Source organism: Rheinheimera texasensis DSM 17496 (genome assembly GCF_000711985.1).
GTDB lineage: Bacteria > Pseudomonadota > Gammaproteobacteria > Enterobacterales > Alteromonadaceae > Pararheinheimera > Pararheinheimera texasensis.
The window spans coordinates 545,999-661,341 of record NZ_KL544005.1 but is presented as its reverse complement, the minus strand read 5'-3'; the positions used below and the strand labels follow the sequence as shown (position 1 = coordinate 661,341).

Here is a 115,343-nt window from a genome sequence, read left to right as displayed (position 1 = left end):
ACTGACTGCGGGCTGCGAAAGCGCGAGCCGTTCCGCAGCCCGGGATACATTGCGCTCATCCATCAACACATCGAATACTTTCAGTAAGTTCAAATCCAGTTTTTGTAGATTCATAGCTTGTCTCTGCTCTCTCTCTCGGTGCTGATGTTGTCAGATTTTAACTAGGTTTACTCAGCTCTGGTGAGTGCTGCAGGGCGTCGATACCTGGCTAACCAATGAGCGTACTGCGTCGGCAAAACGCTACTGGCGTTAATCACACCCAATTGGCAAGCAAGTTCATACGAATAACAAGGATTGGCCAAGTGTGCGCGGCCTATCGTGACTAAGTCCATTTGCTCTTTAGCAACAACTTCATCTGCGGTGATTGCATCATCAAGCGACCAGCTGCTGGCGACTGGTAACTGGCATTCTTGACGCACTCTTGCTGCTATGGGGGCCATAAAACCTGGTTTATTCCAAGGGATATTTGTTTCAGGGATCACAAAGTTCATGCTGACGCTTACCAGATCAACGCCTTTTGACTTCATGATATCGACTACTTTGATTGCTTCGCTTAATGTCTGCTCATCATTATCGTCGAACTCAATCACTCCGAGTCGTACGGTCAACGGTAGTTTTGTCGGCCAAACAGCTTTGACTGCATCAATGGTATCTAGCATAAACCGAGCCCGGTTTTCCAAACTACCACCATAATGATCGGTTCGTTTGTTGCTGTGCAAAGATAAAAAACTTTGTGCCAGATAACCGTGGGCAAAATGTAATTCCAGCCATTGAAACCCGGCTTCTGCAGCCCGGATAGCCGCATCAACAAAGTTTTGTTGAACGCGTTCAATATCCTGCAGTGTCATTTCAGCAGGTATTTTAGGGAGATGAGCTCCATATGGCAGGGCGGAGGGACCAATCGTTTGCCATCCGCGAGAGTCTGTTTGGTCAATATGGTCATCGCCATTCCAGGGTTCATTAGCACTCGCTTTACGGCCAGCATGCGCGAGCTGGATACCTGCCACAGCGCCTGTAGCCTTTATTGCTGATGCAATTACACGAAGGCCCTCAGTGTGTGCATCTTGCCACAGCCCTAGACATCCCGGAGTAATTCGGCCTTCCGGAGCCACCGCTGTCGCTTCAACAATCACCAGTCCAGCCCCACCTTTTGCCAGAGATGTGTAGTGTGGCAGATGCCACTCAGTAGCGAATCCCTCCAGAGCGCTGTATTGGCACATCGGCGGGACGGCAATGCGGTTACGTAATGTGACGCTTTTTAATACAAATGGTGTAAATAATGCTGTCATTTTGCGTCCTTTGCGGTGGTTTGATAGGCCCCGGCTGCGTAAGTCAATTCATAGCTGTGGCTGTAAATTTCGAGAATATTGCTAAATGGGTCTTCCATGTACACCATGCGGTAGGGTTTCTCACCTGGAAAGTAAAACCGAACAGGCATTCTCTGTTTGCCACCGGCAGCAACAATTTTTGCAGCTAATCCTTCAACATCAGGATCTTGGACACAGAAGTGGAAGACTCCTGACTTTTTGTAATCGAAATTGTTTACAGGCCTCTCAGCTCCGACAAATTGAAAAATCTCCACGCCTACCCGGTCCGCAGTTGAAAGGTGTGCAATTCGAAAAGATTGCCATCCCTTACCGAACACATCAGTACACATGATGCCGATTGCCGAGTCGTCTTCAACAATTGTGGTTGGTGGCATAATCAGATACCACCCCATAATTTCTGTATAAAACTTCACTGCAGCGTCTAAATCGGTGACTGACAAGCCTATATGTGAAAAAGCTCTTGGATAGGTGGACATGAGCATTCCTTAACTAGTGGCTGAATAAGCTTTGCGGGGAAAGCTTTCGCTGGTTTGGTATAATTTCGCGACTGCAGTCATGTTCTCTTCAGCGTAGCCGCGTTGAGCTGCCCTTTGAAAGATGCCGAGTACCGTGTTAACAACTGGCATATGGTGTTTGGATAACGCTGTCGTATACCCCAAGTCTTTGTTAAGTAACTCGACTGGAAATTGAGGGCTGTATTCTTCGGCTAACATTGACATGGAAAGGTAGTTCGCAACGGGCGCCCAAACGGACGTTGTTGAAATTGCTTTCAAAATACTGGTGGCGGATAGACTATGTTCACGGCAAGCACCCAGTAGTTCAGCAAAGAGCGCAACCTGAGTTCCGAGCAAAGCGTTAGTGAAGAGTTTAGTCACAGCGCCACAGCCAATATCGCCGACTAGGTTGATTTGGTTGCCAAGCAGAAGCAAGGTTGGCTTCACTCGCTCAATGAGTGTCTTATCACCGGCCGCAAAAAATACTAACTGACCATTTTCAGCTGCAGGTCGGGAACCTGATACTGGCGCTTCGATAAATGAAATATTTTTTTTGTGCATGAGAATGGACAATTGCTTAACCCATTCAAATGACAACGTAGAACAATCAATAGCAATGGCACCTTCCCTGATTGTTTTCAAAGCACCAGTACCAGAATCGCTCCAGACATATTTTGAGGCGATATCATCGCGCACCATAGAAAACACCAAATCGGCTTCGCAAACAGCGGCAGCAGGTGTAACGGCTATTCGTGCGCCTTTTTGCATCAGTGGATACGCTGCCGATTCTGTCCGGTTCCAAACAGTGAGGTCGTGCCCTGCGTCCAGCATGCGATTTGCCATTCTGCTGCCCATTGCACCTAACCCAAGAAAAGCAATTTTCATTGTGTTTCCCCTAAAATAGGCAGTCATAGAGACTGCCTCTGACTGGAATTATTGAGTTATTGATTGGCTGCAAGAGCGGCCGACACCATGCCGTCTAACCATTGTTGGTGACCATTGATCATCGGATTCGGAACTGTTCGCGCTAATTCTTTTGCCGGAGCGCCATTCTGCGTCTCTTGGGTCAGGATCCGTACACGGCCTTCAGGTAAGTCTTCTAATAACCAGGCATGGTGCACATCAAGACGGCTTTCGCTTTCTCCAGCCCAACCATGCCACGCGATGCGTGCTGGTTGTCCAGGTACAGGTGCAATCAATTCGACGACTTCAGCTTCAACCGGAAAGCCGAAAGTCTCGAAATAAAAGCGGTCATGTAATGCCAATTCTTTACTTTGGCTGTCATAAATGCGTGGGTTCGCAGAATTGCTGTAATACGTTGGCCATAACGCCGGGCTTACCAGCAAAGGCCAAATCTGTGCGACTGAGAGGCCACTCACGATCACTTCATTTGAACAAAAATTGTCGGTAAAACCGGGAACGTAGCCTGCTGGCCATTGAATACTTTGCATGATTTCTCTCCAGTGGTTGGTAAACGCCGACAGATTAATCATCGGGATAACACCTGACCAATCGGGCTTACTGATATCAGTTATCAGAAATGCAAATAAGTCCCGAATCAGTTCTTGTCTAAACTGATAACTAAGCCGGTTTAGCAGAATTCGATACAGGTAAAGAAGAGGTAAAGCATCAGCGACACTGGTTTATAACTGATAGATTGAGAATGATTCTTAATAACATGTTTTGGAGATTTGTGATGATTTACCAAATCGCTATCACGATAGCAGGTTTAACTATGGCGACCGCCGCGACTGCCGCGGATTCGTCTGCTGCCTCTGTACTCTCTTTTGATATGACTGCAGGTGTTGAGCGGACATTAACGGTCAGTGGTGTCGAGGTGAAATACCTAGCATTTGAGGGGCTAACCTACGTGAAAAACCCACTCGAGCCAAAATACCAGCAACTAAACGTCTATATCCCTAAGGCTTATGCCGAGAACAAAACTCAGGGACGATATAAAGCCGATACGGCACCGATTTTTTTGCCGAATCATGTCGGGGGCTATATGCCTGCTTTGCCAAAAGCTCCCGGACTTGGGCGCGATCAGCAACCTGATGCGATGTCAGTCGCTTTGTCCGAGGGGCTAGTTGTCATTTCGCCCGGCACCCGTGGCAGAACCCTACAAGATCAAAGTGGAAAATTCACCGGCAAAGCGCCAGCTGCTATTGTGGATTTAAAAGCCGTGGTGCGTTATCTGAAGTTCAACGACCAACGCATGCCTGGAACTGCGGAGCGAATTATTTCAAACGGGACCAGTGCCGGTGGTGCTTTGTCTGCTTTACTCGGTGCCAGTGGTGATGCGCCTGAATATCTGCCTTATCTAGAGAAACTTGGCGCAGCGCCCGGCAGTGATGCCATTTATGCGGTCTCCAGCTATTGCCCTATTACAAACCTGGAACACGCCGATCTGGCTTATGAATGGATGTTTCATAGTATTCATGAAGCGACACGGCCTAAACGTTCCGGTGGTCCAGCCTTTGGACCTGCGCCAGCGAATGGACCAATGGGTGCTAAGTCCGAACAAGACCGGCCTCGCCGGCCTGCCGGGGCACCGATGTTCAATACCGGCCCGATGTCGCCAGAACAAATAAAAGTCTCTGCACTTTTAGCCGCGGGATTTCCAGCTTATCTGAACTCACTGCAACTGACCTGGCAGGGACAGCCGCTGCAGCTGGATGCCAAAGGTTCCGGAACATTCAGAAACTATCTGCAGCAACAGTTGGAAAAATCGGCTGAGCGAGCCAAGCAGGACGGTCAGAATGTCAGCAGCGTCAGTTGGCTCAGTGTTGGCAGTCAAGGTTTTAAAGCTGATTGGGATCGCTACATTGCAGCGACCGGACGCCTGAAAAAAGCACCAGCCTTCGACTCACTCGATTTAAGCAGTGGTGAAAACAGCCTGTTTGGGGATAACAGTACCGACACCAGACATTTTACTGAGTGGGGTCATGCGCATCACACTGGTCCGGCGGAAAAGCCTGAAAAGCTTGCACCGGCAAATGTTGTGAGCATGATGAATCCAATGAATTTTATCGGCAATCCAAAAGCGAATAGCGCAGTGCATTGGCGAATCCGACACGGTACTGCAGATAACGATACGGCCTTGGCGGTTCCTGCAATCTTGGCATTGAAACTGGAGAACAGTGGGAAACAAGTCGATTTTGCGTTGCCATTTGGCCAAGCACATGGTGGCGATTATGACCTGCCTGAATTGTTCGATTGGATCGCTAAATTACCGTGAAACAGAAAGGGAACAGCAGGTCTTAGACCTGTTGTTCCGCTTCCCGGATGTTCTCACTCAACGCATCACAGCTGTCAGACCATTGTGAGATCCAGCTCGGTAGTGTTGGTGACTCACTGGGTAAACCCATGCCTTCAACAAAAGCGCCAGGTTTGAGAATATTCCGGCCAGCACGGAAGACTCCGCGCATAATGACGCTGCCAAGGACGCGGTTGTGGCGCTTGAAGTCATGTTGAACAAAAATCCATTTCTCATCCCAGCCTAACATGCGGGTATGGATTTCGAATTTTTGGAACAATTTGAGTTCTTTACGAAATTTCCCCCAGTTGTCTCCCACTATAGGTAATGCTTTGTGCTCCAAAGCAACTTTATAGGCGCCGCTACGAAACAGATAATCCATCCGTGCGATATCCGCCATTGAAAAGTAGCGGCCATTGGTCACGTGACGATTGATATCTAGATCAAAGGGCCACACCCGCATCGTTGTGATGATGGTACTGTCTGGTGACACCTGACGACGCCAGGGTCGGCTTAAGAGTAACTTGCTGAGTCTGAACCATAAATTCATCGGGATCTCCAATTCACAGCAGGGCGCTAATTGGCGGTGCCATAGCCCCAAAGAGTTATATCGACTGATATAATACCAATACTGGATATTTTATAACAGTCGATATAATTCGCCATGAGCAAACAACAGAGTAAGCAAAAGCTGGTCGCTGCTGCCGCCGATTTACTGCGTCGGCGTGGCTTGCAAGCTACGAGCGTTCGTGAATTAGCCAAGCACGCCGGTGCACCGTTAGGTTCTGTTTATCATTACTTTCCGGGCGGCAAAGCGGAGTTTGTGGCTGATGCTGTGACCTTCACCGGCGGTCAAGTGGAAAAACAATTGGCGGATTGTCTCGCATTGGGACCGCTGGACGGATTCAAACGATATTTTGCGCAATGGCGCACTGTATTATTGAGCTCCGGTTATGCCGCTGGCTGCCCTCTGGCGGCTATTTCGATGGATGCACAGGCAAAGCAGGATGCTCCTGAAGCGCTCATCCGGGTTTCTAAAGTTTTTCATGATTTACGCACACAAATTGCGGTTTGTTTACAGGCTGAAGGGCTTGCACAGCCTCAAGCTGAACAGTTAGCCACAACCATCATTGCTATCACAGAAGGGGCGATCCTGATTTGTCGGGCAAATCAGGATCTGGATGCGCTCGAAGTTGCCGAAAGCTCTGTACTGAGTTTACTGTCGGGATCCTTGATAAGCTCAGCCAGTGAAGCCTGAGAGGAAAACTCACAAATCTTGAGGTGGCTTTATTTACGATTCTTTACAAAACGCTTTGGTCTTTACACAAAACTTACGTTCACTGACATTGAATTGATCTAATGATAATCATTATTATTCGCGTGCTTTTTTCAGGCACGCTATTTGAGGTTCTCCAGTCATGTCAGTATCCCGTCGTACCTATACCTGCTGTGCAGTCGCAGCTGTTTTGCATGCAGCTCCCATTTTCGCTGAAGAAGCAGCCGATAAAGTTGAAGTGATTGTTGTCACCGCTTCCGGTTATGAACAGAATCTTCTGGAAGCGCCAGCCACCATGTCAGTGATCAGTGGCGATGAGTTACGAAAAAAGGCATACACCGATATCACTGATGCATTAAAACATGTCGCCGGTATCCAAATCATGGGCGGTGGTGTAGAGCAATCAATCCTGATCCGGGGGATGGCTGCTGACTACACGCAGTTTTTAATAGATGGCAAGCCGATGCAAGGGAACGATAGTTTTGGGCTTAATGGCGCTCAGGCCGGTACACCAATTAACTTCCTGCCACCGATCGAGGCCATTGAACGTATTGAAGTGATCCGCGGGCCTGCTTCATCGCTGTATGGCTCTGATGCCATGGGCGGTGTGATTAATATTATCACCCGTAAAGTTCACAACGAGTGGAATGGCGGTATCACCACAGAGTACAGCAAAGCAGACTCTGATAACAAAGTGAACGAAGATGGTTTTCAGACCAGCGTTTATTTAAATGCCCCATTAATCAAAGATACTTTGTCGCTGCAATTGAATGGCGCATTGCAAAATCAGGAAGAAAGCTTATTTGTTGGCGGTTCTGACAGCGCAGCTTCTGATCCTGAATACAAGAAAAAGAATATTGGCAGCAAGCTAGGCTGGCAGGTCGACAAGGATAATATTGTAACCTTAGGGCACACTTATGCATGGCAAGAGCGGCTGCACAGGCCTGGCCGCAGTCTCGCAGCTCGTGCAACCGAAAGTTACAGCCAATCAATCAAAAACAATTATTTTCTGACACACGAAGGGAATTACGAAGGCTGGACTTGGAAAAGTTATGCCAATTATGACACCAGCGAAAACCCGAGTCGTATCAATGCCAATACCGGAAACGGTATTAGCTTTGATGTGTTGACGGTGAATTCTCAGGCTACGTTGATCCTTGACCAGCATACGCTGTCAGGTGGATTCACTTTTGAAAATGAAAGTTTAAAGGATGGTGCAACGAATGGCCTCCGCCCCCCCGTCATCCCGGTTGCTGACGCTATTGTGACGATGGAACGAGACCAATATTCGGTCTATCTGGAAGATCACTGGCGTTTAATTGATGATCTGACACTGACTCTCAGTGGGCGATTTGATGATAACGAGCGGTTTGGCAGTCACTTCAGTCCAAAAGCTTATGCTGTTTACAGCTTGAGTGATAATTTTGTACTCAAAGGTGGTGTGACATCTGGCTTTAAGGCGCCGAGTCTGCGTCAAAGTGCCACGGATTTTGGCGCAACCTCAATGGGTGGAGTGGTCATTGGTAACCCTGAACTCAAACCGGAAACAACGCTGAACTATGAGGCAGGCATTGGCTACACCAGTTCAGATAACGAAATTGATACCTCATTGGTCGTTTATAAAACCGACTATGAAGACAAAATCAATCGTACCGGTCGGATTTGTCTGCAGAATCAACCATGTACTTACAAAGGTACCGAGTATCCGGCCCATCAGTTTGGCTACACCGCTTATGAAAACATTGATGAAGCTGAGTTAAAAGGTGTCGAAATGACTTTCGACTACCGGATCACCGATGCGCTGAAATACCGCCACAGCTATACCTATACCTCCTCAGTGGCAAAAACAGGCACTTACGCAGGTCAACCGCTCACTGACTTGGCCAAACATATGTTCAATGCTTCGATCGACTGGGAAGCGACGGACCAACTGACCTTGTGGGCACAAACCAACTTCCGCAGTAAGACAACGGGGCGTTGGCAAACCGGTACCAGTGGCGCGTCCAGCAACGGTATTCAATATCCGGCATATGGTTTCACAGATCTGGGCTTTGCTTACAAACCTAAAGATGACTTGATGCTGAAAGCAGGTGTTTACAACGTCGGCAATAAAGAAGTCACCTCAGCAGAAAACTATGCCTACATTCTCGATGGCCGTAAGTTTGTATTCTCTGTGAGTCACACATTCTGAGTCTGGTTGATTCAGCCAGCTTACCTGTTCATGGTGAGCTGGCATCTGGAGCACTTTAAATGAAGCAGACTCAGAGTGACTATCTGACAGATGTCCCCTACAGCTATTCATTTTACAAAGAAATGACGCCGGGGTGGCTTAGTACTGCCGCGATGTTTCAGGGCGTTGCTGCACCTGATCCGACACTGTCGTTTCGGTATTGCGATCTTGGTTGTGGCTTTGGCATTAATCTGCTGGTCGCAGCGCTTGCATATCCACAAAGTGAATTTATTGGGGTCGATTTAAATCCCGAACATACTGCAGCAGCTCAGGCCATGGCTGATGCTGCTGACTTGTCAAATGTGCGTTTTATAACCGGTCGTTTTGCCGATGTACCTTTATTGTCGCTTGGTACTTTTGATTATGTAGTTTGCCACGGGGTCTGGTCATGGGTCAGCCAACAGGTACGGCTCGAGCTGCAAACTGCGTTTGATCATTTATTGTCAGAGCGCGGGCTAGGATATTTACACTACATGTGTCATCCGGGTTCGACCCGGATGCAGCCGATCCAAAAACTGATCCATGAGATAGCTAAAAACGGAATAGGTGGCCGCTATCCGCTCAATAATGTGCAACTGGCGATAAAATTGTTGGCAGCAACCGCACAAGCCGGGGCTTTCCACGATTCACCTGATTTCGAACTGCACATCAAAGCGATGACGAAACACCCGGAGAATTATCTGGCGCACGAATTCCTTACTGAATATTGGCTTCCCGAGCATTCAGTCGATGTGCATGAACGGCTTGCAACAGAGAATATCAGGTACCTCGGTAGTGGAGTGCTAACAGATAATATCGATAGCATCTCAATTCCTGCAAATTTGCAGCCTGTTTTGCAGCAAATTGGGCAACATACGGTGCGGGAATTGTTCCGTGATTTGGTGAGAAACCAACGCCAACGCGTCGATATTTTTCAGCGAAGTGCCGCCCAGTTAAACAAAGCGCAACAGCTGCGACAATTGAATACATTGACCTTTGCAAAAGTCCCGGGTGCAGTGATGCCACAGCGCCTCGCAACGTCCATCGGCATGATTGACTGCCCGGCACCATTGGTTGAGCCGCTCTGGACAAAACTTCAGCTGCAACCGCTCTCTTACGCAGAATGCTGCGCAATACCGGTTTACCGCCAAAATGTAGCAACGTTACAGCAGTTGCTTCAACTGATGATGTGTAACGGCATCATTCATCCGATTAATCAAGTATGTCAGGCGGACCACATCACAAGGCTGAATAAACTTAGTCAGCAATTCACTCAATGGCGGATTGCGCTGATGGTACTTCCTGAATTGGGTACTGCAATTATCAGCGGTCAAAACTTATCACTGTAAAGAGTGTGTAAAAACTCTGGATAACCAGATTTTAAAGCGAATAATTCGCGATCGTAATAATGTTCCTGGTCCAGTACGAGGCGGGCTAAACATGGGGTGTATGAGATCCAAATGAAAAATGATGATTTAACCCGCTCCCGCTGGATGGTATTCATACGATGCGTGCTGGCAGCTGCGGGCGGCTTTTTGGTCGCGAACTTGAGTGTCGCGATGGTCGGACTGCTGTTTACCGACACGCAGGCTTTAGCAACTTACAGTGCGATGCTGTTTAGCTTCACCGTTTGGTTATTAGTGGTGTTGTTGGTTTTTCACCTGCGCAGTGTGCGTGTGGCGGCGTTGTCAGTGTGCTCTGCATCAACTGCCATGCTTTTAATCGTGCAAGGCTTGCAGATCTGGAGAGGCGTATGAAAGGAAGCTTCAGGCAATCCATGAGTTGGTTGCATACCTGGGTTGGGCTTATTGCCGGATGGGTGTTGTTTTTTGTGTTTGTAACAGGAACGGCAAGTTATGCGACCCAGGAAATAACCCGATGGATGCAGCCAGAGCGGCCTATGCAGGGTCCAACCAACTTGGATATCAAAGCGCAGTTTGATGCAGCCTATCAACAATTACTGCATGACCCGCGTGCACAAGATGCCCAGAGTTGGACTATCAACTTTGTCAGTGATGCCCGAAACAGTCAGCAGCTATCTGCCAGCTGGTCGATGCCTGCAGCAGAGGGCGAGCGTCGAGGCAGAACTGAGACTATTTACCTGAATCATCAGACGGGTGCCGCTGAGCCTCTGACGGAACAGCCACGTGAAACTGCCGGTGGTCGCGCGCTATTGCGGATGCATTATGCATTACATTACATCCCTTCAGATACGGCGATTCTGATCGTCGGTGTGTGTACAATGTTGATGCTGATCGCTTTGGTTACCGGAGTCATCGCACACAAAAAAATCCTGCAGGATTTTTTTACCTATCGTCCGGCGAAAAATTTACGCTCCTGGTTAGACGCACATAATGTGGTCAGTATCGCCGCGTTGCCTTTTTTCCTGATGATTACCTACAGTGGATTGATCTTTTTCCTCTACACCTATATGCCGCTTGGTGTGCCATTTACCTATGGTTTTTCTGAGCAAGACAAGCAAACTTATTATCAGGAGTTAATGCAACAAACGGGCAGCCAACGCATTTTGGGCTTAGGTGGTGGCGGTGGTCCGCCAAGACAAGCACAGGGAGCAGGTGAAAGACCACGGATGGATGGGACTACGCCAACAGAACAGCAGTCTCAGCGCAGTAGCAGGCCTGATCAATCTGCGCAAGTCGCTGGTTCAGAGCGGAATAGCGAGCGAGCAAACCGAAGTGGTCAGGGGCGTCAACGTTCAGGCGAACATCGTGGTGATGGAACAGCAACCATGCGGGGTGCTGATGGTCTCGGCATACAGGCCAAACGGTTTGTGAATTTGGTCCCATTATTGTTACAAGTTGAACAGCAATGGGGTACCGGTCAGGTCCGCTCATTGACTATAACACCTGCTGTGCGTGGTGAGCCTGCCAAAATTCAGTTTAGCCCGGCTTTTTCCGAGACTATTCGGCGAAGCAGAGGGGCTGGAAATATCGAATTTAATGCATTTACCGGTGCAGAAATCAAAACGTTACCCAATGAGTTAGCTGCGCCTGAGGTTTTTGGTAGCAGTATGCTTGGTTTGCACGAGGGCCTCTTTGCAGGCACCGCAGTACGTTGGATGTATCTTATTTCAGGTTTTTTGGGTTGCGCGATGATTGCAACCGGTCTGGTGGTCTGGACTGTAAAGCGACGCCCCAAGTTGGAAAAGACTGGTGAGTATCGTGTGTGGCATCAATCGGTTGAACGCCTGAATGTCGCTACTATCGCTGGCTTGAGTTTCGGCCTCGCTTGTTATTTCTGGGCTAACCGGCTTATCCCTGCCGACCTGGCAGGACGCCAGCAATGGGAGATCCACGTGATGTTTATTAGCTGGGCTTTGTTGGCAGCTTTCAGTCTGTTTCGCCCGGTGATGTTGGCATGGCGAGACAGTCTCACCATCACATGCATAGCATTTTTGTTATTGCCGGTTTTAAACGCCCTGACGACAGAACGTTATCTGCTCAAAACGATACCACAGGGTGACTGGGTACTTGCGTCGATAGATTTGGTTTTTATCGCTTTGGGTTTGATGTTTGGCTGGGCTGCATTGAAAGTGCGCAGCAAGGGCGCTAGCAATCAGCGAAGAGCGCAATCTACTCAAGCAATGCAATCTACAGCTGGAGGCATTTGATGGGGGCATCGTTGTTGCTGATATTCAGTCTTATTGCCGCACTGGCGGCTATGGTGTGTCTTTCGCTGGCGATGGAAAAACACTATCAGAGCATGTTTGAGTCACAGTTGTCTGTTGCCAAAATCAGGATGCTTAAATTAACCGGCTGGCTGTTGCTGGTCGCGTCACTTGGTCTCTGCGTGGAGCTATGGGGCGGTGTTATTGGTTCTGTAGCATGGGTTGGTGAGTTGACGGTTGGCTATGTCGCAGTTGTCTTGTTGTTGGCGTGGCCTGTCGGCTTTAGCCGGAAGTCTTGATAGTCACAGGAGGAGCAGAATTGTCGCTGCTCCTCCCAAAAGGAGTGACAGGGCAGACAGTGATTTTTCCGGTTATTTACTCAGGGTTTTTAGCGGTGATGCCATTCGCATCCTTGAGTTTGGCAACTTCTTTCTCAATAGCTTGAGTGGCAAAAATTTTATCAACAGTGCCATCAGTGATTGCCTGCTCTAACGCCAGTTTCACTCTGTCAGCGAGTTCCGGCGTAACAGAATTTTTTGATAACCCCAGATACACCAAGCTTTGAGTCGGCAGAACCCATGGTGATTTAATCCGGGTGAATGTGTTAGGTGGAAAATTCTCTATCGCGACTGTTAGTGCAGGCATCGATGGAGCAACCAACACGTCCGCTCTGCCTCTGCTGATGATATTCAGACCGGACTGAATATCAGCAACTTCGGTCAGCTGCTCTTTTGGAAAGTTTTTTAGAAAGTCGACGAAGTTTTGCTCGTAATGATAGCCATGCACTGTAATAACAGAAGCGTGGCGCAAACGCGAAGCATCTGAGAGGTCACGTTTTTCGTCTTGTCTGACAATAAAAGAGTCACGCCTTTTTGCTCCCATGGGGATTAAAGTCATGATCTCCTCACGTTCAGGTTTGTGCAGCAGATTTGTCATCACATCAGCTTCACCTGCTGCAATCAGCTGAAAGCAACGTTTCGGTGGTGTTTTCGGCATGATCACCAATTTGAAATCTGCTACTTTCGCTAAATGCTGCATTAACTGCACACTTGGCCCTTCAGGTTGGCGATTACTGGTATTAAATTCGTGGTAGCGAGGAAAGTGGTCCAAGCACCATCTTAACTCTGCAGCATTGGCAGAACATGCAAGAAATAGCGTGATCGCGAGAAATCTCATAGCTTTTTTCTGCTCCGCACACCGAAAACTCAACACAGAGCATAACATGTTAATCGGTTGAGATAATTGTCAGATGTGGTGATCTGATGAGTTAGATTATCTCATTGGCCGCTTGGGTTTGACAACCTGCATCATGGCGCGAAAATGTGGTGCCAATTCCCGCATCGTCGGATGTGAACGCTCGGTCATGATCACTTCACCGAGTAGTTTTAAGCCCAATAAAAAGGCTTGAGATTTTTCTGCAGAAAGCCCCAATCCTGCACTTACTTTGGGTAGTAGTTCCGTCAGGCTGTCGTGCAGCGTGGTATCAAACAGCATCACTTCTTGTGTGTGCTCGTTTTGCTGTGGATGGGTTTCAACCACTGATATGCGGTAAGAGTTGTTCATCGTGTGTACTCCAATTGAATGTAAGCATTGCCAAAACAGACTTGTTAGTTGACAATATCAACTATGCTTTATTGGTTGATATTGTCAACTAAATTTGGAGCTATGATGCAAGCGAATTCATTTAAGCCTGAGTTGCTGTTTCAGGTTTTGCAAAATTATAAAACTGCGCTGCAGCGTGGTTTTAAAAGCCATCAATTAGCGTTGTCAGCACTTGATGCCAAAATCCTGAAATTGATTGCCCATCAGGGCATCAATACGCCCCAGATGTTGGCGCAATACAGCGGCAGAGATAAAGCACAAGTCACCCGGCTATTAAGCGATATGGAGCAGCGGGGCCTGATTGAAAAAGTCCCGCACCCAACTGATAAGCGGAGTGTTTGCCTGGTGCTATCAGCAGATGCGTTAGAGCTTATCGCGCACATCCGTCAAATCGACGCTGCAATTAGCAGTCAGATGTTGGCAGGGCTGGACCAGGCACAGCAGCAAACGCTCAGTCTGCTGTTACAAAAAATTGCTGATAATCTGCAGTGAACCTTTAGTGCCTTCTGAGTCGGGCAGGTATCAACCAATACTCAGCTATAAGTGGCTGAGTATGTTGTCGCGCGACGTTCCGAACCTGCCGGGTGCGACAATTTGTCACGCTGTTCGGTCCAAACCCTTCCTTTATAATCTGCCGCCCGATTAAAACTGTAAGGATTTCATTGTGTTTGCCGCCCAGTCTCGTCGCCGTTTTCAGAAAAATACTGTCGCTTTGATGGTTTCTTTTATTCTTCTCCAGCCTGCTGTTGCGGCAGAATCCAGCAAGGATACTGCGAAAAAGACTACACCTTCCAAAGGTGATACCAGTTTTGTTATTGGTGAGCATATTGAAGTGACCGGAAAGCGACTGACGGATGCCAGCCGGGTCCTGACTTCGGTCGACCGGTTGGGCGCGGATGTTGCGCAAAATTCAAATGCGGATTTTGCCTGGCGGTTGATTGGCCAGTTACCTGGGGTCATGACGACAGAATTTAATCAGGGTTCTTCCAGTGGCAAATTGTCATTCCGCGGTTTTAATGGCGAAGGTGAAGTCAACGCCGTCAAATTGCTGATTGATGGGATTCCATCCAATTCTAATGATGGCAATATGCCTTATCTGGATATGATTTTTCCGCTCGAAATTGAAGCGGCCGAAGTCGTACGCGGCACCACGGACCCGCGTTTTGGTCTGTACAACATTGCCGGTCACGTTAATTTTATTACCCGCAGTGGTGGGACTTATCTCGACAGCAGGTTGTCCGTTGGCAGCTTTGGCAAAGCGCAGGCGCAGTTCGCCGCCGGTCTGGAGCAAGATGGTTTTCGGCAGAACTATGCACTGAATTACCGCAAAGCTGATGGTTATCGTGATCATTCCGAAGCCACCAGGCTGGGTTTCTCCGGCAAATGGGGCTGGGACATGACAGAGCAACTGACGTTGCATGCCAGCGCCAGAACCTATAGCGCGGAGCAGCAGGAACCGGGGTATCTGACTGCTGATGTTGCTGCAGCGACACCAAGAGCGACTAATGCCTATAACGCGTCTGATTTGGATGAGCGCGACATGGACCAGTTCAGCCTTGGGCTGGATGCACATTTATCAGAGCTGGCATCGGTTAAAACACTGGTCTGGCTGAATACACTGGATGACGACCGGTTTGTGAAATTTTCTGCCGGGACTTCACAACAAAACCGTGTCACTCAAGAGCAGCATTATGGTGCCAGCAGCACACTCGGTGTGGCGCCGGAAGTCGACGGATTTGAACATGTGCAGCTGGAATTGGGTGCCAGCATTGAAAAACAGGACAACGAATCCAGACGCTATTTGACTAAAGAGCGGGTGATCACCAGCCAAACGCGGGATCAGCAATATGATTTATCCGTTGCCGGTGTCTATGCCCAGCTATCAATGGAGCCTGTGTCCTGGTTGCGGATCACGCCGTCATGGCGACTCGACAAGGTCGATGGCGATTTCCAGGATTTTCGCGCCAAAACCAGCGCGGATATCAATGACTACGGCACTATATCTCAGCCGAAACTGGCGCTGGCGATCCTGGCCTCTGAAGATGTTACCTTATTTAGCAACTGGGGCCGCAGCTTTCAGATAGGCGCAGGCTCTGGCGCGTATTTGATCCCGCCGCGCCAGGTTGATCTGGCGCCGTCGGTTAATGATGGCTGGGAACTCGGTGTGAAATACCAGACCTCCGCGCGCACCCAATTACGCACGACGCTGTGGCAGCAGACTGCAACCGGTGAATTTAAGCGTAAGCTGAATGACCCGCTTGGCGATTTTGATAACTTGGGTGCCACCCGGCGTAAAGGCGTCGATGTGCAATTTTCAATAGCACCGACGCAGGCGCTGAATCTGTGGGCCGCTATCGCCTGGCAGCAAGCACAGATTGAGACGCCGGACCCTGCTACGCCCGCGCTCGCTGGAAATGATATCGACCATATCCCGCAGTGGATCCACAGTGCCGGTGTTGACTACAGCCTGTCCGATCAATGGCTGCTGTCCGCCTCGTTGCGTGCCCAGTCATCGTATGAACTGACCACCAGCAATGATCGCGGCCGGTATGGCAAGTATCTGTTGCTGGATGCGCAGGCACGCTACATCATCAATACGCAGCTGGAAGTGAGCCTGCAACTGCAAAATCTGACAGACGACGCTTACGAGTATGTCTGGTGGGATGGCAGCCAAACGTTGCACAGCCCGGGCGAAGGGCGGGCGGTGACCGCGGCTGTGCATTTGCGTTATTAACCCTGAGATTGGCAATTAGGTAGTTTGATGAAGGGATCCTGGCGTTTATTGAGCCGTCGGCTGCATTTATGGCTGGGATTATCGGTGGGCATGATTTTGGTGTTAATCAGCCTGTCCGGTGCTGCCATTGTGTTTTATGTCGAGCTGGACCAATGGTTGCACCCGGAACTTCAAGTACCAATGCCACAGAGTGGCGAGCCGGATTGGGATCAGGCAGTCAGGACACTTCGTGCCAGTTATCCGGATAAAACCGGGCCATGGCGGTTGGAAGTTACGCCGGAGCTGCAGCTGATCCCGGCCCGTTATAACCAGCCACAGGAAACAAAGGGCCAGCATTTTGCACCGCTGTTGGTCTGGTTATCAGCCGATGGTCGTCAGGTGTTACGTCAGGACTATTGGGGTCAGTCTTTACTGACCTGGTTGTATAACCTGCATTATAAGCTGCTATTGGGCGCGACTGGAACTTTGTTGCTAGGTTACCTCGGCATTGCCACGCTGGTGCTGCTGATCTCAGGCCTATTGGCCTGGTGGCCGCGTCGCGGGCAGTGGCGAAAAAGCCTGGTATTTAAAGCCCGAAGTAATAAAGTCGGGCTACTCTACGATTGGCATAAAACGATTGGATTATGCTGTTTACTGCCTTTGATGCTGTTGACCGCGACGGGCGTGATGCTGGCATTGCCGGGACCGACCCAGACTTTACTGCAGGTATTGCCGGGCCAAAAGCCAAACCCAGGCTTGTTATCCTGGCAGACTGCAGCAACAGATGCAGTAATCACCCCTGTGATCCCGCTCAGCGAAGCTATCAAAAAGATCAGGCACGAAGTGCCGCAAGCCATTCTGGCCTGGATTGAAGTGCCGGCGCAGTCTGGAGGTTACTATCAATTCCGTGTGCAGCTGCCAGGCGATCCGTCACGGCGCTTCCCACACAGCTATATACAAGTTGACCGGCACAGTGGCGCTCTTGTACGGATCCAGGATATCCGTGAGCGAGGTAGCAGCGAAACAGTGAAAAACTGGTTGCATCCTTTGCATGACGGCTCTGTGGGGGGGATTTGGTTGCGTGTGGTATGGATTTTCATTGGAGTTAGTCCTTTCCTGCTTATGTTCTTAGGGCTCTGGCGATATTACGAGCGCATCCAACGAGTATGAGTTAATTAGCAACACAGTATACTTTCTGGGCTGGATTTCGCGTCCTTGGGTCGCTATTGGCAGTGGCAATATCCATATCACGCAATTTCTTCCAAACTCCATCAATTGTCTTTGGTTTTTCTGCTCCGCCTTTTCGGTTTTTTGTCACTATAGTCTGACCACATGTCATTTAGATCTGACTTCTGATTGTCCTGAGAACTCATCATACTATCCAGGTCAGACGGTTGATGTTGCTTTTTTTCATCGATGCCATCAATCTCTTTAGATTTTAAGAAGCCAAAAAACGTTTCGTCTGACATACCACTAACCTGAGCAACTGCGGGGTCAAAGAGAGGTGGATTGATTCGTTGATATTCAGCCGCTTTTGCCTCTTCGGCTTTCCGTTGTTGTCTGGCAACGTATTCCTTGTGCATCGCCTTTGTGATGGGAATTGGGGCAATCTGTTGTTGTAGACGTGCTCCGTCATAGAAATACAGCATGGTCATCCCAAGGGTTAAACCTATGTCTGCAAATGGCTTGCTGACCTCGCGTGTTGGTGTGTGCCGCAAAGTGATGTCAGCAAATGGAACATTGCTGATATCATTGACGGCGACCAGCTGTGTATTCACAACAAAACCCGCAAATTCAGGCGTTTGCCAATCCACGAGTATTTTTTCCTTCTCATTTATGGCGATGTTGTGATGGCAATGAATACTCACGTTCAAATAATAGGTATTGGGCAAAGTGCGCAGAATTGGTTTGAGCCATTGTACGAACAACCAGAGTTGAGCTGGCTCGCGGAATTGACAATTCAGTGCGCTGATAGGGCGGGTGACTACGACGTAATGACATGCTTTGAGCACATCTAATTGTTCATCGTCATTGAGCTCTTGATACGAGTTCACAATAGCCATCGCTTTGCTGGTAGCAATATGCCAGGTAGACCATTTGGGTAGCTGATAACCGGCAATATTGCTCGGAGGGCTATTTTCGGACGACTGACGCGTTGCACGATTTCTTTTTTGTTGCCGGTACTCTAGGAGCTCAACAGCAAACACAAATCTGTCTGGTTCTAGCTTTTTGTCTGAAGCCCAGACGCGGGGGGCATTTGGATCGGGGTCAATATCCGTATCGCGATAGCGAGTATCTTCATAGAGTAGGTTTTCTTTCCACTCTCCCATGGCCTTGCTGGTGTATAGCAGAAATGCCTGATAAAACTCCCAAATTTCGTGAAACCCGGATGGTTTTTTGGGTTGGTCCGTGGGGTTACTTTCCTTGGCTTGCTGCTCACTATTGGATAATTCAGGAGCTTTACACCATGGCGTTAATTCAGCGGCGAGTAGCGCCGTAAAACCGATTTGATTTAGCCGGTAAAAGTAATTACGCCGGGACATACTCAGTAACTTAGCCGTAGCATCTTGGTGTAAGGCGTAAAGACGCCAGTTTTCAGCGGTGTAACACCACTGCATCGAGTGCAGATAATGAAACAGCGTAATGGACGGGCTCGAGTGCCCAGCTAGGCTACTGACGGCATGTAATTCCCCCCGAATCGCTGAACTGTGAGTCTGTAAGAAATACTGCTGTCGGGCCTCAGCTAAATGCGACATCACTGCGTGGGATAAAAACGGCGTCAACGGATGTGTGGTTGGATATTTGTGTTGCTGCCAATACCAGAAGGTCCATGTCACAAAACTATGGCGCAACCTGTGATACCGAAAATCAGGATCGCCAGTGATCTCTTGCAGCACGGCCACCAAAGGCTTGAATGCAAGATCAGTATCGAGTGGTTTGTCGGCATGTGCGCCGACAAAGAGATACTTCGATGGGTCTTTAGGTTGTCGCAGTTTGAGGAAATTACTGAAGCAATCACGCTCTTCCTTCGATAATAATAGGCCCAGTGGCAAGCGGCGAGTGGCCGATTTACTTTTTAGCTGGCGCTCCGAATGCGGCCGTACTAAAAGCTCGGAGAGCGATGATACCTCGTCAAGGGAAGTGCCCGGGGTCTGAATATCTTCAAAGCGCAGATAAAGCGCTTCGCTGCGACGGAGCCCACAACGAAATCCTAAAATCAGTAGTATAAGCCTGATGTGGTCTGCATCCGGCGCTTTAGATAACACGACACGTCGTAGTAAGGTTTGGTAGGCGCTGCTGTATTCCGCAGGGAGCAAGATGTTCGCATCAACCATCAATGCTTTGTATTTGCTACCTCGCATGACAAAACCTGAACACACGTAGCTCGGCTCTAACTGGTATTCCTTTTCTAAAAACAGATGAAAGTCACGCAGGATAGCCGCGCGTCTCATTTGCCCTTGTTGTTTCGGCGCATCATCGATGACTTCATGGTAATACTCGTCAAGGTCTGCAATATTCATTTTTAATGGGGAGTGAGCCGCAAACAGCCGCGTTAATGGCCTTAATATCACCCCCAGGTGAGAAATCAGGGTACTTGGTTTGAGTTTGCCAGACCATTTACTTTGCGAAGTGAGTCGAAATGCAGCCCATTCAATCAGTAACCGTGTAACAGGTAGCAGCACGAACTCCGTCGATTGCGCCATCGCTTTTAATGTTGCGGACAAGTTGCGGAGGGAATGTTGTTGTGGGCTGTTTGACTGGTCACTATCCGCTGCTGATGCGCCGGAGGCCAATTTTTTCTTCACAATGGTTATTACGGCCACGCAGTCTGTTATCGATTGGCTGATAGGTTTTGATAGCAGAGCCAGTTCTTTGTCTGACTTACGCTGTTTGCTTTTATGTATCGAAGGTACACCAGGCGCAGATGAGAGAAATGAATAAGCATGTGATGGCCCGGTTCTGGTTGTTATTGTTAATAGGCGTCTAAATGCTTCTGGGGCAAGTGACAGGTTGGCTTCTTCCCCGGCTAACACAGGCAGATGACAGGCTGTATGCGTCAGCGACAACCTGGCTTCAATGATTTTGAGCAGTTTCTTTATGCGCTCTTTACGCTGCCTGAGCAGCTCGTCAAAATGCGGCAGTCCAAAGGATTTCAAAAAGTAACTGAGACAACTCTGAATATTCAGTTGCTGAACTGCCGGGTGCTCTGCCCAATTTGAAGTATGTCGCATATTCAACAAGCGAGGTAACAGCGTGCTACTGACAGGGTCTGGGATCCAAATCATGTGGGACTGGTCGGCAGCTTCTAGCTCATACCAAACGACGTTATTGTGCTGATAGGGCGCGGCGTAGATGGTCTGATGCAACAGGCTCTTCAGTAAATCGACGCGTAACAGCCCGCCAAAACGACTAGCGGCGTACAGCAGCTGTCCGACATAGAACTTTGCCTGTGTGTGTATTGACTGGTGAAGAGGTGAGCCGTTTAAGGTAACGTCGGGATTACGCAAAAACTGCTGGTCAATGTAGTCAATTTCCGGCAGGTAAGAGGCGTATTGTTCCCGTAATGGTGGCTTGGGGCGTTTGATCAGAATGGGGTTTCTGATTTTAAGGCCATAGAGTGCACTTCTGTTAGCCAGAATAAATTGATTGAGCAGATGGATGAGTTCGGTCGCTGTCTTTGCCGTGTCATCTTGGCCCATGTCATTACGCGAACGCTTGCCGTACAGTTCCCAAAAAATCTGCGAGTAGTGCGATTGACTCAGTTTTGCAGGGACCTCGTCCACATTGCTTCTATGCAACTTTGTGGTCTTTAGTAGCAAACTTTGTAATTCCGCTGGTAGTTCTGAGAACGTCATGAAGTCAGCCCCGATATTGCTCTAAGCTCAAGCACCTGAACTAGAGCATCAAGATATGGGACGAGAGTCTGTCGGACATCCTCAAGGGACATCGTGTTGTGTGGATGCCAAACCGTCTCACCCAAATTGCCATGCCCGAGCAGCGCGTCAATGCAGTAGCTTGGTACTGACTGGCTTTCGAACCAGGATCGTAAAAACTTGCGATTGCCGTTCGGAGGCCCGGAGAAAAACTCTTGCAGAGTTTCTTGCAACAGGCTGGGTTTAAAGGGCATCAGCGAGACCTTGTAACTACTATCAACATTCGCTGTGTTGGTGAAAAAGAACGGTTCAGGACTACCGATGCCTTGCCATTTCCTGAGGGCTCCAATCCGATGTAATCGTCCAAGCATTGCCTGCATATGCGCTTGATAAGCCTCTGCAATCTCTATCGCAACCGGATGCAGCGGAATGGTTCTGGTGTGATACTCGTCGGCGCTGTCTTTGTCCCGAACTACCGCAACTTTGCTGCTATACAAAATCTGCCGGGCAGTGATAAAGCCCTGATGTGTAGGTCTTAATCCAGTAAGCAGACCTTGCGCAACGATACAGTAAGCTGTGAAGTAATTATGAAAGTGTACCCAATCCTGGTTTAGCAGGTTTTTACGTAGCTCTTGTAATTTGGTGGATAACTTTGCCAGCAGGCTTTGGTAGTCCTGCAACTTTGGCGCCTGACGACAACCAATGTTGTCGGTTTGTATCGGTGAGTCATAGGCAAATGCGGGCTGGTCGAGCAAGTTCGCATCCTGCAGTACCTGGGTAACCAGCTGCTTATATCGCTCCTGGAGTAACTTTGCATTGAGTGACGTGTAATACAGTCTTGCCTGGCTGCCAGGAGCAGGCCTATTGAACATCAACGTTGCACACGCAGTGCCGAACATGGCACAGGCGCGCAAAAACAGAAAGCTTGAAAGCTGATGCGCACTGACATTAAGTCCGGTTGCAAGCTCAAGCCTGTCTTGTAGAGCAGTGCCACCAGCAGAGTACTTAGATTCACTTAACGGATAATTTGGATCTTTGAACTCGTCAATTAGTCTAGTAATGTAATTCTCTGAAGCTTGCAATAAAATGGTTGGTACCGGCAACAGCAGGGCTTTTGCACGTGAATCATTCTTTAAGTTAAAAGCGTATTGAACCGAAAATACTTTTAACGCCAAGCGTTTATTTTCGCCAAAATCCAGCTTGGGATATTTACTATTGTCCCAGTTTAGGCTGGTCGATATTAATTGGTGCGGTAGCATTGCACAGAAAAAGACCATTGCGGTAATGCAGGCAACTTCATGCTCATCCCCATATTTCTCTGGTTGGCGACACCAGTTCAGTAGGCGATACACGTCACTGTTGGATAAAGTCTGCTGATTGGTGAGATATTGATGCTGCCGTTCAACTCGCCGCATGATTGACTTAGACAATCGGCGGCCATGAAAAGCCGCGATATAGGCTTCCATCGGCTCCGCGTCAGCAAACAAATAAACCTCATCTTGTTGCTGCTCGAATAAGTCTTCACCGGCATCAACCAGTTCATCATCAAGTTCCGGCTGCATTACCGAATAAAGCAATTCCTCTGCTTCATCGGGCAACGTTTCAATTTGGATGAGAAGGTCACTTTCCAGCGCAGTGACACCGTATCTTGGGATGTCTCCATCCACTCGTGAATGTCCAGACGGACGCCTATCCCGGTTGCCGCTGCCACGACGCTTTTTCTGATAACCGATAAGGATTTCGAGAGTTTTAATGACGCGAGTTATTTCATGGTAGAGGGCAATCACTCTTTCCCTTGACTCTGTGTTGGATTTTTCTCCTGCTCTTTGAAGCTCGGCGTAGGTAAGCGTGTGGTTATTGCGAAAATAAGCGCGATATTCGTAGAGCCAGCCAATAAAACAACGAATGTTCTTACATGCTGAGCAGTCTTTTTGTCTTAACCACTGCAAAGCCTGTTCATTGATTGTCATTTCCCGAAAAAAAAGGCCCACAAATTTATATTCGTAGGCCATAAATCGTTGGGTATCCCGGATGCGACCCTGCATCAGAAACGGCAGCACAAACAAGACTTGCCGCAGCCATTTAAAAAAATCCGCATTATCAATACTTAAAATGTAATGGACTGAATAAAACGGATAGTGGGTAAAGCTGCCACGGAATAGAGTCTGCAAACCTCGTTTACCGGGATGACGGTGATACTTGCGAGCTGACGGTAATTTTTCTTCCAGAGTTTCGGCCAATTCCAGCCATTGATGGGTATGCTGGACAATATTTGCATTGAGGCTGATGTCTTCGAACCAGGCATCGCTGTAGGTGGTAATAAAGTTTTTCAGTACGCCAGCCAATCTTCTCATGTCAGGTGGCGTATTCAGGTGCCGCAAAAATTCGGCGTATTGGATCCTCTCACTATCCGAGATGTCCATCAATGCAAAAACTTCATCAAACTCGGTTCGGTACAACGGCGTTTAATCCTTGCGGCTCTTGCGGTCTGACAAACGTCGGTCAGAGCTGAACTTGGGAAACTGCTGCACAATCTCCTCCGGCAAGTTTTCTCTGATTAAGTCCAGTTGTGCGGCTACTTTGGTGCCCAGTGAAAACAGAATCGCACTGCCGGCAACATCAGTTGCGGCAAGCTGTTGGATGTACTTGGTTGTCGTTTTATCGTGCACGAGAACAGGAATATTGGTTAGCGGATTGGTTTTTGCCACAGCTTCGGAAGCTGCATTTTTTGCATGAAACACAGACAGCAACTCGAATTGCCGCAGGCCAGCGATAACCCAATAGTTCGCCTCGTCTTTTTGTTGAACCACGTGGATTGGGTAAAGCCCAAGAAGCGCCGCCAGGCTATCGACTGAAAAGTCAGCGATAGTCGACGAATACATCAACTGACTGGTCTTTTTGGTTTGTTCGCTGAGTTTAGGGTGTAACCCTGCCAACAGCTCAAATGGCACGGTGAGTAAACGCATATGCCCCGTCGTAAAGAAACATCCTGTCGTGTCTCGAATTTAGCAAAGCGAACGGGGGAGAGCTAGTGCTGTGAGGTACAAGGACTGTTGTTAACGTACTTAAGTCACAGAGATTAACTGTCTGACTATGCGACAACATTAGAAAAGAGGGATTGTTAGTTCAGATGACGTTTGACCTTTCCGCCAAATTTAAGACCATGACATTGATGATATTTCCAATAAACTGAATCGCCACTAATAAATTAGTGGCGATTCACACAATGCTGACGGGGGAAGTCCTTTGTGAGATTACTTTTATGGATATGCTTTTATTGGTATTCATAAAAAGTTCATAAATCCCCATGGTCAATTCAGCACGATTTTTCAGCGATTTTTGTAACACTTGCTATGTTTGAGGAGAGACATTCCTCTCAAGCGGAGCACGACGTGATGCGAAAACTACTATGTATGACCATGTACCTAGGGGGAGTTATTATTGCTCCCGCATATGCAGAAGTTGCCGTGATTGTTCATCCATCCAACCAGCAAAACCTGTCTGATACCGATATAAAAAACCTGTTCAGTGGGAAGCAGAAGAGCTTTCCAGATGGCAATGCAGCGATAGTGCTGAGTTTGCCGGAAGGTGACAGCAATCTTACCGTCTTCAATAGTAAGGCCTTAGGTAAATCTGACTCTCAGATGAAAGCCTATTGGTCGAAAGTGATGTTTACCGGGAAAGGCACGCCGCCAAAAGAAGTCAGCCAAGACGAAATGCTCAAATTAGTCGCTGAAAATCCAAGCACAATTGGGATTGTTGATGCTGGCAAGGTCAGCGGTGTACGCGTTGTAGGTAAATATTGAGGAGTGGCTCATGTTTCGATACTTATGGTTAATCGCGTTAGTATTTTGTACCGAACTGCTGGCTGAAGATCGTTTTCATTTCAGTGGCTATGGATCCCTGGTAGGCGGAAAGGTTATTGGCGGTGAAGTCGATCCTTCCGGCGAAAAAGAATTCCAGGTCGATTTTTACGATTACGCTTTTTACACCGAGGAGCTGGATTTTGAACAGGAGTCGATGGTTGCACTGCAAATGCGTGCAGATGTCATGGATCGCTTAACCGCGACGATTCAACTGGTGGCAAAAGGTGCGGACGGCTGGAGTCCTGATATTGACTGGGCCTATCTGAGTTATCAGGTTGGGCAGGATGGTACGCTGATGGCGGGGCGGCGCATGTTGCCGATGTACTATTTCTCAGAATATATGGAAGTTGGTTATGCGTATCCCTGGTTACGCCCGCCTGCCAATTTGTATTGGTGGGAAATTACCCAGTTTAACGGCCTCACTTATGCGCATTCTTTTTATCTCGGTGACTGGACGCTGACTCCCAGTGTATTTGGCGGTCGGGAAACGCAGCGGGATATCAAATCACATGATTTTTGGCGTAATCGGGGTGGCTACTATTTTCCGGAAGCGGGCACCTACATTGCAGGTACCGCTGATGTGACCTGGAGTAAAATTCTCGGCGCCAATCTGGCGATGAGTAATGACTGGATCGATTTACGAGCGTCGTATTTCCGGACCCATTACAATACCACTGCGGATGTGTTTTTTACTGACGAACTGGATATCAATAATGACGGTGTTGTCGACCAACGCATCGAACGCCGGTTCAAGCCAGACGGCACGCCTTTTGTTTCCGGCGACTGGCCTCTGACTGATTTTGATTTGGATTTTTATGGGCTTGGAGGCAGCTTTACTTTTGAACATGTCATCGTGCTGTTCGACTATAACTACGTTGTCTATGATGACGGGTATGGTTCAGAGTTTCCGACCTTTTACGTCAGCATGGTTTATAACCACGAGACCTGGCAGCCCTATATCGGGCTGTCGACCGCGAAACTGGAGCTGACGAAAGACTGGCAGGGGTTCGGTGTCGGAGATGCTGAAGAGCACCAAATCATGACGTTGGGCCTGCGCTATAACCTTGGCAGTAGCGCGGCTATCAAATTGGAATATAACGATTTCCAGGACAAAGGCGACCGCTCTCCTTGGTTTGATTTTAGCTATCACAATGATGCAAAGCTGCTAAGCCTCGGCATCGACTTCGTGTTTTAACTAATAACTGGAGAGACTCTTGCTGTCTCTCCAGGTTTATTGAAAAGCTATACCATTGATAGAGCATTGTTTTTATCAGTGGTTTTTTTGTCACGAAGAACTGATGATTGCAATCAATCTGTCACCAGTTTTAAGCAAAAGGTTAATTATTTATCTCTAAAGTTCCTCGATCTTTTATAAGGAACTTTGCTATGAAATCAAAAACTTACCTCCCTTTTCGTAAAAAATTACTCAGCACTTGTATCATGGGCGCTTTTTTTATTCAGGCATTGCCATCGGTGGTAGCTGAAGAGGCTGCGGCAATTGCCGAAATCGAGCGGATCACGGTAACGACGCAAAAGCGAGCGCAACCTTTGCAGGATGTGCCAGTAACGGTCAGTGCCTTTAATGGCGAAACATTGGAACAGCTAGGGATCCAAGATCTGGATGTGTTATCCGATATTACGCCGGGTCTGGTGATTCAGGAGCAAAGCCCGAATAATCCGGGTTTTGTGATCCGCGGGATCACTTCAGATAGTGGCTCGGCGCAAGCCGCCCCGAAAGTCTCGGTTTATTACAACGGTACAGATATTTCCCGCTCTCGCGGTTCTTATTTCGAGCTCTTTGATATTGAGCGGGTTGAAGTTGTGAAAGGCCCTCAGGCAACGTTATTTGGCACCGCGGCCTCTGTTGGTGCGCTGAGTGTTACCACCCGCAAACCGCAGGAATAGTTTGAAGCCTCAACCAGTGCTGGATTTGGTAATTTTGCGGCCCGACAGATGCAAGGATTTATTACCGGTGGACAGCAATCGATGCAAGGTCGATTTGCATTTACCTACAGGGAGCGTGATGGCTATGTCAAAAATATTGCAGCAACACAACCCGATCTGCATGGCATTGACCGTTTAGGTGCTCGCGCCTCACTGCGCTTTACACCCAGCGATACGGTGCTCATCGATTTGATATACAACCACGAAGAAAACAACGATACGGGGACTGCATTTAAGAGTCGCCGGTTTGCGCCAACTGGTGGGGATACCAGCCCCTATAGTTTTGTCGAAGCAAGTGGTAGTCCAGTATCCGCTGCAGTCTTCGGGAAATCTGAGTTAGGGGTAGACCGCACCGTCGACGACCTGAATTTAACCATAAACTGGGATCTCAACCCACAATGGAAATTTACCAGCATCAGCGCGCAAAGACGCTTTGATTCGCTTGAAGTTTTTGACGCGGACGGCACACAAGCCTGGTTTTTGGAGTTCGCCGAAGATGCACGCGGTGAGCAATTCAGTCAGGAGTTCCGCTTTAACTATGCTGCAGAGCAACTTAACAGCTTTGTTGGCATCAGCTATTTCGACGAAGAAGGCTCGCAACGGGTGCCATTTAGCACCGAAGAATCGGTGTTTCTGAATTGTATCGGTCGTCTGCCTGGCGGCAAGCCTTGTATTAATCCGGACGGTACAGTGAATGTGTTGACACCAATACTGACACAAGGCCGCTTTCAGCAACTGCCTTATCAGGGGGTCTATCAGAACTTTGGCGATAATCAGTCCATTTCAATTTTTGCTGATATGAGTTACCAGCTGACTGAGCAATGGGAACTGACCGCAGGTTTACGTTATGTCGACGAAGATAAAACCAGTCGATATTCCTCTGATTTTGCCCGGTCAGTATTAGCTGGCGCGCCTTTACTGCCAATTGCATCAACAGGTGGCAAGCAATTTAGCGCTGATGGTAATTACGATGCCTGGTTACCTCGATTCAACGCGCTGTACCGGTTGAACGAGTCGATGAATCTATATGCCACAGTCTCCAAAGGCCGTCGCTCAGAAGTGGTTGATGTAGGTTCAATGAATAGTCCTGCAGGCGTGGTACCACGCGTCAATGAAGTACCGGCAGAGACATTATGGAACTATGAAGCGGGTATCAAAGGCAATACTGCTGATAATGGACTGCGTTATGCCTTGTCCGCGTTTTCACAGGACTACCGTGATTTCCAGGTTTCACTGCGTGATAGCGCCGGTAATACCTATATTGCCAATGCGGGTCAGGCCAAAAACGTGGGGATCGAGGCTGAGATATCGTTGGGACTGACTGATTCGGTCGAGTGGTTCACAAATCTGGCATGGCTTGACGCCAAGATTGATGACGATAGCAGTAACGGTAACCTGGCCGGGAAACGTTTCCGTTTGCAACCAGAGTACACCGCAGGGACAGGATTGCTGCTTGCAAAAGACTTGTCTGCAAACTATCGCCTGAATGGTTCAATGTTGTACAGCTTCCGCAGTGACATCTTCTTTGAAGAAGCGAATGCGCCTGTGGCAGGTTTTGATATCAGCCAGGGTGCAGTACAACAAACCAGTGTGCGTTTAGGCCTTGAACAAACCTCTGCCAATTGGTCTGTGACTTTGTATGCCACAAACCTGTTTGACAAAGAGTATCTGGTTGATGCCGGAAATACTGGCGGTGCCTTTGGTTACCCAAGTTTTATTGCCGGTGCTCCTCGTCAGGTTGGGATTGAATTCCGTCAAAACTTTATGTAATTCAGCCATATAAAAGGCAGTGCCAGTTCTGGTTGCTGCCTTTTTCATAGATTTAGAGGCGCTTATGTTTGTTCCATCTCGTCAAACTGTTCGGAAAATTTTTACGCTTATGTTGGTCGCTTCGACTGCAACGCTAGAATGTCAGGCTGAAACTGCGCCAGAGCAGCTGTATCTGGCAAAACCAGCAGAAATGCGTCCAGCCTTATCGCAACCCGGCTCATTCCCTGTTGGTGTGCGCACAGTAGAACTGATGCACGAAAACCAACTTGATTTAACTAGCCAACAAAGTGGCCCCAGAAAACTGACTGTTGAACTTTGGTATCCGGCAAAACTTCTTAGCGGTCACCGAATGGCCAATTACACCAGTATGACCAAAAGCCAGCAGGCTTTTATTATTCAAGGTAATGCTTACCGGAATGCTGAACCTGACACCGCACAGCCGCTGCCAGTCGTTGTGATCTCGCATGGTTATCCTGGCAATAGAGCGCTCATGTTTTATCTGGGGGAGCATCTTGCTTCGCACGGGTATCTTGTCGCTGCAATTGACCATATGCATTCAACCTATGCCGAAATTGATCAGAAAAAAGCGCCTTATGCGGGGTTTCTGAACACTTTGTATCATCGGTCTCGTGATCAGCAATTTGTGTTGGACGCATTGCGCCAGTCCGGTAACCCAGACCTGCAATTTATCGAAGGCAAAGTCGATAAGAATGCTGCTGCGGTCATTGGCTACTCAATGGGGGGCTATGGTGCCATCAATACGGTTGGGGGTTGTTTTGCCTTCACTGAGCAGAGTATTGCTGCATTTACTGGCGTCAAAGATAGTGGTGCCAATCAGGCGTTACAGCAGAAACTGAACAGCTGTGCCGGTGGTCAGCTGCCATCAGAGGTTAAAGTTGCGCCAGCTTGGAAAGCGGCGATCGCCATAGCCCCTTGGGGTGGTCAGCATCAGCTGTTTTCAGCATCGGCATTGAAAAACATCAAGGTACCTGTGATGTATCTGGCTGGTGATAAAGATGATGTGTCCGGCTATGACGGCATGCGTCACTTGTATGAGCAGACGGGCAGTAAGCACAAGTATTTCCTGACCTATCATCATGCGGGTCATAATATTGCGCCGCACCCAGCACCAGTGGTGAGCAGAAAGTTGGCAGGGGACTTTGCACATTACCAAGAAGCGAATTGGGCAACGGATACCCTCAATGATATCAACCGTCATTTCGCGCTGGCGATGCTGGATTGCCATGTGAAATCTATTAAAGCGCGGTGTGATCTTTTGCAGCAAAAGGAACTGACTTCACTCTGGCCTGGTTATGTTAAAGGCATGCCGACTGCATTGAGTTGGGAATCCTCCTCGGGAAAACAGTAAATTGTGTAGCAACTTACCGGTACACCCCGACAGTTTTATTTTGTGAATTATTTCATGTGTTGCTGATATTCACGGAATTTTCTTATTTTCTTCAGAATAATGTAGGGAAATTCCGCGAAAGTGTGTCTGGGACTCCCGTTCCTGTTTTTGTACGTCTATTCCTTGTCTTTGAGCCTCAATTGAGGCTCTTTTTTTGTTGTCTGAAAAGTGGGGTCGATAAACGACTGCCATATTTTTGTAATGGGACAGCCATAAAGTGAGAAGTCATCAGGTTACGATCTACAAGTTATTCCCCATGCAGTTCTGTCGGTTTTCTCTATTTGTTTTGTTGTTCGCCGTGGCCTCAGCCCGGGCGGGGGATTTACAGGTTTCTGGCTTTGGTTCCATTGTCGGCGGCACAGTCTTGTCTGGGGATGGCTATTGGGCTCGTTTACCCGAAGGTGCAGGTCAATATCAGCAAGGTTTAGAGTTGATGAGCGAAAGCCGTCTGGCACTACAGGCGAACTATGCGCTCGCAGAGCAGTGGGATTTTGTCGGGCAGTTTGTCGCGCGTGGGCACGATCAGTTTGAACCTAAAGTTGCATGGTTGTATGGCGCGCTGACACTTTCGTCCGACCGGCAATTAAAAGTGGGGCGTTTGCGCTTACCTGTCTATCAATACTCTGATGTGATGGATGTTGGTGTGACCTATCCATGGTTACGGGTGCCATCAGATGCGTATTCACTTGCAGTCACTGAATTTGATGGTGTGATGCTGAGTCAGCGCTGGAATTGGCAGGCAGGAAGTACAAAGTTCACAATTTACAGCGGACAACGCGATACTGATCCAAACCGACTTATCACGGCGATTGAACAGTATAAAAATGAGCAGAAGTTCAATATCGTTGGGGATTTTGTCGGACTTGGTGATATCCATACAACCAAATTTTACCGTGATATGCGGGGATTGGTGCTGGAAAACAGTATTGACTGGTTGACCTTGCGCTTTAGTTACCTCAAAGGTCGGGAAAACTTCTCCTACTATGACATCTCCCCCAATGGATATCGGTTACGGTTTGGCGATGAATGGCTACCGACGCGATTTCTCGATGGCTCGGTACAACTGGATTTGAAAAACTTCTTCGTGGTAGCCGAGTGGAACTATTACCAGAAAATCTACAAATCCTGGTTTACATCGGTAGCTTACAAGGCTGAACTTTGGACACCTTATGTGTACTTATCTGGATTTAAAGGGACACAGCGCTGGGCAGTGGATCCGCTTCGTCTTGATGATCATTACCAGTCAACTGGTCTGGGCTTGCGTTACGATTTGGCGCCTCGTGTTGCATTAAAAACCGAATTGACGTTGTTTTCGGATAAAGGTGATGCGCCTGTATTTATTGACCGCAATCGCGATGGTGATACCGATGCAACGGCGCTTGCAGTCTCGCTAGACTTTTCGTTTTAAGGGCCGCAATGAAAACAACCATTATGTGCCTGGTGCTGTTATTGCTGCCAATGCTTAGCCGGGCAGACCTCGTCGTTGTAGTTAGTCGTGATAATCCGCAGCAGCTGACTCTTGCAGATATCCGCAAAATATATCTGGGTCAAAGCAGTACTTTTTCTGATGGTGCAAAAGCCCTTCCTGTCATGTATGCGGAGGGCACAGCAGAGCGTGCAGCCTTTGTAAAACATGTATTAAAAGTTTCTGAGAGCCAATACATTGGGATTTGGGCAAAATTGTTGTTCACCGGCAACGGTACTCCCCCGGTTGAGCTGCAGGATAGCGTGGGGGTAGAGGCGTATATTCTGCAACATCCCCAAACCATAGGTTATTTACCCCGCGAACTTGCTGATCAGCGTTTTCGCATTATTGCTGAACTTCCTCCAGCTGTAGAAAATTAACTCAATTCGCCGATTTTAATCAATTTTTTACGGTATTTAGCGACAAATGAAAGCAATTTATCATCAAAGAGCCATAAAATCGGGCATTTTCTGTCTTTAAGGTGTAGGCAAAGTGAATACTTCAACATCGACAAAAAAGGTGTCGATCCGGGCCAGAATTCTGTCTGGATTAATAGCGACGCTGGTGATTGTGACCGCAGGGCTGACTCTGACCAACTGGTTCCTAAGCAGCCAATACATAGAGCAACGAGTCGCCAAAGATCTGCCGATCGAACTTGCGCAGATTAAAGATAATATCGAACAGCGGATCAATGGCTTACAGAATATAGCCAAGCAACTGGCGTCCTCTGCGATGGCCCAGCAAATGCTTGTCGATGGCAAAACGCCAGAGACTGAGCAGCGGCTGGTACAGGAACTCGCATCAATAAGACAGGCGCATCAGTTACAAGCGGCCTCATTTTGTGATCGGGATACCGGTGACTACTGGAATGAACGTGGCTTTTTGCGTCGCTTAACACCGGATCAGGATGGCTGGTTCTTTGCCTTTAAAGAGTCTCGTCAGCAGACACAAGTCAGCGTTTACAACAGTGCAGAGGTCGGTTACCAGATTTTCGTCAACTACCAGCAGCCAGATGGCAGGGGTTTATCAGGCGTTGCCAGGTCGCTCGATGATATGGTCGAAATGATCAAAGGTTTTCGTATTCAGGAAACCGGCTTTGTATTTTTGCTCGGGCCAGATGGCAAAGTTGTCATTCACCCGGAAGAAAAAATCGGTACGGCACTGGTAGATTTTTTACCGACAGAGGTAGCACAGAACTTAAACAAGCTGCAAAACGGCGAAGTCTATCGCCAGTCGATGCAGGATAAAGATTACCTGTGGGTGTCAGTGCAAATGCCTTCAACCGGCTGGCAGTTAATAGGTCAGGTGCCGGCTGACGAATTCTACTCCAGTCTGTATCACGTACAATCCAGAATGCTGATGATGGCTTTGGTGATTGGGATCCTTGGCTTCCTGTTTGCTTTTTGGCTCAGTAAGTCGATTACCCGGCCTATCGACCACATTGCGAATGTATTTTCACAGCTGTCTGGCAAAGAAGCAGATCTCACCACCCGGATTGATTTGCAATATGGCAAAGAGCTCGATCAACTGGCTGGCGGGTTTAATCAATTTGTTGTTCAGCTTGCGTCACTGGTTACCCGCATCCGTGCCAACGCTTCGCATCTATCTGAGTATGCTCAAGGTTTGAATCAGCAGGCTGACCAATCTGTGCAGTCAAATTCCTATCAATACGGTGTAGGTGAACAGGTGCAAAGTTCAATGGAACAAATGCACCTGACTGTACAAGAGATCGCAAGAAATGCGGCTCGTACGGCGTCGACCACCCAGCAAACAAACCACAGCACACAAAATGCTTTGACGAAGATGCAGACGTCACAACAAGCTCTCAATCAACTGGCGGATGATATGGATCTGGTCGGTGGGACCGTGAGTGACTTGTCCGCTAAGACACAAGACATCACACAAATTCTGGACGTGATTTACAACGTTTCTGAACAAACCAACTTGTTGGCACTGAACGCAGCTATCGAAGCTGCGAGGGCAGGGGAGCAGGGGCGCGGTTTTGTCGTGGTGGCGGATGAAGTCAGAAGTTTAGCGAGTAGGACCCAACATTCTGCTAATGAAATTCAGAAATTGATTAAAAGTTTAGTTGAACAAACCGAGGTCGCAGTAAGCACCGTCAAGCAGGCCGTCAGTAAAGCCGATATGTCGGTGCAGGGCACTGAAGATGCATTTACTGATTTGGCGGCGATAGGTAGCCAGGTCAACAGCCTTCAACAGATGAATGAGCAAGTTGCAGCGGCCACCGAAGAGCAATCTTTGGTGAGTCAGGATATATCCAAACAAGTCCAGCAAATGTCTGAAGGCTTCCGGGATAGTGTGGACGATGCCAATCAAGTTAAACGCAGTGCAGACGAACTATTACGCCTGGCCTCCGAGTTAACTGCTTTAACGACACAGTTTAAACTTTAGAAGATCTGCAAAAACCTCTGTCATCCGATGATGTCGTCACTATTCTGTCATGGATTGTTAAGAAGATAGGGAGGTATTGACCTCCCTGGCTTCTGCCAGTTTATCTGACGCTCGAATCAGGTCGTTTGATTTGACGGAAATGGACTTCCGTATTCTCTTATGCAGGTACATATGACCCAACTGACGAGCAAAACGATTTTTCTTCTGTCATTTCTAATTCTGTTTTCTTGCTCGGCCTTATGGTCGTTACATACCCGCTCCACTGAAATTGAAACTAACAGACTCAGAGCTGCTACCTTGGCCGAACAGCTATCGACAGCTTTGACCATAGTTGCAGCTGACAGAACCAGAGCTTTAGACGCTTTGGCGGGTAACTGGCCTTTGTCGAATGCAAATCAAGTTGATTGGTTTAATGTTCAGGGCCGTAGCCTGATGAAAATGTTGCCCGGTATCTATGATCTTTGGTTGTATGATCAACAACAACAGTTGGTTTGGACCATTCAGCAGACCTCGCGAATGGCCGGGTCAGATGTCCGATTTAGCATTACAGCTCGAACCGCCAATGGATATTTGACCAAAAGTGGCAACAGAACGCTGGTCATTTACCAACAGCAGATATTACAGGGCACAAAACAACAATGGCGTGCCGTTATGTTAATGGATCCGAGAGCCATTATTGCGGCGTTGACCGCAGATTGGCAGGAAAGAGCTGTCGCGTTTAACGTTCAGGCAGAAAACACCATACTTTTTACCAGCGGTGAGTTTGATAGTGAGTACCCACAGGTTGAGCTTGCACTGAGTTTTGCTGGTGGAAGCTGGACTTTAGCCGCGCAGAGTAAAGAACAAAAAATTAGTTCACTCGAGTTATTACTGCTTTATGGCTTTATCGGATCACTGCTGGTTAGCGCAGGTTTAGCCCGTTGGATGCAGCAAAGAAATGAAATTTCAGCACTCAATTTAGTCTATCGTTCCGCAGCAGACGTTTCTCCGGATGCTATGTTCATCTTCAAAAAGTCCAGATCTAAGAATGCTCACGAATTTGAGTTGTTTAGTTGCAATAGTGTTGCTATACGAATGTCGGGACAAATTACAAAAGCGGCAACCCCTGCGGTCCTAGTTGGTCGTTTGCTTGGGTTGGATGCGTTTGAGACTTTAATGACTCAGGTACTTGAGTCTCATACTCCGTACTTTCAATTGCTGAAAATTAAAAGAAATGAGCAGCAGGTGTGGCTGAAATTGCAGATTGTTCCAATGCCGGAAGGGGTGGCGGTAACCTTGCAGGACGTCTCGAAGGAGCAGCAGCTGCAGCAGAAAATAATGTACCAGGCTAATCATGACCAACTTACCGGTTTACTTAACCGGTATGCTTTTAGTCAGCAACTTGAAAGCACACTGCAGCAGTCAGAGCCATGTCATCTCTGCTACATCGATATGGACCATTTCAAGGTAGTCAATGATACCTGTGGCCATCTTGCCGGCGATGAATTGTTAAAGCGAACTGCGGGTATTTTAAAATCTGTACTACTTGAAAAGGATGTATTGGCCAGGGTTGGTGGTGATGAGTTTTGTATGCTGTTGAAAGATACAGATCTGGATGCAGTTAAATTGAGACTTAAAACTTTGTTCGAGCGTATTGCCCAGTTCAGGTTTATGTGGGACGAGCAGGCATTCTCTATTGGCGCCAGCATCGGTGTTGTCTCGTTGGACGGATCTTTTCCTGATGTACCATCGGCGCTAAAAGCCGCTGATGCGGGTTGTTATCTGGCAAAAGCCAGTGGAAGGAACCGATATTTTATTGTCGGAGAGCAACAATCGGCACTAGACCATCTTGAAGAAGAGCGCAATTGTCTCCAGTTAGTCAGAGCAGCTTTACTCAATGATGGCTTTGAACTGTATGCGCAACCGATTGTACCCCTGCGCTCAATTGAGCTGGTGCAATTGGAAGTATTGCTGCGACTTTTCCGGCCTGATGGCACGCCGGTGAGTCCCGGAGTGTTTATTCCGTTGGCTGAACGTCAGGGCATGATGAAAGAAATTGATTTATGGGTCATTGAGCGAGTGTTGCATAAACTGGAACAGTTTGGGCAGAGACTGGATAAAATAGGTAAGGTTGCCATTAATATCTCTGGAACCTCTTTAGGCGATCAATTGTTTCTGCAACAAGTAAAGCAACTGCTTCAAGGTTTCTCTGTCTCAAAATCAATCATTTGTTTTGAAATTACCGAAACTGCTGCAGTGAGTAATCTTGCTCAGGCACAAGCCTTTATTGCTGAGCTCAGACAGCTTGGTTGCACCTTCTCGTTAGACGACTTTGGGGTCGGTATGAGTTCGTTTGGATATTTAAGGGATATGCAGGTGGACTACGTTAAGATAGATGGCTCTTTTGTCCGGAATATGCAGCATAACCACACCGATGCCGTCATGGTTAAAGCAATTTCTGATATTGCGCATAGTCTTGGCAAAAAGACTATTGCTGAGTTTGTCAGTGATGATGCAACCGGCATGATGCTTCGGGACATGGGAGTTGAATACGGACAAGGCTTTGGCCTTGGGAAGCCCATCCCGATCCTTGATGCATTGATGAACAATGTTTAACTAATTCAATTCATTCAATAATTTCAATTGGCGGGTGGTTTTTGAAATTTTTCATTTTTGAGTTTAGATTGTGCTTCGTTGATTAATTGCTCAATTTCGTTTTCTTCGCACCAAACCGCTTTCAGGTGGGAGACTATCGATTCAGGTTTCTTACCGCGTTTAAGCATGTTCTCAATGCTATTTAAATGGACCTGCTTTACGAATGAGCTCTGTGTAGGCATGTTAACCTCCGCTATCAGGATTGTTCACCGGCCCTAATAGTACTATCTCTTCCGGTGAAGCGCAGCGATCTTCGAAGAAAATGACGCCTTGATTTGATATCGAATAAATCTTTGTCCAATAGCCAGACTCAGATGGTCCCACAGACTTAAAACAAACCTGACGTGCTTTTGCGTAGTAAATTTTATGAATCATGGCTAAACGCCAGTAGGTCATTGAGTCACTTCCATTTCGGGAAGGATGATCCCCGGAATTCATTTGCTTATGCTCCCAGTGGTTTCCCAAATTGGTTCTGACGAACGCTATTGATCAGCTCATATTTTGCGCCCAGTGCACTTTTCAGTAACTGCTCTTGCCTATCCAGGATTCTGTGCACAATTTCTAAACGCTCATTTTGGGAGAGATTTTGCAGAATGGCGTTGCGTAGGACTCTGATGTCCAACGTTATTTGTGGGTCCTCGCTATGCCAGCTGCTGAGTACTTTGAGCTGTAGCTGGATAAATGAATCATCAACGTGGGAATATCTGGCCATGTAATCGTCCTTGAATCAGATCATTGTTCATATATCTGAAACAAATTCTAGTACAGCCCAAGCGAATTTCAATGTGCAATACTTTGTACTTTTTTTGCACTATCAAACGACGTGGCTGATGGAGCCTTAAGGAAAACATCACCTGGCCGGCGCATTACCTTGTCGCCCAGTTGCTGCGAAAATCTGAGTTTCTCATTGACCTTAGCAATAAGCTCTCTATCGAGCGTACGCTGGAGAAAAGCAATGTGTAGCGTTTTGATTTCCGTGTATGGCGCTATAAATGAAAACGCGGATGTACTTGGTCTTTGTGTTTGTATCAGATATTTCAGCACTTTTTTGTCGATGACAATAGCGTCGACCTTGCCGTTAGCAGCAAGCTGAATGTTCGCTATGTCCGAGTCCACATAGACAGGATTAAGTTGTTTTTGCGCAATGGCCTGATCAATGAACTGAGTATTGATGTAACCCTTAACCACGCCAATTCTCTTCTGAGTCAGTTGTTCAATAGACAGGTTATGTAGTGTCGGATCCAACACTGCCAGCCCAACTTCGCTCTGTTCCAATGGTGCAGACAATACAACCCGATCATCAGCAAGTTGGTATTCAGGAAAGTAACCAATATAAGGACTGTCAACTTTGCGGATTTCTCTGAGTAGCTCCTGCCAGCTGAAAAAATCGACTGAAGCGTTTAACCCGATCGAACATAGGACTTCAAATACTTTTTGTACAGTATCGCCATGACCCGGTAAATTTTTCCCGGTGAACGGTGGCCATTCCGAACTGGCGAATTTGACGGTTGGCCAGGTAGGAGAGGGAGTACAAGCAAATACCGAGTACTGCCAGAAGCAGAGTAAAAAGACCAACACAATATGCGTCATAAAATTGTTTCGTAGCCACTTTCGGCGATAGTTTAAGTAGGTTATGTGACGATTTCGTGCCGTATTTGATAACATCTGTTGTAGATGTATACGCGCTTGAATAGCCCATATCATCCAAACTATGCGGGTGTTAGTGCTCTCTTTATTTTGTCCGCTTGCGCACTCAACCCAGCGAAAATCGTCTGACTGATCGCTTCCGGAAAATCTGCCGGCAGCTTTGCGGACACCTCTGCGATCACTTGGTCTGTTTGGTCTGCCATGTGCAGCATCAGCGCTACTGCTCGTTGACCGGAGAAGCCGACTTGTTCAGCAGTGCTGATAAAATGACGTGGCTGGATCATCGAGAAATGATACTGACGATTTTTTCCCTCTAATGCCATTGCCATCTTTGCTTTCTTGTCCTGAATCCCTCCCGAAGCGAATAGCGGGAAAGCCGAAATGATGTCATAAAGCGGAGTCATCCGATAAGAAGAACCGGCTTCGATAAACAGGCTGAAGTTTTTGCCGTGACCGTCGATAGCGGCTAACAACCAGAACAAAATTTGGACTCGGAAAAAGGTCTCCCGATCCGTCGTGGCAAGGCGTGAACCTAACAGTAGGGTCATTGACGCTTCTATACCGGGGCCTCCATCAGCCTGATACTTTAGCGCGGGGGCAATGCCCATTGCCTGGCAAAAGTCTTCTTGTGGTAGACGCATCAGCCACTGGCCTGATTGTGACCAGCGTCGGTCAAAGCGCTCCACAACCAATACTTTTTTCTCACCAAAAGTAGCAAGTTCCGCATGAGCAGTTTCAATACCAAATGCGGTGGCGATTTGCAGGCACAACCATTCATTTTCGCAGCTGTCTCTCAGGTCGATATTATGATGTTCCAGCCGCCCTATAGGCAGTTTTAGAATATGGCTGGTCGCGGTGCTACCTGATGGCTGTTGCCATTGCCCGTTTACCCATAGCAGTGCCGTTTTCTCCTGTGCTCCCGCCAATGAAATACGAAAATCACTGTGGTTGGTCATGCCTAGTGGAGCGGTTTGATAACCAGCCAGTAGTGCTTCAATTTGAGTTTCTGTTAATGGGGTTGAGGTCATTGTTGTAACAGGCGGAATTTGGCTGTTAGCCGGATACAGCTGAATGGCGCCGATGCAATCGCGCCCAATGGCTGCGAGCAAATCAAATGGATGCGTTGTGGCAACCTGAAACCTGGCCTGCATTCTTGTCAGAATTGCATCTGAATCGGGCAGCAGGTTTTGAAAGAAGTTAAAGACTACAGGGCCACGATGACGCTGTGCCCGAAGTGGCAGCGACAATGAAATAGGGCGGGCGTCATGATCCTGCAGCCAGGCAGCGGCATATTGGAATGACATGGCGCCGTCTCCCTCCCGATAGAGTGTTCCTACCTCTTCACCGTTCATCGCAACCAAGAGTGTTTGGGTGCGCATTGTTTACCACTCCCTCTTTTTGTCGCTATTGTCCGTCAGTTCTGCGCCTCTCTTGCTGATATGCAGCTCGAGGTCCAGCGCTGCCAAAATTTTGAACAAAGTTTCGAGTTTGGTGGATTCAGGCTTGAGCTCAAAGTCAGAAACTGTGGTTTGTTTGATACCGACCAGATCCGCCGTTTCCCGTTGCGTTTTCTGTCCCAATTTTCGTTGATTGCGTATGGCGTTGGCCAATGCCGCCGGAGTTGTCACCCTCATCATTCACCTCATCAGTTTTATGCCTTGCAGGGGTTAAATTCACTATAACCTCTAGAGAGGTTATTTTCAATTTATCCTTTTTGAGGGTTAAATTGTGTCGCAGGTGGATGCGTTTCCTACTCAGGGTGTGCCGAGCGAACAATTTCATGTCGCTTCGCAGCGAAGTGACCAACAAACATGAATGGTTCACCGGCTTTCGCTTCTCAATCCTTGCGCACAAATGAGCCATTTGGATGACCGCTAGTCTTTCCGAGCGAGAGTTAGGCAAATGAATGGCTCCCTTTTGAAAATGAGCCATTCATCCAAATGGCTCATTTGCACGCATGAATTAACAAGTTCAAGCCTGGTGAACCTGAAAAGTCAGTAAAGAGCATGTGTCAAAAATTACAAAAATCAAAGTGCAAAACTGAATTGGGGTTGAGACCGAAATCATCGGTAGCCGACGTTCTCCGTTGGTGTAAAGTGTAAATTGACAGAGAGGCTGAATAGCAGTAAAGTTCTTGTATAAGCCTTTAAATATATGGGGTGTTGTATGGTTCAGTTCCGGGTTTTATTCGAACCTGAGCCCCATATTAGAGTGCTCTCCGGAGGCAGAGGTCTCAGGTTCGAATCCTGACGGGTGCGCCATATAAATCAACCACTTAGAGGCAACTCAAGTGGTTTTTTTATTTTCTGTGACCACATCGTGACCATTCCGTGACCACGCTTCTTTTTACTGCTTGTTTGTTTGCCGATATTTGACCGCTGCTCAGTTAGCGTCATTCCGCCTCATTTTCCTGGCTTTTTACATACTCTGCGACCGCATCCACCTGAACGTCGAAATAAGCGCAGAGCTTATCTAACACTTCAGTTGTGGTGTTGTAGCCTTTTTGGTTTGCGATCTTGGACAAGGTTGTTCGATGCACCCCAGTGGCCTTGGCGATTTCGTCAAAGGTGATCCTTCTGTTTTCCTTGAATTCTTTATCCGCAATTAACTCTTTTAATCGAAATCTGATCATTCGTTCTCTCCGGCTGAGCGCACATTCTAGCGCGGCTACAGAAAAAACTCATCATTTGATGCGTAAAAGCTACAAAAGATGGTTGACAACAACTTTCAATTGCGCATAATGAAGCGTATACGCTACAAATGTTCTTCATGGGAGTTAAATGATGTACAAAACATACGTAACAACTGAAGAGTTATCGGCGCTGATCAAGTACGACTGCCGGACCATCAGGAACAAATTGAAAGACACAGTATTGATTGAGGGCATCCACTACATCCGCCCGTTTGGAGGCCGGAAGATCCTCTACATCTGGGAAACCATTCAACGTGACATGTGCAAGCAAGTCACAAAAACCAACGTAATACCAATGGCCAATGGAGGCATAGCTTATGGGAACAATTAGACCCAGAGAGGGCTCAGGAAATCTGCAAATTGATTTCCGCTATATGGGCCAACGCTGTCGTGAACAAACGGCGTTACCGGATACACCGGCTAACCGGAAGATGCTGGAGAAGTTATTAAAGGCAATCGAAGCCGAAATTGTGCTGGGTACTTTTGTCTATGAGAAATATTTCCCGAATAGCGCTTTGGCAGCCAAATTTGCCAACAAACAAACCACTCTGTTAGCAGTTAATCGCGCTGGAAAAATGCCGACTTTTGCAGAGTTCGCTGCGATTTGGCTCGATGAGATGAGCGTGAGCTGGCGGGATTCGTACCGTCAGACAGTTGGCATTATCGTGAACAAACGGCTGGTGCCATTTTTTGGCGAACAGGAAGTCGACCGCATCACTAAAGCAGATTTGCTCCAATTTCGCGCCCAACTCGGCAAAGTGCAACGCGAAAATGGTACGCAGTTATCTTCAGGTCACATCAACCGGCATCTGAAAATTGTTCAGATGATCCTCAGTGAAGCAGCCGACCGATATCAGTTTACTGCACCTGTCCGCCTGAAACCACTGAAAATCCAGAAGACAGATGTCGACCCGTTCACGCTTGATGAAGTGAACCAGCTGTTACAGACCGTGGATGAAACGCATCGTGATTACTACATCATTCGGTTTTTTACCGGCTTACGTACCGGCGAAATCGATGGCTTGCAGTGGCGCTATGTCGATTTTGCCAAGGCGCAAATCCTGGTCCGCGAAACGGTCGTGGCTTTTAAGATGACAGAAACCAAAACCAGCGGCAGTGCGCGTGAAGTCGATATCTCCAGCATGGTGATGGCAGCACTGAAACGTCAGTACGCCAAGACCGGCGACAAACGCTTTGTGTTTGCCACTCGCAACGACACTGCGCCCAATCACGGCAACATCACCAAGCGGGTTTGGTACCCGCTGCTTAAAGCCTGCAAGCTCCGCCGCCGCACGCCTTATCAGACCCGCCATACCGCGGCCACCTTATGGCTGGCGGCAGGGGAGAACCCTGAATGGATAGCCCGGCAGCTCGGACACACCACCACCGAAATGTTGTTCCGGGTCTATAGCCGGTTTGTACCAAACCTGACCCGCCGTGACGGCAGCGCCTTTGAATCCCTGTTAATGCAACACAAGTTTCTGGAGCAGTAAATATGAAACACATCGACATCGACCGCGCATTCAAAACCAGACTGATTGAGCAAATCCGTCAACGTAAACTGAAAAACCTGACATCCAGCCTGATGGCCATGCTGCATATCAACCCTCATGGCAAAGAGCTGGTTTGCGTTTGTGGCGAAGGCACTGAGCGCGACAACACCGAAGCCATCTATCACTGGGTTGAGCTGGAAACCTGCTGTGCCAGTTGCACCAAGGCGCTGAGCTTCAAACAGCTACAACGCAGTTTTGTCAGATTCCTGATTGATACCACCGGCCAATATCCGGAGGGCATATGACAGAGCCTGCTTCACATATCGAAACACTGCAGTGGTGGTTTGTTTATACCGATATCTATACGAACAACCGTTTCGTGATTGGTTGGCTGGCGATACCTGGTGAGCCCTATGGCTATCTCATCCGAACCGCCCAAGTCACTTACATCAATCGCGGCGCGAAAATGCTTCGTACCTTGTTTGTCGACTACCGGTTGAAGCAGGAAATGCCGAAACCCGAGGACTGGATGTTCTACAGCAGTGTCTTTGGCGATGCGCTGACGCAGCACACAAAAGATGTGTTGGTCAGCGTGCCAATCAGCGATGCCATCAATTAAACCGCGCTCAATCGGGTTGCCTCAACGGCAACCCAGCTTTCACAGATTCAGGAGTACTGTATGCAAGAAGTTTTAAACTTAAATGGCAACACCGAACCCAAAAAGCTGTTCGGCGGCATTCTGGAGAATTGGTTCGTTCACATCGACCAAAACAATCGCTTTCGTGTAATTGGCTCCAATGTGTTGACCGATAACCTGCAAACCGAGTTAACAGTGCCGGTGCTGTTCATCGATACCCAATACTGGCTGGCCGAAACTTCAGAGTCATTTTATCTGCTGCACCGCAAAGACACCTCAGCGGAAAACCGGTTGAAGCAGTATGAAGCGCTCAAAGCGGTGGGTATCAATTTGCAGCCGAGAATGGGAGGCGTCTGATTCGATAGAGAGCCCCGGCATACGATGTGTCGGGGCTTTTTGCAGATAGATGTACAGGCTTTTGTATCACTCCAGTTGTATTTTTTGCCTCAATATCCTTTTTTTTGCTAGAGCTGCTGCGGGGCTATCGACGTAGATGTGTTGAATCCGCATACATATCAGCCGCAATGCAGTTTTTGATTGCGCTTAATTTGTCGCCCGTTTTTACTGGTCGATTCTGCTGAGTATGTGGATAAATTAAGTCACGACAAATTCAGGTACAAGTATGCAGGGCAATTCGCGACACAGCGAATCAGAGTCCAATAAGAAAAACAAAGGTCCTTACAGAGACATACATGTTAATTTTGCACGTGATGTGAGTGATACATATTTACTTAAACTTTTCAGCAAAGAGCGTTTATTAATATTTAAATTATTGTTAATTTCATCTGTTTTTGTTAGGTATTTGGTGATTTGTATTGATCTTTGGCCATCATTGCTTGAAAACCAACAGGCAACAGTTAAATTAAATACTAATGATAACTAATTGTTTTTGTGGGATCAGAGAATTCTTTTTGAGAGGGTTAGCGTAAACTCAGCGAGTGCAAGTCAGATAACTCCAAATAGAGGCGTGAGTAGAGAACCAACCTGCTTTCAGATTAGAGTTGAAATATGGTTTCGAATTTGCAACATTAAATGCCTAAATTTGAGAATGCTGCCGCGTCAACGCTTGCTCGGTTGCTTGGATTTTTACAATCAAAAAAAGGAAATGTTAATGGGGTGTATGGTTTGTTGTCGCGGCTTGTCTGTAATAGCCTTAAGTGTTTGCTTGGTGGGCTGTTTGGAAGTTAAAAAAATTCCAGATTTTGATAGCGTTGAATATAAACAATTTGACAAGAAGGTCGACAATATAGCAAGTGAGGGATTCACAGATAGAAACATAAAAGATTACTATGTAAGTTCAGTAAGAGAAATTCCAAGAAGTGAGCTAAATTATAATGTAAGTGCTAGTTTTAATGGTTATAGTCTTTATAATATTAAGTGGACTCCAGAGGTTACATATCTTGATATTGATTTTGGTAGCAGCAAGGTTGCTGTAATAAATAACGGGTCTACATGTGCGAATGGTGTTGGTGCTCAATTGCTTTTAGGAATTTTAACCAATGGTCAGGGCACGTGTACAGATTATAACTATACCTATGATTATATGTATATTTCTACTGGTAACGAATCATTCCCTATAAAGTATCATGATAAAAAAGATGCACAGTATACTGCGAGTGGTAATACGTCAGTTCCATTCCCAAATGTTCCACTATATGCCTTAAGGAATTTTTACATAGATGGACTAGGGTGGGATTCGAGTTACATAAATGTCGGTGATCCTGTAGAAGTAGAATTAGTTAAAAGCGACTTTGTAAAAATCCTTGGCGGAGAAGATGTCTCTTTAGGGTTGTATAAATATCTCTATGATAAGTCTGGTGGGTATCGATCTTTAAATAATATTGTAACTAACAGTCTTAGTCAGCATCTAAGAAAACTAGAATCTGTTGAAAGCTATGTTCATGCGATTGATTTCTTTCAGAGTTCAGAGGATGTCATTGAGTCAATAAAAACTAATTACTTAATTCATCAGTATGAGTCCTATATAAAGCCGATGAATAACCCCATTGCTATAGAGTATTACATGGAAGAGTATGGTGCTGCAGTGCCAAAGGAAGTTTATGAATCATGGCATGATGACTCTGTGACCCTGGAAATGGGTAAAATTGAAAAATATATATCTAATATAAAGAATTTAAGTTTTTTTGATAGAATGTATTACAGAATCATTGAAGATACAAATGAAAAAGACGCAGTAGAAGATTTCGTTAGAAGTTATTATTCTGAGATGATAAATAATAAAAATAATGGTCATGCAGCTAGAGCCAGAGTAATGTTTGATGCTATCGTCAAATCAGAATCAGCGAATTCTTCTGCTAAGTTTGATATTCAAAAAGACTCAGAAATGAAAGAGTTTCTTCAAGGTAATTTCGATCGGTTAATTAAAAGCAATAATGATAATGCTGATAAAATTAATGAGTCTATTGTCAGTTCAAGTAACGAAATTTTAAAGGCTCTTGCTGAAATTTCTGCGAATACCACTACCACGCCGGAAACTAGAGAAGAAGAACGTCAAAGAAATATAAATGCAGCTGCCGATTCTTATTGGTTTCATAAAACTGTGTTAGGGAGTAATTAATGATGAAATGTATTTTCGTATTTGCACTAATTTTCTGCTGTTTTTCTGTAAATGCATTTCAAGAGAGTATGAATCGTCTTTCAGATTCTCCTCGAGAGGTAATAAACCCAAATCCTGGTTCCTCAAGTAGTGGCTCTAGTGGGAAATCTGGCAATGACAAGATTCAAAAAGAGCGAGAGAGGGTACAAAAAGAAGTTCAGCGAGTTCTAACTTTGACTGGTCATGATGGCAAATTGAAGAACGTGATAAATAAGACTCAAACAAATGTAAACGCCGTGTTAAAAGATGCGGGTAGAGCGAAAGCAGTTCAAAGTACTCAAGTAAAACTGGATGATTTGAAAAAACAAGTAAATTCCAGGAAAAATACAAAAAGCACTATTCGGAATCAGGCTCGACCAAAACCAAGGCCTAGACCGCTATAGTTACTCTGCTATTTAAGTATTTTTATAGCGAGAATTTTTGGTAAAATAACTGCAAAATATATATAGCCAATTAATAATAAATTTTGCAGTAGCCATTCTCGCTAACTTTTTATTAAATCGCAATGTTGAGCGCACTTTAAAATTGCATTAATGACTATACCATTTACATCTATCCCAGTTACTTATTTACCAATAATCGCATCAAAAGCATTGCTCAATGCAATTTGATAATCCAAAAATTTTCCCCATTGATTGAACGCTCTTAATTAGTTGTATCTGATATTCGCATGCTCTGAATTCCACTTTTAAGCAAACAAATTGTTTGATTTTGCTAAGACCATAAAGATCGCACTACCAGGAGATTACCTGTGCTGCGGCAACCCTTTAATTTAACAAAGCATTATGTCCGATCTTCACGCTTAGTTCGCTTTGGGGATTTCCACCCACTTCGTGGTATACGCCGGTGATAACAGCTGGCGTTTCATCGCCCAGTCTTGTTGCAGGCCTTTTGCGGCAAAAAACACTTTGGCTTTGCCGCTGTGGTTGATTTCATCCAGCACAGTCATCAGCGCTGGATTGGCCCGATATACGGGCGCTGCCTCATTAACGCTGCCGCCAGATGCGTCGGTAAACAGTTGCAGCTGTTCAATCCCTTCATCGTAAAAATCGGCCAGCATCACGCCAGCTTTTGCGTAGCGGTAACCGTCTTTCCAGATTTTCTTCAAAAGCTCCCCGGCTAGGTGCAGAAAATCCCGGGTGTCATCTGTTGGAGTCACTAGAACACCGGTTGCTGAATTGCTGTAAAACGGGTCTTGGCCGTGATTGCTAAACGGGCTAGTGCGGATAAATACGGTCAGCTGTTTGGCTTTGCTGCTTTGACTGCGTAGTTTCTCTGATGCGCGATGTACATATTCAGACACTGCCTGCTGCATATGAGAAAAGTCAGTGATGCGCTCGCTAAAAGCGCGGGAGCTGACGATTTCTTTTTTGTTAGCTACCACATCTTCCAGTGCCAGGCAGGACTCACCATTTAGCTCAGCCACGGTGCGTTCAATCGCCACAGAAAATTGCCGTCGCAGCATTTTCGGTGACGCATCCGCAAGCTGTAGTGCCGTATGAATACCTAACTCGTTTAGGCGTTTTGTCAGCTTACCACCAATGCCCCAGACTTCACTGACCGGCAACAATGCCATCAACTTACGCTGCCGTTCTTTGTTGGTTAAATCCACCACGCCCGCGGTTTTCTGCCACTTCTTGGCTGCATGGTTGGCAAGTTTTGCCAACGTTTTACTTGGTGCGATACCAACACACACCGTCATCCCAATCCAGTCTTGAATAGTTTGGCGGATGCTTAGTCCTAACTCCGTGAGCGATTGCGCATGCTCAACACCGGTTAAATCCAGGAAAGCTTCATCAATTGAATAGACTTCAACGGCTGGTGCCAACTGCTCCAAAGTCGACATTACCCTGGAAGAGATATCGGCATAGAGTGCATAGTTCGATGAAAACACCACGATGCGATGTTTATCAACCAGCTCACGCACCTGAAAGTACGGCACGCCCATTTTGATACCCAGCGCTTTTGCTTCCCGGGAACGGGCAATGACACAGCCGTCGTTGTTCGAGAGGACGACAACCGGCGTGTTGGCCAAATCTGGCCTGAACAACTTCTCACAAGAGGCATAGAAGTTATTGCAATCAACCAGCGCAAAGGTTTTGTTCATCGCTACAGAGTTTTATGCGAGCGGCTCATCTGCCGGATAACGTTCGTCACCACGCCAAAGATTTGCAGCTCGTTGTCGTTCGCAAGACAGATAGGTTGAAACGCGCTATTGCGTGGTACCAGCATCAGTTTTGGCCTTAAACACAGCTCTTTGACGGTAAACTCACCATCGACCTGTGCGACCACGATATCACCATGCACTGGCTTGACGGAGCGGTCGACCACCAGGATATCGTTATGGAAAATGCCGGCTTCAATCATGGATTCGCCCTCAACCCGCACAAAGAAAGTTGCAGCTGGGCGCTTAATACACAGCTCGTTTAAATCCAGCGTTTGCTCAACATAATCCTGCGCCGGCGATGGAAAACCTGCCGACACTTTGCTGACAAACAGTGGCAACTTTAGAGTGCTGCGGATCGCGGACTCACCAAGAAATGAAACGGACATAACCACCAATAACTGTATTTATATACAGCTATGATCGCACATATGCTTGTCTTGTCAACTTCAGCCATCGCGTTTGCGACGACTCACCGACATTGGCACTCAGCATATTATTCCGCTTGGGTCAGGTGATTCTGTTTAGGTAATGCATCCAGCCATAGGTCCAGGTCTTCTTTTAGATATCGAATCGAACGACCAATGCGGATAAAAGGCGGGGCAGGCGTGCGGTTCGCGCGTTGTCCTTCCATACGTGATTGACGTAAATAAGAGCGGCTCATGCCGAGGTAAGCCGCGGTTTCAATTTCTGTGAAGACGCGTTTTTCCACAAAGGGTCCAGAGCAAATTTAGTTTGAATAGCTTCAGTATAGGCGCGTGTTTTGTGGTCACTTAGTGAGGATTGCCGCAGACCTGCAGGGTGACTTGGATGCTTAGACTGTATTTAAGTTGTTGCATAGTGGAGAGCAGATTTTCGCACAGTCTGAATGCAAAGCTGACATTCGTTGGTTTCGATAGCCCTTCTTTTGTAAAACAACCCGCACCTCGAACTGGCAATTATTGTCATCAGGGTCTATCCATAGGGATACGACGACTGTGGGAGCTAATATGATTGGCTTCTTCTTCAAGTTACCTTGCTAACCTGCGATTTATAAGTCACATGACTAAGTGACGCCGCTATGTTAATTATTTGTGTTCAAGCTTGCGAGTGAATAGTAAATGAATTAATTTAATTATCAATTGGTTAATGTGTAATCGTTTCATATAGTTCGATATAGATGGCATTCCAATTGTAAACTCAAGTGTCTTGAATGCATTCAAAGGAATGACTGCAGATTATTAATAGTGGTTTTTTATCTTGCCGTCTTGATTGCCTGTCTGGGAATTTTTCCATTTCTGAGGACCCCTGTATGCGGTTAATTTTGAAAGCAGCACCCCTGAGTTTGATCACTGCATCACTGGTTTTTTTTGGCTGTTCCGAACCTCCAGGTCCAGTAGCGCCGAGCGAAGTAAAACCTAGGCCCGCATTGATTTACACTGTCCAACCGTCAGTCTTCAATGAAACCAGCTTCACCGGTGTGCTGAGAGCCGCACAGCGGGTTGAACTCGCGTTCCGGCAATCAGGCAAGTTAAATCAATTGGAAGTACTAGTCGGGCAACAGGTTCGGGTAGGACAGATACTCGCTGAGTTGGATAATCGTGAATTGGCTGTGCAACTGGATTCAGCAATGGTCGAGTTGAAGCAGGCGCAAGCAAACTATGACCGAGCCGCTGCAATTTACCGTGATTCGCAAGCGATCTCCCGCAGTGAGCTAGAGCAATTGGCCGCTAAACGCGATGTGGCTGCAAATAAAGTGAGCCAGGCAGAACAAAGCCTGGACAATTCAATTTTGAAAGCGCCGTTTTCCGGAGTGGTGGCACAAAAGCTTGCTAGTAATTTTCAGACGGTCCAGGCAAACCAACCGATATTGGTGCTGCAGGACCCGGAAAATTTGGAAATTGCCATCGAAGTACCGGCTAAATATTTTGTGTCGCCAAAAGCGGGCATGCATGGTTTAGTCGAAGTCGAAAATCTGCCGGCGCAACGTTTTGCCGTGACTTACCGGTATCATGCCAGAACGGCTGATCCGCTGGCCAATACCTATCAGGTTATTCTCGGTTTTGCTGAAACACCGGCCAGTCGTTTGCTACCAGGGATGAACGTTCGGGTATTTGCCAAATCAGCAGCCAGTGCGGGCCAGAATCTTGTATTGGTCCCAGTTACAGCTGTAGTGCCAACCAACCAAGGGCAGCAGTTTCTTTGGTTGGTCGGTCCCGATGGCAAAGTGCAGCGCAGGACTGTGATGGTTGGTCGGCTGTTTGGTGATCAAATTGAAGTGACCGATGGTTTACTTGCCGGCGATCGAATTGTGACGGCGGGGGTTCAGGCACTATCGGATGGCATGGCGGTGTACGCCATGGAGCAGCGCTGATGGATATTGCCCGTTACGCCATTGCAAAAAGAACCAGTCTCTGGGTCCTGATAGTGTTGCTGCTGGTCGGTGGATATCACAGCTATCAGCAGTTGGGCCGTTTTGAAGATCCTGAATTTATCATCCGTACCGCGGTTATTTCGACTCCCTACCCGGGCGCCAGTTCGCGCGAGGTAGCTGACGAAGTGACCGAGCTGATCGAGCGTTCGGTGCAGTCGCTGCAAGAAGTCAAACAGATCAAGTCTGTATCAGCACAAGGCATGTCAGAAGTGACTGTTGATATTGATATGCGCTTTGCCCGCACAGCTGCTGAGCTGGACCAAGTGTGGGACAAATTGCGGCGTAAAGTTGCTGATGCACAACGTCAATTGCCCAAAGGTGCCGGCCCGGCGCTAGTCAACGATGACTTTGCTGATGTCTACGCATTATTTTATGCCGTGACCGGTCAAGGGTACACGGACCAGCAACTTTATGATTATGTTGATTTTTTAAGTAAAGAGCTGGCGCTGGTCGATGGGGTGGCGAAAACGGCAATCTTGGCAAACCGGCAGGAGGAGATTTATCTCGAGTTCTCTGCCAGCAGACTTGCCGCTCTTGGCATGACCACTTCGCAAATATTCAATGTGTTACAGAAACAAAATCTGGTGGTCGCTGCCGGCGATTTGGCTGCGGGGCAATTACGGGTCCCACTGCGTCCGGCAAGCACAGTTGATAGCTTTACCGCTTTACAGCAGTTGCCAATCGGGGTCGGAGCCAACGGTACTGTGTTGGTTTTATCGGATGTGGCGACTATAAGCCGTGCTTCAAAACAACCGGCAGCACTACTGATGCATTATAACGGCGAGCGGGCAATTGGCCTTGGCATCTCCAATATCAAAGGCGGTAATGTCGTCAGGATGGGGGATGCCGTCAAGGCAAAACTTGCCTTGCTGGCGGCACAGCAACCGGTTGGCATGACGCTGCAAGAAGTGTCGGTGCAATCCGATAGTGTCAGAGCTTCGGTCGCCAGTTTTGTAGAGAATTTAGTCGCGGCCATTGTTATCGTCTTTCTGGTCTTGTTGTTTTTTATGGGGTTCCGCGCGGGGGTGATCATCGGGTTTGTGTTGCTGCTGACGGTTGCTGCGACGCTGATCATCATGCTGATTGATAATATCGCTATGCAACGGATCTCATTAGGGGCATTGATTATTGCCTTGGGGATGCTGGTTGATAATGCCATTGTGGTGACGGATGGAGTGCTGGTGAAGTTACGGCAGGGCGTGCCGGCGGATCAGGCGATCTGTGATGTGGTCAGGGCGACTGTCTGGCCTTTATTAGGCGGCACTTTGGTTGGTATCCTGGCTTTTAGCGCGATTGGCTTGTCACCCAGTGATATGGGCGAGTATGCCGGCTCCTTGTTTTGGGTCATTTTGTATTCGATGTTATTGAGTTGGGTGTTTGCTATTACGCTGACACCGATGTTGTGCCATCAGTTTTTAGCCGCCGACGCTGTCAAGCAACAGCAACCAAGTGCCTTGCTGAACGGCTATCGCAACTTGCTAAACCACGTTCTGCGCCAGCGTTGGCTGACCGGCGTCGCTCTGTGTTGTTTATTCGGGTTAGCAGTGTGGGGCATGCGATGGATCCCGCCAGGTTTTATGCCTGAATCACAACGGCCACAATTTGTGATTGATTTGTATCTACCGCAGGGCACAGCGATTGAGCATACCGAGCAATTGACCCGGCAAATCGTCAGCGAGGTGGCAAAACAGCCCGCGGTCACCAACATCACCAGTTTTACTGGCGGTGGCGGGTTACGCTTTATGTTGTCGTATGCACCTGAAGCACGCAATGCGGCTTATGGACAGTTGTTAGTCGATGTGACTGATGCCAAAGAAATCTCAGCGCTGGTCAGTCTATTACAACAGCAGTTATCTGCCGCATACCCGGATGTATCGGTCAAAGTCTGGAAGTTTATGCTGGGCCGGGGTGGTGGTAAGAAAATTGAAGCGGGCTTTAGCGGACCAGATCCAACAATACTGCGTGCTCTGGCAGAGCAGGCAAAATCGGTGATGTTAACGACGCCGGGGTTAATTGCGGTGCAGGACGACTGGCGTCAACAGGTACCTGTAATAGTACCTGTGTACGATGCAGCATTAATGCAGCAAGCAGGCCTTACTCAAATTGAGATCAATCAGGCATTACAGCAAGCGCTGCAAGGGCAACAGATTGGCTATTTTCGTGAACACAACCGTTTGATCCCTTTGGTTGTCAGGGCTCCTGCGTTGGAGCGCAATAGCCCGTCGGCACTGGATACCGTGCAGGTTATCAGCCCGATGACGCAAAAACCGCTGCCATTGCAAAGTTTGCAGGTGAGTGCCGCGGTGCAATGGCAAGATGCCATGATCCGCCGGATTGACCGGCAACCTACCATTTTGGCGCAGGCAGATCCGGCGCCAGGAGTACTGGCTGCCGATTCGTTTGCCCGACTTCGTCCACAGATTGAAGCGATCCCACTGCCGGCAGGCTACCGGTTAACTTGGTATGGCGAGTATAAAGCGTCAAACGATGCTAATCAGGGGATTGCAGCCTCGGCACCAATCGGTTTCGCGGCAATGGTTCTGACGGTGGTGCTGATGTTTAATGCGATTCGTCCGGCCATCGTGATCTGGTTAACGGTCCCGTTAGCTGTCGTTGGTGTGGTGGTTGGTTTGGTTGCATTTGCCACGCCTTTTGAATTTATGGCGATCCTCGGATTTTTGAGTCTGATTGGCATGATGGTTAAAAATGCGATTGTGCTGGTCGATGAGGCAGAACAAAACATCAAAGCTGGTTGCATGCCATATCTGGCAGTGATCGATGCCGCCGTGAGCCGGGCGAAACCGGTGATTTTGGGTGCTGTCACCACGATTCTCGGCGTGGCACCTTTAATGTTGGACCCGTTTTTTAAGAGCATGGCGGTGACCATTATGTTTGGTTTGTTATTTGCCACCGCGCTCACTTTGGTGGTCATTCCGCTATTGTATCTCGTGATTTACCGGATCCCGTCGTCAGAATCTTAACTAGATTAATGTTTAACCTACACACGTCTAGTTATGTTTGGTGACCGTAACTTTTTCAAGTCACATGGAGTTAGTTGCTATGAAACACTTTATTGTTTGGTCGTCTTTACTTTTGCTCGGTTGTGGCCAGCCTGCACTGGTAACTAATGAAAAGGCCATTCCGCCTGTAGTTGCAAGCGCGGATATTTATCATGGCGGTTCAATTATTACGATGGCCGGCGATACCCCTGAATATGCAGAGGCTGTGGTTGTTGAAAATGGTTTTATCTCATTTGTCGGTAGCAAAGAGGCGGCTGATAAGGCTTACACAGGCAAAGCGAACTATATAGATTTACGTGGGCAGACCATGTTACCTGGTTTTATTGATGCACATAGCCATGTGTTTGCAGTGGGGTTACAGGCTTCCGTAGCAAACTTGCTGCCTCCACCTGATGGCCAAGCAAAAACCGTTGACCAAATGCTCAACATTTTAAAAGATGCCCCAAAGCAATCAGAGTATCAACCATTCATCCAGAAGACTGGCGTAATCATCGGTTTCGGTTACGATGATGCTGAGTTGGACCGTTATCCACAGTCTGCTGATCTGGATAAGGTGTCAACCGAACTGCCAGTTTTAATTATGCATACCTCCGGGCATTTAAGTGTGGTTAATTCGGTCGCCTTAAAAATGCTCAACATTACCGCAGAGACAAAAAATCCCCCTGGTGGAGTGATCCGGCGTAAATCCGGCAGCAGTGAACCGGACGGTGTTTTGGAAGAAACCGCTCATTTTATGGCGCTGGGTAAACTGCTGAGCAAAATGGATCTCGAGCTTCAACAGTCTATGTTCCAACGTGGGCAACAGATGTATGCCAGCTATGGCTACACAACAGCTCAGGAAGGTCGTGCATCTGCAGACAGTGTTGCGATGATGCAAATGGCAGCCGAACGCGGCGAACTGCTGATGGATGTTGTTGCTTACCCGGATATCGTCAGCGATAGCAAAGCGATGTCGTCGCCGTATTATGCCAGTCAGTACAAACACCGGTTTAGAATTGCTGGTGTTAAGTTGACCTTGGATGGTTCGCCACAGGGAAAAACCGCGTGGTTAAGCCACCCTTACCACGTGGTACCGGTCGGGCAGGAACAGAGTTATGCCGGTTATCCGGTGTTTGACAATGAAAAGGCATCTGCATTTATTGACCAGGCGTACAGTAATAAATGGCAGTTATTGGTGCACGCGAACGGGGATGCCGCGATTGACCAGATGCTCGATGCGCTTGAAGTCGCCGCTGCTAAGCATGGCAATACAGACCGTCGCACAGTTTTAATCCATGGCCAGACGCTACGAGCTGATCAAATTACCCGATTAAAATCACTCGCTGTGTTTCCTTCCTTATTTCCAATGCACACCTATTATTGGGGGGATTGGCATCGGGAGTCTGTTCTTGGCGAAGAACGGGCTAATTTTATTTCACCGACCAGATCGGTGCGGGATGCCGGTTTGATGTTTACTAGCCATCATGATGCGCCGGTAGCATTGCCAAGCTCACTGCGGGTATTACATGCAACAGTTAATCGTGTGACCCGCAGCGGGCAGGTGTTAGGTGCTGACCAACGGGTCGACGCATATACGGCGCTAAAAGCGATGACGCATTGGGCTGCTCATCAACATTTTGAGGAACAGCGAAAAGGTAAATTAGCAGTAGGTTTTCAGGCTGACTTTGTGATCCTAAATCAAGACCCGTTAAAGATCGAACCGATGAAACTGAATGACTTAAAAATAATTCGAACTATCAGTGCAGGGAAAACGATTTTTGAAACTAAATAAGGCATGGAATCGGACTGTTTAGTTGATTCGAAAAGTGTATTAAGCCGTTATTACCTGCACAAACAGATTTTGGGAATTTACGCTTGAGTTCTATAGCTTGAAACAGAGGGAATAAGTTTTGGGAAAGCAAAATAATACAGGTTTAGTGTGCGCATTAATTTATGTTCTGGCTCTTCAAACGATTAGCCCAGCGCTCGCAGAGACTGCAAACGGATGGACTTATAGTAAAAGCAACGAATTTGGTGCGAACCTAGTGCGCGAAGATAACTTGTTCTGGCGAATGTCTGAACAATTTGCACCTGATAGTCAGTTTGATACCTCGACCCATTGGCTGGAGCTATATTTGGAACCAGGTTTCGCCGGTCAGTACCAGCAAGGCCGTCATCAGTTCTATGGTGAGATTTCTGTGGTTGCAACTGGAACCCTGGGAACCGATGCTTTTGCGAATGGGGATACTGGTCGTGTAACCATCGAAGATGCTTATGTTGGTTACCGGCGGCAATTTAGTGACCACAGCCGGCTGGATGTATCAGCAGGGGCTCAAGAGTTTAGCACAGGGTCCGGCATGTTGATTTCCAACGGTGGATCTAGCGGGTTTGAGCGCGGGGCGCTGAAATTCGGACCGCGCAAAGCTTGGAAGAATACAATGATTGCGCGTGTTCAGCATGAGCAAGTCGAGTTTTCTTTGTTCAGTTTATCTCCAAACGATCTGGATTCAAACATTACCAACACCGATATTACTGGTATTGATTTCAGAATTTCGCCTGAAAGCATAATTAAATTTGCTGGTGTAACAGCTGGTAAGATCACTGAGTCTTTGTCCCCGTACCCACAAGCTGGTTTAGATGGCGTATCAGCCCCTACAATAATTGAAAAGGGCCGTGATGGTCTTAAATTCGTTTATGGTTACACCAAAATGAGTCTTGAAGATCAAGGGCAGCGAGTATGGACGACCGAAATAGACATTAGCAAAGAGACGCACGAGATCTTGGATATGGCAGCAGACGCAGCGCGCTTACGTTTAGGTGTCAATTGGCAAAAACAAAAGTGGCAACCAACAATTACTTATACATATCAGCAGTTTAGTGGTGATGATCCGTTTACCGCAACACTTGAGAGATTTGACCCATTGTATTACGAGGGGTCGCCAAATGCTTGGTCAAGCGGTTCGAAGTCGTCAATGATGTTTATTAATTCAAATCTACGAGTCCACCAGCTTGCAGTACGTTGGCTACCGGGCGCCCAACATATTTTGACGTTTCGAATTGCAAGAGTCTTGGCAGATGAATTACGCAGTCCCATCCAATTCGGTCAGGCAACCAGACTTGATCTAGCTGATGGGCTCTCAAGTGTTGTGACTGGGGTAAACGCAAGGCATTTGTCGGACGATTATTTCATTGAGTACAACCACATAATCAACCGAAATAATTATCTCAATTTCGGTGCTGCAATCGCACGCCCAGGAGAAGGTATTAAGCAGTTACTGACCACGGATCAGATTTGGACCGGAGGTTTTGTGAATTTCGTCAGTCTGTTTTAGCAAATGCGACCATCAGAGAGCAAGTCCATAATCAGGTTGTCTTGTTCTCTGATACCTAAACAAAATCAAGGAAATCCGTTTCTCGCAAATACATTATTTTATATCCGCTCATCTCTGAGATGACTTCAACCCCAACCAAATTTAGAGTTGATGAGGAACGACATTTACACCCACTTGCCTAGCATCAATTCGCGTTATATGTTGGCTACTCAAGCAGAGGAAAGTAGCTAAGCATTGATGCAAGAAATTGAATTTAATCGGATTTCAGGACTACATCCAAAAGCGGAAGCTCTGGTTAAGCAGTTGCATGCGGTCTCTTATACTGCCTCGGTAAAAGACATTGAGCCTGCTGGTTTGTTGGCGCTTGCCAGGCTTTATCCTATCCATGTGGTTGAAAAAGAAAGTCCGATAGTCACTGATGCTAAAGATAGCGCTGTTCAAGAGGAATCTAAATTTCAGGTGATTGCGGGCTTTCGGCTGTATGAACTGATGTGTACAGCGCGGGTGTTATCGGTTCAAGACGCGCAGCTGTTTAACTTGATTCCTGTCATCATTCACCAAAACATCAAACCAAAGGAAATTGTGGCGCTGGCTGAACTGGATTTGGCAGGCAGTCCTTTGCTGTTTTCCCTTGGCAATAAAGTCTTTGAACAGCTGAGGCTTATCAAAAACCACGTCAGTGCTGACACGCTCAACGTGCTCCCGAAATACCGGAATCTGCGCTATGTAAAAGACACTAGCCTGCCGCAACAAGCTGATGAACTCGATGCCTGATTGGTCATTTGCCTTTGAGACCTTTCAGTTAGACCCCGAACAAGGCCAGCGCTTGCCAAGTCTGCTGGAAAGATTAAACGCCCCTGCGGATTTGGTTGGGATTGCCGGGGTGTTTGAAAATGCCAAAGCAGCGCTTGCCTTGCCGCTGATGCGGGATGTCAGCAGTTTGGACGATGTTGTTGAAGACCTGCGTCTATTGGAGGAGTTGATTTATCGCTGCCATGCTCAGATCACGCCAGCCAAAAAACACCAACGTTTGTGGCGAAACACCAGCCAGACAAAAGTACGTAGCGTCTTACGTGGTACCATAGATAAAAACCCTTTTTATTCGTTGTTCTACTTAAATAGTGCGGAAAATCAGCTGTTTTTTCACTGGTTGCGACAATTTTTGTTCACTTTTCGTCAGGCAACGATGCAGAACTATGGGATCAGCATAGGTTTCAAGGAGCATGATTTTAATACCATCAGCATTATGATGCGTCGGTTAACCGATGAAAATCCAGTCGGTTTGGAATGGCTTAAAAAAGCGGATTGTCAGTATTGCCCAAGCTATTTCGCATTTATTGAGTTTTTGTATGACCTGGCGGACTACTTTGTTGCGCATAGTGAGTTGCCGCCGGACTATCGCACAGCGAGAGGGGCATTAAAGTCTAAAGATCCGCGACGGAAGAATCAGTATTTTTATCACGAAATAATGGACGTCATAAAGATTCTGCGGATCACACAGGGATTTGAGAAAAAGCGCACAGCCAGCGGGCCCCGGGGTGGGCAAGGGCCCGGTAGGGACATCGTCAGTGGATTAAGCAGTCATGGTATTTCAGCACTCACTGGCAGTGCACTGCTTTATCCGGAAACGTTGATTGAAACCAATGGTGCGCCAGATACGCTCTATTCGTTGCTCGAAACTGACTACGGCGAAGACGAGTTTGACGCAGGAGAGGAATTATTTGAACAACCTGCAACAGAAGCCTTTATCTTCGCCGAACACGAACCGATTGAGCACTATATCACCGCATTTCATGGCCGACGGGTCGCAGGGGCCGTCCGCAAACGTGTAGAGCGTCAACATCAGTACTTACCATCTTCGTTTCAGTCGTTATCTGGTACCCAGCTTCGGAGCATTTTAAAGGTTTGCTTCAGTGCAAAAGATTATGACCAGGAGCCTGCAAAGCTCATATTGTTGATGTTGTTTTGTGCGCGGCATGAACCTGGATTCAGGGCATCAAGAGTCACAGCCGATTTGAGTGAAAATCGGTTTGACGTCGTTTATTTGCGCGAAGACGGTAGGGAAGTGGGGTTGCCAGCGTATGCCATCAACTATGAGCATGACCTGCGCCAGGTGGATGCAACTCCGCTTGCGGAAGGAGTCAGGTTACCATTTCCGGACGAGTTGGTTGAGTGGTTAGAAGCTGACATTTCTAAAAATCGGTTATACCGAGAGAATCGATTATTAGGTGACCTCGAACAAACGGCAGGCATCGACATATTTTACAGGCTTAGCATGCAAGGTGAACTGTCGGGTATCTCTTTATCCCAGGTCGCTAATCATTTGTTTATCCGGGCTTGCCAACGCTTTGGCAGTGCCACTGCCACGCTGATGTTTGGCAGGCCGGCACCTGGCAGTCAGGCACGTTTGTATTATACGGCACTACCTTTAGTGGAAATTCGGGCGCGTTATCGCGAGCTCATTGAAGAGATGTCGGTGAGTAGTGGCGTGCCTCTGACCTTTTCGCAAAATGACGACCAGTTGCCCATTCCGTCATTGTCACTTGGCTGTCGCTATCTGCCGACTTTGCAGCAATATGTCGATGCCTTGGCTGGGCTTCGAAAGCATCTGGAGCAGTTAAAGAAGTCACTGCTTACCGATGACCAATGGTTAGTGTTTCACAATCACTTTACTGTCTATTCGGTCCTCTGCCAGGGATTGCTGACTGGCATGCGGCCCACGCATCATGGCTTTATCCGCTCGAGTGATATTCTTCATGGCGTCGATGTGGCGGTGCTGCGCGATAAAGATACTGAAGATGAGTTCCACAGCCGAACGATCCCGCTTCATCCGCTTGCTATTCAAATTGCTGAGAACTACCAGAGTCATATTGAAGCGATGGCCGGACGGATGCACCGGATTGGGATGTTACAACCCTGGCATTTGCTCCAGTGCCCCACGCCATTTTTCTTCACCAACGCCGGGCGCAAGCGCAAGGATGGCGACAAAACCATCCGGGTCGCCATCACGCCATTTCGGCCCAAGAAATATGCCGACTTGCTCGCACCTTGGATAGATTTACCTGCCAACAGTCACCGCCGTTTCTTGCGCTCTTATCTGGATATGAAACGGGTTCCTGCCGAAATCATTGACGCTTACATCGGGCATGGCAATCTTGGGGAACACTTTTGGAATGCACAATCCACATTGTCGTTTACCGATATTCGTCAGGCGTTGAGACCTCAGCTTGATGAGCTCATTCGGCTGTTGGATATTCGCGCGATGACCGGGCTTTGTTCATGAAAATCAGGGAATTGCCACTTGAGCTCATCACTATTATGGATGGGGTGGGGCTGAAGGCTACACAGCGTATCGAGAGCGACCTGATCATTCTGCAGCAATCTGACTATGACAATCTGTTTTGGGCGATTTTCAGTCCAGAGCATGAGCGCGCCAGAAAGTCGAAATCCCGCACGCATTCGGCGATTGAATTATTAGCGCATCTGAATAATTACATCGTGGCTCATCGCAACAAGGGGGAATTCGCCAAGCTAAATCTGCGCAATCCGATACAGCTCAGACGGCCAAAGCCGCCACTGCGTCAGGGGAACTTGCAGCTACTGCCTCTGCTGGAGCAATGTGATAAAAAACTTCTGTTGCAAAAAGCCGATGATGAACATGCTGGAATGGCGCCTGATGGCAAGCCGCAGCTACTCAGTCATTCGGACTGGACGCTGTGCCTGGGGCGGCTGCTGTACTGTGCGATGCGATTTGGTGGTTTGTTGCGGGGGGATTTGCAAAGCGAGTTACTGCAAGTCTTTCTGCAGGATAAACCGTATTGCCATCAGGACGTGATTTGGTTCGAGTTAACCGGTCAGGCGGGCGAAACTCATCTATGGCTGCCAGATCCGGTGTCCTTGCTACTGATTAATGCTTTTATTCAGGCAAAACAACACATCCAACAAGTCCCTGCGCTCCCACCGCAGCCGGAAAAATATATCCGGGCTTTTTTACGTCATGAGGGCCATGCAGAGCTTGCCGGGATGACAACAACAGCAATGCGGGAATTGATATTGGCAAGGTTGTCGCTTCATATGACCCCATGCCTGCTTGGGGTGATGAGTGATAGCGAGCCGAACCTGACACTCGACCCGGTTTCGTTTTACCGGTTATTAGGCGGACGATATCCCGGGCAGGAAGCGATTGTTGAAGACACAGCTGACGCCTCAGCAGAACTCTCAGCACCAATCTCGACAGTCGTGCGCACTCGCGAAGCTGAAAAGCGCCCCAGTTATTCGAAATCGCTGAGCTCGGTCACCGCCTGTGCCGATGTCATGAAAGATGTGAGGGACATCTTAAGAGGTGCGGCGGCTGCACTTCAGAGCGCTGAAAATGCCTCTGCGAAAACCGGCACTTCGAAGACACAAAGCACTTTTAGTGGCCTCAAAGACGCCAGTCAACAGATTGCCAGTATTGCCAACAATCCGGATTTGAATTTGTTGCCGGTGACGCGCGAATTAATCAGCTGGGCATCACATCGGCTGGTGATGAAAAGTCATTGGTCCGGCAGGATCCGGCCCAAAAGTTTACTGAGCTATCTCGGTACTATCTTTGAGCCACTTAGCCGACGGTTCCAAGAGCAACGCATCGAGCTACTGTTAGCTGAAAGTCTGGATGAAGCTTACGTAGACATCATTGATGGCGCGCCCAGCAGTGCCGGGAAAACAAAGCGTGCCCGTGTGTTGCGGGATTTTCACATCTATCTGATGAAAATTTATGGCTTGGCGCAAAGTTACGTGTTTACGCAAGCCATCGTCCAAGGCGAGCGGAACAAGGCCGAGTTGGTCGATGCCAATATTCTGCTGCCGGCAGAATATGCAAGGGCCTTAGCGTATTTGGCAGACCAAGACAACGATGTGGCGAAGGCTCAGAGTCTTTTACTGATTTTGGGGTTTCGCTGTGGCCTCAGACGCAGCGAAGCGTACATGCTGCGGCTACAAGATTTCGAAATTCAGCGGGATGACCTTGGTGAGTGGATAGCAAGCTCGGTGGTGGTTGTCGTCAACCCGCATGAAGAGCGGGGGCTGAAGTCAGATTCCGCGACACGTCGTGTCCCCCTTGGTCTTCTGGCGAGCGCGGATGAAATCCGGCTGCTGTTTGATTTTATGCAATCGAGGCCCCGCAAAGAACGGGGGCCGCAATATCTGTTTTCGCAAAAAAATAAATATGCGGAGCTGTATCCGGATGACCAGCTATTTAACGGGTTGGTGCAGGTCCTGCAGATTATCACCGATGACGCAACCTTTCGTTTTCACCGCCTAAGACATAGTTTTGCCACCTGGCTGTTCTGGTCCTGGCAAGCGGATAAATATCCCCATGCATTTCCACTGAAAACACAGTTACAGCACCCGGTGATGGCGCATTTAGCGATGGCAAAAGCGCAGTACTTTCAACAGCTGCAGGCTATGCCGAGCCGAAAAACGCTACATGCAATTAGTCTGATGACCGGTCACTCAGGTCCGTCGATTACCACTTTTCATTACCTGCATTCGATGCACTGGGCCATCGTTGCGGAGTTTTGGCGAGACAGTCATTTCTCCCGAGAGCGGGAAATAGAATTGCTGGGGCTTCATCGGCGGACGGTGTTTCGTCATTTAGAGCAGGGCCATTTGGCAGGACTGGTAGCCAAACAGCTTCAGCCATTTTGTCATGCCATCCCAGAAGCACCCCCGGCGCAGCAGCTTGCGGAGGCTATTCATCTAAAAATCTACGGTCACGCGGATAGCCGTTTTTACCAAGCGCTGCATTATTATCAAAACAACTTCAAAGAAATATCGCTCAAAGCGTTGGAGAAGAAGTATCTGGTTGATATCGACAGACTCAAGGCTGCGGTGGATGCTTGGCAGGTGGTGGTGCATGCAAAGCCGATGAGCGGGAAGTGCAAGTTATCTTATGAAAGGGGATTGGCGCAGCTGAATGAGGAATATGGCGAGAGTCACAGTGATAGTTATCGCGACAGTGATGGCCATAGGGATAATGAAGATGAGAAGAAGTTATTGCATAGACCTCATGTCCGAGTACCGATTTGGCCACGTCATCGTCGGGATGCAGCTGTTGCCCTGCAAATATTGGTGATGTATCAAAAGTTAACCGCCGAAGAGCAATCGATGGTTCTCGCGGCGGCAAGTTATGTCGTCTGGGTATGCCCGGGTAAATTCAGTGACATCCGCTTCTTTTACAAAAATCGCCTGGTGGACTTTGTCGAAAATATCAAACCCATCATCCAAAAGCTGGAACCCAGGCAAAAAATCAAGCTGTCGCTTCGTAATAAAGCCGAACCTGACGCCTGGCTGCGAAAATCATTGATGAGAAAGCGGGGGCTGAATCTGAGGATGTTCAAGCGAATGTTAATAAGACACCCGCAGTACTTATTTATTGAAAATCGCTACTATGTATCGTTAAACCTGACTCGCGTGATAGACAGCGAATCCCTGACCCCAAGAAACTCCGGTTACGGCCTGAAAACCGCCTTGATTGGTCTGTATTACCTCCATTGCCGCGACAATCCTCATATCGAGTTCTACACACAGAAATACAGCAGGGAAGTGCCGCCTATTGCTCCGAAGGAAACCGAAACGACACAAGCAAGTACGCAGGTCACGACGCCGCAAACTCAAGACATCGAGTCAGTACACTACGACAGCCAGGGTTTGGAACTGATAATGGATGCCGGTCCGGAACTGTATGACCCAAGCCTTTTGGACCCAATTCTTTATGATTGGGACAGCCCGAAGACTTCGAAAAAGAAGCCCCGGGAGAAAAAGCTCTCAGAGCAGGAGCTGTGGATTCAGAAATGCTACGAAAACTTGATGAATTCTCCAAATACGCCTGAGGAAGATGGTTCGGGGCAATAGTTTACTCACCTTGTCGCATTAGACTATGACTGACCGTTCTTTTTGATTAGTGGCCTTTGAAAACCGTACTAGGAACTGCTGGGAAAAATCTATTTGGTTGGTGGTGATTCAGTAATTTTCCAGCGATAGTGCGATCGATATTCAAAGAGTCTAACGCGTCAAAAACAAAAGCCAGCTCAGAGGCTCATCTGGGCTGGCTTTTTTGTTGTGCTAAAGCGGCCTATGGATTGTAGAACTCGCCATCTTTACGCAGATAGAAGAACCAGTTCAAGAGCAAACAAATTGCGTAAAACACAGCAAAGCCAACCATTGCATATTCTGGAGTGGCCGCTTTAATTTGTTCGCCAAATACCTGTGGAATGTAAAACGCACCGTATGCTGCGACTGCGGATGTCCAGCCTAACACCGGGCCCGCTTGTTCTTTTGGAAAAACCACGGCGATTGTGCGAAAGGTGGAGCCATTGCCGATTCCGCTGGCTGCAAACAGGCCAAGAAAGATTAAAAAGAACGGCATGAAGAACTGCTCTGGTGTCGCCGACTGATAGGCTTGCTGCATATAGTAGCCTGCACCTAATGCACACAGCACCATCACCACCGAGCATAATTGAGTGACTAGTGCGCCACCGAGTTTATCTGCCAGCCAACCACCAACCGGACGAATTAATGCGCCGATAAATGGCGCTATCCAAGCGTAAGTTAAAGCGCTGGGTGCATTTGGATTCACGGCATTATGGATCATCACGCCATCAACCAGTTGATGGCTGTAACCAAAAATGACCTGAATAGAAAGCGGGAACGCCGCAGAAAACCCGATAAAAGAACCAAAAGTCATAACGTATAACACGCTCATCACCCAGGTGTGTTTGTTGCCAAAAATCTGATACTGGCGTTCTAAGCTGGCCCGAATGGTACCTGGCAGTAGTTTCAGCAAAAAGACAGTCGCGAATAACACCGCGATTAACACCAGCTCTTTTGGGATGCCGAAGCCTGAACCGTTAGCGGAAACAGGGAGCATCAACCACAGGCCGGCGATTGCAGTGATAAAGCCGATGGCCAGCATCGACAGCTGGATCGCAAAGGACACTGGTGCTGATGGCAGTTTGGGCGTGACTTCATCGGTATTGATGTTGTTCATGCCAAACCAGGTAGCAAAAGCCAGAGGCACTAACAATAGTAACCAGACAAAACCACCATTTTGTACCCAGGTTTCACTACCCGCAGGAATAGCGCCTATCAAGGTGCCGCTGGCCTTTTGCAGAGTCATCGAGTCGCCACCACCAAGCACAGTGAAAGCACCGAATGTCATGAAAAGGGGTACCAGAATTTGCATACTGGTAACGCCAAAATTACCAAGACCAGCATTTAAGCCCAAGGCCAGGCCTTGCTGCTTTTTTGGGAAAAAGAAGCTGATATTTGACATCGATGCCGCAAAGTTACCGCCACCAATACCGGATAAAAGTGCCATTAGCTGGAATACCCAAAACGGCGTGTTTTTGTCCTGTAAAGCGATACCAGTCCCAATCGCAGGGATCATCAGCAAAGACGTGGTTAAAAAGATGGTGTAGCGGCCGCCACACAAGCGCACAAAAAAACTGGCGGGGATGCGTAGTGTTGCGCCGGTCAAACCGGCAATGGCCGTCAGTGAAAACAAATCGCTGGCGCTATAAGGAAAACCCAGGTTCAGCATTTGGACCGTTAGAATGCTCCAAAGCATCCATACGGCAAAACCGCACAATAAACTGGGGATAGAGATCCAAAGGTTCCGTGTGGCGATGGATTTACCCGTCTGCGACCAGAATTGGTCGTCTTCTGGCTGCCATCGTTTTAAATCGGCCATAAACACTCCTGCATAGTTTTACATATCGCGACAACTATGCAGGCTGCGCTTTGGGCTCTCAATGGATCTGAATAGTTAGCTAAATGTACCAATACACTTGTTAGGGATACCTACAATGAGGTATCTAGTGATGCAGATTGCTAATCTTCTCCTTATAAAACAATTGGATAAATCTGCTCGCAAGAGCGGCTGCCTCGTTACTAAATCGCGCTGCCATTTCGGTGTTTTGTCAGGACATGATATAAATCAACATGAAGATAAATGACCTATTCCTTAATAGGCACCTGACTGGTTGCAAACAGGAAACCCAACATGCCAGAGCTGCAAACCCAAACAACGGAAACGCCAGACACTGAGACCTACAGTGTGATGTTGGTCGATGACCACCCACTGCTTCGCAAAGGCCTGCGTCAGCTGCTGGCTTTTGAAGATGAACTGCAGATTGTGGCGGAAGCCAGCTCCGGTGCCGAAGCAATTGTTTTAGCAAACGAACTGGATCCGGATTTAATTATTCTGGATTTGAACATGCAGGGTATGGATGGTCATCAGACGCTGAAAAAATTACGGGACGATGGCGTCACTTCCCGCATCGTGATGCTCACGGTATCGGATTCGAATGAAGATGTGATCAAAGCGATCAGTCTGGGCGCTGATGGTTATTTGCTCAAAGATTCAGATCCGGATGAATTACTTGAGCAAATCAAAAAAGCAGTGCATGGCAAAATGGTGCTCAGTGAAGCAGTGAATGCAGCACTTGCTGATGCGATCCGCAGACCAGTGGAAAAGCCTGCGACTGATCTCAGTCAACTGACGAACCGTGAACAAGAAATTCTGGAATTAATTGCAAAAGGGCGGAGCAATAAATTGATTGCCCGCGAGCTCGACATTTCAGATGGTACAGTCAAAGTTCATGTGAAGCATTTGCTGAAAAAACTAAATTTACGCTCACGCGTAGAAGCTGCAGTCTGGATGGTAAATTTTCAGGGCAAAAAAGGTAGCTAGAACTTGATGACCAGCACCATGCAACCAAAAGTGTCGATGCTGCCGCTTCCTGAGGCGCAACAGCGTTTATTAACCGCAATCCGCAGCAGAATGCAATTAACTGCGACCACCGTCAGTATTTTCTCTGCATTAGACCGCACGCTTGCTGCTGACCTGTTTTCACCTATTGCAGTCCCAACCGCGACTAATTCAGCGATGGACGGTTACGCGTTGCGTTTTGCCGATGTGACGTTAAACCCACAACAACGCTGGCAGGTGGCTGGACAAAGTCTGGCCGGCCACCCGTTTGACGGTGAGGTTCCGCCTGGGGCTTGTATTCGGATCACAACCGGCGCTGTGATGCCGGCAGATCTGGATACTGTGGTGATGCAAGAGGATACACAGTGGGCCGGGGATGACGCGACAGCGCTTTTCATCAAACAGCGGCCGATCGCCGGGCAACATATCCGTTTATGCGGCAGCGAATTAGAAATCGGTCAATTAGTTTTGCCACAGGGCACTGTGTTAGGACCATTGCAACTTGGTTTACTGGCGACTTTAGGGATTGCACAGGTCTCGGTTTATAAAAAGGTTCGGGTCGGCGTGTTATCCAGCGGCGATGAATTAAGACAGCCGGGAGAAGTGCTGCAGGACGGCGATTTGTTTGACAGCAACAGAATTATGCTGCTGTCCGTGCTAAAACGGTTTGGCTGTGATGTAGTCGATTTAGGCTGGGTGCGGGATGATCCGCAGGCGCTCCGGTCTTTGCTGCAAAAGGCTGCCGATTCTGTCGATGTGATAGTCTCAAGTGGCGGCGTGTCAGTGGGTGATGCGGATTATACCCGTCAGGTGCTCAGCGAACTGGGACAAATGGATTTCTGGCAGGTTGCCATCAAGCCAGGCAAACCCTTCGCGTTTGGCTGGTTGAACCGGTCTGATACCGAACGTCGCGCTCAAATCCCGCCAGTCTGGTTATTCGGCCTGCCAGGCAACCCGGTTTCCGCCGCGGTCACCTGTGAGCAACTACTGATACCGGCTCTGCAATTATTAAGTGGTCAACAAGTTCAAAAACCGGTGTTGTGGCCGGCTAAAACGGTGCAGGGCTTGCGTAAAAAGCCCGGCCGGCTGGACATGCAACGCGTCAGTTTACAGGTCACCGCTGACGGCATCAAAGCGGAGTCTGTAGGGACTGACAGTTCAGGGATGTTGAGTTCGATGATGCATGCTGATGCTTTGACGTGGCTTGAACAACAACGCAATAACGTAGAACCTGGCGAAGACATTTGGGTCCAGCCCAAAAGTTGCTGGTGGCGTTAAGCGCAAAAAGCATTAACGTTCAGGGATACTCCTTTTGCGCCGCGGACAGCGGCGTTTTTATTGATGTAGCGCAAAGCCAGCGGCTGTTGCCACTGCACAATAGCACGCAATTTTATTGCGGAGCGCAACAATGATTCTGGCAGACCTGTTACATCGGCGACTCAGTGACAATGGCATCCACGACCTTTATACCATTCCCGGCGACTTTATTCTGCCGTGGCTGGGGGCGCTGGAGTCGGGGCAACGACAACAAGCAAAGCCACTGCGGCTGATCCAGCTCAGCCATGAGCCCTCTGCAGTCTATGCGGCTGATGCCGCCGCACGCTGGCGCAATGCGCCTTCTGCGGTGATGCTGACCTATGGCGCCGGTGCTCTGAATGCGGTGAATGCGATTGCACAGGCCTACATGGAATATGTGCCACTGCTGGTGTTTGCCGGCTATCCATCGCAGCACGAAGCAGCCTCAGGTTTATTGCTACATCATCAGGTGAGTGATCTTAACGCGCAGCGACGAATTCTAACTGAAGTCACCTGCGGGCAATGCCGGCTCGATGATCCGGCAACGGCGGCTCAGCAGCTAACTGAGATGATTCAACGGGCAATATCTGAAAGTAAACCGGTATTGATAGAATTGCCCCGCGATATGGCGAATGCACAAGTGTTGTGTTCTCCTCTTGCGAAGATGCAGTCTGGCGCGTCGGATGATGTCAATCAAACAGATCTCAGGAATGCACAACGTCAGCTGGAACAGTTTTGTCTGGATTTGCCATGCAAAGTAACAACCCCCTGTTTATTGGTGGGCGTGAAAGCAAAGCGTTTTGGCTTTGACCTTGCAGTCGCTGAATTGGCCCAGCGCTGCGGGATGCCGGCGTTGACGACGTTATTGGGGCGTGGCGTGTTAGATATCAGTGCCGCCAGTTACAAAGGCGTATACAGCGGGGCGAAGGAAGACCCGGCATTACCCTGGCTGCAGCAATCTGACTTTTTAATTTGTGCCGGTGTTATTCGTTCTGACAGTAACTTTGCAGCGCATCCCAGACTTTTGACCGACAGACCTGTGCTGTGGGTGGATGAGCAGCAAACTCAATTGCCTGATGGCCGTGTCATTAAATTACCTGCACTTGAGGTGCTCGCCGCACTGCAACATGCTTTTACTGCTCGGGCTGAGGCAAAACCGCAGGTGCAGATAACCGCAGCCCCCTGTGAAAATGCCTTCAAGTCAGCATCAGATCAAAACGGACAAACAGCGGGTGTCTGGCGTTCTGATACCCTGGTGAATCGCCTGCATCAGTTGTTAAGTCAACAATCGCAAACCTATCCTTTTGTTGTTGATATCGGTGACTGTTTGTTTGCCGCTTTATCCGCGAATCCTGCCACACTCATCGCGCCAGCGTTTTACGCATCGATGGGTTTTGCCGTGCCTGCTGCGCTTGGTTTACAGTTAAGTTCCGGTTTACGTCCGATAGTGTTGGTTGGTGATGGGGCATTTCAAATGACCGGGCTGGAGCTGGGCCATTGCCAGCGATATGGGCTGAATCCGATCGTCATAGTACTGAACAATCAAAGCTGGGGCATGATTAAAGCTTTTGCGCCCGAGCTGACAGCTGCCGGGTTAGCCGGCTGGCAATATGCCGCGCTTGGCAGAGCTATGGGCTGCGGAGCCAGTCAAATCTGGAACCTGCACCAGTTTGATGGCGCCCTGGCGGACGCCCTTGCGGACACACGCAGGCCGCGGTTGATTGAAGTGATGTTGCCACAGCACGGCTATAGTGAAACCCTGGCGAGTTTTCAACGTGGTCTGTGTAGCAGTGCATAACCAGATTGCCTGATGACTGAGCTCAACGGATAGCAATAGCTTTGACCAGCGCAATCACGGGCTTGCCTATTGTGAGGTTGAGCTGGGCGGCTGCATAGGGTGTAATTTCAGCCTGTAACAGCTGTCCATCAGCCAATTGCAGTTGGATCAGGAATTGCTGACGGTAGGGCGTTATGTTGGTGATATGGGCTGGTAACTGATTTTGGATCGACAGATCTGCGATCGGAGACAGGGCCAGACTCACGTCTTTGGCCCGAATACTGAGTCTGACTTGACCTTGTGATATTGGGACAGGCTCAGTCAAATCACCCAGCCAAAGGCAACAAGCGTTGCTGAGGACTGGAACCCGCCCCCAACTGTCTTTTTCAGCCGGCACTCCGAAAAACAAAGAGACGATGTCGGAGCCATCAAACAAAGGATTATTTGGGTTTGCCAATGCAGTAGTGAGACTGGATTGTTCTGTGATTTGACCGCCATCCATCAGCACCAGCTGGTCTGCAAGTTTTTCAACCTCCCGGCTGTCATGCGAGACAAAAAACAGCGGAATACCGGTTTCATCAACCAGGGTCCGGATGTATGGCAGTATCGCCGTTTTACTCAGGCTATCTAAGGCCGCAAAGGGCTCATCTAACAGCAATAATTGGGGATTCGCTAATAAGGCCCTGCCAAGAGCCAAGCGTTGTTGTTGCCCACCGGACAGGCTGGTTAACGGTTGCCTCAGCAATGATTCCAGCTCAAGCATCCTGATAACGTCCGCAGGCATTAACCGGCGGAGTTCGGGTTGCACCCGGTGAAATCCATACAATAAATTCTGCTCTGCGGATAAATGGGGTAATAATCCGCTTTGCTGAAAGACCAGACCAATGCGGCGTCTATGCAACGGGACAAAATTCTGCTGGCGTTGCCAGGGTTGGTCGGCAAAAATGACCGTTGCATCACGGACCATCTCGAGACCAGCTATCAGTCGCAGTAAACTGCTTTTGCCACAGCCTGATCTGCCGAACAATGCGGTAATGCCGCTGGCAGGCAAAATGGTATCGATGTTCAGACTGAAGTGATGTCTTTGCCAATGCGCTTTTATCCGTAATGCCGTCATCATAGACTCCCGGTTTTGCGACGAGCACCGTAAACCACAAAAAGCACGACAAACGAAAACAGCAACAACAACAATGAAAGCTGCTGTGCCGCCGCATAGTTCATGGCCTCTGCATGATCATAGATGGCGATAGACAACACTTTGGTCTGGCCCGGAATACTGCCACCTAACATCAGAATCACACCAAATTCGCCAAGGGTGTGGGCAAAACTCAGCGTCGCCGCGACGACAAATCCGCCACGGCACAAAGGCAGGATCACAGTAAAAAACTGATCTATTGGGCCAGCGCCCAGGCTTGCCGCGATCTCAACCGGCTGGCGGCCCAGCTGCTCAAATGCCTGTTGCAAAGGCTGCACGGCAAATGGTAACGAATAAAGCACCGACGCCAGCAAAATACCCGGAAAGGAAAATGCCAGATGCGGCAACCCCAGTTGTTGCAGTGTGCTGCCGACAACGCCTTGCGGACCAAGTAACAACAGCAAATAAAACCCAAGCACTGTGGGGGGGAGGACTAAAGGCAGAGCAACAACTGTTTGCACCAAAGTCCGCAACCAATAACTAAAAGCGGATAAGCCACGTCGCTCGCCAGCCAGCCACCAGGCTAATGGTGTCGTAATCACTAACAGCAGCAGCATTGTGTAAAAAGCAAGTGTCAGGGTCAGCTGAATTGCTTGCCAGTCTGCGGCACTGAGTGCTGTCATTCAGCCACCTGATGTGTTGGCCCAGGCAATTCAAATCCATATTGTGCCAGAACCTGCCTGGTCTTGCCTGAAGCCATATGCCGGACCAAAAGCTGTGCCGGTAGTTTTTCCGCACCTCGTTTGGTTAAGGCGTAACTTTGCAGCAGCGGTTGATGGGTTGATACATCGAGCAACTGATAATGCGCCGCTGTATCTGAAGTTAACCGCCGATTTTTCACCAATGACAGCGCGATGATCGCCACGTCTGCAGCGCCACTTTGTGCCAGCTGGGCCGTTTGCGCGATGTTTTCGCCATAAACCAGCTTGTGTTCCAGTTGTGACCACACTCCGGCAGACACCAGGCTTTGGCGGGCTCTCTCGCCATATGGCGCATGAAGAGGCTGCGCAATGGCGATTTTAAGATACTTATCCGCGGTAAGCTCTGTCAGCGCGACGCCGCGCATATCATGCTTTGGGCTCCAGAGCACCAAACGACCGTGTGCGTAGACGGTTCCAGCGTCAGTGGTGAAATTTCCGCGAAAAAGCTCTTGAGTGAAATGCCGATCAGCTGAGAAAAACACATCAAATGGTGCGCCCTGGCGGATCTGATTGCTGATTTTTCCCGACGAGCCGTAAATCACCTGAACCGATAGGCCTGTGAGGTCCTGCGCATATTCAGCTTTAAAATCACGCAGAATATCTTCCAGAGCAAAACGTAGATCTGACGCTGCGGCGATAGTGAGTTTGTCTTGTGCAGCAACGTTGCTCCAGATAGCACTGAATATCAGGACAAATACCAGACGCAGCAAGAGGTTCATCACTTTGGTTGTTCCCAGCGTTGCAGAGCGTTTTTATCCGCTGCTTTTGCTTCCACCCACTCGGCGGACTGACGAAAATGTGCTTTTTTCCACAGTGGTACTTCATTTTTAAGATAGTCCATCAGCATCTCGCAGGCCGCGAAGGCATCGCGCCGGTGTGGTGCTGCAATACCAACCAGCACTATCTGCTCACCAACAGGCAATACGCCAACCCGGTGAATGATACTGACTGCCCGTAGGTCAAAGCGTCGTGCCGCTTGCTCTGCAATCGTTGATATGCTGCGCTCGGTCATCCCGGGGTAATGTTCCAGTTCCAGGGCTTGTAGCTGGTCAATATTGTTTGGGTCGATACTGTTTGAGCTGACACTGTCGGGTCGAAACTGGTCCCGGACAAGGCCGGAAAACAACACTACAGCACCACAATCCTGCCGAACCAGTGTCTGATATTCTGCAGCGAGCGAAAAATCCTCAACTTGGATCCGGCAGTTAATCCACGTCATCATCAGCCCCCGGTCACAGGTGGAAATAGGGCGATGGTGTCGCCAGGCTGAACCATACTGTGCTGATCAGCAAGTTGTTCATTGATGGCAACCAGCAGTTCGCGCTCGGCCAGGGCCGCGGCGAATCTATCAGACTGTCCTGCAATCATCATGAGCAAATTTTGCACTGTAACCGGTTTAGTCAGTGTCAGCTTAAGGCTGCCAATTTTCATTGCTTCCCGTAGCGATGCAAAAAATAACACTTGTGTGACCAGAGTTTGAACCATGCTGCTATCTCCCGTTTGATTCAGCTCGTATCCAGTGGCCTGACTTGCCGCCCAGTTTTTCCACCAGGTGGATTTTGTTGATTTCAATTGCCGGGTCTGCAGCTTTAGCCATGTCGTGTAACGTGAGGGCAGCGACACTCACCGCTGTTAAAGCCTCCATTTCTACACCGGTACTGCCTTCAACCTTACACAATGCGCGGATCAATACTTTGCCAAGATCAGCATCCAATTCAAACTGGATATCGATTTTGCAGAGCAATAATGGGTGACATAAAGGGATGAGATCTGCAGTTTTTTTAGCCGCCATAATGCCAGCGATGCGGGCGCAAGCCAGTGCGTCACCTTTAGGTAATTGCGTTAAGGTCGCAATGATAGAAGGTAACATCGTGACCTCTGCCTGGGCGATGGCTGTGCGACTTGTGGCTAGCTTTCCGGCTATATCCACCATTTGCGCCTCACCTTGTGCATTCAAATGGGTCAAATCAGTCATATTTTGTTCCTGTTACAGCTGAAGCACTACAAGCACTGCCACGGCGAAGCAAACTGGTAAAATTACAAGGCTTGGTGTGCGCAATAAGCTGAGGCCAGATAATCTGGTCAGCCGCCAGTTGAGCCGCATCGACACTGCCTGGCATCGCAAAAATCAGCTTCTGATTAGCGATACCTGCAATAGCACCTGATTGCAGTGCGGCACTGCCAATTTTTTGATAGGACAGGGTACGGAACAGCTCGCCGAAACCAGGGATCTCGCGGTCGAATAATGGCGCGATAGCCTCAACCGTGCAATTTTTTGCATGAAAACCAGTACCGCCACAGAGCAAAATGACCTGAGTTTGTACGTCCGCAATTAATGCACTGACGGCAGCGCGGATTTGGTAGATATTCTCCTCGGCAATACATCGCTGGTTCAGTTGATGACCTTGCTGCTGTAACGCGTTAACAAGCCATATTCCGGTATCGTCCGTGTCGACAGTGTGACGATTTGATACGGTTAAAACAGATAATTGCAAAGGCAATTCGCCTGGAAACGAGGTCATATTAAGCTCCTGATGCTTGACTGCACCTTCTTTCAGTTGTCGGCTGGGCCGCATGACCACCCAGCAGTTGCGCCTGAATATTGGCAAAACTAATTGGGTCATTGCAGTTTTGAAATGACATAGGCAAGAGCAGGGGAAGTTGACGTAGGCCTAGTCTGGTCCACGCTTGATGTAGCGAGCGTTTTGCCGTCGGGTCTGATAATGCAGCAGCCAGAGATTGTTGTAACTCATAGGTATTCTCCAGCAACACTGGTAATGGAAAGCCTTCGATAAAACTCCCTCTTGGATATACAAGTGAATCCAATAAAAGTGGGTCCAGCGCCTGTGGCGTCAATAGCGGCATATCGACGGGCAACACCAATAGCCAACCAGTATGACAGTGAGGAATTGCTGCGGCGATACCAGCCATCGGGCCTGCGTCACTGACCAGGTCTTGAATGAATCCAGCTTCGTTGCGACTGACCAGCACTTGTTGAGCTCCCAACGCTTTGCCCAGTCTCTTTGTCCGTTCTAACAGCGTTTCGCCATCAAGCTCCAACAGCGCTTTGTCTCGTCCCATCCGACTCGATTTGCCACCGCATAGCACCAGTACTGAAAAGACAGGCTTATTATGAGGCATCATCAACCTCCAATCATTGCCAGTTGCCGGGTCAAGCCAGTCTGAGCTTTCGCTAGTTGATGACTAAATGGTTTGAATTTCAGTTGTGCTTGCAGGAATTCAACAATGGCAGCTGGATCCTCCTGGTTTAGCAAATGACGTAAATTTTGATGCTCTTCGGCGAATAAACATAAAAACAACTGGCCTGTGCTGGAGACACGCAGTCGGTTGCAGTCGTCGCAGAAGTGATCGCTGTAAGGCATAATGAGACCGATAGTTCCCAGATAGTCGGGGTGGGCGTATTCCAGCGCAGGGCCTGCGTTTGCAAGCCGAGGTATTAGCTGCCAGCCGGCTGCAACGAGTTGGCTGATGATACTTTGACCACTCAGATGTTGCGCTTTAAAAAAGGGACCGTTATCACCAGTTTGCATCAGTTCAATAAAACGCAGACTGATCGGTTTATCGCGGACAAATTCAAGAAAGCTACTTAACGAGCGGCCATTATACTGACGCAATAGTACGGTATTGATTTTGACCTTTTGCAAGCCGAGTGCGAGTGCGCGGTCAATGCCTGCCAGAATGTCCGGCAGCCGATCTTGCCCGGTTACCAAATGAAAAGTGTCCGCATCGAGACTGTCGATACTGACATTCAGCGCTGTCAAACCAGCATCCAGCCAATGATGGATGTCCTTATTGAGTCTATAGCCATTGGTTGTCAGAGCGACTTGGGTGATGCCGTTAGTAGCACGTACTGTTTCAATAATACTGCAGAGATCGCGGCGTAAGGTTGGCTCTCCGCCAGTCAGCCGGACTTTGCTGGTCCCGGCATGGGCAAAACCATTTACCAAATGCTTAATTTCAGCAACCGAAAGTTCAGCCGCTTTGTTGTCACATGCGCTGCCATTGGGCAGACAATAGTTGCAACGAAAATTGCAGCTTTCAGTCAGCGATAAACGTAAATAACTGAACCGGCGTTCAAATGAGTCTTGCAGCATAAATCGACACCTTTCCAAGTGGGGGAGGTCAGACCGTTTCCAGTCTGGCCCGGTGGCATGATTGCCACGGCCGCTCTGGCATATCAGGTAATTCTGAGTTAGCACAGCAGGGCTCGGCGTTGTTCGTATTGTAAAAGTCTGGAGCTCCAGCCGTTATTGCCTTCTCTGGGCAGTTTTATTACCTATTTGTGGGTACAGCGTGGCTGAAAAACAAAAAGGCCAACCACCGATGTTCCGGCAGTTGGCCTCATTGCCAATCAGAATGACTGTTTTCTCTTGGCTTTCAATTTTAATGCCGTAGATTAAGTTAATGAAAAATATAGAAATATCTGGTTCTGTTTTCGGCTCCGTGCGCCAGATGTACAAAAATGGGGCAACGCTGCACCAGCCTGAACCACGTGCTCAGCAAAGCTCTCGATCACTTCTATACAAATCAATCACTTAACAACTGGCATCAGAAATGCTGCGAAGAGGGACATTCATATTCTGGTAAAGGCGCCTGTGCCGACATAATTGTCGGTCGCGGCGCCTTTTTTGTTTTGGAGCAGCCCATGCAGTATCAGTCGCCTGAAAATACCCACAGCACCTGTCCATATTGTGGCGTCGGCTGCGGGATCATCAATAGGAAGGGGACCGCAACTATTGCCGGCGATGTTGTTCATCCGGCTAATTTCGGCAGGTTGTGTGTCAAAGGCGCTGCACTGGCTGAAACCCTGCATCCAACAGGGAGATTATTGCAGCCGATGGTAGACGGAATGCCGGCTGACTGGCCGTTGGCGCTGGCAGCAGCAGCGAGCCGGCTGCAAAAAATTATTACTGAGCATGGTCCGGGTAGTGTGGCGATGTATTTAAGTGGTCAGCTACTCACCGAAGATTATTATGTCGCAAATAAGTTGCTGAAGGGCTTTATCGGTAGTAGCCATTTGGATACTAACTCCCGATTGTGTATGGCTTCTACCGTGGCGGGACACAAAAGAGCCTTTGGCGAAGATGTTGTGCCTGGCTGTTATGAGGACCTGGAGCTGGCCGACCTGACCGTGCTGGTTGGCAGCAACCTGGCTTGGGCACATCCGGTGCTTTTTCAGCGTCTGCTGGCAGCAAAAGCTGCAAGCCCGGATAAAAAAATCGTGGTGATTGATCCACGGCGCACGGCGACCGCTGAATCTGCTGATTTATTTTTGCCAATAAGGCCGGGCACAGATGTCGCCTTGTTTAGTGGTCTGCTGGCCTATCTCGCCCGGCAAGATCAGCTCGATGCTGATTTTACCCGGCAGCATTGTACTGGCCTGGCGCAAACGCTGGAGGCAGCTCAGTGTTGGCAGGACATCGCGCAACTGGCTGACTATTGTGATGTGCCAGTATCCGATTTAACGACGTTTTTTCAGTGGTTTGGCGCAACAGCCCGCACCGTGACTGTATTTTCGCAAGGGGTCAATCAGGCCACCAATGGTACTGACAAAGTCAACGCCATCATCAACGTTCATCTAGCCACGGGCCGTATCGGCAAACCCGGCGCCTGTCCGCTGTCGGTGACGGGCCAGCCCAATGCAATGGGGGGCCGGGAAGTGGGCGCACTGGCCAATCAACTGGCCGGTCATTTGCGTTTTCCATCTGAGCTAGCCGGCATTACCCACACCCCGGATGCCGAGTGGCAAGCACTGCAACAGTTTTGGCGTGCGCCAGCTTTGGTGCAACAAGGCGGTTATACCGCTGTCGATTTGTTTGCGGCTATTGGCCGCGGTGAAATTAAAGCGGTATGGATCATGGCTACCAATCCGGTGGTCAGCATGCCGCAGGCTGATTTGGTGAAGCAGGCGTTGCAGCGCTGCGAGCTGGTTTTGGTCTCCGATATTTATCAGGACACGGATACGGTCGCCCTGGCTGATATTGTATTTCCGGCGCTGGGCTTTGCTGAAAAAGATGGCACGGTAACCAATTCCGAGCGGCGCATCTCACGCCAGCGCGCTTTTTTGCCAGCCCCCGGAGAGGCACGAGCGGACTGGCAGATTGTTTGTGATGTCGCCAAAGCGCTGGGATTTGACCATGGTTTTAACTACCAGAAGCCGGCACAAATTTTCCGCGAACATGCGGCCTTAACCACTTTATGCAACAACGGCCGGCGTGCGCTGGATTTAAATGCGTGCCGTACCATGTCTGACGCAGCTTATGATGCCTGGCAACCACAACAATGGCCATTGCCGCAGGTAGGCTGTGACAGTGCCCGCTTGTTTGCCGATGGTCAGTTTTATACGACAGATCGTAAAGCAAAGCTGGTGCCGTTATCGGGGCAGGAGGTTTTGCCAGGCCAAGGCGGCGACTTTGTGCTCAATAGCGGCCGGATCCGCGATCAATGGCATACCATGACCCGGACCGGGCGGGTTGCTGCGTTGATGCAACATCAAAGTGAGCCCTTTATTGCCATTCATCCCCATGACGCCCGGCACCATCAGCTCAAAAACGGTGATTTGGTAGAGTTGTCGAACGTATTGGGCATTTTTCGTGGCCGTGCCCAGTTGACCGATGCTCAGCGTTGCGGCGAATTGTTTGTCCCGATGCACTGGAGTGGTCAGTTTGGATTTTTGTCGCGTTGTGACGTGCTCTACGATGACTGCCGGGACCCAATCTCCCGCCAGCCGGCCTTTAAACAAGGCAAGGTGCAGCTGAAAAAGCTGGTTGTCAGTGCCGAGCTGGTGATGTTTAGCCGACAGACTGACTTACTGCCTCAGCTGCAGGGGCTTTGCAATTATGTCGTGACTGTGCCCCATGCCAATATGACTGAATACAGAATGGCCCTGACAGTGCCGGTTACTGCCCTGGGGCAACTCATCAGTTTAATCAGTCACCAGTTAATTTCTGCTATTCAACAGCCTGCAACAGGCGCACAACCAGAACAAATCCAGGCACAGGCACCGCAGCATTGGCGCCAGGCTTATGTGCAGGACGATCAGTTACAAGCCTTGCTCTATGCCGGCCCGACATTGCCAGCGCTGGATCGCGCCTGGCTTGACCAATGTTTTGCCAAGCGGCTCACTGCAACCACCAGGCGTCAGTTATTACGCGGTGCGCCGCTGGAAGCCGGGGATTGTTCAGCGCTGGTCTGTAGTTGTTTTCAGGTCAGGCAGCAGAGTATCCAACAGGCAATCAAAAGCGGTGCGAGCTGCACGCGGCGTCTCGGCGAGCAGCTTCAATGCGGCACCGGCTGTGGCTCTTGTTTACCTGAAATCAGGCAATTATTACAGCATACGCCAATGCTGAAAATCTGAAGCGTGAATAGCGAAAGCGAAGCAAGCATGCAACAAAAGTGCAGCAGGAGACAGAATGGGCTGACAGAACGTTGGATTCGAATCAAGCAACCTGAAACAACCACGTATTCAGCCAGTCCTCTGGTTCAGCTGCAGGGCCTGTAGTCTGCGGTACGTTCATCAGTTGTTGATAGTGCTGAATGAGGCTGATATCCCCACATAAAACTGCGCCTTGCAACTGGCCATTGAGCAGCCAAATTCGCCGATAATCACCTTGTTGCTGGTCTTGATATACCAAACTGGTTAATGCGGGATTAGTATTTTTAAGCAGTGCACCAATGTCACCGACAGTGCTAATCGCAAGACCACTGATTTTTAGATTTGTTGCGCTGGTTTTGGCTTGATACCGCGCATGATTCTGGTCGGATAGAACTGGTCGTGTCAGCACTTGTGCCAGCACAACCGCCTGCTGGTACACCGGCGCGACTAAGCCTACCGTTTCGCCGTTACACTCTGCGCATTCTCCGATGGCAAAGATATCAGGGTCACTGCTTTGCATCTGGTGGTTTACCAGAATGCCCCGGTTGGTGTTGATGCCGGCCAGCTTCGCCAGTTCACAACGTGGTTGTACGCCAAGCGCTGCGATGAGCAAATCAGCGGTTACAGCGCGCACTCCGGCAGGCCCGGATACAGCTAACTGCAGTTTATCCGGACTTGCTTTGGCCCCGTTAATCTCGGTTTGCAGTAAGACCTCAATACCCCGCAGTTCTAAGGACGCTTGTAACAACAGTGAGGCGGTTTCATCCAAAAGCCGGTTCATTAAATACGGACCGCGGTGACAAACAGACACCCGATAATGCGCACTGAGTGCTGCGGCAGTTTCCAGTGCAATAAAGCCACCGCCCTGAATAACGATATGGCTGCCAGCTGGGAATTCGCTGATCTTTGCCACATCGCCAGTGTGTCGCAGTGCCAACATGCGTCCGTACATTCCGCTGCCTGCGATGTCTTGCTCCTTGCAAAAATCTGGAAACACAGGAGCAGAGCCGGTGGCAAACACCAATTGCCGGTACACAAAACATTTGCCTGACTTCGTGTGCAACTGTTGCGTCTGTCGACTAATGCTAACAACCTTTTCATCTGACAACACAGTGACTATGTTTTGACCAAAGTTAAGCGCAGGCAGAGATATATCGGTACTGCAATCTTCGATTAGCTGTGGCAGCAATACCCGGTTATAAGCCGGTAATGACTCTTCCCCCAGCACCAGAATACGTTTGGACGCCTGTGACAGCTGCCCAAGCTCTTGTAACAGCCGGTGGCTAGCCATACCAAAGCCAATAATGACCAGGTCATAGGCACTTGAATTGTGGCTGTGCGCCGTCATGCACGCACCTCATCTTTGACGAGTCGTTTGTCCTGGCTGGCTTTTGCTGAAGCAACGGGTAGTGGCTCCACTTTGCGTTGCTTTTCATACAGGAAACTTAACACTTGGTGCCGGTAGTGGTTGTATTTCGGGCAATCTGCTAAGGCCAGCCGGTCACGTGGGCGCGGCAAATCAATCTGCAGCACTTCGCCAACCGTTGCCGCCGGGCCATTGGTCATCATTACGATACGGTCTGACAGCAGCACGGCTTCATCGACATCGTGGGTAATTAAAATGACAGTGTTGCCGAGTTCAGCCTGAATTTGTTGTACGCTGTCTTGCAGGTGGGCGCGGGTCAGTGCGTCCAGCGCGCCAAAAGGTTCATCCATCAGCAGGACTTGCGGTTGCATCGCCAAAGCGCGGGCGATGCCAACCCGTTGCTTCATGCCACCGGAAATTTCCGCCGGCTTTTTATCGCGGGCGTGGCTCATCTGCACCAGTGCCAGATTGTGCTCAATCCAGTCCTGCATTTGACTTTTGGTCATTTTGCCGGCAAACACCTGACGCACTGCCAAAGCGACATTCTCATAGACTGACAGCCAGGGTAATAACGAATGGTGCTGGAACACCACAGCGCGTTCCGGCCCCGGTTCGTTGACTTCTTTGTGATTTAAAATCACGCCACCCTCGGTTGCTTTTAACAAACCCGCAATGATATTGAGCACAGTCGATTTGCCGCAGCCGGAGTGGCCAATCAGGCTAATTATTTCGCCTTTGGCGATGCTCAGATTTACATTCTGTAGCGCGACAAAAGGGCCTTTTGGCGTTGGAAAACTAATGCCAACCTGACTGAGTTCCAGATGTTTTTGCATGACAATTCCTCTTTTAAACCTTGGCCACTGCGCACTGACGGATCAGCGCAGCTGCACACTTTTATCCCAGCTGACTGCTTTTTGCAGGCTGAGCATCAGCCTGTCCAGCAGTAAACCAATCAAACCAATCACTGCGACAGCGACACAAATGCGCGCAAGCGAGTCACTGGAACCGTTTTGGAATTCATCCCAAACGAATTTGCCGAGGCCTGGGTTCTGCGCCAGCATCTCTGCCGCAATCAGCACCATCCAGGCGATGCCCAGCGACAGGCGTAAACCGGTAAAAATCATCGGTACAGCAGAGGGCAACACAATTGCGCGCACATGGCGAAACCAGTTGAGCCGCAACACTTTGCTGACGTTTTGTAAATCTGCCGGAACCTGCGATACACCCACAATGGTGTTGATGAGTGTGGGCCATAACGAACAGAGCGCTACCGTTAGGGCCGACACGAGATAGGAACGGCTCAGTAACCCGTCTGCCGGATAACTGGCGCTGACCACAATAGTAATGAGGGGCAACCAGGCCAGCGGTGATATTGGTTTCAGCAACTGGATGAGCGGGTTGGCAGCACTGTAGCTGAGCGGACTTAAACCAATCAGCACACCTGCCGGAATTGCAAACAGACTGGCGAGCAAAAACCCGCTCAACACCGTTTGTAGGCTGGTCTGAATTTGACTGAAAAAGGTGGGGCGACCACTATAAGGCCGACTCACCGCCTCTGGGTTTTTCTCCAGACGCTCCTGCTGGCGCTGATAAAACAGCTCCTCCCGGCTTTTTTCTGTTTGATGCTCAGCCACCAATGCTTTGAACTGAATGGCGACTGCAGTGGGCCCAGGAAACTGCCCCAATGATGTCTGCAAATTTTCCGCTAAAGCCGCCCAGCACAAGACAAAGATGGCAAGGCCGGCCAGTGTCAGGCTGCCCTGACGTAAGAGTTCCCGTAGTTTTGGCTGCCAGCTGGCAATAGCGCTGGATGGCATTGGGTTTTTCAATTGAATAATCATCTGTTAGTCCTTGTAACCAATATCAAATTGCTGCAGGTACTGATTCGGTCTATTGGCATCAAAGGCTTTGTTGTCGGCAAATTTGTAGCGCTCCGGCGCTTTAATCCCTGTCTCCTTGGTAAAGTCAGGGAAATCCGAGGTGTTGAATTTGCCTTCAGTGATCAACGTTTTTGCAGCTTGTTGGTACAAAGCGGTGTCAAAAGCGGCTTTTGCGGTGGCCTGATACCAGCTGTCCGCCTTGGCTTCGCTCAGCTGGCCCCAGCGGCGCATTTGCGTCAGATACCATATCGCATCGGAATAGAAGGGATAGGTGGCGTGGTAACGAAAAAACACATTAAAATCAGGTGCTTTACGGATATCGCCTGGTGCGAATTCAAATTCGCCGGTCATGCTACGTTTGATGATGGCGGCATCCGCACCGACATAGTGCGCGGCGGAGATTATCTGTGCAGCCTCAGAACGGTTTCTATTGTCCTGTTCATCCAGCCAGGCGCCTGCGCGGATTAAGGCTTTGACTAACTTCAGATGCGTGACCGGGTGCTTTGCGGCCCAACGGCTGTTAACGCCAAGCACCTTTTCCGCCATAAAGCCGCGAATATCACTATTGCTAATCACCGGGACGCCGAGTTTGCGGGCCGCCGCTTGTTGATTCCAGGGTTCACCGACACAAAACCCTGCGACCGTTCCTGATTCGAGCGCTGCCGGCATTTGCGGCGGCGGCACTACTGAGATCAATACATCAGCATCCAGTTGGCCAGAATTATCGCCGGTTTTAGGCGCATAAAATCCGGGATGCAAACCACCGGCTGCCAGCCAGTAACGCAGCTCATAATTGTGGCTTGAGACCGGAAACACCATGCCGAATTTAAGCTGGGTTGGAATACTTTGCAGCGCTTTGGCATCCAGCGGGATTTGTGGTTTTGCTTTGGCAGAAAGTTGTTGCCAGATTTGTGTGCTGAGCGTACAGGCATTGCCGTGCAGATCCAGCACCAGTGCTGTTTGCAATTTTTCTGTGCCAGTCATACCTGCCTGACTGGCCAGCACCTGGCCGGCCAGCATGTGGGCCGCATCTAACTGACCATCCAGTACCCGGTCTTGCAATACTTTCCAGTTTGGTTGTGCTTCCAGTTGGACGGACAATCCTTCATCGTCGAAAAAACCGTGTTCTAGAGCCACCGCCAGTGGTGCCATATCGGTGAGTTTGACAAATCCCAGTTTAAGCTGCTGTTTTTCAGCTTCCGCACTGATGCCGGACAGGGGCAAAGTCAACAAGATGCCGCTTATCCACAGAGTCGTTTTTTTCATTATTTGTTTCAAATCATGCCTCCGGTTTTTGTCAGAAGAATTCACAGGCAAAAAAAAACGCCGATGGCTGCCGTCGTGCGGGCCTATCAGCGTCTTTGCTGTGAACTCTTTTATACGCCAGAACTTTGCTGGCTGTTTATCTATTCAGTTTTTATGCCAGTAAGGTAATGATGAATTAAATATATGAATAATTAGGAAATTTTAATTCTCAGGTATGAGGGAGGGCATAAGAAAAAGCGGTTTTTTGTACAATCTTGGTGCGGGAACGCACCAAGATTGTTGTAAAGGCATGAGTTCGATGCCATCAGATTAACGCAGTAACTTATTGGCAGGAACCACAGCAACTGCCTTTTTGGGTCGCCGGCTCAACAAACAGAATTTCATTTTCAAGCAGGATATGTTCCATTAAATCTTCTTTGAGCTCATTCAGACCCAGATACAAAGCGGTCCAAGTATTACAGGCACCATCCGGCAACTGCAGCTCATGTGCAAGTCTCAACATATCGCCCAGTGCGTCACCATGTTGTAAATGCTCATGCTGCATCACATGGATGGGGCCAGCCGGATAAAATCCGTTGCACAACATGGGAAACAGAATTTGTTCTTCTTTCAGCATATGGCTTTCCAGCTCTTGCTGCATATGACTTAAATGTTCCGCAAGGCCGGTAGGACATTCTGCATGGTCGCCATGAACGGTCTCGACCCGGCGGGCAAGCCGGATTAATTCGGGTAATTGCTCGCGGTGCTTTGCATGGAAGCGTTGTAAAATATGATGTACCAGCTCTGCTGGTTTCGCAGCACGCCAGTCCCGGCTGGTGATTTGTTGTTGGAGTTCACTGAGTTTGGCGATGATTTCTGTAGCATCCAAACCCCGTTCCGCAGCTACTTCTGCCAGGGTTCTGGACCCGCCACAACAAAAGTCGAGTTTGTATTGATGAAAAACGCCGGTGGCCCCCGGGATACTGGTCGCCAACTGGCCAAGACTTTGATTTGCATGGATCATGACATTACTCCGCAACTAATTGAAAAAGCGTGGCCGGTTTCATTTTACAAAAGCACAGCCGGACGCTTTATGTAGTCAAAATCTGGGCCAGAACTACCACCTTTGATTTATATGGAGTTTTGTTTATGTCGGGTAAAATCAACCCTGAATCGTCATGGTGTGAATGACCCGATTGGGTATAAATGACCCTGTAAGCCCCCTCTGAGTAATAGCTAAGCAATAGGATGACTGGATAAATGCTGGATGAAAGTTTGATAGCCGATTTAGTCACTGAATTGCCGGTTGCGGTGCGGCTGGAGCGTCTGGTTATCACGCTTAAAATGCACTTCGGCTGTCATGCCGTCGCTTTGTTACAGCTTGATCAAGAAACACTAAAGCCGGTCGCATTTATCGGTCTGGTTGAAGAAGTTCGGGGTCGCCGCTTTGAAGTGTCTCAGCATCCACGTCTGGCGCAGTTAGTCGCCACCCGGCAAATTGTGCATTTTCCGCCTGACTCCAGTTTACCGGATCCCTATGATGGCTTGGTTGAATCTCATGCCGGCCAATCCTTAGCAGTGCACGATTGTATGGGGGTGTCCCTCTATGTTGAGGGGAAATGTTGGGGAGTGTTGACGCTTGATGCGCTCAGTGCCGGGACTTTCAGCCGGCTGACGGTGCTGGAGTTGCAGCGCTTTTCTTTGTTGGTAGAAGCCATTATCCGGATTGGTCAACTGGAAAACCAATTACGACAAGCAAGGATTGCAGGTATTAACCAACCTTTGCCGTTTGACAGTAAACTTGAGTCCCCTCAGGAGCTGATTGGTCAAAGCACTGAGTTCAAAGCTGTACTTTCCGAGCTTGATATGGTGGCCCGCACCGAATTGCCGGTGTTGTTATCTGGCGAGACCGGCGTGGGAAAAGAACTGTTTGCCCGACGGCTGCTACAAAAGTCGTCTCGAAAGCAAAAAGCGATGATTTACGTCAATTGTGCCGCATTGCCAGAGACCTTGGCTGAAAGTGAGTTGTTCGGCCACAAAAAAGGTGCTTTTTCCGGTGCAGTGCAGGACCGGCTTGGTAAGTTCGAGCATGCGGATGGCGGAACATTATTCTTAGATGAAATAGGTGAATTGTCTTTGTCCGTGCAAGCCAAGCTGTTGCGAGTGCTGCAAAACGGCGACATTCAGCGTTTGGGCAGTGATGATTGCCGCCGGGTGGACGTCAGAGTTGTGGCAGCCACAAACCGTGATTTGGCCGCAGAAGTTACTGCCGGTAATTTTCGTGCTGATTTATTCCATCGGCTGTCGGTATATCCCATCCATATTCCACCACTTCGTAAGCGGAAAGGCGATATCGTCTTGCTAGCGGGCCACTACCTGGAGCTGAACCGGGTGCGGCTTGGCGTGCGGGCACTGCGTTTATCCATCAGCGCCGCGCATGCGCTCGAGGTGTACCATTGGCCCGGAAATGTGCGTGAATTAGAGCACTGCATCAGTCGGGCTGCACTAAAAGCATTGTCACAAGGTGCGAGCCGGCAGGACATCATTACTTTGACGCCGCCACTATTGGAGCTTAGTGAACCATCGGCTTTTAGCCAAAGTCTTGCCGAGCCGGCTATCCAATGTAGTAAGAGTGTGTCCGAAACTGCTATCCAGCTGCCATCGGACATAGGGTTGAAGGCTGCAGTTGCGCATTTTCAGCGTGAGATGATTGTGACTGCGTTACAAGCTAGCGATGCGAATTGGTCAGAGGCAGCCAGAAAGTTAGCGCTGGACCCCAGTAATTTGCATAAGCTCGCGGTGAAACTCGGTATCAAGCAGTCTGCGAAGCATAGTGAAAGGCAGACACAATGAGCTGCAACTACTTTATCGGATAAGGAATAACGCCATGGTTACTACAATGAACAGTCTGGATTCTTTGCAGCAAACCCGCCGTTATAGCAGGCAAATTATGCTGCCAGCAATCGACTTAGATGGGCAGGAACGACTGCTGAACAGTAAAGTCTTGCTGGTCGGCATGGGGGGCTTGGGCTGTGCGGCGGCGCCATATTTATGCAGCGGTGGTGTCGGGCAGTTAACCCTGGTGGACGGCGATACGATTGATCTCACTAATTTGCAGCGTCAGATTTTATACACAGACGCAGACATCGGTAAAATGAAGGCACAAACAGCAGCGCATTGGCTTTCTCTGCAAAATCCGGACATTCGCATCGAAGCGATTTGCCAGTTTGCCGATGAAGAACTGTTAGCAGATTTGGTTGGCCGCCACGACCTGGTGCTCGATTGCACAGATAATCTGGTCATCCGCCAACAAATCAACGATGCCTGTGTACAAACAAAAACACCATTAATCAGTGCAGCAGCTATCCGCTTCGAAGGTCAGCTGTGCTGTTTCAAAAATGATGGTAGCGGGCCTTGTTATCGTTGTGTTTCCCGCCTGTTTGGCGAACAACAGTTAACCTGTCTGGAGGCTGGGATTTTTGCGCCTGTAGTTGGACTGATTGGCGTGCAACAAGCGCTATGGGCCATGTTATGGCTGTCGGGTGCGCAGGATTTACCCTGGCACCAACTCAAGATATTTGATGCACTACAAAGCCAGTGGCAGAGTTTCGGCATCTTAAAACAACAGAATTGTGGTTGCGATAAATCGCGGTGAATTTTGCAGAGCTCAGTGCAGGCCCACTTGGTTGTCTGGTAGCAATTCGCCCTGGATGTACTGCAGTAATTCATAAGCCGTGCTTAAGCTGCAATCTTGTTGCCGCGATTTTTTATAACCAAAAGACGTGACTTCAATGTGCCAGGTAGGAATCACGTCAATAGTCGACAGCGTCTGACGCACGCAATTGAGCGGACAGCCATCAAGCGCCAGCACAGGGCGCCCTGATTGCGCGACTTTGACCAAGGATTTGATTTTGCCGCCAATCCCCGCGATGCAAGACATCTCGGCAATCCCTTCTCTGTCCAGTACAACCGCTAAATCATTAGTCAGTTGTGCCACGTTTGAGCAGCCTGAACAGGCATACACCAGTGGTTTTTGCTTGGCAAAATGAGGCATCCTTAAAACTCCTGTTGAAGAATTGGACTCAGTCTGCGGCTTGGTTGAGTGTTAGAACTTGATATAAATCAAGCTGGGTTTGCACATACTCATTCAGGGGTAGTTAGTTGAATTGTTTTTTTGAAACAGCCCCAGATAAAGGACTGAGTGTTTCCTGATGGGGTGACATGGGTTTCGTAGTCGATAGAAAGAGCCTTAAAGCCATTGGCAAATTGCTGTGTCAAGGTTTGCTCATCATAGCGACAAACCGGCAAGCCACTGCATTTTTCTGGGCCATCACTGGCAAATGTACCAATGACCAATAATCCGCCCGGCACCAGCGCCTGTTGCAGCTGGGCAAGATAGGCGTTGCGCTGTGCAGCGCTGGTCATAAAATGAAACACGGCTCTGTCATGCCAGACATCGTAACCAGCGTTAGGCAATGGTAATTGCAGGATGTCACCGGTCAGCCAGCGGACCTGCTGCGCTCTATCACCAAGTCGCAGTTTAGTGGTTGCCAATGCTGAGTCAGCTAAATCCACCAGGGTCAGGTCGCAGACTCCTGCCGCCAGCAAACTATCGGCTAGTACCGATGCACCTGCACCGACATCGATGACCCGGCTAGTCTTTAGTTGTTTGCTGCGTTGCATCAGCGCCAGCGACATGCTTGCCTGCTGCTGAAACCAACTGACACTGTCACTCTTGTTGCGGCTGTAGACGCCGTCCCAATGTTGTTGACTCACCGGGTATTCCTTCTTGCTTGGCACTAATGGCCTCTAAGCTAGCGCAGACGTGGTCGGTGTGGCTATTACAATCAATAAAATTGCTTGGCTGTCACGGTAAGTAACAGATTAAACAACCCAACCGAGATGCCAATTTTAACCCGGATGTCCATCTGCACGCGGGCTGGTCAGAATTTTCCAGTAACAGAGCAGAAACAGTATAAATCCTACCGTCCAGCAAACGGCTGATAACAACAAACCGATCTGATACCACTGGGTGGATTGTAACGGCAGCAACACGCGGCATACCACTGCGGCGATCATGGCAGCAAATGCCAGTGGCATCCAGCGTGAAACTTTCAGTTGCCGGCCGGTATGTCCCAATGAAACTCTGGACATCATAGACAGAATCATCGCACCCATGGCACCAACTGTCAGCATATGGAGTGCAAGACTTTGTGCCACAGCAAAGCCTGCGTAGCGCGCTGCGAATAGCGCTAATCCAGCAGGAATACACCAATAAGCCAGATGTAAAGACCAGAGTAGTGGCTCTCGCCAGGTGATCCAGATTTTCCAGCGGGCCGCTCGCACGGCCAGCAGCGTTGCGGCGACTGTACACAATAAAAAAGGTACCTGGGTGGGGAGCCAGGATTGTAAATGGAAAAAGTGAAAGCCAAATACCGCCCAGCAGCAGCCAAGTGCAGCCCGATCCAACCAAACCAGCGAGGTAACCCGCGTGGTGCGGGTGCCGTTGGCCGTAAACATCGGTAGCACGCGGCCGCCAACAATCGCCATCACCAGCGTGATCAATAGAACCGCACTGGTAGACCCATGATTCTGTAACTGTTCATAACCCGGTGTAAGTCCAAACCACATCAGAGCATTGCAGATGGTTAACACCAGCAATAACGGAATAAAAAATAAGTTGCGATATTGTCGGGCGGCAATCAATGGTTTTGCCAGTAACCCGGCAGCCAATGGTAAAAAGCTCAAATCAATCAACATCAACATTGGTAAAGGCATTGCTACCGGCGCTGCGTTCGCCAGTCGCGCCAACAACCAGCAGGCAACTAACAGGGCCAATGGTTTGCCGTGTGGTGCACGCAGCCCGGTCCAGTTTTGCATCGCAGTCAGCAAAAATCCGGCAACAACGGCACTGCCAAAACCGAACACCATTTCATGGCTGTGCCAAAACACTAAAGGCAATGCAGGTTTGACAGTGACCCAACCGGCGAGAATGGCGCCCCACCAGGCAATAGCCAGCGCTGAAAAAAACGCAGCGCCTAAAAATAATGGCCGAAATGCCAGTCGCAGTAACACTGGAATTTTCTGCTCCTGAGCCAGATCTGTGATTTGCATAAAGTCCTCATACAACAACTATTTAATGGTCGTCGGCTAAAAAATTGTCTGCGCGGGCTTTTGCGAGAGCCAGCTGAAATTGCTCACGTTGGTTGGCAAAAAACATCAAAATCATACAAAGCGCCAGCACACCATACAGCAGCATGAAACAACCGCTGTAAATGCCTAGCAAGTCCTGAGATAAGCCAAACAGGATGGGGAGTGTGAAACCGCCGGTTGCTGCAATTGCGGAGACCATGCCGGATGCAACACCAAATTGTTGCGGGTAATAGCGATATAACAAACTATACACGCTGGCACGGCCTAAGCCCTGGGCGATGCCGACGATAAATAACAGTGCAGTGAATAGCCACACATTAATTTCAATGTGCAGCGCAACCTGCTTATCAATGCCGCGGATCACTAAATCTGTCGGCGGGTAACTTAAGAAAAACAGACAACACAGGCAAATCCAGAACACGCTCCAGTTGATGGTTCTGCTGCCAAATCGTTGCGCGAGATAGCCGCCAAGCCCACGGACCATACTGGAAGTCGCGACAAAAAACAGGGTGAAACTTAGCGCTTGTGACATCGGTAACTGATAGGCCGTCATGTAGTAATGCGGTAACCACAGCAGTAATGCCAGAAAACAACCAAACACAAAATAGTAATACAGTGAAAAACGCCAGAGCCGGCTGTCAGTAAACAAATCTCGCCAAGCTGAAATGGTTCGTTCCTGCGCGACAGGCTGCTGCAAAACTGTCGCATGCAACAGCGGATTGACCGGCGGACAAAACCAGCTGAATAAACTTAAGGCCAGCAAATTAATCCAGCCGAGCAGGATGCCGGCGTCTGATAACAGAGTGACCTGGTCCGCCACATGGCTGGCAACAAATAACGAGATTGCGGCGCCGGCATTCCCAATGCCAAAAATTCCCAGCACAAAACCTGCTTTTTGCGGCGGCACCAACAGGGTCAGATAGCGGGTTCCGAGAGTAAAGCTGACACCTGAGATGCCCAGCCAAAGCCCACAAAACAGATAGCCGGTAAAGGTTTCGACGTAACTGAGCAGAAAAAGTGGCGGTGTTTGCAGAAGTAACAAGATTTGCCAGAGTTGGCGTGGGCAAATCCGGTCCGCCAGAATACCTGCGGGCAGGCGCAATAATGCTCCAGATAACATCGGGCTTGCCAATAACAGGCCTAATTCAGTGCCACTGAGTTGCCATTGGTCCTGCAATAACAAACCTGCGGCGGCATACCAGGTCCAGACAGCAAAACACCAGCCAAAAGTCATAGTGGCGGCAATCACAACAGGCCACGGCAGCTTGGTCATGTTATTTCCCAGTCTGAAAGTTGATGGTAGCAATGCTATCGCAACCGGTATCAATACGCTGTCTGAGTAAAGAGGTACTCCGCAATTGCCATCTTTAACAATGCGAGCAATCAACCTAACCCCAAAGGAGTAGTTTTTGCTGCTTTTCCCCGCGTCTGCCGTTGGGTAGGGGCTACCTAGTTGTAGGTATACTCGATATTAATCAACAAGATAGCAGTTAAATACTTTGATGTCGGTCAAAGGAAATGTCCATTAGGCTACCTAAAGTGATGCTGAATTTATAAATAACTGGGATGCCAGTGGAGGACATTATGGCGAGTACCGCCCATGGGGGCGCTGGCAAAGTTGAGTTACTGAACTTTGCCGACCCGAAGATTAAAACTTTACACTTAACCTGGTTTGCGTTCTTTCTGACCTTTGTCATGTGGTTTAACCACGCGCCAATTCTGGCAGATCTGAAGCAGGCATTAAGTCTGACCGATGCACAGATCAAAGCATTGTTGATTCTCAACGTGGCGCTGACAATTCCGGCGCGGATTGTGGTTGGCATTCTGGTCGATAAATTCGGCCCGCGCATTATGTACAGTGTACTGCTGTTTTTATCGTCGATTTTCTGCCTAGGCTTTGCTTTTGCTAATTCTTTTGAAAGTCTGGCGCTGTTTCGCTTTTTATTGGGGTTTGTCGGCGCAGGCTTTGTAATTGGCATTCGCTTAGTCAGCGAATGGTTCCCGTCTCATCAGGTGGGCACCGCAGAAGGCATCTACGGCGGCTGGGGCAATTTTGGCTCGGCTGCTGCCGCAATGACCTTGCCGACTATTGCTTTGATGTTTGGTGGCGCAGAAGGTTGGCGCTATGCACTGGCAAGCGTTGGTATCTTCAGTATGGGTTACGCATTGGTGTTTTATTATGCTGCACGCAATACACCAAAAGGCTCAGTGTATTTTAAACCGAAAAAATCCGGCGCGATGGAAGTAACCAGCTGGGGTGATTTATGGTTACTCATTATAATGAACATCCCGATGTATCTGGCTTTGGCGATGTTGGCCTGGAAAATGTCTCCTGCCGGCGTCAACCTGTTCAGCACAGCTTACATGGAAGCGATTTGGATTGGACTAGTGGTGCTGTTTGTTATCCAGACCCATCAGGTATGGCGGATCAATGCAGAGCACTTGCGCAAAGGTGTGCCTGAGCACGAAAAGTATCCATTCAAGCAAGTCGCCATTTTGGACGTGGCATATTTCACTACTTTCGGTTCTGAGCTCGCTGTTGTTTCGATGTTGCCATTGTTCTTCCTCGAAACATTTAGCAGTCTGACCCCCGTAACAGCAGGTCTTCTGGCTTCAGGTTATGCCTTTATGAATCTGGTTTCGAGGCCGCTTGGTGGCTGGTTCTCTGATAAATTCGGCCGTCGCAAAAGTATGGTGTTGTTGATTGGTGGTTTAGCAGTTGGTTATTTGCTGATGGGGACTATCAATAGCAGCTGGCCAATTGCTGCCGCAGTGATCCTGTGCATGACTTGCAGTTTCTTTGTACAAGGTGGTGAGGGCGCAGTATTTGCAATAGTCCCGCTGATTAAGCGTCGGATGACCGGACAAATTGCCGGGATGGCAGGTGCGTACGGTAACGTAGGTGCTGTCGTCTATCTGACAATTTTCAGTTACGTTGATTACGCAACGTTCTTCTACATGATTGGTGGTACCGCCTTGATTGGTCTGGTTTCTGTGATGTTCCTGGCAGAACCAAAAGGCCATCTGACCGAAGTAGATGAAGACGGCAACGTGCATCATATTCAGGTCAGTTGAGATGGAAAAAGCGACGTTGATGGCAAATGAAGGTATGGCAGAGTGGGAACCTACTGTTCAAACCAATTGGCCACAGAGCGCGGTAGCCAGCAGCCAGCAATTGTTGATTGAAACCACAGGCAGCAGTATTGCCGGTGGTAAAGTACCGAATGAGGATGCGATTTGCCTGTCGCCTGAACTCACAGCGCATGCCCAAATTTATAAAGGATTTGCGTTGGCGCTGGCAGACGGAGTCAGCTCTGCAGAGGCAGGAGCCAGCGCAAGTCTATACGCCTGTACAAGCTTTGTTGCCGACTACTACAAAACGCCGGATAGCTGGAGCACTGATCACAGTGCGGCAACGGTTCTGACGTCTATCAACAGCACTTTGTATCAGCGTTCACATCAATATCAGCAAGATGACCGCGGCCACTTATGCACTTTTACCGGATTGGTGTTGAAATCAGCAACGGCCCGTTGGTTTCATATCGGTGACAGCAGGCTGTATTTGCTACGAGCAGGCAAACTAAGGCAAATCAGCACAGATCACACGACCAAACTCTCCGAAAACCGTCAGTTTTTGGGGCGGGCACTAGGCATGGATGAACAGGTACAGTGGCAACACGGCTCGCTGCCACTGGAAGTTGGCGATTTGTTTTTGCTGTGTTCGGACGGTCTCAGTGATTTTGTATCCGACGCCGATATTAGCGGCATTCTGCTCGCTGCGCAGTCCTTGCAGCAGCAAGTTGATGCTTTATTGCAGGCAGCACAACACAGTGACGACAATATCAGTGTGGTGCTGGCTAAAGTCTGGCAACTCCCTGATGAATCATTAGACGATTACAACGATCGCCTGACACGGCTGCCGTTTTTGCCGGCACTGGAACCGGGTATGAAGGTTGATGGTTATGAGGTACTCAGGCCTTTATTTGCCAGCGCCCGTAGCCACTTATATCTGGTCCGTGATTTGGCGGATAACACAGAGATGGTACTGAAAACACCATCGCAAAACTTTGCCGACGACAGTGCTTATATTGAACGTTTTATCCGTGAAGAGTGGGTCGGTCTGCGTATTGATCACCCGGCCGTGGTTCGGGTGTTCCGGCAACAACGGCCCCGTACTTTTTTGTATTACCTGATGGAATATCTGCCCGGTGATTCGCTCGATTGTTACCTGACCACTCAACCACAACCAATGCGGCCTGCAATAGCTATCGCTCTGTTGCGGCAAATTGCTGAGGCGCTTAGCGCTTTTCATCAGCTCGGAATCATTCATCAGGACTTAAAACCCGCCAATATTATGCGCTTAAGCGATGGTCAGCTGAAGATTGTCGATTTTGGTTCCGCTTATGTGCCCGGTCTTGCCGAGCTCTATTCACCATTAACTCAGGAACTGGCGCTTGGCACTGCCTGTTATTCAGATCCGCATTATCTGCATGGCCATAATTCCGGCGAACAAGGCGATGTCTATGCACTGGCGACTATTGCATATGAGCTGTTTACTGGCAGTCTGCCATACGGTGATAAAGTTGAAGATTGCAGTTCATTAGCTGACTATCAGCGCCTGCGTTATCAAAGCGCGCGTAACCATAACAGCAGGATCCCGCTTTGGTTTGATCGCGCTTTGCAAAAAGGCGTGAGCTTTGATTTATCCGAGCGATATTTGCATATCAGTCAGCTGATGCAGGATTTACAGCATCCCAACCCATTATTTTTGCATCAGCAAGTGACTCAGGCGCAGAAGAACAATAAGTTGTTGTTCTGGCAATTAATGAGCGGATTTTGGTTTATCACCTTTATCCTTCTTTTTTGGCTATTTAGCTTACGTAGTTAAACCAGCAGACAAGCAAATAGTGCTCAGGCTTTTGGCCTGAACACTTTAATAATTGCCGGGTTACACTCCAGATAAGGCCCTTCCATCAAGTCAATGCAATATGGGATTGCTGGAAACACTGCATCGAGACACTGACGAATAGCACTGGGTTTCCCTGGTAAATTCACAATCAACCGCTGACCGCGCAAGCCAGCCGTTTGGCGGGATAAAATCGCAGTGGGAACAAATTTCAAGGATTCGGCACGCATCAGTTCACCAAAACCCGGCATCATCCGGTCGCAGACCGCCTCGGTTGCTTCAGGCGTGACATCCCGTTTGGCAGGGCCTGTACCGCCGGTGGTCACCACGAGGCAACATTGCTCCTCATCCGTCAGCTCAATCAGTGTCTGTTCTATCAGTGCCTGTTCATCTGGGATAAGCCGGTAAACTTTTTCCCAAGAGCAAGTTAAATATTCTGCGAGAGTTTGTTCAATTGCTTTACCTGAGATGTCGTCGTAAATCCCCTGTGAGGCCCGGTCACTGACCGTTAGAATTCCAATCCGTATCTTGCCGTTTTTCATAAATTCGAGGTGCTCATTCAGTTAAAACTTGAGGACTCATTCAATACTGGGTCCGTGTTGGTTAAACCCGGCAAGACGATGCCAGTAGCCATTCACTTCATTTGCCCGCAGGGGCGATGCAACACCATGACTGAACTGGCTTAGTTTTGCCATAAATTCGTCCGGGTCAGGGCTCAGCCGGACATAATTCACTAGACCCTGCATTGAATGCAGGTCGTTTTGCAAATTGTATTTTGCCCCGGACTGCGTCTGAATACCGTTTAACACAAACAATGGTTGTCCTTCCTGACTGGTACTGAGCCGCCCGGTTGGATATTTAATACAACAGAGCTGACAATCATCTTTATGCCTGTTTTCCGAGCGCGCGGTAAAGCAGCGACCGGACCAGGCCAGTGGCAGGTGGCCATAAGCAAAAACTTCAATTTCCAGCTGCTGACGAATAGAATCCAGTGCCGGTTGGGACAATAGGGTCTGCAGCCAGTCGCGGGATAATTCTACCGGCACCACCCAGCGTCGCATGCCCAGTTGCCACAGTTTCAGCACACTTTGCTCGTTATACAGACTGAGAGCTGCGCCACCGACAAAAGGCAGCTGCTGGCTGGATAGATAATGGGCTGTCCCCAAATCATTGGCTTCGACCATAAACTGGCCCTGGGTGGTCAACTGCTGCAGAGCGCGCAGGTCAGCTTGGCTTTCCAATAATGTCAGGCCGGATAAGACGACTTGCTTGCCAGCCTCCTGCAGCATTTGCGCAGTACGCAGATAGTCGGCAAAGCTGAATTCACGTCTTTTGCTACAGACCGTTTCGCCAAGATAAACGACAGTCGCTGAGCTATCCGCGATTTGCTGATAAAACTGTTCAAGCTGAAGTTTTGGCCAATAGTACAAAATGGGGCCGACACTGACTTTTGGCACCATAGTTTGGTCGAAACATGCAACCACAATGTGCTCCTATGAATAGACAATCGGTTTTTTGAGGTTATTTCCAGTGCCGGTGATAAGCACCCAAGGTGGTTTGACTGCCTTCTGATAGCCCAGTCAGCACAGCTTGCCAGCTCTCTTGGGTCTGAAACTTGTCTGGTGCCGCTTTGACGTTATCAATCGCAGCCCGCCAGACCTTCGTAAGAGCCCGGACATAAGCCGGGCTACGTTGCCGGCCTTCAATTTTCAGCGATGCTATACCTTCACGATGCAGCAGTGGCAGTAGCTCTAAAGTATTGAGACTGGTGGGTTCTTCCAGCACATGATAGCGTTCGCTATCGACATCAAACCTGCCTTTGCAGAGGGTCGGGTAGCCTGCAGTTTCATCGACGTTGAAACGGTCAATCAACACATTGTTTAACCTGGACTCTAATTGACCTGCTTGCTCCTGCCACCTTACAAACGCTGCTGGCGAACAAGCCCCTGCGGTATTGGGCGACTCACCGGTCAGATATGAACTCAAATAACAACGGCCCTCCGCCATAATACACAGGCTGCCAAAAGCAAAGACTTCAAGTTCCAGCGTGGTCTGACGTGCCAGGGCCCGAACCTGTTGCAAGGTCAGAACACGGGGCAACACTGCGCGGCGGATGCCAAACTGTTGATAAAACTCCAGTGCGGCAAGATTTGTCGCACTGGCTTGCACCGACAGATGTACTTCTGTATCTGGGTAACGGTTTTGTGTGTACTCCAACAGCGCAATATCAGCCAGGATCAGGACGTCAGCGCCGGCGGCTACTGCGATGTCTATCGTACGCTGCCATCGGATGAGTTGGCCCGGATGAGCAAAGGTATTGATAGCAACGTGTAACTTTCGTTTGGCCTGATGAGTAAATTGAACGGCATCTTTTAGTTGCTCTGGGGTGAAGTTTAAGCCGGCAAAATGCCGCGCATTGGTATCATTATTGATGCCAACATAAACCGCGTCCGCGCCCTCATGGATTGCTGCTTTTAGCGCTGGCATAGAGCCCGCCGGACACAGTAGCTCAAGTAATGGGGCGGCTGACTTCGTTACTGCCTTGGTTAGTAATTCATGAGCCTCTGTATATGTGCGACTTCGTGAGCTATCCATGCAGGTTTACCTCTTTGTTGTTATGGGCACTTGCCAGCGAATTTGGCACTATGGCGCCATTATAAAGACGCGGCTGCAGAGGTGGCGGATGCAAAACGGGTATCGGTGTTTTACACCCAAAGAGGTAGTTCGATGCCTTGGGTTTAAGGTTGGCAATTTTTTGCTGCCGAAAATCCCGACGCCGGAATCTGTTGTTGGGCGATGGCTGTTGAAACATCGTCAATATGGCCTGGCTATGCTCAGAGCTACAGAGCAAAGACTTCCGGCAACAATCCGAACTACCGTATTAAAGCAGGCACTGAGACAGATATTTGGCAGAGTTGCGCAACAGGGCACTCTCGACTTTTTGTGCGGCAAACGTCTGAGTATTGAAGTACCGGATTTACAATTGCACTATGACCTTGGTCTTAATGCACAAAGACAGTTCTGGCTGGCAGCGGCCGGTTCTTCAGCCGAGCCATGTACAGGCGAGGTGTTATTTCGGGCAAACAGTAACGAGCTGTTGTTATTGCTGAGCCAGCAGGTGGACCCCGATACTTTGTTTTTCCAACGACGTCTGACCATCATTGGCGACACTGAACTGGGTCTGCAATTGAAGAATTTTCTGGACACGCTCGAGCCAGACAACCTGTTGCCTACTGCAATCATGTTATGGCTGCAGGAAATTGCAAAAACGAAGCAGGCGCCGACGCAAAATTAGCTGGCGCCAGGCGTTTTCTGAAGCTGTGTATTGCTGCTTTGTGTTTGTTACATTGAGTTGAGCTGGCGACCAAGCAGCTTTGGTGCCGGGATAGCAGGTTTATGTCAATTACGGACGTTTAAAAATCCGTAGGGGTAGTCAGGTCGTCACATGATTGCGCCAACCCGAATTAGTCGAACTCCGTGGATTGCGGGCAGGGACAGGCTCTACCCCTACGGACTTTCAGAATTCTGCTTTTCGGTCAAAGTCGCCATTTTCAAAGGGTACTAACCTTGTGCGCTAAAGGCGGTACTTTGCGCGATTCGCACCCAGCAGTTTCGCCTTGAGTCTGGATCTGGTTAGTGTGCCGGCAGCTGCACGCTCAGCTCAGACTGACCAGCTCCCCTTGTTTATTAAAGGTCAGAAACTCGGCAATAATGCCGGACTGGATTTTATTAAGCATCAGTCTCAGGGGCTGAATTGCTTCGTCGCTATTCGGCGCAATGCCGGCCCGGCCGGACATACTGGCGACGAAGGCGATATCCCAGTCGACGCCGGTCTGCACTGATTCCGCAACTAAACTGGCAAAATCCGCGACCTCAGACGGCAGTTTGTCGACACAAAGGACCGGCTCCAAAGCACCGCCGTTGCCTTGCAGAAAGTGTTGGTGTTGTGTTTCGGTATAGCCGTTTGGCAATTCGGCCCGCGCCAGCACCCAAAGCAAGCGTTGTGGTTCCGATTGGGCATTGGCCATGCTGATAAAGCTGGCGTAGCTGTCGATATTGGCCTCAGCGGCGGGCTTGGGCTGGGAATGGTGGGCACAGCTCATGATGTGAACCTTGTCATCTTGTTTGCAATCATATTGCCGGCAGCATAGCAAAACAGTCATGAGCAAACTGCTCCCCGAAAGGAGCAGTTGAATACTCATTAGGGAGTAGGAGTTTCTGATTGAAGTTCTAATGCTCGATTCCTGCTTTCAGCTGTCTGCTTTTGTTTTACTGATATGGATTGCAGGTGATAATGCCTGCGATGATGCTCAGCCCGACGTGCTTTACTAAAAGCCGACACTCGTTTCAGGTAACCAATGACACGAGTCCCGTAATCAATATCGTCGCTCCCGCACTTCGAGCAAGCTGTCAGTGTACGCTTATCTATGTGTTCACAGCAGTTGCACAAGGTGATGCGGACGTTGACACAAAAGTAGTTACAGCCGGTTTTTGCCGCTAAATCCAACAGAGCTAAATTACCCTTCGCATGCAGTTTTTCTTCGAGATTCAGATGCAGCGCTGAGCCACCATCGAGATACTCCAGTAGGGTATTACCATGCAGGACAAACTTGTCTAACAAGTTACTTTCCTCGTCTTCAACCAGATAGAAGTAGGAGTTATAGCAATCCCGTTTCACCATGTAGCCGTCGGCCCGGTCCCATTTGGCGTTTTTTACCCCCAGATTTTCTGCCGGTACAAATTCGGTATTAAACATATAGCCATAGTCCGCACGCGCTTGCCGGTTCGCGTCATAAATTACTTTCAACTGCTCACGGACAAAATCCAGATAAGGTGCATTATTGCCCGGAGTGAGACCAAGAAATTCTGCAGCTTCAGTCATGCCATTAATACCAATAGTCAGGAACTGTTTATCGAGGCTGATAAATCCGGCATCGTACACCGTGAGCAGACCGGCATTTTTGTATTCTTCCATCAAGGCACGATAGGCCACCTGATAACGCTGAATTTTGCTGACTTCTGTTGCGAGGTCACGACCATCCTGGATCAGCCGGTTCATATTCAGCGTGATCACATTGATAGAACCGGTGGCAACACCGCCTGCACCTAATGAATAGGAAAAAGTCTTATCGCTGATTTCACTGCGTAAACGACAGCAGGATGCTAAAGAATCAGCATTTTCAGACAGATAAACAAAAAAGCTGTTGGCCTGCGCCATCTCATCTGCAATGTGGCTGGCGAACTCGCGGTCTTTGCATTGTTGATTCTCTGTCAACATCGCCACCGTCACCACTGGAAACGTCAGGACTGTTTTCATCCTTTCCAGGTTAAACCAGCGTAAGAAAAACAGTTGCAGGGCCTGCACACTGTGCCAATCCGGCTTAGTGAAATCGGGAAAGACAAAGTCACTAAACATCGCGGAAAAATAATGTTGGTCGTAGACCGAGATGTTCCAGAACACGCTCTGATAGCCACGTGCCGCCGCTGGTTGATTTAGCGCGTAGACCACATGCTGTAAGTGGTTTTTAATTTGATGACGGTGTGTTGTCAAATAATCATCGCCGTAATCTTTGCGGGCAAAATAGTCAAAATAGGTGAGGAATTCGACGGTTGCGACTGCGCCGGCAAACTGACTCGATACGGCAAAAACAAAATTAACAAAGCAACCGCAGAAAGATTCCAGGTGTTTTGGTGCCTGTGATTCTCCACCCAGTTTGGTCAAGCCATCCAATAAAAATGGATACATGGTGACAGAGACGCAATAGGGTTTCAGGCTGGTTTCGTCATGAACGTAGATTTCATGAGCTTCAATCTGCCGGTGATATTCATCTGCCAGCGGCTGACCGAATAAACTGGCAATTTTGCTGCTGACCAAAGCGCGATTGACCTGAATAAAACAGTCTTTCATCAGCTCGGCTTCCAGCGTAGCGATGTTTTTCTGTGTCACATTGGCGTTGGCATCCAGTTTCGAGCCATCAGCCGGGTTCGCGGCTGATACATATTGCTGAATAAATTCGAGTTTTTGAGCGAGTTGATCCGGTGGCAGCACTTGCATGATGATTTCCTTTTTTAAGTTTTTATTGAGGTGAAAAAGCAGGCACTGCGGCATAAGCAGGTGCCGGTGTTGGCCATAGCAATGGATTCAGACACAGCTGACGCTGTAAATCGTATAAGCGTTGATTACTGCTGGGGTTATTGAGGCCACCCAGTTCTGCCTGCCAGGGGCCGGTTTTGACATAATCCAGCAGGGGCCGCAGCACTGCAGGACAAAAGGCAAGACCAGTATACAGAGCGGTCCGTAACCCCATTTTTCTACACTTATCCAGCAGTTCTGCAAGGGATGCGGCTTGCCATTCACCGCCCATAAACAGCACACAGCTCAAAAGCCCCCGGTATTTTTCACAGTCTGAATTTAGCCGGTCTAGGGTCAATGGCTCGCCATTTGCTGCGGACCAACTGTCGCTGCTGTGGCAGCCTTTACAACCCAGAGTACAGCCACTGATCAGATAGGCCAGGCTGACTTCCCCAGGGATCTCCTGCAACAAAATTTCGCAGGCCGTGGTGTTGAGCTGATTTGGACTTGAAGATCCCATATATGGTGTTCTTCTGTTTTTTTTGATACTAGATATGGTGTTTAGGTTAGGCTTTGCCTGTAGCTGGAATTTGATCCAGATCAAAGATTGCTCCAAACCGAAGCCTGATACCCCATCAGGAGTAGTTGCTGCTAACTGGTGCACAGCTTCCCCAAAAAAGTGCAAAAAGCCTGAGGAGCTCAGAGGGGGGATTTAGATTTATTCAGTAAATTCAAAAACATATTAAATTGGCCCGATTACTGCTTTCACTCTTTTATCTGGTAACGACCGGTTGGTCACACATTTCAGGCAGAGCGAGACTCTGCCCCGGCAAAGAAGCCCAAGTTGAACCTGCAAAACAGTAGGGGAGACCTGGGCTTTTTTTATTGTCTGCAAATGACAGTCCGTGGGCACGCTCAGCAAGCAAAGGCAAGGGGAAAGCAGCATGCAACAGACATTTCAGGACACAGTGAAGGCGCAGATCCTGGTGATCGGCAACGGAATGGTTGGACATCATTTTATTGAACAATTACGCCAGCGCGATGCCGGCTGCAGTGTGACTGTATTGTGTGGTGAGCCTCAGTTGGCCTATGACCGGGTCTATTTGTCCTCCTACTTTACTGGCACGCCTTTCTCCGAACTGTTGATGTCGACGGAACAATGGTATCAGGAGCAGCAAGTAGATTTACAACTGAACTGTTGGGTCGAGCGAATTGTTCCTACAGAACGCCTGGTTTATTGTCGTGATGGCAGGGTGTTCTCATATGAGAAGCTGGTATTAGCGACAGGCTCATATCCTTTTGTACCGCCCATTCCAGGCAATGACCAACCGCATTGTTTGGTTTATCGCACTTTACAGGATTTACAGAACATCGAAGCGAGCGCCGCTCAAAGCAAAGTCGGCGTAGTGATTGGCGGTGGTTTGTTAGGGTTAGAAGCAGCCAATGCGCTAAAACAGCTTGGCCTTGAGACTCATGTGGTCGAATTTGCGCCGCAGTTGATGGCGGTGCAACTTGATCAAGCCGGTGGTGCTTTACTCGCGCAGAAAATTCAGCAACTAGGGGTTACGGTGCATACCGGCAAGGCCACACAAGCCATTGCACCGGGTACTCAATATCGCTATCAGCTGCAGTTTGCCGATGGTTCAAGGCTTGAAACTGATTTGGTGTTGTTTTCTGCGGGCATCAGGCCTTATGACCAACTGGGGCGCTCAAGCGGGCTCGTCGTTGGTGAGCGAGGTGGTATTGTCATTAACGACCTGTGTCAAACTTCTGATCCGAGTATCTATGCCATTGGCGAATGTGCGTTATGGCAACAAAAAATATTCGGTCTGGTCGCACCCGGTTATCAGATGGCGCGGGTTGTTGCCGATCGACTGGTAAATCAACAACAGGCTACGCTGACTTTCAGCGGTGCAGATATGAGCACCAAACTTAAGCTGCTGGGTGTGGAAGTCGGCTCTATTGGTGATACTCATGCGAGAACACCTGGCGCAATGAGCTACCTCTTTACCGATCCGAAAGCTGGTCACTATAAAAAACTGGTCGTCAGCCCAAATGGCAAAAAGCTCTTAGGCGCTGTGCTGGTCGGAGACACCAGCGGCTACGATACCCTGCTGCAATATGCTCTGAATGAGATGCCGCTGCCGGCAAATCCAGAGCAGCTGATATTGCCAGCGTCGGGCCAAACGGCATTACCGGCATTAGTGTTACCAGATAGCGCGACCATCTGCTCCTGTCATAACGTCGCCAAAGGAGACATTGTCGGTGCCATTGGCGCAGGTGTCTGTGACCTCGCCAGCATTAAACATTGCACCAAAGCTGCAACCGGCTGCGGTGGTTGCAGTGCATTACTGAAATCTGTGGTTGATGAAGAACTCAAAGCCCGTGGCGTAGAAGTCAGCAATCATTTATGCGAGCACTTTGCCTATTCACGCCAAGAACTGCTGCACCTTATCCAGGTTGAGGGGCTTACAACGTTCTACCAAATTCTGAGTCAACACGGCAAGGGGCATGGCTGCGAGATATGCAAACCAACGATAGGATCATTGCTTGCCTCTGTATACAACGAATATGTGCTGAAAAAACCACATGTTGGTTTGCAGGATACCAACGACACATTCCTCGCCAATATGCAAAAAGACGGTTCATATTCGATAGTCCCACGCATAGCCGGTGGCGAAATTACTGCGGATAAACTGATTGTCATTGGTCAGGTCGCCAAGGATTTTAATTTGTATTGCAAAATCACCGGTGGCCAGCGTATCGACTTGTTTGGCGCGCGTTTAGAACAGTTACCCCAAATCTGGCGGTTACTGGTCGATGCCGGTTTTGAAACCGGCCATGCCTATGGCAAATCTTTGCGTACTGTAAAATCCTGTGTTGGCAGTACCTGGTGTCGATATGGCGTGCAGGACAGTGTGGGTCAGGCCATTGCTATTGAAAACCGCTACAAAGGCCTGCGTGCACCACACAAAATCAAAATGGCGGTATCTGGTTGCACCCGGGAGTGCGCCGAAGCACAAAGCAAAGACATCGGTATTATTGCCACAGAACGCGGCTGGAATTTGTACGTTTGTGGGAACGGTGGCATGCGTCCACGCCATGCCGATCTTTTTGCCACCGACTTAGACACCAACACTCTTATCAGTTACATCGATCGCATCCTGATGTTTTACATCAAAACAGCCGACCGCCTGACGCGGACATCCGTGTGGCTCGAGAAGCTGGACGGTGGGCTCGCATACTTGCAAGACGTTGTGATCAACGACAGCCTTGGCATTGCTGCTGAGCTCGAAGCCCAAATGCAACGCTTGGCAGGAACATACGCTTGTGAATGGAAAGCAACGCTTGACGATCCGCAAGCACTAAAACGTTTCAGACATTTTGTAAATAGTGATAAGGCCGATTCGAACATTTTGTTTGTCGAAGAGCGCGCCCAAATCCGCCCGGCGACGGCAGAGGAAAAGCAGCAATTTCAGCTTCAAATCCCAGTTAAAAATCTGACAGAGGAGAGTATCGCATGAGCTTTCAGGAGATCTGTAGTCTCGACGATTTGGTCGAAAATAGTGGTGTTTGTGTGTTAGTGGCAGAGCAACAGGTTGCACTGTTCTGGTTGCGTCCCGACGACTCTGGCGGGACAGGGGAATTGTTTGCCGTCGGTAATTTTGATCCAGTTGGTGGTGCCAATGTGTTATCACGCGGCATTTTAGGTTCTGTTGGCGACAAGCTGGTGGTCGCATCGCCCTTGTACAAACAACATTTTTGTTTGCGCACCGGCCAGTGTTTGCAAGACCCTTCGTTGAGTGTTCCTGTGTATCCGGTGATGTTGTCTCATCACAAGGTCCTGATTGGCAGCCAACCGGTCGCGGTAGACGCTGTCGCAGCCTGATCATGCAATGCTTCACAGGTCTAGCGATAAATTAAAGTAACTATTTAAAGCGACAGGGTATACCGGCTTTTTTACGGATGCAGCAACAGCAAAAAGGCGCAAGACCAGCTGCGGGAGAGTGATATGAGTGTACTAAGTTTTTTCCAGCAAGCTGGCCTAAATTTGCGCCAGTTTGGTAATAGCTTTGGCAGCAACCTCGGTGATTATATTGCTGGTGCGACCCGACGCACAGTCCCGCTGCCGGCTGGCGGCGAAACGATTCCCGGAGTCTATTTGCTTGGCGCAGGACCTGGCGATCCGGAGCTGTTAACGCGAAAAGGTGAACGGTTATTGCGCGCTGCAGATGTCGTTTTGTATGACAATCTGGTATCCCCTCAAGTGTTAGCGTTGTGCAGACGTAGTTGCCAACAGATATACGTCGGTAAACGCGCCGGTCAGCACGCGATGCCACAAGCTCAAATCAACCAGCTATTAGTTGAATACGGCAGGCTCAGCGTCACGGCAGACAAAGTGATCGTCCGCCTCAAAGGCGGTGATCCGACTATTTTTGGCCGGGTCAGTGAAGAGGCCGAAGCGCTGGAACAGGCCGGATTACGTTTTGCCATAGTCCCTGGAATCACCAGTGCTTGTGCTGCCAGTGCCTATAGCGGAATTGCGTTAACAGCCCGTGGTCAGGCAACTGCAGTACAGTTTTTGACGGCACAGTTTGCCGATCCCAGTCGCCAGCCAGATTGGCACAACTATCGCTATCAATATGGCAATAATCCCACTTTAGTGGTGTACATGGGATTAAACCGTCTTAATGAGTTGTGCCTTGGCCTGATGAATGTCGGCTGGCCCGGTGAAATGCCGGTTGCCTTGCTTGATCAAGTGAGTACCGATGCTCAACAACAACTGACCGGAAATCTAGCTGATATCTGTGCCCGTTATGCCTGCCACCAGCGAGGAGCCAATCCGTTGTTGGGTCCAACATTGATTGTTATTGGACTGGTTGTCAGTACGCCAATGGCAGTCTCCCCAGCCTTGCTAAAGGTCCCTGAAAACCTGCTGCAGGTCTTTTAAATCTCAGGCCAAAGGCCATGTAAACCGCACAAAGTTGTCGGATTGACCTCCGAGGCATTGTGTCGCCAAAAAACTGCAAAAAGGAGCGTTTATGATGGCTTTAACACCTGTAACAACCGGGCGAAAAAATAAATTCACCTTATATATGAACCTGCACGTGGCGGCGCTGGCTTTACTGCCGCTGTCCTTAGCTGCGCAAACAACACAACCCGTGTCTAAAGTCGCGCCAGCAACAGCAGCGACGTTAAAAGCCGGGCAACAAAGTGTCAATTGGCTATTTCGTTATCGATTGGAAAGCGTTGATCAGGCTGGACTGGCTGAAAACGCCCTGGCCAGTACCTTGCTATCGCGACTGACTGTACTGCAGGGGATCACTGACCAATTCAGCGCTGGCGTTGAGTTTGATTATGTCGCCGAGCTGGGGGATACCAGCTACAACAATAGTTTCAACGGTAAAACACAATATCCGTTGATTGCAGACCCGGCAGGCAGTGATTTAAATCAGGTGTTCGTGCAATACCAGCATCAAGGCCATCAGCTGAAAATAGGCCGGCAAAAGCTGGCGCTTGGTAATGAGCGTTTTGTTGGTAGCGTGGGCTGGCGGCAAAACGAACAGACTTTTGATGCGATTCGCTATCAGACTCAGCTCAGTTCAGCAGTCAAAATGGATTACAGCTTCAGTAACAGAGTCAACCGGGTCTTTGGTAGCAAGAGTCCGCAAGGTGATTGGCGTAGCAATATTCATTTGCTGGATCTGAATTACGCCATCTCCGCCACACAGCAATTAAAAGCCTATGCCTATGATATGGACTTCCGCGAAGCACCGCTGCAGTCGAACCGGACTTTGGGCATGGACTATCAGCAAAGTGGTCAGACAGGCGCACTCAGTTGGCAATGGGCTGCGGCAATCGCAACGCAACAGGAAGCTGCCGATAATCCGAAGTCTTACCGGGCTTCTTACCAGAATATCGAAGGCCAGATTAGCTATCAGTCTTATGTCTTTGGAGCTGGTTATGAAAAACTGGGCTCAGGCAATGGCGTGGGTTTTACCACGCCATTAGCAACTTTGCATAAGTTTCAGGGATTCGCGGACAAGTTCCTCAACACTCCGGCGAATGGTGTGAAAGACCTTCAGCTCAAGGCCGGTTATGTGCAACCAAAATGGGACTTACAGTTGCAATATCACTGGCTGGATGCAGCAATAGGAAATATGGACTTCGGCACTGAACTCAATGCAACGCTGCAATACAAATTCAGCCCGAAGTATGGTTTGCTAGTAAAAGCTGCGCAGTATGATGCCAAACACTTTTTGACAGATACCAGCAAGTACTGGATACAGCTGTTAGCCAAGTTCTGACAAATCAATTGCTCAACGACTGCCCGTGTTGTCAAAAGTAAGCGGATGGGACGCTACGTAACAAGCATGCGTCCCAGTCGCTAAATTAGTTCACAACTAACAATAGCCAGAGAATGAGCAATGTCTGCAGATAACAGATCGTTTGCCAAATTCGTACCGGGTAGGCGACTTGTAGCGTCAACTCACGCCAAAGCCCCGGATTCGGGTGACGTAAGTCATATAAAAATTCTGAAAGGTGCTGATAGCGTTTTAACGGATCAACTTGCAATGCTTTTTGCAAAGTCAGATCCAGCCATTCTGGCCAATCGGCATTTTGACCAATGAGCGGCCTGTAACTGAGCTTTTGCTGAGCTGGCAGATTTTTACAACGTGCAATATCCGGCCCATAGGGCGATTGTCCTGTAAGTAGGTAATAGCAAAGGGCTGCCAATGAATACAGATCAGATTGAGTACTGCCGGCCTGACCGGTGAAATATTCAGGAGCGGTAAAAAGCGCGGTGCCTGGAATTAAACCTGCGACTTCATGATCCGCCTGTAAACCTGCAAGTCGTGCAGCACCAAAATCGATCACTCTTACCTGACCTTGTTGATCCAACATCACGTTATCAGGCCGTATGTCCTGGTGCAGGATCTCCGCGCGGTGTAGCGCCTGCAACGCTTTGCCTGCTTGTTCAACGATATCAATGACCTGATTAAGATCTGGTTGAGGTTGTCGCAAGCGCCATTGATGTAACGTTTCACCGGGAATGTATTCAAACAAGCTGTAAAGGGCGGTCCGATGATGTTCAATGCTTGCCGCACGAAGCACATAAGGGCTATGTACCCGATTCGCGATCCATTCTTCACGCAGCAGACTCTCGAGATAGGAATCGTCTGCAGCCAATTCGAGCGACGGCGCTTTTAACACCGCTTGTTGACCGGCAGGTAATTCAACCAAATATAAATGACTGCGGTTACTCTGGCTTAGTACCCGTATAACGGTGAGTCCATCAAACTGACTACCCTCATGCAGGAGCGGTGGTAGTGGCAGCTCTTCTAGTGAGCCACCTGGCAAGGTAGTCTCAGTGGGTAGCTGCGTGACAAAAGCAAGTTGCACTGAAATATTATCATCGCTGCCATTGGTGAGTGCGATTTCTGCAAGTCGTTGAGCCACTTCAGTGAGATCCACATCCTGATTCGCTTGTGCCAGCACTTCAGCTAACTTTTTTTGTTCGATAAACTCAAAAAAGCCATCGGATGCAAGTAGAAATAGGTCGTCAACTGCGACATCGAGTTGTTGATAGTCTGGCAAAATCGATGATTGGGCGCCAAGGGCCTGGCTCAGTAATAGTTGATTCGCTTGCCAGACACGTTGATCACGGGTTAGCTGCGACAATCGTGACTGTCGATACAAATAGATCCGGCAATCACCGACATGAAACAGATGTGCCTGTTTTTGCCGGAAAATCACCGCCGAGAAGGCGCAGCAATAGCCTTTATCAGGATCTTGTCCATAGCTGCTTTGTCTGTTTTGCTGGTAGAGCCAACGATGGCAGGCTTGCAACACCTGTTGACCTGCATGTTGCACTGACCAGGCAGGATTGGTCGCAAAATAATCCAGGATAAAACTGCGCACTGCAGTTTCACTGGCGATCTGGCTGACCTGACTGCTACCAATCCCATCTGCGATGGCCAATACAGCACCTTTTTCCTGCAAAAGTGCTCTGGCAGGCATGCTGTAGTCAATAAAGTCCTGATTGATCGATTTACGGCCAGCGGTACTGTACTGGCCGATATTTAAATGCAAACCCACTATCAGGCGGCCTTTTTATTCGTACTGTAACTGCTTGTGTTCAACAAATCCCGCTTCGGTGCCGTTTTGTAGTGAGTGCTATACAAAGTGAGACCGGTAAATGCCAAACCACCAACCAGATTGCCCAGTGCTGTCGGGATCTCGTTCCACAGCAGATAGTCCATCACGGAAAAATCGCCGCCCATCATCAAGGCAAAAGGAAACAGAAACATATTGACGACCGAATGTTCGAATACCATATAAAAGAACAGCATGATCGGCATCCACATCGCGATCACTTTGCCACTGACATTGGTGGATATCATGGCGCCAACGACGCCCATCGATACCATCCAGTTACACAGCATGCCGCGTAAAAAGATTGTCAGCCATCCGCTAACGCCATGTGCAGCATAACCCACGGTTCTGGCTTCACCAACGCCAGCCAGCTTTTCACCGACCGGGCCGGCCGGGGCGTCAAACCCCATCGTGAATACAAAGGCCATCATGAACGCAACTGTCAAAGCACCAGCGAAATTGCCACAAAATACCAATCCCCAATTCCTTAAAATGCCGCTAATGGTAACCCCAGGGCGCTTATCTAACCATGCTAAAGGTGTTAACACAAAAACACCGGTTAACAAGTCAAAACCCATTAAATACAACATGATAAAGCCAACCGGAAATAACATAGCTCCAGCCAACGGTGAACCGGTTTGTACAGAGACTGTCACTGCAAATACGGCCGCCAGTGCCAGAATCGCCCCTGCCATGAAGGCACGAATCAGAGTATCCCGGGTCGACATAAAAATCTTTGATTCGCCAGCGTCGACCATTTTGGTGACAAATTCAGCGGGAATAAGGTAAGCCATAGTTTTTCCTTCTTGTGCTGTGTGCAAAAAAAAGCGTCCGCCCTCAGGTGAGGAGCGGACGCCTTTGTCCAATATTCTGTTGTGATTGCTGCGGTTATTCCGCTTTCCAGTTAATGCATTTCAGATGCCAGATTTGCTAACTAGTTAAGTCTTTCATATCTATGGGAAAATATTTTTAGTGTGTTCAACATCTTCTTGATGGTGCGCCATATCAGTGCAGGGGTTGCACAGCCATAGCGCATTTTTGTATTTCGCAGTGTTAGCGTACTGAATGGCTATTGGCAATATACATTATATAAATCAGTGACATAGTTTTGTATTTGCTATGTTGGAACATCATTTGCGATAGCAAAGTTCCTTGAAATAGATGCTGAGTTCCAATGGATCCATTAGTGCTTCGTTTATTATTGGCAGCAAAGCAGCAAGATTTGGCTGCATTGCGGCAGCTCCATGCACTGATTGAGTTAGTGGCTCAAATCGGCGATGTCGTTCACCACCTGCAACGCGAGCGTGGACTCAGCAATTTGGTGATGTATACACCGCAGACCTCATTCCAAATCCAGCTGAATGATCAGGCCAAATTAGTTGAGCAGGCCTTGGAAAATACAGCCCGGGTGATACAAAACATCATGTCGTCGGGCTACATCAGTGCGGCAAGATTGCAAACTTCGATAGCATTGGCGTTGCAAAGTAGTTTTGGCTTACCGGAGATCAGAAAATCTGTACAGCACTACCAGTTGCAGCAGGAAGTCAGTCAGGCACCCTGTGAAAAATATTCAGTATTGATCCGTCTTTGGCTTGATGTGGTGATTGACGCGGCAGGACTGTCGGTTTCTGCGCAGGTCAGCAGGTCGGTACTTAGCCTGATCTATCTATTACAAGCCAAAGAGTATGCGGGACAGGAACGTGCCTGGGGAGTCATTGCATTTTCTGGTAAAGCGGCTGGAGGTGAGCTGGTAGAGCGATTACAAGTACTGGGGCAGTCTCAAAATGATGCTTTACGGGCACTTTGGCCGGTAATCGATGCCGAGAGTAGTCGGCAGTTTCAGCCCTACTTTGAGCAAGATACTGACCAACAGTATGCTGAACTGAAACAGCTGATGCTTGGTCTTTGTGTTCACTCACAGGCGTCGCCAGCATTAGCAGAGCTGTGGTACCAAAGCGCCACTCAACGGATTGATGTGTTGCACAGTATGTTAGAGCCCGTCAAAGCGAACCTGGAATTGCAATTGACCAACTCGAGACAAATCTACGATAAAGAACAGCGTTTGCTACAACTTCATCGGACAGAACAGGTAGGAATAACGAAAGATAATGGACCGCCCCTTATTCCAAGTACTGTGAAATATCCGGAACAAGCATCGTTGCTACACTTGTTGCGGGAGCAGTCACACTACATTTCAAATATTGAGGCAGAGTTATGTAATGCAAGAATTGCGGTACAAGAACTCAAAATTATTCAAAGAGCAAAGCTACTGTTAATCGACCAGCATCAGCTGACTGAGCAACAAGCCCATCACCAATTACAAAAACTGGCAATGGATAGGCAGGAATCACTAGCGAAAGTGGCTGAGCAGGTCGTAGAAAAGTTTGCCATTCGCAATAAAAAGAGCGCCAAATCAATATGAAGTGGCGCTGCAAAAAACCGACGTGGAGTTGTCGGACCGAGAGACTAAATCGCTTTTATGGCTGGTAAGTCACCATCCACCAGAATTTACGAGTATCTGCCTGAAATTTATCTGCCTGATAAAAGGCGACTTTACCCAACAATTGCCATTGAGGGTTTACTTCATAGGCAAGCGTCGCACCTATTTCATTGCCGTAATGGATATCAGCATAATCACTGTTGAAACGGTGCCAGGAGACCGTCGCTTTTGTTTTCAGTAATGGGAAAGCCAACTGTACCGCATGCTCCCGTAAGCCATTGACCGGAGTGGTTAAAAACATGTCAGCAAAGCCATTAAACGCATGTAAAGTGGCAAATGGCGTCTGGAATGCCACTTTGCCATCAGAGCCTAACCTTTCGGCAATCCCTTTGACTGTAACTTTACCCAGTGGATAACTCAGTTCCATCCGTTGATAGCTGACATTGTAATTGGTGGGAGCCAGGTGAGCATCCTGTTGATTGGCAAGGGCCAGCTGCCATTTAAAACCTTGCGCTGCACCTTTGTAATCAAGGCCACTTGTGCTGCTAGAACGGGCGATGAGACTGTCAAAATCGAGGTCATAGAAATAGCCTTGCAGCACATGTTCTGGTTTGACCATCCATTGTGCCTGTGCCAGATTAAACCGCCCGTGTAAGTCAGCATTCGTCCCATCCGGACCAAACACCCGATTTGCATTATGTAAACTGGCAAGATCGAGTTGCACCGCACTGCCGAAACTCTGTGTCAGTCGGATCCCATCAAAAGTCTGTTCGTTCTGCCGCCAACCAACACTGCCAATAAAGCGTTGGTCGCCGAAGTTCAGGCGCTGCCTGCCAAGCGTAATTTGACTGGAGTCACCTGCTTTAAACAACAGAGCAGCCTGATTCAAATCCAGGCCGTCCGGATCTGCGATTGTGGCGTATTTGCTCAAACCATTCACTGTATTGTTATAAGTCTCGCCACCGATTACGGCCACATGGTCAGCTTCAATCAACGCGCTAATACTTTGATTGGAAGCCAATGTCCATTTACCAGTATTGACTGTGAGTCGGCTGCGCAATGTCGACGCTAAAGCATCCTCGAGCGGACCATCAGGTTGCACTTGTTCGAGGCGATAACGGAAATTCCATTTTAAGCTAGAGTCTTGCCATATTTGATTGATGCCATCTGCAAAAGCTGCTTCAGACAGGGCCAGGCTGGCCAGCAATAACGCGCGTTTCATCGTAGTTTTCCTCTTGCGGTTCGCTGCGCGTATTGTAGGTGGAATAAAAGGCGTTTTTCAGGAAAATACCAATATAAACAGTCGGATAACCACAAAGAGGTAATTTGGGTGGTTAGTAGTTGTAGCTACTGAATTACTTGGAATGTGTCATAGCCGTCATCAAGTCAGATTGAGTGACAACACCGCAAAGTTCAAAGTTTTCGGTCACAATAGGGACTTGATGTAATCCATTGTTAGCAAGTAATGGCACGAGCGTTGATATCGCGTCGTTTGGTGTTGCGACTATCAAGCGAGTGCTCATTTTGTCTGCCACCTTGTGGTGGGCAAAATGCGCGCTACCTAACCATTTCAGCCGCAAATGAAGCCGCAGGCTGTGAAGGTGTTGGCTGATTCCAGTGTGTTCTGCAATCGCAAGGTCATTTAAAAAATCTGAGACCGAGATCACACCGACCAAACGATAATTGGCATCGACGACCGGCAACATGTTGATTTTATGTTTACGGAGCAAATTCCATGCTTGTTGCAACGACGTTTCCGGCTCGACAGTCACTAAGTCCTTTGCCATGATGTCGCTACAATGAAGCGTCCTAATTTGTCGGTTCATTGCTTTTTGTTGAGCAAGGCTGAATAAACGCACCAGGTCAGACTCACTAATATCCAGCCCCGGTGAGCATTCTTGCATGGCTGCTCGTATGTCCTGTTTCTGCAACTGGCTCTTTGCTAGTGGAGGTAAGTCTCGGGTTCCTAGTGTTCCTGGATCCGGAGTGATTTTGTTGATTCTTAACAAATAGCGTTGTAAGAACAAACTGACCGTTAGCATCACGATTAAATTCAGGCCGACCGGGTATAGTAGAAAATCAAACCCTAGCGCAGGTCCAGTAGTTGTTGCTATCACGGGAATTAGAGCTGTAACCCCCGCAGGCGGATGCATCACCTCAAATAGATACATCATCAATATCACCAAGGAAATGGTCAGGGCAGCCATAAGCGCGAAATGATTCACCAAATGGCTGACCATTAGTCCGATAGCGGCAGCAAGTAAATGGCCCCAAAAGAAAACTGCCGGTTTTGCTAAAGGGCTGCCTGGCAAGCCAAATAATAAAACGGCAGAAGCCCCCATAGACGCCAGCAACAGAGCATGCTCACTGCCACGCAGTGAAAACTCGCTGATTTGGGCAACGAGCCACAGCGCAACAAACGCAGCGGTGACCGCTTTAAAACGTTGAGTCAATGGAATGGCTGAAAGGCGCTGACCATTACAGTTATTTAATGCGAATACATGTTTGAACCAGCGAATGTATCCCTTGAACATGGGTATCAGACCTTATAATTCGACAGCCAAAATTCATCCGCTGTGTTTAGTGCATAAAAACGGCAGCATCGAACTAATGCTGGAAACAGACAGCGCTGACCGTTGTAATAACGGCCAGCGGCTATCCCACGTCAATTATTGCATCAACGGTGATGAATTCACATTAAAATCAAAGCCATCAATCTGTGAGGTTGAGATTAGCTGCGTGATGTACTGACTGATCGCTTTACGCCGGACTTTTTCGTTCAGGTAGTCGGCAATGCGTTGTGAAACCGCTTGATAGGGCAACTGCTGGCCTTCGACTCTGTGCAGCACTTCAACCACATGCAGGCCATAGCGGCTTTCCAGCGGATAAGGCAATAAGCCCGGCTGTAAGCGAAATAACGGCCGCTCCAGTTCCGGCACGGTCTGGCCTTTGGAGATCTGGCCTAGTAAACCGCCACTGTCTTTGGTCGAACAGGCAGAATACTGACTGGCTAAGCCGGCAAAGGCGCTGCCCGCCTGAATTTGTCCAATCAGGGCTTCGGCCTGTTGTTGTGCTTTGCTGCGGCCCGTTTGGTCGTCTGGCGCACAAGCCAGCAAAATGTGTCGCACTTCCAATAATGGCGAGCTGACGAATTTTTGCGGATTTTGCTGATAATAAAGCTCACAATCCGCTGTTTTGGCACTGGGGACTTTCACCTCCAAATCGATCACTTGTTGCACCAAGCTGTCTTGCGCAGCCTGGCGCTGATCGGTGTTTTCCGTCTGTTGTAACGCGGCAAGTTCTTTGGTTAAGCCCAGTTCGTCGGCGCGCTGGCAGATTAACTTTTCAATAATCAGACTTTGCGCGGCAGCGACCATGGCGGCGCGTTTGTCGGCGGCCGGGTGATATTGCATTTCAGCAAAGATCTCCGCTTCGGAAATTTGCTGCTGATTGACTTCGATCATGTTGAACTCCCGACAGGCCAGCTGTGCGCTGGCCTGTGTTCTGGTTACGGCATCACTTCTCCGAGGCGGGTTAGCGCACAAAGCGCTGACGCACAATCTGATGCGGCCGGCGGATATATTGCAGCGGCACGCTGAGCATATGCACCAGCCGGCTGAACGGAAACACTACAAACAGCGTCATGCCAAGCACAATGTGCGCTTTAAAAATCCAGTGCACGCCCTGCATCGCCGCGACTGCTTCTGCGCTGTCAAAGGTCACGGTGTTTTGTGCCCAGGCCATTAACTTCAGCATTTCACTGCCGTCCATATGACCGGCGGAGACAAAAATTGAGGTTAAGCCCAACAGCAGCTGCGCCAGTAATAACCACAGCAGCGCGATGTCCATCGGATTGCTGCTGGCGCGTACGCGTGGATTGGTCAGCCGGCGTTTCAGCAGAATGACTAAACCGTACAGGCAGATCAGGCCAAAAAAGCCGCCGACGCCCATTGCGATCATTTGTTTAAATGACGCGCTGATGCCGAGCACGTGCCAGACTTCGGCCGGCGTCAGCAGACCGACGGCATGACCGCCCAGAATGGCCAGAATGCCGATATGAAACGGGATACTGCCACGGCGTAACTCTTTCTTTTCCAGCAACTGGCTAGAGCTGGTTTTCCAGCTGTATTGCTC

Annotated in this window: 99 protein-coding genes and 1 riboswitch (2 of these 100 running past the window's edge); of the genes, 47 read left to right on the top strand and 52 right to left on the bottom strand. The window is 48.8% G+C overall.

All coding sequences use genetic code 11. From position 1 onward, the window contains the following. The 5 genes in view from Q399_RS0113465 to Q399_RS0113445 are tightly spaced (at most 56 nt apart) and all read right to left on the bottom strand, a layout consistent with a single transcriptional unit that may run on beyond the window. On the bottom strand, nucleotides 1-114 hold the 5' end (the start) of the coding sequence (locus Q399_RS0113465; RefSeq protein WP_031569267.1) for a LysR family transcriptional regulator. The gene continues 783 nt to the left of window position 1, outside the view; 114 of the gene's 897 nt are visible here — the first part of the coding sequence; the start codon lies at nucleotides 112-114; the stop codon falls past the left edge of the window. 53 nt (nucleotides 115-167) lie between these two features. Beyond that, nucleotides 168-1,289: an NADH:flavin oxidoreductase/NADH oxidase gene (locus Q399_RS0113460; RefSeq protein ID WP_031569264.1), complete on the bottom strand. Its 1,122-nt coding sequence runs from the start codon at nucleotides 1,287-1,289 to the stop codon at nucleotides 168-170. After that, nucleotides 1,286-1,804: a lactoylglutathione lyase family protein gene (locus Q399_RS0113455; RefSeq protein WP_031569263.1), complete on the bottom strand. Its 519-nt coding sequence runs from the start codon at nucleotides 1,802-1,804 to the stop codon at nucleotides 1,286-1,288. Before Q399_RS0113455 ends, Q399_RS0113460 begins: the two co-directional genes overlap by 4 nt. 9 nt (nucleotides 1,805-1,813) lie before the next feature. Beyond that, a complete protein-coding gene (locus tag Q399_RS0113450; protein WP_169739321.1) occupies nucleotides 1,814-2,707 on the bottom strand; it encodes an NAD(P)-dependent oxidoreductase in 894 nt (297 codons plus the stop codon). Between the two features lie 56 nt (nucleotides 2,708-2,763). Beyond that, complete coding sequence (locus tag Q399_RS0113445) at nucleotides 2,764-3,273, bottom strand: SRPBCC domain-containing protein (protein ID WP_031569260.1); 510 nt, start codon at nucleotides 3,271-3,273, stop codon at nucleotides 2,764-2,766. A 245-nt stretch (nucleotides 3,274-3,518) separates the two neighbouring features. On the opposite strand from Q399_RS0113445, the gene Q399_RS0113440 reads away from it, so the two are divergent. Next, nucleotides 3,519-5,060: a subtype B tannase gene (locus Q399_RS0113440; RefSeq protein ID WP_051685981.1), complete on the top strand. Its 1,542-nt coding sequence runs from the start codon at nucleotides 3,519-3,521 to the stop codon at nucleotides 5,058-5,060. A 22-nt stretch (nucleotides 5,061-5,082) separates the two neighbouring features. Here the strand turns inward: Q399_RS0113440 and Q399_RS0113435 are convergent, their stop codons facing one another. Continuing rightward, the gene (locus tag Q399_RS0113435) at nucleotides 5,083-5,628 is read right to left on the bottom strand and encodes an acyl-CoA thioesterase (protein ID WP_031569257.1); all 546 of its coding nucleotides are present in this window, start codon (nucleotides 5,626-5,628) and stop codon (nucleotides 5,083-5,085) included. A 114-nt stretch (nucleotides 5,629-5,742) separates the two neighbouring features. Between Q399_RS0113435 and Q399_RS0113430 the strand changes: the two genes are divergently transcribed. The 6 genes from Q399_RS0113430 (at nucleotide 5,743) to Q399_RS0113400 (ending at nucleotide 12,490) form a co-directional block, all read left to right on the top strand. Next, nucleotides 5,743-6,336: a TetR/AcrR family transcriptional regulator gene (locus Q399_RS0113430; protein ID WP_031569255.1), complete on the top strand. Its 594-nt coding sequence runs from the start codon at nucleotides 5,743-5,745 to the stop codon at nucleotides 6,334-6,336. A 160-nt stretch (nucleotides 6,337-6,496) separates the two neighbouring features. After that, on the top strand, nucleotides 6,497-8,545 hold the full coding sequence (locus tag Q399_RS0113425; protein WP_037046127.1) for a TonB-dependent receptor domain-containing protein: 2,049 nt from the start codon (nucleotides 6,497-6,499) through the stop codon (nucleotides 8,543-8,545). A 59-nt stretch (nucleotides 8,546-8,604) separates the two neighbouring features. Next, on the top strand, nucleotides 8,605-9,912 hold the full coding sequence (locus tag Q399_RS0113420) for a class I SAM-dependent methyltransferase (protein ID WP_031569251.1): 1,308 nt from the start codon (nucleotides 8,605-8,607) through the stop codon (nucleotides 9,910-9,912). 111 nt (nucleotides 9,913-10,023) lie between these two features. Then, nucleotides 10,024-10,320: a hypothetical protein gene (locus Q399_RS0113415; RefSeq protein WP_031569249.1), complete on the top strand. Its 297-nt coding sequence runs from the start codon at nucleotides 10,024-10,026 to the stop codon at nucleotides 10,318-10,320. Continuing rightward, the gene (locus Q399_RS21625) at nucleotides 10,257-12,194 is read left to right on the top strand and encodes a PepSY-associated TM helix domain-containing protein (protein WP_157836305.1); all 1,938 of its coding nucleotides are present in this window, start codon (nucleotides 10,257-10,259) and stop codon (nucleotides 12,192-12,194) included. The genes Q399_RS0113415 and Q399_RS21625 overlap by 64 nt, the downstream gene beginning before the upstream one ends. After that, entirely contained in the window at nucleotides 12,194-12,490 is a 297-nt protein-coding gene (locus Q399_RS0113400; RefSeq protein WP_051685979.1) for a DUF3325 domain-containing protein, read from the top strand. The genes Q399_RS21625 and Q399_RS0113400 overlap by 1 nt, the downstream gene beginning before the upstream one ends. A 76-nt stretch (nucleotides 12,491-12,566) precedes the next feature. Here the strand turns inward: Q399_RS0113400 and Q399_RS0113395 are convergent, their stop codons facing one another. Both Q399_RS0113395 and Q399_RS0113390 read right to left on the bottom strand, forming a co-directional pair. Beyond that, nucleotides 12,567-13,367: a substrate-binding periplasmic protein gene (locus Q399_RS0113395; protein ID WP_157836304.1), complete on the bottom strand. Its 801-nt coding sequence runs from the start codon at nucleotides 13,365-13,367 to the stop codon at nucleotides 12,567-12,569. Between the two features lie 96 nt (nucleotides 13,368-13,463). Further along, nucleotides 13,464-13,754 carry a DUF3861 family protein gene (locus Q399_RS0113390; protein ID WP_031569243.1) on the bottom strand — a complete coding sequence of 97 codons (291 nt, stop codon included), beginning with the start codon at nucleotides 13,752-13,754 and terminating at the stop codon, nucleotides 13,464-13,466. Between the two features lie 105 nt (nucleotides 13,755-13,859). Here Q399_RS0113390 and Q399_RS0113385 point away from each other — a divergent pair, with 105 nt between their 5' ends. The 3 genes from Q399_RS0113385 (at nucleotide 13,860) to Q399_RS0113375 (ending at nucleotide 17,676) form a co-directional block, all read left to right on the top strand. Then, nucleotides 13,860-14,285, top strand: a complete 426-nt coding sequence (locus tag Q399_RS0113385) for a MarR family winged helix-turn-helix transcriptional regulator (protein ID WP_031569242.1) — start codon at nucleotides 13,860-13,862, stop codon at nucleotides 14,283-14,285. Nucleotides 14,286-14,457: 172 nt separating this feature from the next. Further along, entirely contained in the window at nucleotides 14,458-16,527 is a 2,070-nt protein-coding gene (locus tag Q399_RS0113380; RefSeq protein ID WP_211253331.1) for a TonB-dependent receptor, read from the top strand. Nucleotides 16,528-16,554: 27 nt separating this feature from the next. After that, nucleotides 16,555-17,676, top strand: a complete 1,122-nt coding sequence (locus tag Q399_RS0113375) for a PepSY-associated TM helix domain-containing protein (RefSeq protein WP_031569238.1) — start codon at nucleotides 16,555-16,557, stop codon at nucleotides 17,674-17,676. A gap of 101 nt (nucleotides 17,677-17,777) precedes the next feature. Here the strand turns inward: Q399_RS0113375 and Q399_RS0113370 are convergent, their stop codons facing one another. Genes Q399_RS0113370 through Q399_RS0113360 form a run of 3 tightly spaced genes read right to left on the bottom strand, consistent with a single transcriptional unit; the run spans nucleotide 17,778 to nucleotide 24,331 of the window. After that, a complete protein-coding gene (locus Q399_RS0113370; protein ID WP_031569236.1) occupies nucleotides 17,778-21,362 on the bottom strand; it encodes a tyrosine-type recombinase/integrase in 3,585 nt (1,194 codons plus the stop codon). Continuing rightward, entirely contained in the window at nucleotides 21,359-23,839 is a 2,481-nt protein-coding gene (locus Q399_RS0113365; protein WP_031569234.1) for a hypothetical protein, read from the bottom strand. Before Q399_RS0113365 ends, Q399_RS0113370 begins: the two co-directional genes overlap by 4 nt. 6 nt (nucleotides 23,840-23,845) lie before the next feature. Further along, on the bottom strand, nucleotides 23,846-24,331 hold the full coding sequence (locus Q399_RS0113360) for a hypothetical protein (protein ID WP_157836302.1): 486 nt from the start codon (nucleotides 24,329-24,331) through the stop codon (nucleotides 23,846-23,848). Between the two features lie 444 nt (nucleotides 24,332-24,775). On the opposite strand from Q399_RS0113360, the gene Q399_RS0113355 reads away from it, so the two are divergent. The 9 genes from Q399_RS0113355 (at nucleotide 24,776) to Q399_RS21620 (ending at nucleotide 36,840) form a co-directional block, all read left to right on the top strand. Continuing rightward, nucleotides 24,776-25,186 carry a type 2 periplasmic-binding domain-containing protein gene (locus tag Q399_RS0113355; RefSeq protein ID WP_031569230.1) on the top strand — a complete coding sequence of 137 codons (411 nt, stop codon included), beginning with the start codon at nucleotides 24,776-24,778 and terminating at the stop codon, nucleotides 25,184-25,186. Between the two features lie 10 nt (nucleotides 25,187-25,196). Beyond that, on the top strand, nucleotides 25,197-26,441 hold the full coding sequence (locus tag Q399_RS0113350; protein WP_031569228.1) for a porin: 1,245 nt from the start codon (nucleotides 25,197-25,199) through the stop codon (nucleotides 26,439-26,441). A 191-nt stretch (nucleotides 26,442-26,632) separates the two neighbouring features. Further along, complete coding sequence (locus Q399_RS22255; protein ID WP_211253329.1) at nucleotides 26,633-27,151, top strand: TonB-dependent receptor plug domain-containing protein; 519 nt, start codon at nucleotides 26,633-26,635, stop codon at nucleotides 27,149-27,151. 48 nt (nucleotides 27,152-27,199) lie between these two features. Further along, a complete protein-coding gene (locus tag Q399_RS21155) occupies nucleotides 27,200-28,960 on the top strand; it encodes a TonB-dependent receptor (protein WP_211253327.1) in 1,761 nt (586 codons plus the stop codon). A gap of 19 nt (nucleotides 28,961-28,979) precedes the next feature. After that, complete coding sequence (locus tag Q399_RS0113340; protein WP_084164312.1) at nucleotides 28,980-30,329, top strand: alpha/beta hydrolase family protein; 1,350 nt, start codon at nucleotides 28,980-28,982, stop codon at nucleotides 30,327-30,329. 295 nt (nucleotides 30,330-30,624) lie between these two features. Further along, complete coding sequence (locus Q399_RS0113335; protein ID WP_031569225.1) at nucleotides 30,625-31,776, top strand: hypothetical protein; 1,152 nt, start codon at nucleotides 30,625-30,627, stop codon at nucleotides 31,774-31,776. Between the two features lie 8 nt (nucleotides 31,777-31,784). Then, a complete protein-coding gene (locus Q399_RS0113330; RefSeq protein ID WP_031569223.1) occupies nucleotides 31,785-32,213 on the top strand; it encodes a hypothetical protein in 429 nt (142 codons plus the stop codon). Nucleotides 32,214-32,325: 112 nt separating this feature from the next. Continuing rightward, nucleotides 32,326-34,245: a methyl-accepting chemotaxis protein gene (locus Q399_RS0113325; protein ID WP_084164310.1), complete on the top strand. Its 1,920-nt coding sequence runs from the start codon at nucleotides 32,326-32,328 to the stop codon at nucleotides 34,243-34,245. A 171-nt stretch (nucleotides 34,246-34,416) separates the two neighbouring features. After that, nucleotides 34,417-36,840 (top strand): putative bifunctional diguanylate cyclase/phosphodiesterase, encoded by a 2,424-nt coding sequence (locus Q399_RS21620; protein WP_169739319.1) that lies wholly within the window; start codon nucleotides 34,417-34,419, stop codon nucleotides 36,838-36,840. Nucleotides 36,841-36,863: 23 nt separating this feature from the next. On the opposite strand, the gene Q399_RS0113315 is transcribed toward Q399_RS21620, so the two are convergent. From Q399_RS0113315 to Q399_RS0113285, 7 genes are all read right to left on the bottom strand, one after another. Continuing rightward, on the bottom strand, nucleotides 36,864-37,061 hold the full coding sequence (locus tag Q399_RS0113315) for a hypothetical protein (RefSeq protein ID WP_031569217.1): 198 nt from the start codon (nucleotides 37,059-37,061) through the stop codon (nucleotides 36,864-36,866). A gap of 1 nt (nucleotide 37,062) precedes the next feature. Beyond that, on the bottom strand, nucleotides 37,063-37,275 hold the full coding sequence (locus Q399_RS22140) for a hypothetical protein (protein WP_157836301.1): 213 nt from the start codon (nucleotides 37,273-37,275) through the stop codon (nucleotides 37,063-37,065). A gap of 46 nt (nucleotides 37,276-37,321) precedes the next feature. Next, nucleotides 37,322-37,591, bottom strand: a complete 270-nt coding sequence (locus Q399_RS0113310; protein WP_031569215.1) for a hypothetical protein — start codon at nucleotides 37,589-37,591, stop codon at nucleotides 37,322-37,324. A gap of 68 nt (nucleotides 37,592-37,659) precedes the next feature. Then, the gene (locus tag Q399_RS21615; RefSeq protein WP_157836300.1) at nucleotides 37,660-38,469 is read right to left on the bottom strand and encodes a substrate-binding periplasmic protein; all 810 of its coding nucleotides are present in this window, start codon (nucleotides 38,467-38,469) and stop codon (nucleotides 37,660-37,662) included. A 119-nt stretch (nucleotides 38,470-38,588) separates the two neighbouring features. Continuing rightward, on the bottom strand, nucleotides 38,589-39,905 hold the full coding sequence (locus Q399_RS0113300) for a type II toxin-antitoxin system HipA family toxin (protein ID WP_031569211.1): 1,317 nt from the start codon (nucleotides 39,903-39,905) through the stop codon (nucleotides 38,589-38,591). A gap of 3 nt (nucleotides 39,906-39,908) precedes the next feature. Continuing rightward, nucleotides 39,909-40,154, bottom strand: coding sequence for a helix-turn-helix domain-containing protein (locus Q399_RS0113295; protein WP_422784849.1), 246 nt, complete (start codon nucleotides 40,152-40,154; stop codon nucleotides 39,909-39,911). Nucleotides 40,155-40,918: 764 nt separating this feature from the next. Beyond that, nucleotides 40,919-41,158 (bottom strand): helix-turn-helix domain-containing protein, encoded by a 240-nt coding sequence (locus Q399_RS0113285; protein WP_031569205.1) that lies wholly within the window; start codon nucleotides 41,156-41,158, stop codon nucleotides 40,919-40,921. A 151-nt stretch (nucleotides 41,159-41,309) separates the two neighbouring features. Here Q399_RS0113285 and Q399_RS22365 point away from each other — a divergent pair, with 151 nt between their 5' ends. From Q399_RS22365 to Q399_RS22135, 7 genes are all read left to right on the top strand, one after another. Further along, nucleotides 41,310-41,549, top strand: coding sequence for a hypothetical protein (locus tag Q399_RS22365; protein ID WP_031569203.1), 240 nt, complete (start codon nucleotides 41,310-41,312; stop codon nucleotides 41,547-41,549). Further along, entirely contained in the window at nucleotides 41,536-42,711 is a 1,176-nt protein-coding gene (locus tag Q399_RS0113275) for an Arm DNA-binding domain-containing protein (RefSeq protein ID WP_031569202.1), read from the top strand. Before Q399_RS22365 ends, Q399_RS0113275 begins: the two co-directional genes overlap by 14 nt. A 2-nt stretch (nucleotides 42,712-42,713) precedes the next feature. Further along, nucleotides 42,714-43,016: a hypothetical protein gene (locus tag Q399_RS0113270; RefSeq protein ID WP_031569201.1), complete on the top strand. Its 303-nt coding sequence runs from the start codon at nucleotides 42,714-42,716 to the stop codon at nucleotides 43,014-43,016. Beyond that, nucleotides 43,013-43,330 carry a hypothetical protein gene (locus Q399_RS0113265; RefSeq protein WP_031569200.1) on the top strand — a complete coding sequence of 106 codons (318 nt, stop codon included), beginning with the start codon at nucleotides 43,013-43,015 and terminating at the stop codon, nucleotides 43,328-43,330. The genes Q399_RS0113270 and Q399_RS0113265 overlap by 4 nt, the downstream gene beginning before the upstream one ends. A 60-nt stretch (nucleotides 43,331-43,390) precedes the next feature. Then, a complete protein-coding gene (locus tag Q399_RS0113260) occupies nucleotides 43,391-43,705 on the top strand; it encodes a hypothetical protein (protein ID WP_031569199.1) in 315 nt (104 codons plus the stop codon). Nucleotides 43,706-44,396: 691 nt separating this feature from the next. Next, entirely contained in the window at nucleotides 44,397-45,926 is a 1,530-nt protein-coding gene (locus tag Q399_RS0113250; RefSeq protein WP_157836299.1) for a hypothetical protein, read from the top strand. Next, nucleotides 45,926-46,348, top strand: coding sequence for a hypothetical protein (locus tag Q399_RS22135; protein WP_157836298.1), 423 nt, complete (start codon nucleotides 45,926-45,928; stop codon nucleotides 46,346-46,348). The genes Q399_RS0113250 and Q399_RS22135 overlap by 1 nt, the downstream gene beginning before the upstream one ends. A 419-nt stretch (nucleotides 46,349-46,767) precedes the next feature. Here Q399_RS22135 and umuC read toward each other — a convergent pair whose 3' ends face one another. The 3 genes from umuC to Q399_RS0113235 form a co-directional block, all read right to left on the bottom strand. Next, complete coding sequence (gene umuC, locus Q399_RS0113245) at nucleotides 46,768-48,072, bottom strand: translesion error-prone DNA polymerase V subunit UmuC (protein ID WP_031569196.1); 1,305 nt, start codon at nucleotides 48,070-48,072, stop codon at nucleotides 46,768-46,770. Nucleotides 48,073-48,074: 2 nt separating this feature from the next. Beyond that, nucleotides 48,075-48,518 (bottom strand): translesion error-prone DNA polymerase V autoproteolytic subunit, encoded by a 444-nt coding sequence (gene umuD, locus Q399_RS0113240; protein WP_031569194.1) that lies wholly within the window; start codon nucleotides 48,516-48,518, stop codon nucleotides 48,075-48,077. 107 nt (nucleotides 48,519-48,625) lie between these two features. Then, nucleotides 48,626-48,841, bottom strand: a complete 216-nt coding sequence (locus Q399_RS0113235; protein ID WP_031569192.1) for a helix-turn-helix transcriptional regulator — start codon at nucleotides 48,839-48,841, stop codon at nucleotides 48,626-48,628. Between the two features lie 579 nt (nucleotides 48,842-49,420). Between Q399_RS0113235 and Q399_RS0113230 the strand changes: the two genes are divergently transcribed. The 7 genes from Q399_RS0113230 to Q399_RS0113200 all read left to right on the top strand — a co-directional run bounded on the left by Q399_RS0113230 (nucleotide 49,421) and on the right by Q399_RS0113200 (nucleotide 63,767). Then, complete coding sequence (locus Q399_RS0113230) at nucleotides 49,421-50,482, top strand: efflux RND transporter periplasmic adaptor subunit (RefSeq protein ID WP_031569191.1); 1,062 nt, start codon at nucleotides 49,421-49,423, stop codon at nucleotides 50,480-50,482. Next, nucleotides 50,482-53,523, top strand: coding sequence for an efflux RND transporter permease subunit (locus Q399_RS0113225; protein WP_031569190.1), 3,042 nt, complete (start codon nucleotides 50,482-50,484; stop codon nucleotides 53,521-53,523). The genes Q399_RS0113230 and Q399_RS0113225 overlap by 1 nt, the downstream gene beginning before the upstream one ends. Before the next feature lie 79 nt (nucleotides 53,524-53,602). Continuing rightward, nucleotides 53,603-55,333, top strand: coding sequence for an amidohydrolase (locus tag Q399_RS0113220; RefSeq protein WP_031569189.1), 1,731 nt, complete (start codon nucleotides 53,603-53,605; stop codon nucleotides 55,331-55,333). A gap of 118 nt (nucleotides 55,334-55,451) precedes the next feature. Next, on the top strand, nucleotides 55,452-56,873 hold the full coding sequence (locus tag Q399_RS0113215; RefSeq protein WP_157836296.1) for a hypothetical protein: 1,422 nt from the start codon (nucleotides 55,452-55,454) through the stop codon (nucleotides 56,871-56,873). A 237-nt stretch (nucleotides 56,874-57,110) separates the two neighbouring features. Then, nucleotides 57,111-57,647 carry a hypothetical protein gene (locus Q399_RS0113210; RefSeq protein WP_031569186.1) on the top strand — a complete coding sequence of 179 codons (537 nt, stop codon included), beginning with the start codon at nucleotides 57,111-57,113 and terminating at the stop codon, nucleotides 57,645-57,647. Then, entirely contained in the window at nucleotides 57,631-60,156 is a 2,526-nt protein-coding gene (locus Q399_RS0113205) for a hypothetical protein (RefSeq protein WP_031569184.1), read from the top strand. Before Q399_RS0113210 ends, Q399_RS0113205 begins: the two co-directional genes overlap by 17 nt. Next, a complete protein-coding gene (locus tag Q399_RS0113200) occupies nucleotides 60,153-63,767 on the top strand; it encodes a tyrosine-type recombinase/integrase (protein ID WP_031569183.1) in 3,615 nt (1,204 codons plus the stop codon). Before Q399_RS0113205 ends, Q399_RS0113200 begins: the two co-directional genes overlap by 4 nt. A gap of 220 nt (nucleotides 63,768-63,987) precedes the next feature. On the opposite strand, the gene Q399_RS0113195 is transcribed toward Q399_RS0113200, so the two are convergent. After that, complete coding sequence (locus tag Q399_RS0113195; protein ID WP_031569182.1) at nucleotides 63,988-65,604, bottom strand: MFS transporter; 1,617 nt, start codon at nucleotides 65,602-65,604, stop codon at nucleotides 63,988-63,990. Between the two features lie 312 nt (nucleotides 65,605-65,916). Between Q399_RS0113195 and narL the strand changes: the two genes are divergently transcribed. The 3 genes from narL to Q399_RS0113175 all read left to right on the top strand — a co-directional run bounded on the left by narL (nucleotide 65,917) and on the right by Q399_RS0113175 (nucleotide 69,718). Beyond that, a complete protein-coding gene (gene narL, locus Q399_RS0113190; protein WP_051685973.1) occupies nucleotides 65,917-66,606 on the top strand; it encodes a two-component system response regulator NarL in 690 nt (229 codons plus the stop codon). Between the two features lie 6 nt (nucleotides 66,607-66,612). Continuing rightward, entirely contained in the window at nucleotides 66,613-67,902 is a 1,290-nt protein-coding gene (moeA, locus tag Q399_RS0113185; RefSeq protein ID WP_051685972.1) for a molybdopterin molybdotransferase MoeA, read from the top strand. Nucleotides 67,903-68,032: 130 nt separating this feature from the next. Then, nucleotides 68,033-69,718, top strand: a complete 1,686-nt coding sequence (locus Q399_RS0113175; protein WP_031569174.1) for a thiamine pyrophosphate-dependent enzyme — start codon at nucleotides 68,033-68,035, stop codon at nucleotides 69,716-69,718. A gap of 22 nt (nucleotides 69,719-69,740) precedes the next feature. On the opposite strand, the gene modC is transcribed toward Q399_RS0113175, so the two are convergent. From modC to moaA, 9 genes are all read right to left on the bottom strand, one after another. Further along, complete coding sequence (modC, locus tag Q399_RS0113170) at nucleotides 69,741-70,817, bottom strand: molybdenum ABC transporter ATP-binding protein (RefSeq protein ID WP_084164308.1); 1,077 nt, start codon at nucleotides 70,815-70,817, stop codon at nucleotides 69,741-69,743. Continuing rightward, nucleotides 70,814-71,515, bottom strand: coding sequence for a molybdate ABC transporter permease subunit (modB, locus tag Q399_RS0113165; RefSeq protein ID WP_031569170.1), 702 nt, complete (start codon nucleotides 71,513-71,515; stop codon nucleotides 70,814-70,816). The genes modC and modB overlap by 4 nt, the downstream gene beginning before the upstream one ends. Further along, on the bottom strand, nucleotides 71,512-72,312 hold the full coding sequence (gene modA / locus Q399_RS0113160; RefSeq protein WP_031569168.1) for a molybdate ABC transporter substrate-binding protein: 801 nt from the start codon (nucleotides 72,310-72,312) through the stop codon (nucleotides 71,512-71,514). Before modA ends, modB begins: the two co-directional genes overlap by 4 nt. Continuing rightward, nucleotides 72,312-72,815 carry a molybdenum cofactor biosynthesis protein MoaE gene (locus tag Q399_RS0113155; RefSeq protein ID WP_245612890.1) on the bottom strand — a complete coding sequence of 168 codons (504 nt, stop codon included), beginning with the start codon at nucleotides 72,813-72,815 and terminating at the stop codon, nucleotides 72,312-72,314. The genes modA and Q399_RS0113155 overlap by 1 nt, the downstream gene beginning before the upstream one ends. Beyond that, nucleotides 72,815-73,078: a molybdopterin converting factor subunit 1 gene (gene moaD, locus Q399_RS0113150; protein WP_031569162.1), complete on the bottom strand. Its 264-nt coding sequence runs from the start codon at nucleotides 73,076-73,078 to the stop codon at nucleotides 72,815-72,817. Before moaD ends, Q399_RS0113155 begins: the two co-directional genes overlap by 1 nt. Nucleotides 73,079-73,082: 4 nt before the next feature. Beyond that, a complete protein-coding gene (gene moaC / locus Q399_RS0113145; RefSeq protein ID WP_031569159.1) occupies nucleotides 73,083-73,568 on the bottom strand; it encodes a cyclic pyranopterin monophosphate synthase MoaC in 486 nt (161 codons plus the stop codon). Beyond that, nucleotides 73,561-74,115, bottom strand: a complete 555-nt coding sequence (locus Q399_RS0113140) for a molybdenum cofactor synthesis domain-containing protein (RefSeq protein ID WP_051685971.1) — start codon at nucleotides 74,113-74,115, stop codon at nucleotides 73,561-73,563. Before Q399_RS0113140 ends, moaC begins: the two co-directional genes overlap by 8 nt. Before the next feature lies 1 nt (nucleotide 74,116). Continuing rightward, the gene (locus Q399_RS21610; RefSeq protein ID WP_051685970.1) at nucleotides 74,117-74,737 is read right to left on the bottom strand and encodes a molybdenum cofactor guanylyltransferase; all 621 of its coding nucleotides are present in this window, start codon (nucleotides 74,735-74,737) and stop codon (nucleotides 74,117-74,119) included. After that, entirely contained in the window at nucleotides 74,737-75,708 is a 972-nt protein-coding gene (gene moaA / locus Q399_RS0113130) for a GTP 3',8-cyclase MoaA (RefSeq protein ID WP_031569155.1), read from the bottom strand. Before moaA ends, Q399_RS21610 begins: the two co-directional genes overlap by 1 nt. Then, a riboswitch (molybdenum cofactor riboswitch) is annotated at nucleotides 75,700-75,838 on the bottom strand. (Overlaps the previous gene by 9 nt.) A 421-nt stretch (nucleotides 75,839-76,259) precedes the next feature. Here moaA and Q399_RS0113120 point away from each other — a divergent pair. Beyond that, nucleotides 76,260-78,971, top strand: a complete 2,712-nt coding sequence (locus Q399_RS0113120; protein ID WP_031569152.1) for a nitrate reductase — start codon at nucleotides 76,260-76,262, stop codon at nucleotides 78,969-78,971. 82 nt (nucleotides 78,972-79,053) lie between these two features. Here the strand turns inward: Q399_RS0113120 and Q399_RS21605 are convergent, their stop codons facing one another. The 5 genes from Q399_RS21605 to ytfE form a co-directional block, all read right to left on the bottom strand. Further along, on the bottom strand, nucleotides 79,054-80,337 hold the full coding sequence (locus Q399_RS21605) for an NAD(P)/FAD-dependent oxidoreductase (protein ID WP_051685969.1): 1,284 nt from the start codon (nucleotides 80,335-80,337) through the stop codon (nucleotides 79,054-79,056). Next, nucleotides 80,334-81,188: an ABC transporter ATP-binding protein gene (locus tag Q399_RS0113110; protein WP_037046123.1), complete on the bottom strand. Its 855-nt coding sequence runs from the start codon at nucleotides 81,186-81,188 to the stop codon at nucleotides 80,334-80,336. The genes Q399_RS21605 and Q399_RS0113110 overlap by 4 nt, the downstream gene beginning before the upstream one ends. A 42-nt stretch (nucleotides 81,189-81,230) precedes the next feature. Further along, a complete protein-coding gene (locus Q399_RS0113105) occupies nucleotides 81,231-82,196 on the bottom strand; it encodes an ABC transporter permease (RefSeq protein WP_031569147.1) in 966 nt (321 codons plus the stop codon). Nucleotides 82,197-82,199: 3 nt separating this feature from the next. Beyond that, nucleotides 82,200-83,501, bottom strand: a complete 1,302-nt coding sequence (locus Q399_RS0113100) for a CmpA/NrtA family ABC transporter substrate-binding protein (protein WP_031569146.1) — start codon at nucleotides 83,499-83,501, stop codon at nucleotides 82,200-82,202. Nucleotides 83,502-83,823: 322 nt separating this feature from the next. Next, nucleotides 83,824-84,504: an iron-sulfur cluster repair protein YtfE gene (ytfE, locus tag Q399_RS0113095; protein ID WP_031569144.1), complete on the bottom strand. Its 681-nt coding sequence runs from the start codon at nucleotides 84,502-84,504 to the stop codon at nucleotides 83,824-83,826. Nucleotides 84,505-84,740: 236 nt separating this feature from the next. Here ytfE and norR point away from each other — a divergent pair, with 236 nt between their 5' ends. Next, the gene (gene norR / locus Q399_RS0113090) at nucleotides 84,741-86,333 is read left to right on the top strand and encodes a nitric oxide reductase transcriptional regulator NorR (RefSeq protein WP_051685968.1); all 1,593 of its coding nucleotides are present in this window, start codon (nucleotides 84,741-84,743) and stop codon (nucleotides 86,331-86,333) included. A 34-nt stretch (nucleotides 86,334-86,367) separates the two neighbouring features. Then, complete coding sequence (locus Q399_RS0113085) at nucleotides 86,368-87,135, top strand: HesA/MoeB/ThiF family protein (RefSeq protein ID WP_211253325.1); 768 nt, start codon at nucleotides 86,368-86,370, stop codon at nucleotides 87,133-87,135. A gap of 12 nt (nucleotides 87,136-87,147) precedes the next feature. On the opposite strand, the gene Q399_RS0113080 is transcribed toward Q399_RS0113085, so the two are convergent. The 4 genes from Q399_RS0113080 to Q399_RS0113065 form a co-directional block, all read right to left on the bottom strand. Continuing rightward, nucleotides 87,148-87,534 carry a putative zinc-binding protein gene (locus tag Q399_RS0113080; RefSeq protein ID WP_031569137.1) on the bottom strand — a complete coding sequence of 129 codons (387 nt, stop codon included), beginning with the start codon at nucleotides 87,532-87,534 and terminating at the stop codon, nucleotides 87,148-87,150. A gap of 89 nt (nucleotides 87,535-87,623) precedes the next feature. After that, nucleotides 87,624-88,256: a class I SAM-dependent methyltransferase gene (locus Q399_RS0113075; RefSeq protein ID WP_031569134.1), complete on the bottom strand. Its 633-nt coding sequence runs from the start codon at nucleotides 88,254-88,256 to the stop codon at nucleotides 87,624-87,626. Between the two features lie 135 nt (nucleotides 88,257-88,391). After that, nucleotides 88,392-89,594 (bottom strand): NnrS family protein, encoded by a 1,203-nt coding sequence (locus tag Q399_RS0113070; RefSeq protein ID WP_031569132.1) that lies wholly within the window; start codon nucleotides 89,592-89,594, stop codon nucleotides 88,392-88,394. Nucleotides 89,595-89,616: 22 nt separating this feature from the next. Next, nucleotides 89,617-90,906, bottom strand: coding sequence for an MFS transporter (locus tag Q399_RS0113065; RefSeq protein ID WP_031569131.1), 1,290 nt, complete (start codon nucleotides 90,904-90,906; stop codon nucleotides 89,617-89,619). Between the two features lie 311 nt (nucleotides 90,907-91,217). On the opposite strand from Q399_RS0113065, the gene Q399_RS0113060 reads away from it, so the two are divergent. Both Q399_RS0113060 and Q399_RS0113055 read left to right on the top strand, forming a co-directional pair. After that, nucleotides 91,218-92,708, top strand: a complete 1,491-nt coding sequence (locus tag Q399_RS0113060) for a NarK family nitrate/nitrite MFS transporter (protein ID WP_031569129.1) — start codon at nucleotides 91,218-91,220, stop codon at nucleotides 92,706-92,708. Nucleotide 92,709: 1 nt separating this feature from the next. Continuing rightward, nucleotides 92,710-94,521, top strand: coding sequence for a bifunctional protein-serine/threonine kinase/phosphatase (locus Q399_RS0113055; protein ID WP_245612889.1), 1,812 nt, complete (start codon nucleotides 92,710-92,712; stop codon nucleotides 94,519-94,521). 23 nt (nucleotides 94,522-94,544) lie between these two features. Here the strand turns inward: Q399_RS0113055 and mog are convergent, their stop codons facing one another. From mog to ubiU, 3 genes are read right to left on the bottom strand one after another with little or no spacing between them, the layout of a single operon-like run. Next, on the bottom strand, nucleotides 94,545-95,081 hold the full coding sequence (mog, locus tag Q399_RS0113050; RefSeq protein ID WP_031569124.1) for a molybdopterin adenylyltransferase: 537 nt from the start codon (nucleotides 95,079-95,081) through the stop codon (nucleotides 94,545-94,547). Between the two features lie 36 nt (nucleotides 95,082-95,117). Then, entirely contained in the window at nucleotides 95,118-96,023 is a 906-nt protein-coding gene (locus tag Q399_RS0113045; protein WP_422784848.1) for a U32 family peptidase, read from the bottom strand. A 37-nt stretch (nucleotides 96,024-96,060) separates the two neighbouring features. After that, nucleotides 96,061-97,044 (bottom strand): ubiquinone anaerobic biosynthesis protein UbiU, encoded by a 984-nt coding sequence (gene ubiU / locus Q399_RS0113040; protein WP_422784852.1) that lies wholly within the window; start codon nucleotides 97,042-97,044, stop codon nucleotides 96,061-96,063. 298 nt (nucleotides 97,045-97,342) lie between these two features. On the opposite strand from ubiU, the gene ubiT reads away from it, so the two are divergent. Then, nucleotides 97,343-97,834, top strand: coding sequence for a ubiquinone anaerobic biosynthesis accessory factor UbiT (gene ubiT / locus Q399_RS21935; protein ID WP_157836294.1), 492 nt, complete (start codon nucleotides 97,343-97,345; stop codon nucleotides 97,832-97,834). 361 nt (nucleotides 97,835-98,195) lie between these two features. Here the strand turns inward: ubiT and Q399_RS0113030 are convergent, their stop codons facing one another. From Q399_RS0113030 to Q399_RS0113020, 3 genes are all read right to left on the bottom strand, one after another. Then, nucleotides 98,196-98,642, bottom strand: a complete 447-nt coding sequence (locus tag Q399_RS0113030) for a ribonucleotide reductase subunit alpha (protein ID WP_211253323.1) — start codon at nucleotides 98,640-98,642, stop codon at nucleotides 98,196-98,198. Between the two features lie 98 nt (nucleotides 98,643-98,740). Then, nucleotides 98,741-100,648 carry an anaerobic ribonucleoside-triphosphate reductase gene (gene nrdD, locus Q399_RS0113025; protein ID WP_084164303.1) on the bottom strand — a complete coding sequence of 636 codons (1,908 nt, stop codon included), beginning with the start codon at nucleotides 100,646-100,648 and terminating at the stop codon, nucleotides 98,741-98,743. Beyond that, nucleotides 100,617-101,132, bottom strand: coding sequence for a 4Fe-4S cluster-binding domain-containing protein (locus tag Q399_RS0113020; protein WP_051685966.1), 516 nt, complete (start codon nucleotides 101,130-101,132; stop codon nucleotides 100,617-100,619). Before Q399_RS0113020 ends, nrdD begins: the two co-directional genes overlap by 32 nt. Before the next feature lie 424 nt (nucleotides 101,133-101,556). On the opposite strand from Q399_RS0113020, the gene nirB reads away from it, so the two are divergent. The 4 genes from nirB to Q399_RS0113000 all read left to right on the top strand — a co-directional run bounded on the left by nirB (nucleotide 101,557) and on the right by Q399_RS0113000 (nucleotide 106,920). Continuing rightward, complete coding sequence (nirB, locus tag Q399_RS0113015; protein WP_031569111.1) at nucleotides 101,557-104,136, top strand: nitrite reductase large subunit NirB; 2,580 nt, start codon at nucleotides 101,557-101,559, stop codon at nucleotides 104,134-104,136. Further along, entirely contained in the window at nucleotides 104,133-104,501 is a 369-nt protein-coding gene (nirD, locus tag Q399_RS0113010) for a nitrite reductase small subunit NirD (protein WP_031569109.1), read from the top strand. Before nirB ends, nirD begins: the two co-directional genes overlap by 4 nt. A 123-nt stretch (nucleotides 104,502-104,624) precedes the next feature. Then, complete coding sequence (cobA, locus tag Q399_RS0113005) at nucleotides 104,625-105,563, top strand: uroporphyrinogen-III C-methyltransferase (protein ID WP_037046121.1); 939 nt, start codon at nucleotides 104,625-104,627, stop codon at nucleotides 105,561-105,563. Nucleotides 105,564-105,654: 91 nt separating this feature from the next. Beyond that, nucleotides 105,655-106,920, top strand: a complete 1,266-nt coding sequence (locus Q399_RS0113000) for an alginate export family protein (RefSeq protein WP_051685965.1) — start codon at nucleotides 105,655-105,657, stop codon at nucleotides 106,918-106,920. Nucleotides 106,921-107,005: 85 nt separating this feature from the next. Here Q399_RS0113000 and Q399_RS0112995 read toward each other — a convergent pair whose 3' ends face one another. Continuing rightward, complete coding sequence (locus Q399_RS0112995; RefSeq protein WP_031569102.1) at nucleotides 107,006-108,712, bottom strand: bifunctional protein-serine/threonine kinase/phosphatase; 1,707 nt, start codon at nucleotides 108,710-108,712, stop codon at nucleotides 107,006-107,008. A gap of 2 nt (nucleotides 108,713-108,714) precedes the next feature. Further along, the gene (locus Q399_RS0112990) at nucleotides 108,715-109,635 is read right to left on the bottom strand and encodes a formate/nitrite transporter family protein (RefSeq protein ID WP_245612888.1); all 921 of its coding nucleotides are present in this window, start codon (nucleotides 109,633-109,635) and stop codon (nucleotides 108,715-108,717) included. A gap of 308 nt (nucleotides 109,636-109,943) precedes the next feature. On the opposite strand from Q399_RS0112990, the gene Q399_RS0112985 reads away from it, so the two are divergent. After that, a complete protein-coding gene (locus tag Q399_RS0112985) occupies nucleotides 109,944-111,191 on the top strand; it encodes a nitrate- and nitrite sensing domain-containing protein (RefSeq protein ID WP_031569097.1) in 1,248 nt (415 codons plus the stop codon). A gap of 55 nt (nucleotides 111,192-111,246) precedes the next feature. Here the strand turns inward: Q399_RS0112985 and Q399_RS0112980 are convergent, their stop codons facing one another. The 4 genes from Q399_RS0112980 to narI form a co-directional block, all read right to left on the bottom strand. Next, nucleotides 111,247-112,431 carry an alginate export family protein gene (locus Q399_RS0112980; RefSeq protein WP_051685964.1) on the bottom strand — a complete coding sequence of 395 codons (1,185 nt, stop codon included), beginning with the start codon at nucleotides 112,429-112,431 and terminating at the stop codon, nucleotides 111,247-111,249. A 133-nt stretch (nucleotides 112,432-112,564) separates the two neighbouring features. After that, on the bottom strand, nucleotides 112,565-113,743 hold the full coding sequence (locus tag Q399_RS0112975) for an HPP family protein (protein WP_051685963.1): 1,179 nt from the start codon (nucleotides 113,741-113,743) through the stop codon (nucleotides 112,565-112,567). Nucleotides 113,744-113,878: 135 nt separating this feature from the next. Then, a complete protein-coding gene (locus tag Q399_RS0112970; protein WP_031569093.1) occupies nucleotides 113,879-114,673 on the bottom strand; it encodes a peptidylprolyl isomerase in 795 nt (264 codons plus the stop codon). 70 nt (nucleotides 114,674-114,743) lie between these two features. After that, on the bottom strand, nucleotides 114,744-115,343 hold the 3' portion of the coding sequence (gene narI, locus Q399_RS0112965) for a respiratory nitrate reductase subunit gamma (RefSeq protein ID WP_031569091.1). 90 nt of this gene lie beyond the right edge of the window; the window shows 600 of its 690 coding nt (coding positions 91-690); its start codon lies off the right edge, out of view; it ends in the stop codon at nucleotides 114,744-114,746.

Bases quoted from the DNA above. Each gene is read 5' to 3' on its own strand.
- Q399_RS0113460 (WP_031569264.1), bottom strand. From the start codon at position 1,289: ATGACAGCATTATTTACACCATTTGTATTAAAAAGCGTCACATTACGT.
- Q399_RS0113455 (WP_031569263.1), bottom strand. From the start codon at position 1,804: ATGTCCACCTATCCAAGAGCTTTTTCACATATAGGCTTGTCAGTCACC.
- Q399_RS0113450 (WP_169739321.1), bottom strand. From the start codon at position 2,707: ATGAAAATTGCTTTTCTTGGGTTAGGTGCAATGGGCAGCAGAATGGCA.
- Q399_RS0113445 (WP_031569260.1), bottom strand. From the start codon at position 3,273: ATGCAAAGTATTCAATGGCCAGCAGGCTACGTTCCCGGTTTTACCGAC.
- Q399_RS0113440 (WP_051685981.1), top strand. From the start codon at position 3,519: ATGATTTACCAAATCGCTATCACGATAGCAGGTTTAACTATGGCGACC.
- Q399_RS0113435 (WP_031569257.1), bottom strand. From the start codon at position 5,628: ATGAATTTATGGTTCAGACTCAGCAAGTTACTCTTAAGCCGACCCTGG.
- Q399_RS0113430 (WP_031569255.1), top strand. From the start codon at position 5,743: ATGAGCAAACAACAGAGTAAGCAAAAGCTGGTCGCTGCTGCCGCCGAT.
- Q399_RS0113425 (WP_037046127.1), top strand. From the start codon at position 6,497: ATGTCAGTATCCCGTCGTACCTATACCTGCTGTGCAGTCGCAGCTGTT.
- Q399_RS0113420 (WP_031569251.1), top strand. From the start codon at position 8,605: ATGAAGCAGACTCAGAGTGACTATCTGACAGATGTCCCCTACAGCTAT.
- Q399_RS0113415 (WP_031569249.1), top strand. From the start codon at position 10,024: ATGAAAAATGATGATTTAACCCGCTCCCGCTGGATGGTATTCATACGA.
- Q399_RS0113400 (WP_051685979.1), top strand. From the start codon at position 12,194: ATGGGGGCATCGTTGTTGCTGATATTCAGTCTTATTGCCGCACTGGCG.
- Q399_RS0113395 (WP_157836304.1), bottom strand. From the start codon at position 13,367: ATGAGATTTCTCGCGATCACGCTATTTCTTGCATGTTCTGCCAATGCT.
- Q399_RS0113390 (WP_031569243.1), bottom strand. From the start codon at position 13,754: ATGAACAACTCTTACCGCATATCAGTGGTTGAAACCCATCCACAGCAA.
- Q399_RS0113385 (WP_031569242.1), top strand. From the start codon at position 13,860: ATGCAAGCGAATTCATTTAAGCCTGAGTTGCTGTTTCAGGTTTTGCAA.
- Q399_RS0113375 (WP_031569238.1), top strand. From the start codon at position 16,555: ATGAAGGGATCCTGGCGTTTATTGAGCCGTCGGCTGCATTTATGGCTG.
- Q399_RS0113370 (WP_031569236.1), bottom strand. From the start codon at position 21,362: ATGACGTTCTCAGAACTACCAGCGGAATTACAAAGTTTGCTACTAAAG.
- Q399_RS0113355 (WP_031569230.1), top strand. From the start codon at position 24,776: ATGCGAAAACTACTATGTATGACCATGTACCTAGGGGGAGTTATTATT.
- Q399_RS0113350 (WP_031569228.1), top strand. From the start codon at position 25,197: ATGTTTCGATACTTATGGTTAATCGCGTTAGTATTTTGTACCGAACTG.
- Q399_RS22255 (WP_211253329.1), top strand. From the start codon at position 26,633: ATGAAATCAAAAACTTACCTCCCTTTTCGTAAAAAATTACTCAGCACT.
- Q399_RS21155 (WP_211253327.1), top strand. From the start codon at position 27,200: ATGCAAGGATTTATTACCGGTGGACAGCAATCGATGCAAGGTCGATTT.
- Q399_RS0113335 (WP_031569225.1), top strand. From the start codon at position 30,625: ATGCAGTTCTGTCGGTTTTCTCTATTTGTTTTGTTGTTCGCCGTGGCC.
- Q399_RS0113330 (WP_031569223.1), top strand. From the start codon at position 31,785: ATGAAAACAACCATTATGTGCCTGGTGCTGTTATTGCTGCCAATGCTT.
- Q399_RS21620 (WP_169739319.1), top strand. From the start codon at position 34,417: ATGACCCAACTGACGAGCAAAACGATTTTTCTTCTGTCATTTCTAATT.
- Q399_RS0113315 (WP_031569217.1), bottom strand. From the start codon at position 37,061: ATGCCTACACAGAGCTCATTCGTAAAGCAGGTCCATTTAAATAGCATT.
- Q399_RS22140 (WP_157836301.1), bottom strand. From the start codon at position 37,275: ATGACCTACTGGCGTTTAGCCATGATTCATAAAATTTACTACGCAAAA.
- Q399_RS0113310 (WP_031569215.1), bottom strand. From the start codon at position 37,591: ATGGCCAGATATTCCCACGTTGATGATTCATTTATCCAGCTACAGCTC.
- Q399_RS21615 (WP_157836300.1), bottom strand. From the start codon at position 38,469: ATGACGCATATTGTGTTGGTCTTTTTACTCTGCTTCTGGCAGTACTCG.
- Q399_RS0113300 (WP_031569211.1), bottom strand. From the start codon at position 39,905: ATGCGCACCCAAACACTCTTGGTTGCGATGAACGGTGAAGAGGTAGGA.
- Q399_RS0113285 (WP_031569205.1), bottom strand. From the start codon at position 41,158: ATGATCAGATTTCGATTAAAAGAGTTAATTGCGGATAAAGAATTCAAG.
- Q399_RS22365 (WP_031569203.1), top strand. From the start codon at position 41,310: ATGTACAAAACATACGTAACAACTGAAGAGTTATCGGCGCTGATCAAG.
- Q399_RS0113275 (WP_031569202.1), top strand. From the start codon at position 41,536: ATGGGAACAATTAGACCCAGAGAGGGCTCAGGAAATCTGCAAATTGAT.
- Q399_RS0113270 (WP_031569201.1), top strand. From the start codon at position 42,714: ATGAAACACATCGACATCGACCGCGCATTCAAAACCAGACTGATTGAG.
- Q399_RS0113265 (WP_031569200.1), top strand. From the start codon at position 43,013: ATGACAGAGCCTGCTTCACATATCGAAACACTGCAGTGGTGGTTTGTT.
- Q399_RS0113260 (WP_031569199.1), top strand. From the start codon at position 43,391: ATGCAAGAAGTTTTAAACTTAAATGGCAACACCGAACCCAAAAAGCTG.
- Q399_RS0113250 (WP_157836299.1), top strand. From the start codon at position 44,397: ATGCTGCCGCGTCAACGCTTGCTCGGTTGCTTGGATTTTTACAATCAA.
- Q399_RS22135 (WP_157836298.1), top strand. From the start codon at position 45,926: ATGATGAAATGTATTTTCGTATTTGCACTAATTTTCTGCTGTTTTTCT.
- umuC (WP_031569196.1), bottom strand. From the start codon at position 48,072: ATGAACAAAACCTTTGCGCTGGTTGATTGCAATAACTTCTATGCCTCT.
- umuD (WP_031569194.1), bottom strand. From the start codon at position 48,518: ATGTCCGTTTCATTTCTTGGTGAGTCCGCGATCCGCAGCACTCTAAAG.
- Q399_RS0113230 (WP_031569191.1), top strand. From the start codon at position 49,421: ATGCGGTTAATTTTGAAAGCAGCACCCCTGAGTTTGATCACTGCATCA.
- Q399_RS0113225 (WP_031569190.1), top strand. From the start codon at position 50,482: ATGGATATTGCCCGTTACGCCATTGCAAAAAGAACCAGTCTCTGGGTC.
- Q399_RS0113220 (WP_031569189.1), top strand. From the start codon at position 53,603: ATGAAACACTTTATTGTTTGGTCGTCTTTACTTTTGCTCGGTTGTGGC.
- Q399_RS0113210 (WP_031569186.1), top strand. From the start codon at position 57,111: ATGCAAGAAATTGAATTTAATCGGATTTCAGGACTACATCCAAAAGCG.
- Q399_RS0113205 (WP_031569184.1), top strand. From the start codon at position 57,631: ATGAACTCGATGCCTGATTGGTCATTTGCCTTTGAGACCTTTCAGTTA.
- Q399_RS0113200 (WP_031569183.1), top strand. From the start codon at position 60,153: ATGAAAATCAGGGAATTGCCACTTGAGCTCATCACTATTATGGATGGG.
- Q399_RS0113195 (WP_031569182.1), bottom strand. From the start codon at position 65,604: ATGGCCGATTTAAAACGATGGCAGCCAGAAGACGACCAATTCTGGTCG.
- narL (WP_051685973.1), top strand. From the start codon at position 65,917: ATGCCAGAGCTGCAAACCCAAACAACGGAAACGCCAGACACTGAGACC.
- moeA (WP_051685972.1), top strand. From the start codon at position 66,613: ATGACCAGCACCATGCAACCAAAAGTGTCGATGCTGCCGCTTCCTGAG.
- Q399_RS0113175 (WP_031569174.1), top strand. From the start codon at position 68,033: ATGATTCTGGCAGACCTGTTACATCGGCGACTCAGTGACAATGGCATC.
- modC (WP_084164308.1), bottom strand. From the start codon at position 70,817: ATGATGACGGCATTACGGATAAAAGCGCATTGGCAAAGACATCACTTC.
- modB (WP_031569170.1), bottom strand. From the start codon at position 71,515: ATGACAGCACTCAGTGCCGCAGACTGGCAAGCAATTCAGCTGACCCTG.
- modA (WP_031569168.1), bottom strand. From the start codon at position 72,312: ATGAACCTCTTGCTGCGTCTGGTATTTGTCCTGATATTCAGTGCTATC.
- Q399_RS0113155 (WP_245612890.1), bottom strand. From the start codon at position 72,815: ATGATGACGTGGATTAACTGCCGGATCCAAGTTGAGGATTTTTCGCTC.
- moaD (WP_031569162.1), bottom strand. From the start codon at position 73,078: ATGGTTCAAACTCTGGTCACACAAGTGTTATTTTTTGCATCGCTACGG.
- moaC (WP_031569159.1), bottom strand. From the start codon at position 73,568: ATGACTGATTTGACCCATTTGAATGCACAAGGTGAGGCGCAAATGGTG.
- Q399_RS0113140 (WP_051685971.1), bottom strand. From the start codon at position 74,115: ATGACCTCGTTTCCAGGCGAATTGCCTTTGCAATTATCTGTTTTAACC.
- Q399_RS21610 (WP_051685970.1), bottom strand. From the start codon at position 74,737: ATGATGCCTCATAATAAGCCTGTCTTTTCAGTACTGGTGCTATGCGGT.
- moaA (WP_031569155.1), bottom strand. From the start codon at position 75,708: ATGCTGCAAGACTCATTTGAACGCCGGTTCAGTTATTTACGTTTATCG.
- Q399_RS0113120 (WP_031569152.1), top strand. From the start codon at position 76,260: ATGCAGTATCAGTCGCCTGAAAATACCCACAGCACCTGTCCATATTGT.
- Q399_RS21605 (WP_051685969.1), bottom strand. From the start codon at position 80,337: ATGACGGCGCACAGCCACAATTCAAGTGCCTATGACCTGGTCATTATT.
- Q399_RS0113110 (WP_037046123.1), bottom strand. From the start codon at position 81,188: ATGCAAAAACATCTGGAACTCAGTCAGGTTGGCATTAGTTTTCCAACG.
- Q399_RS0113105 (WP_031569147.1), bottom strand. From the start codon at position 82,196: ATGATTATTCAATTGAAAAACCCAATGCCATCCAGCGCTATTGCCAGC.
- Q399_RS0113100 (WP_031569146.1), bottom strand. From the start codon at position 83,501: ATGAAAAAAACGACTCTGTGGATAAGCGGCATCTTGTTGACTTTGCCC.
- ytfE (WP_031569144.1), bottom strand. From the start codon at position 84,504: ATGATCCATGCAAATCAAAGTCTTGGCCAGTTGGCGACCAGTATCCCG.
- norR (WP_051685968.1), top strand. From the start codon at position 84,741: ATGCTGGATGAAAGTTTGATAGCCGATTTAGTCACTGAATTGCCGGTT.
- Q399_RS0113085 (WP_211253325.1), top strand. From the start codon at position 86,368: ATGGTTACTACAATGAACAGTCTGGATTCTTTGCAGCAAACCCGCCGT.
- Q399_RS0113080 (WP_031569137.1), bottom strand. From the start codon at position 87,534: ATGCCTCATTTTGCCAAGCAAAAACCACTGGTGTATGCCTGTTCAGGC.
- Q399_RS0113070 (WP_031569132.1), bottom strand. From the start codon at position 89,594: ATGCAAATCACAGATCTGGCTCAGGAGCAGAAAATTCCAGTGTTACTG.
- Q399_RS0113065 (WP_031569131.1), bottom strand. From the start codon at position 90,906: ATGACCAAGCTGCCGTGGCCTGTTGTGATTGCCGCCACTATGACTTTT.
- Q399_RS0113060 (WP_031569129.1), top strand. From the start codon at position 91,218: ATGGCGAGTACCGCCCATGGGGGCGCTGGCAAAGTTGAGTTACTGAAC.
- Q399_RS0113055 (WP_245612889.1), top strand. From the start codon at position 92,710: ATGGAAAAAGCGACGTTGATGGCAAATGAAGGTATGGCAGAGTGGGAA.
- mog (WP_031569124.1), bottom strand. From the start codon at position 95,081: ATGAAAAACGGCAAGATACGGATTGGAATTCTAACGGTCAGTGACCGG.
- Q399_RS0113030 (WP_211253323.1), bottom strand. From the start codon at position 98,642: ATGAGCTGTGCCCACCATTCCCAGCCCAAGCCCGCCGCTGAGGCCAAT.
- nrdD (WP_084164303.1), bottom strand. From the start codon at position 100,648: ATGCCGCAGTGCCTGCTTTTTCACCTCAATAAAAACTTAAAAAAGGAA.
- Q399_RS0113020 (WP_051685966.1), bottom strand. From the start codon at position 101,132: ATGGGATCTTCAAGTCCAAATCAGCTCAACACCACGGCCTGCGAAATT.
- nirB (WP_031569111.1), top strand. From the start codon at position 101,557: ATGCAACAGACATTTCAGGACACAGTGAAGGCGCAGATCCTGGTGATC.
- nirD (WP_031569109.1), top strand. From the start codon at position 104,133: ATGAGCTTTCAGGAGATCTGTAGTCTCGACGATTTGGTCGAAAATAGT.
- cobA (WP_037046121.1), top strand. From the start codon at position 104,625: ATGAGTGTACTAAGTTTTTTCCAGCAAGCTGGCCTAAATTTGCGCCAG.
- Q399_RS0113000 (WP_051685965.1), top strand. From the start codon at position 105,655: ATGATGGCTTTAACACCTGTAACAACCGGGCGAAAAAATAAATTCACC.
- Q399_RS0112985 (WP_031569097.1), top strand. From the start codon at position 109,944: ATGGATCCATTAGTGCTTCGTTTATTATTGGCAGCAAAGCAGCAAGAT.
- Q399_RS0112980 (WP_051685964.1), bottom strand. From the start codon at position 112,431: ATGAAACGCGCGTTATTGCTGGCCAGCCTGGCCCTGTCTGAAGCAGCT.
- Q399_RS0112975 (WP_051685963.1), bottom strand. From the start codon at position 113,743: ATGTTCAAGGGATACATTCGCTGGTTCAAACATGTATTCGCATTAAAT.
- Q399_RS0112970 (WP_031569093.1), bottom strand. From the start codon at position 114,673: ATGATCGAAGTCAATCAGCAGCAAATTTCCGAAGCGGAGATCTTTGCT.